General features: G+C 69.1%; 56 protein-coding genes. 37 read left to right on the top strand and 19 right to left on the bottom strand.

What is annotated here, in order from left to right:
- Positions 1–75: 75 nt before the first annotated feature.
- A complete protein-coding gene (locus Q9R02_RS14400; protein ID WP_305997395.1) occupies positions 76–1,098 on the bottom strand; it encodes a DUF222 domain-containing protein in 1,023 nt (340 codons plus the stop codon).
- Between the two features lie 463 nt (positions 1,099–1,561).
- Positions 1,562–1,699, bottom strand: a complete 138-nt coding sequence (locus Q9R02_RS14395) for a hypothetical protein (RefSeq protein WP_305997394.1) — start codon at positions 1,697–1,699, stop codon at positions 1,562–1,564.
- A 205-nt stretch (positions 1,700–1,904) separates the two neighbouring features.
- Here Q9R02_RS14395 and Q9R02_RS14390 point away from each other — a divergent pair, with 205 nt between their 5' ends.
- Complete coding sequence (locus tag Q9R02_RS14390) at positions 1,905–3,269, top strand: LGFP repeat-containing protein (RefSeq protein ID WP_305997393.1); 1,365 nt, start codon at positions 1,905–1,907, stop codon at positions 3,267–3,269.
- Between the two features lie 133 nt (positions 3,270–3,402).
- Here Q9R02_RS14390 and Q9R02_RS14385 read toward each other — a convergent pair whose 3' ends face one another.
- On the bottom strand, positions 3,403–4,809 hold the full coding sequence (locus tag Q9R02_RS14385; RefSeq protein ID WP_305997392.1) for a dicarboxylate/amino acid:cation symporter: 1,407 nt from the start codon (positions 4,807–4,809) through the stop codon (positions 3,403–3,405).
- Between the two features lie 165 nt (positions 4,810–4,974).
- Positions 4,975–6,657 carry a DUF885 domain-containing protein gene (locus Q9R02_RS14380; RefSeq protein WP_305997391.1) on the bottom strand — a complete coding sequence of 561 codons (1,683 nt, stop codon included), beginning with the start codon at positions 6,655–6,657 and terminating at the stop codon, positions 4,975–4,977.
- 127 nt (positions 6,658–6,784) lie between these two features.
- On the opposite strand from Q9R02_RS14380, the gene Q9R02_RS14375 reads away from it, so the two are divergent.
- The 4 genes from Q9R02_RS14375 to Q9R02_RS14360 are packed head-to-tail and all read left to right on the top strand — an operon-like array spanning position 6,785 to position 9,795.
- On the top strand, positions 6,785–7,183 hold the full coding sequence (locus tag Q9R02_RS14375; RefSeq protein WP_305997390.1) for a TOBE domain-containing protein: 399 nt from the start codon (positions 6,785–6,787) through the stop codon (positions 7,181–7,183).
- Positions 7,173–7,973 (top strand): molybdate ABC transporter substrate-binding protein, encoded by an 801-nt coding sequence (gene modA, locus Q9R02_RS14370; protein WP_305997389.1) that lies wholly within the window; start codon positions 7,173–7,175, stop codon positions 7,971–7,973. The genes Q9R02_RS14375 and modA overlap by 11 nt, the downstream gene beginning before the upstream one ends.
- Before the next feature lie 50 nt (positions 7,974–8,023).
- Positions 8,024–8,797 (top strand): ABC transporter permease, encoded by a 774-nt coding sequence (locus tag Q9R02_RS14365; protein WP_305997402.1) that lies wholly within the window; start codon positions 8,024–8,026, stop codon positions 8,795–8,797.
- Positions 8,794–9,795: a sulfate/molybdate ABC transporter ATP-binding protein gene (locus Q9R02_RS14360; protein ID WP_305997388.1), complete on the top strand. Its 1,002-nt coding sequence runs from the start codon at positions 8,794–8,796 to the stop codon at positions 9,793–9,795. Before Q9R02_RS14365 ends, Q9R02_RS14360 begins: the two co-directional genes overlap by 4 nt.
- On the opposite strand, the gene Q9R02_RS14355 is transcribed toward Q9R02_RS14360, so the two are convergent.
- From Q9R02_RS14355 to Q9R02_RS14330, 6 genes are all read right to left on the bottom strand, one after another.
- Positions 9,796–10,236, bottom strand: coding sequence for a hypothetical protein (locus Q9R02_RS14355; RefSeq protein WP_305997387.1), 441 nt, complete (start codon positions 10,234–10,236; stop codon positions 9,796–9,798).
- 23 nt (positions 10,237–10,259) lie between these two features.
- The gene (locus tag Q9R02_RS14350; RefSeq protein WP_305997386.1) at positions 10,260–11,489 is read right to left on the bottom strand and encodes an ABC transporter permease; all 1,230 of its coding nucleotides are present in this window, start codon (positions 11,487–11,489) and stop codon (positions 10,260–10,262) included.
- Positions 11,486–12,244: an ABC transporter ATP-binding protein gene (locus tag Q9R02_RS14345; protein WP_305997385.1), complete on the bottom strand. Its 759-nt coding sequence runs from the start codon at positions 12,242–12,244 to the stop codon at positions 11,486–11,488. The genes Q9R02_RS14350 and Q9R02_RS14345 overlap by 4 nt, the downstream gene beginning before the upstream one ends.
- Position 12,245: 1 nt before the next feature.
- On the bottom strand, positions 12,246–13,736 hold the full coding sequence (locus Q9R02_RS14340) for an efflux RND transporter periplasmic adaptor subunit (RefSeq protein WP_305997384.1): 1,491 nt from the start codon (positions 13,734–13,736) through the stop codon (positions 12,246–12,248).
- A 107-nt stretch (positions 13,737–13,843) separates the two neighbouring features.
- Positions 13,844–14,095, bottom strand: coding sequence for an acyl-CoA carboxylase subunit epsilon (locus tag Q9R02_RS14335; protein WP_305997383.1), 252 nt, complete (start codon positions 14,093–14,095; stop codon positions 13,844–13,846).
- A gap of 9 nt (positions 14,096–14,104) precedes the next feature.
- Positions 14,105–15,688, bottom strand: coding sequence for an acyl-CoA carboxylase subunit beta (locus Q9R02_RS14330; protein ID WP_305997382.1), 1,584 nt, complete (start codon positions 15,686–15,688; stop codon positions 14,105–14,107).
- Positions 15,689–15,869: 181 nt separating this feature from the next.
- Here Q9R02_RS14330 and Q9R02_RS14325 point away from each other — a divergent pair, with 181 nt between their 5' ends.
- From Q9R02_RS14325 to Q9R02_RS14245, 17 genes are all read left to right on the top strand, one after another.
- The gene (locus Q9R02_RS14325) at positions 15,870–16,769 is read left to right on the top strand and encodes a biotin--[acetyl-CoA-carboxylase] ligase (RefSeq protein ID WP_305997381.1); all 900 of its coding nucleotides are present in this window, start codon (positions 15,870–15,872) and stop codon (positions 16,767–16,769) included.
- Positions 16,762–17,367 (top strand): PH domain-containing protein, encoded by a 606-nt coding sequence (locus Q9R02_RS14320; protein WP_305997380.1) that lies wholly within the window; start codon positions 16,762–16,764, stop codon positions 17,365–17,367. The genes Q9R02_RS14325 and Q9R02_RS14320 overlap by 8 nt, the downstream gene beginning before the upstream one ends.
- Entirely contained in the window at positions 17,364–18,509 is a 1,146-nt protein-coding gene (locus Q9R02_RS14315; protein ID WP_425279284.1) for an adenylate/guanylate cyclase domain-containing protein, read from the top strand. The genes Q9R02_RS14320 and Q9R02_RS14315 overlap by 4 nt, the downstream gene beginning before the upstream one ends.
- A gap of 144 nt (positions 18,510–18,653) precedes the next feature.
- Positions 18,654–24,824 carry an Ig-like domain-containing protein gene (locus tag Q9R02_RS14310; RefSeq protein WP_342006937.1) on the top strand — a complete coding sequence of 2,057 codons (6,171 nt, stop codon included), beginning with the start codon at positions 18,654–18,656 and terminating at the stop codon, positions 24,822–24,824.
- A gap of 238 nt (positions 24,825–25,062) precedes the next feature.
- Positions 25,063–31,140 carry an Ig-like domain-containing protein gene (locus Q9R02_RS14305; RefSeq protein ID WP_305997379.1) on the top strand — a complete coding sequence of 2,026 codons (6,078 nt, stop codon included), beginning with the start codon at positions 25,063–25,065 and terminating at the stop codon, positions 31,138–31,140.
- 70 nt (positions 31,141–31,210) lie between these two features.
- On the top strand, positions 31,211–32,176 hold the full coding sequence (locus tag Q9R02_RS14300) for an AAA family ATPase (RefSeq protein ID WP_305997378.1): 966 nt from the start codon (positions 31,211–31,213) through the stop codon (positions 32,174–32,176).
- A 294-nt stretch (positions 32,177–32,470) separates the two neighbouring features.
- On the top strand, positions 32,471–33,688 hold the full coding sequence (locus tag Q9R02_RS14295; RefSeq protein WP_305997399.1) for a DUF58 domain-containing protein: 1,218 nt from the start codon (positions 32,471–32,473) through the stop codon (positions 33,686–33,688).
- A complete protein-coding gene (locus Q9R02_RS14290; protein ID WP_305997377.1) occupies positions 33,685–36,105 on the top strand; it encodes a transglutaminase TgpA family protein in 2,421 nt (806 codons plus the stop codon). Before Q9R02_RS14295 ends, Q9R02_RS14290 begins: the two co-directional genes overlap by 4 nt.
- The gene (locus Q9R02_RS14285; RefSeq protein WP_305997376.1) at positions 36,102–37,565 is read left to right on the top strand and encodes an RDD family protein; all 1,464 of its coding nucleotides are present in this window, start codon (positions 36,102–36,104) and stop codon (positions 37,563–37,565) included. The genes Q9R02_RS14290 and Q9R02_RS14285 overlap by 4 nt, the downstream gene beginning before the upstream one ends.
- Complete coding sequence (locus Q9R02_RS14280) at positions 37,562–38,452, top strand: PP2C family protein-serine/threonine phosphatase (protein WP_305997375.1); 891 nt, start codon at positions 37,562–37,564, stop codon at positions 38,450–38,452. Before Q9R02_RS14285 ends, Q9R02_RS14280 begins: the two co-directional genes overlap by 4 nt.
- Positions 38,449–40,230, top strand: coding sequence for an FHA domain-containing protein (locus Q9R02_RS14275; RefSeq protein WP_305997374.1), 1,782 nt, complete (start codon positions 38,449–38,451; stop codon positions 40,228–40,230). Before Q9R02_RS14280 ends, Q9R02_RS14275 begins: the two co-directional genes overlap by 4 nt.
- Positions 40,227–42,008, top strand: coding sequence for a serine/threonine-protein kinase (locus Q9R02_RS14270; RefSeq protein WP_305997373.1), 1,782 nt, complete (start codon positions 40,227–40,229; stop codon positions 42,006–42,008). The genes Q9R02_RS14275 and Q9R02_RS14270 overlap by 4 nt, the downstream gene beginning before the upstream one ends.
- Positions 42,009–42,054: 46 nt before the next feature.
- Positions 42,055–42,759: a hypothetical protein gene (locus Q9R02_RS14265; protein WP_305997372.1), complete on the top strand. Its 705-nt coding sequence runs from the start codon at positions 42,055–42,057 to the stop codon at positions 42,757–42,759.
- A complete protein-coding gene (locus Q9R02_RS14260; RefSeq protein WP_305997371.1) occupies positions 42,756–47,195 on the top strand; it encodes a type VII secretion EssC family protein in 4,440 nt (1,479 codons plus the stop codon). The genes Q9R02_RS14265 and Q9R02_RS14260 overlap by 4 nt, the downstream gene beginning before the upstream one ends.
- 117 nt (positions 47,196–47,312) lie before the next feature.
- Positions 47,313–49,601: an NAD-dependent DNA ligase LigA gene (ligA, locus tag Q9R02_RS14255; RefSeq protein WP_342006938.1), complete on the top strand. Its 2,289-nt coding sequence runs from the start codon at positions 47,313–47,315 to the stop codon at positions 49,599–49,601.
- The gene (locus tag Q9R02_RS14250) at positions 49,598–50,473 is read left to right on the top strand and encodes an inositol monophosphatase family protein (protein WP_305997370.1); all 876 of its coding nucleotides are present in this window, start codon (positions 49,598–49,600) and stop codon (positions 50,471–50,473) included. Before ligA ends, Q9R02_RS14250 begins: the two co-directional genes overlap by 4 nt.
- 150 nt (positions 50,474–50,623) lie before the next feature.
- A complete protein-coding gene (locus Q9R02_RS14245) occupies positions 50,624–51,127 on the top strand; it encodes a GNAT family N-acetyltransferase (RefSeq protein WP_305997369.1) in 504 nt (167 codons plus the stop codon).
- Between the two features lie 57 nt (positions 51,128–51,184).
- Here the strand turns inward: Q9R02_RS14245 and Q9R02_RS14240 are convergent, their stop codons facing one another.
- From Q9R02_RS14240 to Q9R02_RS14220, 5 genes are all read right to left on the bottom strand, one after another.
- Complete coding sequence (locus Q9R02_RS14240; RefSeq protein ID WP_305997368.1) at positions 51,185–52,183, bottom strand: ABC transporter substrate-binding protein; 999 nt, start codon at positions 52,181–52,183, stop codon at positions 51,185–51,187.
- A 14-nt stretch (positions 52,184–52,197) separates the two neighbouring features.
- Entirely contained in the window at positions 52,198–54,255 is a 2,058-nt protein-coding gene (locus tag Q9R02_RS14235; protein ID WP_305997367.1) for an ABC transporter permease, read from the bottom strand.
- Positions 54,252–55,337 (bottom strand): quaternary amine ABC transporter ATP-binding protein, encoded by a 1,086-nt coding sequence (locus Q9R02_RS14230; RefSeq protein WP_305997366.1) that lies wholly within the window; start codon positions 55,335–55,337, stop codon positions 54,252–54,254. The genes Q9R02_RS14235 and Q9R02_RS14230 overlap by 4 nt, the downstream gene beginning before the upstream one ends.
- Positions 55,338–55,606: 269 nt before the next feature.
- Positions 55,607–56,287, bottom strand: a complete 681-nt coding sequence (locus Q9R02_RS14225; protein WP_305997365.1) for a response regulator — start codon at positions 56,285–56,287, stop codon at positions 55,607–55,609.
- Positions 56,284–57,996, bottom strand: a complete 1,713-nt coding sequence (locus Q9R02_RS14220; protein ID WP_305997364.1) for a sensor histidine kinase — start codon at positions 57,994–57,996, stop codon at positions 56,284–56,286. Before Q9R02_RS14220 ends, Q9R02_RS14225 begins: the two co-directional genes overlap by 4 nt.
- Positions 57,997–58,179: 183 nt before the next feature.
- On the opposite strand from Q9R02_RS14220, the gene Q9R02_RS14215 reads away from it, so the two are divergent.
- On the top strand, positions 58,180–59,631 hold the full coding sequence (locus Q9R02_RS14215; protein ID WP_305997363.1) for a CitMHS family transporter: 1,452 nt from the start codon (positions 58,180–58,182) through the stop codon (positions 59,629–59,631).
- A 95-nt stretch (positions 59,632–59,726) separates the two neighbouring features.
- On the opposite strand, the gene Q9R02_RS14210 is transcribed toward Q9R02_RS14215, so the two are convergent.
- Complete coding sequence (locus Q9R02_RS14210; protein ID WP_305997362.1) at positions 59,727–60,272, bottom strand: GNAT family N-acetyltransferase; 546 nt, start codon at positions 60,270–60,272, stop codon at positions 59,727–59,729.
- A 101-nt stretch (positions 60,273–60,373) separates the two neighbouring features.
- On the opposite strand from Q9R02_RS14210, the gene gatC reads away from it, so the two are divergent.
- The 4 genes from gatC to Q9R02_RS14190 all read left to right on the top strand — a co-directional run bounded on the left by gatC (position 60,374) and on the right by Q9R02_RS14190 (position 64,931).
- On the top strand, positions 60,374–60,670 hold the full coding sequence (gene gatC / locus Q9R02_RS14205) for an Asp-tRNA(Asn)/Glu-tRNA(Gln) amidotransferase subunit GatC (protein ID WP_305997361.1): 297 nt from the start codon (positions 60,374–60,376) through the stop codon (positions 60,668–60,670).
- A gap of 3 nt (positions 60,671–60,673) precedes the next feature.
- Positions 60,674–62,200 carry an Asp-tRNA(Asn)/Glu-tRNA(Gln) amidotransferase subunit GatA gene (gatA, locus tag Q9R02_RS14200; protein WP_305997360.1) on the top strand — a complete coding sequence of 509 codons (1,527 nt, stop codon included), beginning with the start codon at positions 60,674–60,676 and terminating at the stop codon, positions 62,198–62,200.
- A complete protein-coding gene (gene gatB / locus Q9R02_RS14195) occupies positions 62,200–63,708 on the top strand; it encodes an Asp-tRNA(Asn)/Glu-tRNA(Gln) amidotransferase subunit GatB (protein ID WP_305997359.1) in 1,509 nt (502 codons plus the stop codon). Before gatA ends, gatB begins: the two co-directional genes overlap by 1 nt.
- Before the next feature lie 212 nt (positions 63,709–63,920).
- Positions 63,921–64,931, top strand: a complete 1,011-nt coding sequence (locus Q9R02_RS14190) for an isopenicillin N synthase family dioxygenase (RefSeq protein ID WP_305997358.1) — start codon at positions 63,921–63,923, stop codon at positions 64,929–64,931.
- An 18-nt stretch (positions 64,932–64,949) separates the two neighbouring features.
- On the opposite strand, the gene Q9R02_RS14185 is transcribed toward Q9R02_RS14190, so the two are convergent.
- The gene (locus tag Q9R02_RS14185) at positions 64,950–65,816 is read right to left on the bottom strand and encodes an AlbA family DNA-binding domain-containing protein (RefSeq protein WP_305997357.1); all 867 of its coding nucleotides are present in this window, start codon (positions 65,814–65,816) and stop codon (positions 64,950–64,952) included.
- A gap of 46 nt (positions 65,817–65,862) precedes the next feature.
- Here Q9R02_RS14185 and Q9R02_RS14180 point away from each other — a divergent pair, with 46 nt between their 5' ends.
- From Q9R02_RS14180 to Q9R02_RS14150, 7 genes are all read left to right on the top strand, one after another.
- Positions 65,863–66,669 carry a hypothetical protein gene (locus Q9R02_RS14180; protein ID WP_305997356.1) on the top strand — a complete coding sequence of 269 codons (807 nt, stop codon included), beginning with the start codon at positions 65,863–65,865 and terminating at the stop codon, positions 66,667–66,669.
- A gap of 96 nt (positions 66,670–66,765) precedes the next feature.
- The gene (locus Q9R02_RS14175) at positions 66,766–68,451 is read left to right on the top strand and encodes an FAD-binding dehydrogenase (protein WP_305997355.1); all 1,686 of its coding nucleotides are present in this window, start codon (positions 66,766–66,768) and stop codon (positions 68,449–68,451) included.
- A 305-nt stretch (positions 68,452–68,756) separates the two neighbouring features.
- Positions 68,757–69,635, top strand: coding sequence for an ABC transporter permease (locus Q9R02_RS14170; protein WP_305997397.1), 879 nt, complete (start codon positions 68,757–68,759; stop codon positions 69,633–69,635).
- Between the two features lie 101 nt (positions 69,636–69,736).
- On the top strand, positions 69,737–70,621 hold the full coding sequence (locus Q9R02_RS14165) for a carbohydrate ABC transporter permease (RefSeq protein WP_305997396.1): 885 nt from the start codon (positions 69,737–69,739) through the stop codon (positions 70,619–70,621).
- A 29-nt stretch (positions 70,622–70,650) separates the two neighbouring features.
- Complete coding sequence (locus tag Q9R02_RS14160) at positions 70,651–72,306, top strand: type 2 periplasmic-binding domain-containing protein (protein WP_305997354.1); 1,656 nt, start codon at positions 70,651–70,653, stop codon at positions 72,304–72,306.
- 102 nt (positions 72,307–72,408) lie between these two features.
- Positions 72,409–73,473 (top strand): LacI family DNA-binding transcriptional regulator, encoded by a 1,065-nt coding sequence (locus tag Q9R02_RS14155; RefSeq protein ID WP_305997353.1) that lies wholly within the window; start codon positions 72,409–72,411, stop codon positions 73,471–73,473.
- Between the two features lie 84 nt (positions 73,474–73,557).
- Positions 73,558–74,727, top strand: a complete 1,170-nt coding sequence (locus tag Q9R02_RS14150; protein WP_305997352.1) for a Gfo/Idh/MocA family protein — start codon at positions 73,558–73,560, stop codon at positions 74,725–74,727.
- Positions 74,728–74,730: 3 nt separating this feature from the next.
- Here the strand turns inward: Q9R02_RS14150 and Q9R02_RS14145 are convergent, their stop codons facing one another.
- Together Q9R02_RS14145 and Q9R02_RS14140 are read right to left on the bottom strand one after the other, a co-directional pair.
- Complete coding sequence (locus tag Q9R02_RS14145) at positions 74,731–75,663, bottom strand: LysR family transcriptional regulator (protein WP_305997351.1); 933 nt, start codon at positions 75,661–75,663, stop codon at positions 74,731–74,733.
- Positions 75,664–75,749: 86 nt separating this feature from the next.
- Positions 75,750–77,084 carry an amidohydrolase family protein gene (locus Q9R02_RS14140; RefSeq protein WP_305997350.1) on the bottom strand — a complete coding sequence of 445 codons (1,335 nt, stop codon included), beginning with the start codon at positions 77,082–77,084 and terminating at the stop codon, positions 75,750–75,752.
- A 175-nt stretch (positions 77,085–77,259) separates the two neighbouring features.
- Between Q9R02_RS14140 and tdh the strand changes: the two genes are divergently transcribed.
- From tdh to hutI, 3 genes are all read left to right on the top strand, one after another.
- Complete coding sequence (gene tdh / locus Q9R02_RS14135) at positions 77,260–78,306, top strand: L-threonine 3-dehydrogenase (RefSeq protein WP_305997349.1); 1,047 nt, start codon at positions 77,260–77,262, stop codon at positions 78,304–78,306.
- 100 nt (positions 78,307–78,406) lie between these two features.
- On the top strand, positions 78,407–79,621 hold the full coding sequence (locus Q9R02_RS14130; RefSeq protein ID WP_305997348.1) for a glycine C-acetyltransferase: 1,215 nt from the start codon (positions 78,407–78,409) through the stop codon (positions 79,619–79,621).
- A gap of 166 nt (positions 79,622–79,787) precedes the next feature.
- Positions 79,788–80,993 carry an imidazolonepropionase gene (gene hutI, locus Q9R02_RS14125; protein ID WP_305997347.1) on the top strand — a complete coding sequence of 402 codons (1,206 nt, stop codon included), beginning with the start codon at positions 79,788–79,790 and terminating at the stop codon, positions 80,991–80,993.
- Positions 80,994–81,152: the final 159 nt, after the last annotated feature.

Below are 81,152 nucleotides of genomic sequence, written 5' to 3'. Positions count from 1 at the left end.
CTCCACACCCGCACGCTGCTCACGGCGACGCGCCTCACGCGCCTGCTTATCGATCATGGTCATCAGTGTCTCCGATCAATCAGGAGCACCGCCCCTCACACAAACCATCTGACACCCTCTCGGGTGCCGGCCGTTCAGCTCCGCCGCAACCGGTGCACCATCCAGACCCGCACCGCGCAGTGACTCGCTCTGGCCGGCACCGGCGGCCGGTGGTCCGATCAGGGTCAGCACCGGCACGGTGACCTCGACCCGGGCGACGATGCCCGCCAGGAGCCCGTCGGGGGTGTCGTGATCGGTCGGGGCGCCGTGCAGGAGCAGGTCGGTGAGGAGGTCGGCGCGGAGCTGATCCCGGGTCCGGGACTCTGCGGTGTCTGCCCCAGAGCCGGTTTCTTCACGCACCTTGGCCAGGCTGGTCAGCCGTCCGAACACCCCGTGGGCGAGCGTGGCGGGCAGCACCGCCCCCAGTTCGGCCATCCCATCCGGCAACGGATTCAACCAGACACGACGCTCCTGACAGGCCCGCTCGTGACGCACGATCAGGGGTTCGGGTTGGGCTTTTTCGGCTTCCCGGGCCGCGAGTCTCCGCACCCGGCCCGGCGCCTGCACCTCCGCCACGGCCAGGACCGCGGCCTCGTACCGGGCCCGGGCTGCCGGGTCCTCGATCACGGTCCCGGCGTCCCGGATCACCCGCACATGCGCGGCACTGATCCGCCCCTCCGTGAAGGCTTGAAGGGTGGCGGGGAAGCGCTCCACGAGCTCCACGGCGGCACCCATCTGATGCTGAACGGACCGGTCACTGGTGCGGGTCGCGGTGGCGATCTCCGCCGCGACCGAACGCTCCGCCAACTCCACCGCCCGCGCCTCCCCAAACGGATCCCCGCCCGCCCCGCCCGGCCCAACCGCGCCGTCGCCGTCGTCGTCGATCAGCCCGTGGGAGAGCTCCACCGCCATGACCAGCAGCAGCTCCCGGCCCGCCTGCAACTGCGCAATCCCCCGGTCCGCCGCCACGATCGCAGCGGTCAGAGCATCCAGCGCACCCACAACCCCGGGCACCTGCCGGGCCCCCGGAACCCCTCTCGTGCTGCTCTCCGCCTCCATGACCCCACTCTCCCAGAGGGGTGTGACATTAATTTCCAGCCTCCAGAAAATTCCTCATTTCAGGGGTCCGCACGCCTGTTCCTGGATATATCCTGAGCGCACTATCACTTGCGGGATCATGGGGGAAACCGATGCGCGCCTTTTCACGCAGCCGCAAACTGCTCAATTCACGGGGACCCGCGGCACTTCTCGCCGTCGCATTGCTGCTCGCCGGAACATTCTTTCCAACGCCGGCATCGGCTTCCACGGCTGAAGCGATCAACTGTGCGCTTCCAGGGGAGCCGGCGTCCGCGGACATCCCCTTCCCGATACCGCACGACATCCAAAGTCGTTGGCTCGCAGAAGGTGGTCTGAATGGGCCCCTCGGCGCACCGACGGGGTCATCCCTCAATGGATACATGCTGTGCGCTCAGGCGTTCTCCGGCGGAACTGTCACCGCTTTTCAGGATCAGTCGGCATCCTCCTACTCGACCGCCGTGGCTTGGCGGAAATCGGGAGTGACCGGTCCGGCGTGGGCCGCGGATCCTGCGGCTTCCCGGTGGTATCCGATCAGCGAGGAGATCATCTCGCCGGCGGGCAGGTACCAGCGGTTCAGCAACACCTGGCGTGGGTCTGACGCATTCGTCGTCGCTCCCGCAGGCGGTCAGCCGTTCAATGTGGGGTTCGATCCATTGAACGATCAGACCGCATCCATGCTCAGGTCCATGAGGATCTAGACCCACGACAGGGCGTCCAACGCCACGGTATCCGGGGCGGTGGATTTGTTCAGCAAGTTCGGATTCCCGGATTCTCCCGCCGATTGCACCTTGATCCGGTCAGCGTGCAGCCTCACGCTTGGCGGAGGGACCTGGCGTTTCACTCAGCTCAGCAGCGGTGTCCTCGGCGGCTACCAGACCACGACGGCTCTCGGCAAGGACTACGCCGCCCGGGGTGCCGAAAACGGCCCGCTCGGGTACCCCACCAAGATCGTCGACTGCACCTCCGACTGCCGTGTGCCGTTTGAGAATGCCGATCTGTCGCAATCCCAGGGCGTGGTCCTGCTGATCCAGGAGCCGTACCGCAGCGTCGCAATCGGCATCGCCACCGGCGATCCTGTCTGCGGGATCGCAGGCGGCCGTTGTCGGCAGACTTTCACCGATTCCGTGGCGTACAAGCTCAGCGACGGAACCGGTGTGGCGGTGAGTGGAACCATCAGAGCGCGGTGGACGGCTCTCGGCGGTGAAACGGGATCGCTCGGATTCCCGCTGGCGAACGCCGTCAGCACCGCCAGTGGACTGCAGCAGCAGTTTCAGGGAGGTTATCTGGCGGAGGGCTACGCCCCGTACGGCTCGCCGCGCCCGGTCGTCGTCATCAAGGGCGGCATCCTCGGCAGGTATCTGATCACCGGAGCGAACACCCTGGGTGCCCCGGCAGAGGCCGAGACGTGCAATGCGGCGCACAATCTCTGCTCCCAGGGTTTCGACAACGGGCGGATCTGGTGGTCTTCCGCGGTGGGTGCCCATTCAGTTCTCTTCATCGGTTTCCTGACGACGTATCAGAACCGTGGAGCCGCAACCGGACCGTTGGGGTACCCCCGAACAGAATTGCAATGCAACGGGCCCAATGGTGGATGCCACCAGGAATTTCGGAGCGGGGCACTCTGGTCACCCACCTCGGATTGGGGCAGTGCCTTCGGAATGTACGGGATGGCGACTCACGGAGCCATCGGCGGCAAGTATGCGTCGTTGAACTCCGCCTGGGGGACGCTCGGATACCCGAGTTACGAGGAGGACTGCCCCGTCTCCACCATCTGCCATCAGGATTTCCGGAACGGGCAGATCTGGTGGACGCCCGGGACGGGAGCCAACATGCTGCGCGGAGGCATCGGTGCGGCATGGAACAACGGTGGCCAGTTGGTCGGGTTCCCCACCCAGGATGAGCAGTGCTCGGGTCCGCGGGCAGGCTGCTACCAGTGGTTCCAAAAGGGAATCTACTGGTGGTCCTCCCAAAGTGGTGTTCACCCCGTCAAGGACGGCTTCAAGGCGGCCTACGAGCGCCTCGGATGGGCTTGGGGACGCCTCGGGTACCCCACCTCGGACGAGTATTGGACCAATAGTGGCAGCCGTCAGGACTTCCAGGGCGGCAGTCTGCTCTGGAACTGGAACGGCTATGCCATAGTGATCTGGCGCTGACCCCGGGCGCCGCGTCATTGGCCCGCCCCCGGAGACGCCGACGGCCCGCCGGCAGAAGCCGGCGGGCCGTCGTGTCCCTCAACGGGACGGCGTGGTACTGGAGACCTGCGGACCTGTAAACCAGGAGCGCGGATCAGGCGGAGGCGCCCACCAGCTCCTTCTCGGAACCCTCCGGACCCTCTGCGGATTCGGCCTCATCGGAGAAAGCCACACCCTGGCGCGGAGCGTTGTAGAGGTCCAGGTCCAGGATGCCCTGGCGCTTGGCCACGAGCGTCGGGACCAGCGCCTGACCGGCCACGTTGACCGCGGTGCGGCCCATGTCCAGGATCGGGTCGATCGCCAGCAGCAGGCCGACACCTGCCAGCGGCAGGCCCAGGGTGGACAGGGTCAGCGTGAGCATGACCACGGCGCCCGTGGTGCCGGCGGTGGCGGCGGATCCGAGCACGGACACCAGCACGATCAGCAGGTACTGGCTGAAGTCCAGCTGGATGCCGAAGAACTGGGCCACGAAGATCGCGGCGACGGCCGGGTAGATCGCGGCGCAGCCGTCCATCTTGGTGGTGGAGCCGAGCGGCACGGCGAAGGAGGCGTAACCGCTGGGGACGCCGAGGTTGCGCTCCGTCACGCGCTGCGTCAGCGGCATGGTGCCCACGGAGGAGCGGGACACGAACGCCAGCTGCACGGCCGGCCACACGCCGGAGAAGTACTGCTTGACGGACAGTCCGTGGCTGCGAACCAGGATTGGGTACACCACGAACAGCACCAGCGCCAGGCCCACGTAGATGGCCACGGTGAACTTGCCCAGTGCGCCGATGGTATCCCAGCCGTAGCTGGCCACGGCGTTGCCGATCAGGCCGATGGTGCCGATCGGGGCGATGCGGATGATCCACCAGAGGACCTTCTGGATCACGGACAGCGTGGAGGCGTTGAAGTCCAGGAACTTGTCCGCCTTCTTACCGGCCTTCAGGGCGGCGATGCCCACGGCGATCGCCAGGACCAGGATCTGCAGGACGTTGAAGTTGACGCTCGTGGTGGCCACACCGTCAGTGATCTTGGTGCTGACCTCAAGGCCCAGGATGTTCTTGGGGATCAGACCCTGGAGGAAGGCCCACCAGCTGCCGGCGGAACCGGCGTACTTGGCGCCGCTCTGGCTGATGCCCGTGCCGGCGCCCGGCTGGAACAGCACGCCCAGTCCGATGCCGATCATGACGGCGATGAACGCGGTGATGGCGAACCACAGCAGGGTGTTCCAGGCGAGCTTGGCGGCGTTCGTCACGGCGCGCAGGTTCGCGATGGAGCTCACCACGGCGGTGAAGATGAGCGGCACGACGGCCGTCTTCAGCAGGGCGACGTAGCTGGACCCGATGGTCTGCAGCGTGACGGTCAGCCCGTTGGGGTTGTCATGGGTGCCGCCGAGGTTCTTGGCGACGAGCCCGAGGACGACGCCGGCCACGAGGGCGACGATGATCTGGACGCCGAAGTTCTTGGCCCACTGGGGCAAGCGGCTCGGCGCCTTGGGTGCGATGGTCTCTGTACTCACTCGCACGACAATAGAAATGCGCGTAACAATATTCCACTTTGCGTTGAGCAGTGTTACTTTTCCGCCCGAACCCTGAGAAATTCCTCACAAGGGGAATAAACGACGGCGGATGAACGACGTCGGCGGGATGGCCGCCTGGGCAGCCATCCCGCCGTCGTGCATCACTCAGCCCAGCAGCGCGGCGCGCAGCACGTCCAGACCGACCGAGCCGATGTTCAGGGCGCGGGAGTGGAAGGCCTTCACATCGAAGGCCTCGCCTTCGCGCTCCTGCAGCTCGGCGCGGATCTGCTCCCAGAGCCGCTGGCCGATCTTGTAGCTGGGGGCCTGGCCCGGCCAGCCGAGGTAGCGGGTGAATTCGAACTTCAGCTGCCCGTCGCTGATGGGCAGATTGGCCCGCAGGAAGTCGTAGCCCTTCTCCGCGGTCCACACACCGGAGCCCCAGCGCTCGGGGATCTGCAGTTCCAGGTGCACGCCGATGTCGAACACCACGCGCGCTGCCCGCATGCGCTGCATGTCCAGCATGCCCATGAGGTCGCCCGGGTCGGAGAGGAAGCCGAGCTCCTGCATGAGCTTCTCCGCGTACAGCGCCCAGCCCTCGCCGTGCCCGGAGACCCAGCAGATGTTGCGGCGCCAGTCGTTCAGCAGCTCCTTGCGGTACACGGCCGTGGCCACCTGGAGGTGATGGCCCGGGACGCCCTCGTGGTAGACAGTGGTGGTCTCGGACCAGGTGGTGAACCGGTCCTCTCCCGGCGGGACGGACCACCACATGCGGCCGGGGCGGGCGAAGTCGTCGCTGGGGCCGGTGTAGTAGATGCCGCCGTCCTGGGTGGGGGCGATCATGCACTCGAGGGTCTTCATGGGCTCGGGGATGTCGAAGTGCGTGTCCGCCAGGGCCGCGACAGCCTCATCGGAGAGGCGCTGCATCCAGGCCTTCAGGGCATCCGTGCCCTGGATCTGGCGGGCCGGGTCCGCGTTCAGGATCTCCTTGGCCTCCTCGATGGTGGCACCCGGGCGGATCAGCTCGGCCACTTTCTCCTGCTCGCTGATGAGCCGTTCCAGTTCGGCCACGCCCCAGGCGTAGCTCTCCTCCAGGTCGATCGTGGCGCCCAGGAACGTACGGCTGGCCAGCGCATAGCGCTCGCGTCCCACGGCGTCCTTCTCCGGCGCGCTCGGCAGGAGGTCCTCCCGGAGGAAGTCCACCAGGGCGAGGTAGGCGTCCCGGGCGCGCCGGACGCCTTCGTTCAGCTCCGCCTGCAGCTCCTGGGAAAGGGGGCCGTCCGCCGTCGTCGCTTCCGCGGCGAGCTTGGCGAAGAAGCCGTCCTCCGCCGCGTAGGTGGTGGCCTGCGCGATCACGGTGCGGACCTGCCGCGCGGCCGCCACGAGGTCCTGGGCCTGCGCCGTGCGCAGCGACTCGATGTAGCCGGCGACGGCGGCCGGGACGTTGTGGGCGCGCCCGGCGATGTGCCGCCACTGTTCCTCGGTGTCGGTGGGCATGAGGTCGAAGACGGCACGGATGTCCTGGGCGGGCGAGGCGATGTTGTTCAGCTCCGCGAGCTTCCATCCGCTGGCGTGGTGTTCCAGCGCCAGGCCGAGGCGCTCGCGCAGGGCGTCCCGGGTGACGCGGTCCACGTCATCCGTGGGTTCCAGGGCGTCCAGGCGCTCCAGGGCGTCCCGGTCCAGGCGGGCGAAATCCTCGTGCCCGGCGGGGGAGTAGTCGGGGTATTCGGTCTCGTGCCCGGGCAGGCCCAGGGTGGTGGCGGAGGACGGATCGAGCTCGAGCAGACGGGCGGTGTACTCGTCGGCGAGGCGGTCGATGTCGGAGGCGGGGCGGGCAGTGGTCTCAGTCACAGAGCCAGCATAGGCATTTTTCGTGAAAGAAGTGTTTGATGAAATGCCGCGCGGGGCAATCGGTCGCAAATGCGAGTGTTGTATCCGGAAAAAACCGTACGCGCGGTATTCGGGATAGGCTCGGCCCATGAGTGGAATCCGGATCAAGGACGCCGCCGCGTTCCTGGGCGTCAGTGACGACACGGTGCGGCGCTGGCTCGCCGCGGGCCAGCTGAAGGTCGCGGCCGGTGACGGCGTGACGGAGGTGGACGCCTTGTCCCTCGCCTCGCTGGCACGTGAACAGGCCGCCCAGCCGGCCGACCCCACCAAGGTGGGCCGCTCGGCCCGCAACCGCATGGTGGGTCTGGTGACCCGGGTGGTCTCGGATACCGTGATGTCCCAGGTGGAGATGCAGTGTGGTCCGCACCGGATCGTCTCGCTCATGAGCACGGAGGCCGTCCAAGAACTGGGCATCCGTGAAGGAAAGGTGGCCGTGGCCGTGGTCAAGGCGACGAACGTGATCGTGGAGGTGCCGGATGAGGCGTGAATCAGTGTGGGTCAAGACGGCCGTGACCGGCGTGGTGCTGGGGACGGCGATGGCGCTCAGCGCCTGCTCGGCAAGTGGCCAGGGCGCCGCGGCGGGAAGTGCCAGCCCGGTGGCCAAGAAGACCGTCATCGTCTTCGCCGCGGCCTCCCTCAAGGCCACCTTCACACAGATGGCCGACGATCTGAAGAAGCAGCATCCCGAGCTGGACATCAAGCTGAACTTCGCCGGATCCCAGGACCTGGTGGCTCAGATCAAGGCCGGCGCGCCCGCGGACGTGGTGGCCACGGCGGACCTCGCCACCATGGACAAGCTCACGGCCAATGGCTCCGTGGACGGCACCCCGCAGCACTTCGCCAGCAACACCCTCACCATCGCCGTCCCGCCGTCCAATCCGGCGAACATCGGATCCCTGGCCGACTTGGCCAAGCCGGGCACGCGGACCGTGTTGTGCGCCGTCCAGGTCCCGTGCGGTGCCGCCAGCCAGAAGGTGGAGAAGGCCGCGAGCCTCACCATCAAGCCCGTCAGCGAGGAGCTCTCCGTGAGCGATGTGCTGGGCAAGGTCGCCTCCGGGGAGGCCGACGCCGGGCTGGTCTACAAGACGGACGTCCAGGGCTCCAAAGGCAAGGTCAAGGGCGTTGACTTCCCGCAGAGCTCTTCCGCGGTGAACACCTACGCGATCGGCCTGGTCAAGGGCGCTCCCGACGCCGACGGCGGCCGCCTGTTCCTGTCCGACGTCACCGGAGACTCGGGTCAGGCGGTGCTGGCCGCGGCAGGCTTCGGCAAGCCGTGAGCAGGGCTCCGCGGAGGAGCCCGGCGGGCCTGAACGGGGTCCCCGCCTGGATGCTCGGCGTGGCACTGCTGGGCCTGGCCTTCATCCTGGTCCCGCTGCTGGCGACGGCCCTCCGCGTCGACTGGGCGCACTTCGTTCCGCTCGTGACGGACCCGGCCGCACTGGAGGCGCTGGGCCTGAGCCTGCGTACCGCGGGGCTGAGCACGCTCGTGTGCCTGCTCCTGGGTGTGCCCCTCGCTGCGGTCCTGTCCCGCGCCGAGTTCCCCGGCAAACGGCTGATGCGCTCACTGGTGCTGCTGCCGCTCGTGGTGCCGCCCGTCGTCGGCGGCCTGGCGCTGCTGTACGCGTTCGGGCGCTTCGGCCTGCTGGGCGCACCGCTGCACGCCCTGGGCGTGGAGATCTCCTTCAGCACCACCGCCGTCGTCCTGGCGCAGGCCTTCGTGTCCCTGCCGTATCTGGTCCTGAGCGTGGAAGGCTCCCTGTCCACCACGGAGGCCGGCTACGAACGGGTCGCCGCGACACTCGGTGCGAGCCCTGCCGCCACCTGGTGGCGGGTCACCCTGCCGCTGGCGCTCCCGGGGCTGCTGTCCGGGACGGTGCTGGCGTTCGCCCGCTGCTTGGGTGAGTTCGGTGCCACCCTGACGTTCGCAGGGAACCTGGAGGGCGTGACGCGGACCCTGCCACTGGACATCTACCTGGTCCGAGAGACGGACCCTGACTCCGCGGCGGCCCTGGCGCTGCTGCTGGTGGCGGTGGCCGTCCTGGTGGTCGGTGCGGCTCACGGACCGTGGCTGAAGCCACGGATACGAGGGAACGCGGTATGAGCGCGCTGGACCTGGAATTGCGCGTGCCGTCCCGGAGACTGGACGCTTCACTGCGGCTGGACGCCGGGCAGACGCTGGCACTGATGGGCCCGAACGGCGCGGGAAAATCGACGCTGGCTGCGGCGCTGACCGGGACTCTTCCGGGGCAGCGGCATGCCGTGCAGGGGCGCCTGACCCTGGGAGACCGGGTTCTGCTGGACAGTGTGCGGGGCGTGCGCGTCCCCACGCACCGGCGCGGCGTTGGGCTCATGGCGCAGACGCCGCTGCTTTTCCCGCACCTGGATGCGGTGGGGAACGTCGCGTTCGGCCGCCGGGGACTGGGGGAGCGGCGCACGACGGCGCGGCGAGCGGCCCGCCGCTGGCTGGACCGGGTGGGGGCCGGGGAGTTCGCGCAGGCGCGGCCGTGGCAGCTGTCCGGAGGGCAGGCTCAGACGGTGGCGCTGGCACGGGCGCTCGCCGCCGAGCCGGAGCTGCTGGTGCTGGACGAACCGCTCAACGCGCTGGACGTCACCGCCGCGAGCCGGATGCGAGCGGTGCTGAGGGAGCTGCTGGCGGATCAGACCGCCATTCTGGTCACGCACGAGATCCTCGACGCGCTCACGCTGGCCGATCGGACGGCGATCCTCCATGACGGCCGCGTGGTCGCGGCGGGCCCCACACGGGAGCTGTTCACGCGCCCGCCGAACGTCTTCGCCGCCCGGCTCGCCGGACTCAATCTGGTGCAGCGCGACGGCGAGTCGCTCGCCTTCCGGGCAGCCGACGTCGTGGTGTCTGCGGGTGAGCCGGACGCGACGGCGGCCGTGCGGTTCCCCGTGCGCGTGCTCAGCCTGGAGCCGCGTGGTGAGCACGCGCTGCTGCGGGGTGCCGGGGCCGAAGGGATCGCCGCAGGCGTGGAACTGCACGCCGAGGTGGACGTGCAGCTCGCATCCGGGCTCGACACCGCGCCCGGTGCCCCGCTGTGGTTCGGCGTGCCGGCGGCGGGGCTGCGGGAGTACTGACTACCCTCCCGAGCCGGACCCCGATCCGCCGCCGGTGCGGTTGCCACCGCCCCCGCCGAAACCGCCCCCGCCTGTGCCGGTGGTGGCGCCGGTCCCCGTGCCTGTCCCGCCGCCACGCGTCCCTCCCTGGAACTGACTGGTCCGGCCCTGGCCGCGTGCCCCGCCGTCGACGGCCTTCTGGACCGCCGCGCCGCCCAGCCCGCCGGCCAGCACCAGGCAGATGCAGATCAGCGCCTTGGACCACTTGCCCAGCCGGTAACGCGGCGCCGGGACGAACGGTTCCTCCTCATACTGCTGAGGCTCGTACGACTGTGGCTCGTTCTGCTGGACAGCCGGCTCCCAGAGTGCTTCTTCGGGTCCCGGCTGGAACGCCGGGTCCACCGAGGTCAGCAGGGGCTCCGTCGGAGCGGCGGCCTCGCCGGGGTACTGGTTCTGGTTCATCTGCTCCTCATTCATGGCGGGCCTCACTCGTAACGCAGGGCATCGATCGGGCGCAGTCGCGCGGCCTTGTTGGCGGGGTAGATCCCGAAGACGAGCCCGATGGCCGCGGAGACGCCCACACTGAGCCACACTGTCCACCACTGGACCTCCGGCGTGACACCGAACAGCGGGATGGAGGAGATCCCCACACCCAGCAGGATGCCCATGACACCGCCCAGCACGGACACGATGAGTGACTCCACCAGGAACTGCGCCACGATGTTCCCGCGCGTGGCACCGATGGCCTTGCGGATGCCGATCTCACGGGTTCGTTCCGTTACGGTCACCAGCATGATGTTCATGACGCCGATGCCGCCCACCAGGAGGCTGATCCCGGCCACCGCGCCCAGCAAGGTGGTCAGGGTCTGCGTGGTGCTGGTGGCCGTGGTCAGCAGCTGCGCCTGATTGCGCACCTGGTAGTCACGGTTCGCTTCGGTCACCTGGTGGCGGGCGTCCAGGATCTGCTGGATCTCGTTCTGGGCCTGCACCATGACATCCGCGCTCTTTGCCTGCACCGCGATGGAACTCAAGGACAGGGAGTACCCGGTGAACTTGTCCTTGGCCGTGTCGATCGGCACCATGGCAACGTCGTCAGGGTCGTTCAGCCCACTGGTGCCCTTGGCCGCCAGCACGCCCACCACGGTGAACTGCTGGCCGTTCAGCGACACCGACTGGCCCACCAGGGATGCGGTGTTCGCCGCCAGGTCCGCGGCCACGCTGTTTCCCAGCACCACCACTGACTGGCCCGTGTCACCCGCGTTGAGCACACGGCCCGCCGCTGCGGCGAAGTCGGTGATGCCGAAGTAGTCACCCGTGGTGCCCAGGGTGGAGGCGATCGAGTGCGTCGAGGTGCCCAGCGCCGCCGTGATCGACTGTGCCTGGACCACCGGGGCGGTGGCCGCGACGTCGGGCGCCAGCACCGGGTCCTGCAGCGCCTGCTGATCCGCCTGCGTCAGGTTCGTGGACTGCGAGCGGGTGCTCGTGGCGCTGCCGCCCGTGCTCCGGCCGCCCGTGGACACGGAGCGGTTGACGGTCAGGACGTTGGTGCCGAGCTTGGCGATCTGGGACTTGATGCTGTTCTGCGTCCCGGCTCCCACGGCCAGCAACGCGATCACGGCGCTGATGCCGATCACGATGCCCAGTGTGGTCAGGGCGGAACGCATCTTGTTCGCGGCGATGCCGGAGAAGGCGAACCGCACAGCCTCGAGGATCATGCGACACCTCCGGTGCGGGAGTCCGCGATGATCAGCCCGTCCTGCATGCGCACCGTGCGCTCCGCCCGGGCGGCGACGTCGAGTTCATGGGTGATCATGACGATGCTGCGGCCCGTGGCGTGCAGGGAGTCGAACAGGTCCAGGACCTCGTGGGACGCGTGCGTGTCGAGAGCGCCGGTGGGCTCATCCGCCAGCAGGAGCACCGGCTCCGTGACCAGCGCCCGGGCGATCGCCACACGCTGCTGCTGCCCGCCGGAGAGCTGGGACGGCAGGTGAGAGGCGCGCTCGGAGAGCCCGACGGCGTCGAGCGCGGCCATCGCCCGCTCGTGCCGTTCACGGCGGGAGACTCCGCGATAGGCCAGTGGCATCGCCACATTGTCCACGGCGCGCGTGCGCGGGATGAGGTTGAAGTTCTGGAAGACGAAGCCGATCTTCCGGTTGCGGATCTGGGCCAGCTGGTGCTCGTCCAGTTCGCCGGTGGCGATGCCGTCCAGGCGGTATTCGCCGGAGGTGGGGGCGTCGAGGCAGCCGATGATGTTCATCATGGTCGACTTGCCGGAGCCGGAGGCACCGATGATGGCCACGAACTCGCCCCGGGCGATGGACAGTCCCACCCCGTCCAGGGCCCGGACCTCCGCCTCGCCCTCGCCGTAGATCTTGTGCACGGCGCTGAGCGAGATGACCGGGTGCTGGGCGGCCCTGCCTGGGGCGGAGGGGTACGGCAGGGTTGCCGCGGAGGAGGTGATGCCGGACATCTCAGCCACCGTTTCTGGCGCCGCCACCGGCGCCACCGCCGAAACCGCCGGTTCCTCCGCCACCTCCGAAGCCGCCGGTACCGGTCCGGCCGTTCTGCGTGGTGGTGGTCAACGGGGTCGTGACGCTGGGCAGGACGATCGAGTCGCCCTCGTTCAGGCCGGTGAGGACCTGGGTGCGGCCGTTGGCCGTGATGCCCGTGGTGATGGCCACGGTCTGCTGGCTTCCGTCACGGTCCACGGTGACCGTCTGGCGGGTCCCCGTGGAGGTGATCGCGAGGGTGGGCACCACCAGGGCGTTGTCCACGCTGGCCGTCTGGACGGACACCGTGGCGCTCTGGCCGAGGCGCAGTGCGGACGGGGGGTTGTCGATGCCGATCGTGACACTGTAGGTCACCACGCCGTTGGTGATGACGGCCGAGGCCGCGATGCTCTCCACCTTGCCGTTCACCGGGGTCTGAGAGGCCGTGCCTCCGGACGCCGTCAAGGCCGGAAAGGTGAAGGTGGCGCTCTGGCCGGCCTTGATGGAGGCGACGTCGGCCTCGGAGAAGGCCGCGGCTACCTGCAGGTGACCCGTGTCGGAAAGGGTGACCAGCCCGGGCGCCGTGGACGCGGCGGAGGAGGAGCTGGAACCGCCCGATGAGCCGGAGCTGGCGTTCACCCCGACCACGGCACTGATGTTGGTGACGGTTCCGGAGGAGGTGGCCTTGACGGTGCAGGCCGCCAGGTTGTTCTGGGCCGTGGTCAGTGCGGTCTGCGCGGATTCACCACTCGCACTCGACTGGCTGGACGCGGAGTTCTGGGCGGAGCCGAGCGACTGTCCGGCGCTGTCCACCTGCTGCTGATCCTTCAGGGTCTGGTTGGCCTGCTGGTTCTGGGCCTGCGTGAGGCTCTGCTGGTCCTTGGTCACCTGACCCTGGGCGGCCGTCACGGCATTGGCGTCCTGCTGGCTGTTGGGATTGGCGCTCGCCGTGCTCTGGGCCTGGCTGAGGGTGGCCGTGTCCGTGGCCAGCTGCTTCTGAGCGGTCGCGACGGCGGCGCTCGCCTGCTGCGCGTCCAGTGACTGTGTCTGCTGGGCGTTGCGGAGCTGCAGCTGGGCCTGGCTCACGGAGTTCCCGGCCTGGACGGCCTGCTGGTTCTGCTGCGCCGCCGCGGAGTCCACCTGGGCCTGCGCGGCCTGCAGTGCGTTCTTGGCGCTGGTGGGGTCGATCTGCAGGAGGACGGTCCCGGCGGAGACCTTCTGCCCCACGGCCACCTGGATGGAGGTCACCGGGCCGGTGCAATTGCCGGCCGTGATGCCGACGGTGCCGCCGGCTGAGACGTTGCCCGTGGCCGTGGCGAGTTCCTGAAGACTGGCCCGGGTGACGGCCACGGTTCTCAGGCCGCTGACGGCGCTGGTGCGGTTGGCGGAGCCCACCACGGCGACCGTTCCGCCGGCCAGGGCCAGCGCGGTGAGCCCCAGGGCTGAATTGATGAGGATGGTCTTCCGGTTCACACTACGGACAGTAGGACCGGAGGCTATGCAGCGGCTGTGATGACGTGGTGCTTACTGTCAGCCGGTTCCCAGGCAACGGAAGGTCGCCCGGGAGCCGGCCGGAGGAGTCAGCCCTGGGAGCGTTTCCAGGAGCCCGGGCCGGCCTTCAGCGGCACGTTGAAGGCGGCCCGGCGGCGCCAGAAGCGCTCGGAGTGGCGCGGCTGCTCCTCGGCCGCCTGCGGGGCCGCGGCCAGGGCGCCCACGACGGCGGTCAGTGCGGCCAGCTCCTCGGCCGTCGGGTTGCCCTTGGTGACGGTCAGCAGCGGCTGCGCGGCGTCGTCGTGCGCCGTGGTGGTGTTCTCGGAGGGTGTGGTGTCCATGGCGGTGTCCTAGAGGGGGATGTTGCCGTGCTTCTTGGCGGGCAGGCCGGCGCGCTTGTCCCGCAGGGCGCGCAGGCCCTGGATGAGCTGGATGCGGGTGTCGCTCGGGGCGATCACGGCGTCGATGTAGCCGAGTTCCGCCGCCTGGTACGGGTTGAGCAGCTCGTCCTCGTACTGGCGGATGAGCTCCGCGCGCTTGGCCTCGACGTCGCCGCCCTCGGCCTGCACCGCGGCCAGGTCGCGGCGGTACAGGATGTTGACCGCACCCTGGGCGCCCATGACGCCGATCTGGGCGGTGGGCCAGGCGAAGTTCAGGTCCGCGCCGAGCTTCTTGGAGCCCATGACGATGTACGCTCCGCCGTAGGCCTTGCGGGTGATCACGGTCAGCTTCGGCACGGTGGCCTCGGCGTAGGCGTAGAGCAGCTTGGCGCCGCGGCGGATGATGCCCTGGAACTCCTGGTCCTTGCCGGGCAGGAAGCCGGGCACGTCCACCAGGGTGATGATCGGGATGTTGAACGCGTCGCAGTGGCGGACGAAGCGGGCGGCCTTCTCCGAGGCGGCGATGTCCAAGGTGCCGGCGAACTGCATGGGCTGGTTGGCCACGATGCCCACGGTGTGGCCCTCCACACGGCCGTAGCCGATGATCACGTTCGGGGCGAAGAGGGACTGCATCTCCAGGAAGTGCCCGTCATCCACCACGGTCTCGATGACGCGGCGCATGTCGTACGGCTGGTTGGCGGAGTCCGGGACCAGGGCGTCCAGGGCCAGGTCGTCCTCGTCGAGCTCCAGTTCCTGCTCGTGGTCCTGGATGGGGGCCTCGGCGAGGTTGTTGCTGGGGAGGAAGTCCAGGAGCTCGCGGACGAATTCGATCGCGTCGGCCTCGTCGCTGGCCAGGTAGGTGGAGGTACCCGTGGTGGCGTTGTGCTGCCGCGCGCCTCCCAGGGTCTCCATGTCCACGTCCTCGCCCGTGACGGTCTTGATGACGTCAGGGCCCGTGATGAACATGTGGCTGGTCTTGTCCACCATGACCACGTAGTCGGTCAGGGCGGGGGAGTAGGCCGCGCCACCGGCGCACGGGCCCATGATGAGGGAGATCTGGGGGACCACGCCGGAGGCATGGACGTTGTTGCGGAAGATGTCCGCGAACATGGCCAGGGAGGCGACGCCCTCCTGGATGCGTGCGCCGCCGCCGTCGTTGATGCCGATCACGGGGCAGCCGTTGCGCAGGGCGAACTCCTGCACCTTGACGATCTTCTCGCCGTTGACCTGGCTCAGGGAGCCGCCATAGACGCTGAAATCCTGGCTGTAGAGGGCCACCAGACGGCCGTCCACGGTGGCGTAGCCGGAGACCACGCCGTCACCCAGGGGCTTCTTCTTCTCCATGCCGAAGGCGGTGGAGCGGTGGGTGGCCAGGGCGTCGAACTCCACGAAGGAGCCTTCGTCCACCAGCAGGTCGATGCGCTCGCGGGCGGTGTTCCTGCCGCGGGCGTGCTGCTTCTCGATGGCCTCCTGACCGGAGGGGGCCAGGGACCGCTCGCGGCGGTCCCGGAAGTCGGCGATCTTCCCCGCGGTGGTGGCAAGGTCGTGGCTCATGGTCCTCATTTCCGGTCCGGGCGGCTGGCGCCTGTCGCTTCTGGGGCAGGCTTGTGCACTTTCGACAAGCCTGAGAGCCAGTCTAGCCAGCCCGGGCGGTCGCGCCGCTGTAGGAACCCTACAAATTCATACGGCGGTGTGTGAGCCGAACCCTCCGGCGCCCCGGACTACGATGGTGAGCATGGAAGAGGAGCACGGACACAGGATTGAAGGCCGGGAGCCGTTCGACGCTCACCTGCTGCAGCACGGGCTGATCGAGTCCCTCGGACTGGCCCGGTTCGACTTCGTGGAAAGCACCGGATCCACCAACGCGGACCTCCTGGCCGCGGTCTCCTCCGACGTCGCCGCGTATCCCGATCTGAGCGTCCTGGTGGCTGACCACCAGAGTGCCGGCCGCGGCCGGCTGGACCGGCATTGGGAGGCTCCTCCCCGCGCCGCACTCGCCGTCTCCATCGTCTTGCGCCCCGTCAATCTGCAGGGCCGGCCCCTGCCCAGCGACAGTTACTCCTGGTTCTCGCTCCTCGCGGCCGAGGCCTGGTGCCAGGCGCTCGTGGACGTCTGCGGCGTCACCGCCCAGGTGAAGTGGCCCAACGACCTCATGGTGGGGGAGAGGAAGCTGGCCGGCATTCTCGCTCAGCTGCACTTCCCGACGGACGGCGCGCCGCCCGTCGTCGTGCTGGGCGCCGGCGTCAATGTCAGCCTCGGCGAGGACGAACTCCCCGTTCCCACCGCCACGTCGCTGCGGCTGCTCGGCGGCCGCCCACTCGACCGGACGGCGCTCGTGGCCGCCTATCTGCGCCGCTTCACGGCGCTGTACAAGGACTACTGCAACTCCGACGGCGACGCCGACGCCGGCCTTGCGGGCGGCGGATCCGTGCACCACCGGCTCACCCGGTCCACCGTCACGCTGGGCCGAACCGTGCGCGCCCACCTGCCGGGCGACCACGAGGTGACCGGCGTGGCCGTGCGTCTGGACCACCACGGCTCCCTGGTGATCCGGGACGGGGACGGTCACGAGCACACCGTGACGGCGGGTGATGTGATCCACCTGCGCCCGCATGTGCCGGACGGCCATGCGTAAGACCCTCCTTCCCGGCGAACAACTCATCTGCATCACCCGCCCCCAGGCCCGCCGGCTCGTCCGGCCCGTTCTCGTGTTCCTGGCCGTGCTGGCCGCCATGTCCTTCGCGGCCACCTGGGCGGCGCTGGGCAATCCGAGCCGCCTGCTGAGCTGGGTTCCGGCCGGCGCCGAACCGTACCTGTCCCTGGCCTGCATCGCGGTGGCCGTGTGCGTGCTGCTGTTCCACACCTTGCGCCGCATCCTGGCTTGGGGCTCCACCCGGTACGTGCTCACCAGCCGCCGGATCATGGTCCTGAACGGGCTGCTGGCCAGGGTCGGCCGGCAGTACTCCCTGGCCTCGGTGCAGGACGTGGCGGTCCGTCAGGAACTTCTCCAGCGTCCTCTGCGTTCGGGGACTATAACCTTGGAATTGCGTCACGCCGGAAGCGGTGTGCTGGAAGACGTCCCGGAGGTGGGCCGCTTCCGCTCCTTCATCCAGGAAGCCATTGATGGGCTCCCCGAGGAGGAAGGCTTTCCGGAGGGCGCGGCGGAGGAATTCCGCGACCCCGCATCGCGCGGGAACACACGGTGGAGCGAATTGAGAGAAGGTGAAGTGTGAGCGAGGAGAACGTCCCGGCGGAGACCGCCCCCGCCACCAGGCCGTTGACCGTGGTGCCGCCTGAGGGGCCGGAGCCGGTCGTCCCCGTCCCCACCACGTCCCTTCCCCAGCTCAGCTCGGTCCGGGAACTGCAGCGCAGGCTTCTCGGCGGGGACCGGACGCTCAAGCGGCGCCAGGTGGCGTCCGGCGTCGGGGTGTCTCTGCTCTCCGCGCGCAAGATCTGGCGCGCCCTCGGATTCCCCAATTGGGGGGACGACGATGTGGCGTTCACCGAGGCGGATTCACAGGCGCTGGGCACGATCGTCGGGATGGTGCGTGACGGCGTCCTGACGGAGGAGACCGCCATCTCCATCGCCCGTTCCATCGGCCAGATGACGGACCGCATGGTGGTCTGGCAGGTGGAGGCGCTCGTGGAGGACCTCATGGCCAACCAGGGCATCCCGGACTCGGAGGCCCGCCAGGACATCGTGAAAGTGCTGCCGGCCCTCATCGACCCCCTCGAGGATGTCCTCCGGTACTCCTGGCGCCGTCAGCTCAACGCCGCCGTCCAGCGGCTCTCCGTTCGGGCGGCGTCCGGTCTGGAAGCGAGCGAGGAGGGCCGGGAGGGCGATGAGGACGATTCGCCGCTGCCCCTGGCCCGCGCCGTCGGCTTCGCCGACCTGGTGTCCTACACCAGCCTGTCCCGTCGGATGAACGAGCGCACCCTGGCCCAGTTGGTGCAGCGCTTCGAGAACAAGTGCGCCGAGATCATCTCGGTGGGCGGCGGCCGCCTGGTCAAGACGATCGGCGACGAAGTCCTGTACGTCGCCGAGACGCCGACGGCGGGTGCCGAGATCTCCCTGGCGCTCTCCGAGGCTTTCGAAGCGGATGAGATCCTGCCCAAGACCCGTGTGGCGCTGGTCTGGGGCCGCATCCTGTCCCGGATGGGTGACATCTACGGGCCCACCGTGAACCTCGCCGCGCGCCTGACGTCCCTCGCGGAACCGGGCACGGTACTGGTGGACCAGCTCACGGCCAACGTGCTGAGCGGGGACGAACGGTACATCCTGAGCCCGCAGGCGCCCGAGTCCGTGCGCGGTTTCGGGGAGATCTCCCCGGTGCTCCTGGAACGCGGCGCGGGCCGCGGACTGGTGGTCGACTAGCCGGGTTTCCCGCGCCCAGGGGATTAATCCGGCGATGTTACTTTCGGGTTTCGCCTTCGTCGTGAAAAACTAGGCCGGACAGGACTGCCCGCGGAGCCACCGCCCACCCCCGAAGTCCTGTGAACCGCCGAAGGACTGACCCCCGTGAGCCGAACCTCATCCAGGACCACTTCGCCCAGGCCCCGTTGGGGCCGCCGCACGCGGCGCGCCGTCGCCATCGCTTCGGTGACGGTGGTGTCCCTCTCGCTGACCGTGGCGGCGTTCGCTTATCCCGGTTTCAAGACCGCGGAGGTTGATCTGAACGACGGCGGTGTGTGGGTCACGTCGAAGGCGCGCGGTGCTGTCGGCCGGCTCAATTACGCCTCCAAGGTGCTGGACGGTGCGGTGTCCCCGGCCAGTAGCGCGTTCGACATCCTTCAGTCCAAGCAGAACGTCATGGTCCAGGACAGCCAGGGGTCGGCCCTGAGCATGGTCAACCCTTCCACCGTCCGGCTGAGCGGGGATGAACGCTTGGCGGGCGGTTCGGAAAGTGCCATCGGCGGGGATGTGGTGGCGGTGACGGATCCGGCCAAGGGCAAGGTCTGGGCGATGAAGGCGGACGCCCTCAGCGGGTACTCGCCGGAGGCCATGGAGCCGGCCGTGGCCGGTGAGCAGGGGATCGTCGCGGCCGTGGGCCGGGGCGGCCAGGTGGGCGTGGCGGACCCCTCCAAGGGTGTTGTGACCGATTTCACCCTGGACGGTCAAGGTGCGGTCACCGGTCTGAAGTCCTATGACAGGCCGGAGCTGAAGGGTGCGGGGAACGTCCAGCTGGCCCAGCTCGGGGACAAGACCGTGATCCTGGACGCCGCCCGCGGCAAGCTCATCCTGCCCGGCGGGAATGCGGTCCCGGTCCCGGACGCGCGCGACGCGCGTCTGCAGCAGAGCGGGCCGGACAGCGACACGGTGGCCCTTGCCACCGGAACCTCTCTGATCCTCCAGCCGCTCGACGGCGGCCAGGCCACCACGGTCGACGCCGGCGGCACGGGTGTCGCCGCGGCGCCCGTGCAGTTGAATGGCTGCGTGTACTCGGCGTGGAGCGGCAGCAACCGGTACGTGCGGCATTGCACGAACTCCGCCGACGACCAGGCGCGGGATGTGCCCAGGGCGAGCAGCACGCCGTCGTTCGTCTTCCGGGTGAACCGTGATCTGGTGGTCCTGAACGACGTCAACGCCGGCACCGTCTGGCTGGTGAATCAGAACATGCTTCTGGTGGACAACTGGGATGACGTGATCCCGCCTAAGAACACCTCCCAGGATGCGGACAAGGACTCCGCGGACGAGGTGCAGCGGACCACCCTCCCGGACCGCACCAAGCCGAACCGGCCGCCGGTGGCCAAGCCGGACAACTACGGCATCCGCGCCGGCCGCACCACCGTGCTCCCGGTCCTGGACAACGACTCCGATCCGGATGGCGACGTGCTGCGGGTCCGGGCGGACACCCAGCCCGGCTATGGCACGGTCCAGACCATTTACGGAGGCACCGGGTTCCAGATCAGTGTCCCCGCGGACGCCACGGGCCCCACCGAGTTCAAGTACTCGGTGGACGACGGCCGCGGCGGAACGGCCTCGGCCACCGTGACCCTGAACGTGGTCCCGCCGGAAACCAACCACAAGCCCCAGCTCAAGGCGGGCCGCGTGCCCAGCCTGGTCATGATGCAGGGCAAGCAGCTGGTGCAGAACGTCCTGTCCGACTTCATGGACCCGGACGGCGATGACATCTTCCTGGTGGGCGCCACCAGCAGCAACGAGCGGGACGTGGTGCGCACGCGGCCCGACGGCCAGCTCACCGTGCAGGATGCCGGCGGGACGCCGGGCAAGCGGACCCTGACGCTCAAGGTCTCCGACGGCCAGGACACGGCCGACGTGCCCGTGACCCTGGACGTCCGCGTGCCGGGTGCGCTGCCCCCGATCGCCAACGCCGACGCCGTGGTCGCCACTGCGGGGCAGAGCCTGACGATCTCCCCGCTGAAGAACGACGTCGACCCGCTGGGCGGGACGCTGCGGCTCGCCCAGGTGACGCCGGACGGTCAGTCCAAGGCGGTCATCGGGGCCGATCAGCAGACCTTCCAGTTCACCTCCGACTCGATCGGCACGCACTACGTCACGTACATGGTGACCAACGGCCCGGCCGCGGCCCAGCAGCTGGTCCGCGTCGACGTCGTCGCGCCGTCCACGGCCGGTGCGCCCATCGCGGTCCGCGACGTCGCGCAGCTGCCCAGCGGCGGCAGTGCCCTGGTGGACGTGCTGGGCAACGACTACGACCCGGCCGGCGGCGTGCTCGTGGTGCAGTCGGTGACGGCCCCGCAGGGCTCCCCGGTCAGCGTGGCCGTGCTGGACCACAGCGTGGTGCGGGTGACCGATCTGCACGCCAAGGGGACCGTGACCCTGAAGTACACCATCTCCAATGGCAAGGCCTCCGCCACGGGGGAGATCTCCGTGGTGGTCATCCCGCCGCCCGCCAAGCTCCTGGCGCCCCAGGCCAAACCGGACGAGGTCACGGTCCGTGCCGGCGACGTCGTCAGCATCCCCGTCCTGGCCAATGACGTTGACCCCAATGGCGGGAAGCTGACCCTGGACCCCAAGTTGATCCAGGTGCCGGACACCGCGGACGGCCGGACCTTCGTGTCCGGCAACACCATCCGCTTCCTGGCCGGGCCCACCGCCAAGACCGCCTATGTGATCTACAAGGTGACCAACGAATCCGGGCAGTCGGACTCCACCCAGGTGACCATCCGCATCAAGGCCCGCGACGACGCGCACAACGCCCGGCCCGAGCCGCAGACCGTGACGGCGCGCGTGCTGGCCGGGATGAAGACGAAGATCGTCATCCCGCTGGACGGGATCGACCCGGACGGCGACTCCGTGGAGCTCGTCGGCATCGACAAGGCGCCCGCGCTCGGCACCGCCGTGGTGGGGGAGGGCAGCATCGAGTACATCGCCGGCGCCGCCTCCGCCGGCACGGACACCTTCACCTACCGCGTCCGTGACCGCATCGGCGCGGAGAACACCGGAACGGTGATCGTGGGCGTGGCGCCCGCCGGCACGGTCAACCAGAAGCCGCTAGCCGTGGACGACCAGGCCGAGGTCAAGCCCGGCCGGAAGGTCGCCGTCGACGCCCTCGCCAACGACTCGGATCCCGACGGCGACCCGATCTCCCTGGTGAAGAACCGCTTTGAGGCCGATCCGTCGCTGCAAGCGACGGCTACGGAGAACGGCCGCGTGCAGCTGACGGCGCCCGGAACACCGGGAACGTACAACGTCCGGTACACCATCCAGGATGACAAGGGCGCTCAGGCGAGCGCCGTCATCGTCCTGAAGGTGAAGCCCGATCACGTGCCGCAGGCCCCCGTAGCCAACGACGACCACGTCACGCTCGCCGAGACCCTCGGCAAGAGCGCCGTGGACGTCCCGGTGCTGAAGAACGACACCAACCCGGACGGCGTCCCGGAGGATCTGAAGATCTCCTTCCCGGACGGCAACCCGAACGCCACGGCCGGGCCCAACGGCGTGGTCAAGGTGCAGCTCACGGACGCCGGGCAGCTCATCCCGTACACCGTCACCAACCTGGACGGCCTGACGGCCACGGCGGTCATCCACGTGCCCGGCAAGGGCTCCATGCCTCCGGTGCTGAAGAAGAACGACGTCGTGGAGGTCACCGCCGGGCAGAGCGTCGATCTCAAGCTCTCGGACTACGTGGCCGTCCGCGACGGGCACTCGCCCCGCATCACGGTGGCGGACAAGATCAAGGTCATGGGCGCTTCGGCGACCGGCGTGATCGGATCCGACGGCGCCACCCTGCATTACGCGGCGCTCAAGGACTTCGTGGGGCCGGGTTCCATCACCTTCGAGGTGACGGACGGCTCGGGACCGGATGACGCGAGCGGATTGAAGTCCGTGCTCACCATCCTCACGAAGGTGAAGCCGGACCCGAACGCCAACCACCCGCCTACCTTCCTGGGGTCCTCCCTGGATGTCCCGATGGGGGAGACCGCGGAGCTGGACCTGTCCAAGCTGGCGACCGACGCGGACCCAGGCGACCAGGGGAAACTGCAGTTCCAGATCGACGGGAAGCCGGCGCGTTTCCAGGCCTCCTTGGACGGTTCCACGCTCAAGGTCTCCGCACCCCAGCAGACTCCCGTGGGCAGTACGGAGAAGGTGGGCGTGACCGTCACCGACGGCCGTTCCGCCCCGGTCCGTGCCGAGATCGCGCTGACTCTGACCGCCTCGAACCGGCCGCTTCCCGTGGCCAATGACGATGTGGTGGAGAAGGCCGACGCCGGGAAGCCGAGCACCACCGACGTCACGGCCAACGACGTCAACCCGTTCCCGGAGACGCCGCTGAAGATCGTCTCCGCCGTGGTGGAGACCGGGACGGCCACAGCTCAGCCGGTCATCAACGGCGGTTCCATCACGGTGACTCCGGCCCCGGACTACAAGGGCGCCCTGGTGGTGCGGTACACCATCCAGGACAAGACCGGTGACTCGAGCCGCAATGCGGACGGCAAACTCCGGCTCAATGTCCGGGCCGTGCCGGATGCGCCGGCGGCCCCGACCGCCTCGGACATCCGGGACAGGACGGCCGTCCTGCATTGGACGCCGCCGTCGGACAACGGCGCCACCATCACCAAGTACACGGTGAAGTCCACGGACGGGCGGATCTCCCAGGACTGTCCTGCCACCACATGCACGCTGACCGGCCTGACCAACAACGTCACGTATCACTTCACGGTGATCGCCACCAATGAGGTGGGCGACTCCGCGCCGTCCGCAGCGTCGGGTGACGTGCGTCCGGACGTGAAGCCGCGCCAGATGGATGCCCCCACGGTGAAGGCCGGGGACCAGAACATGGCGGTCACCTGGGCGCCCGCCATTTCGGACGGCTCACCCGTCACGAGCTACACCCTGGAGATCTCGCCCCCGCCGTCCAGCGGCGTGGCACAGAAGACGGGTGTCACCGGCACCAGCTACACCTGGCCCGGCCTCACCAACGGGGTGGACTACCAGGTGCGCATCCAGGCGCTCAACCAGGCGGACGCGCCGTCTGACTGGAGCGCCTACTCGGTGCAGGACCACCCGGCGGCCGCCCCCGGCCAGCCGCAGGCGCCGACCACGCAGGCCGCCCCGTCCGTGGGCTCCCAGACCCAGGTCACGGTGAACTGGACGGAGCCTCCCACCAACGGCGACCCGATCAAGAACTACTACGTCACCAGGAGCGGTGGCGGGCAGGCTGATCTCACGGTGACGGTGCCGGGCACCAGCCAGAGCACCAATTTCACCGTGGACAATTCGCAGTCGAGCTACACCTTCACCGTGGTGGCGGAGAACAAGGCGGGCAAGAGCCCTGCCTCCGCACCGAGTGCCCCACGGCGGGCCACCGGCAAGCTCGGGACGCCGCAGAACGTGACAGCCACCCCCGCGAACACGGGAGGCAACGGCCACCAGATCACGGTGAACTTCACGCCGCTGGACCAGACGCAGATGAACGGCTCCGCCCCGGGCGAGGTGAGCTACCACTACAACGCCAGCCCTTCCGGCAGGACCGGCCCGATCGCCCCGGGTGACACGATCGGCGGGTTCCCCAACGGGACGGTCCAGAGCGTCACCGTTGTGGCGGACTCCACTGTGGCACAGAGCTCGGATGCCAGCGCGCCGGCGTCGGCCACGCCGTACGGCGCTCCGGGAAGTCCCGCAGTCACGGGTCATGACGGCGGCGGTGGATCGACGTCCGTGTCCTTCAGCTGGACCAACAACACCGGTGCGAATGACGTGGTCTACACGGAGTACAGCATCAATCGTGGCGGTTGGCAGCGCGGCGGAATCAACGATTCGGTCTCCTTCAATACCGGTGGGTACAGCACCCGTGCCGATATTCAGGTTCGGAATGTGAACTCCAAGGGCACCCCGGGCAACCCGCAGAGCGCCTCCGCCACCAGTGGCCAGGGTTCGTGGAACGGGAAGTTCTACGACGCGTCGACCTCCAATGCCCGGCAGTGTTCCTACACGTATGGAGGTGTCGACTACAGTTTCGACACCTTGACGTGCGACGGGGCAGCGAACCGAAATGTCCCCTGGGTCGCTCAGGGTGACACCTTCGTCATCAAGTGCTTCGTCACTTTCAATGACCGTAGCTGGCTGAATGGGCAGATCAAGGACTACGGTCCTCGGAACTGGTACCGGATGGATTCCGGCCGGAACCCCGGACGGTACATCATGGCCGACGACAGGGTCATCGATACCGGTACAGGAGCGCCTCCGCAAGGCGTTCCGCCTTGCTGACCTGCGGTGACGCCGCCACGGCGCGGCGGATGGGGAGCCGTCCCCATCCGCCCCGCTTGCACCGGTTATTCCGTCGAAGTTACTTTTGAGTCATAAGGTCTGCCTGGCAGACTCGACACGTGTGACAGATCGTTCCCCAGGATTTGTCCGGACTCACAAGCTCCACTGACCTAAGAGGACATTCGCTGTGCGAAACGACGGCCGTTCCCCCCGATTGAGCCGGAAGGTACGCCGAGGCTTGGCGATCGCTTCGGTGACGGTGGTGTCCCTCTCGCTGACCGTGGCGGCGTTCGCTTATCCCGGTTTCAAGACCGCGGAGGTTGATCTGAACGACGGCGGTGTGTGGGTCACGTCGAAGGCGCGCGGTGCTGTCGGCCGGCTCAATTACGCCTCCAAGGTGCTGGACGGTGCGGTGTCCCCGGCCAGTAGCGCGTTCGACATCCTTCAGTCCAAGCAGAACGTCATGGTCCAGGACAGCCAGGGGTCGGCCCTGAGCATGGTCAACCCTTCCACTGTCCGGCTGAGCGGGGATGAACGTTTGGCGGGCGGTTCGGAAAGTGCCATCGGCGGGGATGTGGTGGCGGTGACGGATCCGGCTAAGGGCAAGGTCTGGGCGATGAAGGCGGACGCCCTCAGCGGGTACTCGCCGGAGGCCATGGAGCCGGCCGTGGCCGGTGAGCAGGGGATCGTCGCGGCCGTGGGCCGGGGCGGCCAGGTGGGCGTGGCGGACCCCTCCAAGGGTGTTGTGACCGATTTCACCCTGGACGGTCAAGGTGCGGTCACCGGTCTGAAGTCCTATGACAGGCCGGAGCTGAAGGGTGCGGGGAACGTCCAGCTGGCCCAGCTCGGGGACAAGACCGTGATCCTGGACGCCGCCCGCGGCAAGCTCATCCTGCCGGGCGGGAATGCGGTCCCGGTCCCGGACGCGCGCGACGCGCGTTTGCAGCAGAGCGGGCCGGACAGCGACACGGTGGCCCTTGCCACCGGAACCTCTCTGATCCTCCAGCCGCTCGACGGCGGCCAGGCCACCACGGTCGACGCCGGCGGCACGGGTGTCGCCGCGGCGCCCGTGCAGTTGAATGGCTGCGTGTACTCGGCGTGGAGCGGCAGCAACCGGTACGTGCGGCATTGCACGAACTCCGCCGACGACCAGGCGCGCGATGTGCCCAAGGCGAGCAGCACGCCGTCGTTCGTCTTCCGGGTGAACCGCGATCTGGTGGTCCTGAACGACGTCAATGCCGGCACCGTCTGGCTGGTGAATCAGAACATGCTTCTGGTGGACAACTGGGATGACGTGATCCCGCCTAAGAACACCTCCCAGGATGCGGACAAGGACTCCGCGGACGAGGTGCAGCGCACCACCCTCCCGGACCGCACCAAACCGAACACGCCTCCGGTGTGCAAGCCGAGTTCCTTCGGGATCCGTGCGGGCAAGACGACCATCCTCAGTGTCATGGATTACTGCTCGGACGCCGATGGTGACGTTCTGCGCGTCCACGTTGACGAGCAACCGTCCCTGGGCCGGCTCGAGCCGGTCTATGGCAATACGGGCCTCCAGATCAGCGTCCCCCAGGGCAAGACCGGCAATGCCACCTTCAAGTACTCCGTGGACGATGGACGCGGGGGCACCACGGCATCCACGATCACGCTGAATGTGATCCCGCCGGAGGAGAACCACCCGCCACGCCTGAAGCCGGGCAGAGTCCCGTCCTACCAGGTGGCGCAAGGCAAGCAGCTGGTGCAGAACGTGCTCTCCGACTTCATGGACCCGGACGGCGATGACATGTTCCTTCTGGGCGCGACCAGCTCCAACGACCGCGACCTCGTGCGGACCAGACCTGACGGCCAGCTGACCTTCCAGGACGCGGGCGGGACGCCCGGCAAGCGCACGGTCACTCTGAAAGTCTCCGACGGCGTGAATTCCGCGGACGTCCCCGTGACGGTGGAGGTCAAGGCACCAGGCGCCCTCCCGCCGCTGGTGAACGCCAGCGCCGTCACCGCCGTCGCCGGTCAGCGTCTGGTGATCGCGCCCCTGGCCAACGACGTCGACCCGCTGGGCGGCACGCTGAGGCTTGCCCAGGTCACTCCCGATGTACAGTCATCCACCACCCTGGGCGCCGACCAGCAGACGTTCGCCTTCTCCTCCAACGTCGTCGGCACGCACTACGTCACCTACATGGTGACCAACGGCCCTGCGGCCGCGCAGCAGCTGGTGCGTGTTGACGTCGTTCCTCCCGGTCAGACCGGCGCACCGGTGGCGGTCCGCGACGTCGCGCTCCTGCCCTCGGGCGGGACCACGCTGGTGGATGTTCTGGCCAACGACGTCGACCCGGCGGGTGGTGTGCTGGCCGCTCAGTCGGTGACGGTCCCCGAGGGTGCCCCGGTCAATGTGGCCGTGATGGAACACAGCGTCGTCAAGATCTCCGACCTCCGTGCGAAGGGTACCCTGACCCTGAAGTACACCATCTCCAATGGCAAGGCGTCGGCCACAGGGGAGATCTCCGTGCTCGTGGTGCCCCGGCCGGCGAAGCTGTCCGCACCTCAGGCCAAACCGGACGAGGTCACGGTCCGTGCCGGCGACGTCGTCAGCATCCCCGTCCTGGCCAATGACGTTGACCCCAACGGCGGCAAGCTGACCCTGGACCCCAAGTTGATCCAGGTGCCGGACACCGCGGACGGCCGGACCTTCGTCTCCGGCAACACCATCCGCTTCCTGGCAGGTAAGAACGCCAAGACCGTCTACGCGATCTACAAGGTCTCGAATGACTCGGGACAGTCCGATTCGGCGCAGGTGACCATCCGCATCAAGGCCCGCGACGACGCGCACAACGCCAGGCCGGAGCCGAAGAACGTGACCGCGCGGACCTTGGCCGGGTCCGTGATCAAGATCCCCGTGCCGCTGGACGGGATCGACCCGGACGGCGACTCCGTGGAGCTCGTCGGCATCGACAAGGCCCCGGCACTCGGCACCGCCGTGGTCCGGGAGGGCTACATCGAGTTCACGGCCGCTGGCAACGCCGCGGGGACGGACACCTTCACGTATCGGGTCCGTGACCGTATCGGCGCCGAGAACAGCGGTGTGGTGACGGTGGGGATCGTCCCGCCCGCGACGGTGAACCAGAAGCCGATCGCGGTGGACGACACAGTCACCGTGAAACCGGGTCGTAAGGTCGAGGTGGACGTTCTCTCCAACGACTCCGATCCGGACGGCGACCCGATCGCCCTGGTGAAGAACGGGGTGCAGGCCGCGGACCAGCTGCTCGCCGAGGTCTCCGATTCCGGCAAGGTGCTGTTGACGGCACCAGGCGCCACCGGTACGTACAACGCCCGCTACACCATCCAGGATGACAAGGGCGCTCAGGCGAGCGCCACCGTGTTCCTGAAGGTGGACCCCAACGCGCCCGCGAAGGCGCCAGTGGCCAACGACGACTTCATCTCGCCCTCCGAGACCCTGGGCAAGAGTGCCGTGGACATCCCGGTGCTGAAGAACGATTCCAATCCCGGCGGGGTGACGGCGGATCTGAAGATCTCCTTCCCAGATGGCAACCCGGCCGTTTCGGTCAATTCCGCGGGAGTGGTGCACGTCGGTCTCACCGATCAGCCTCAGCTCATTCCGTACACCGTCACCAACCTGGATGGCCTGACGGCCACCGCGATCATCCACGCACCCGGCCTTGCGGATATGGCACCGGTCCTGAAGAAGACGGATCCCGTGGAGGTCACGGCCGGGCAGAGCGTCGATCTCAAGCTTTCCGACTTCGTGGCTGTGCGCAGTGGCCGCAGCCCCCGGATCACCGTGGTGGACAAGGTCCGCGTGATCGGAGCGGCCGGGACCGGGGTGGTAACCGGCGACGGCGGTACGCTGCACTATGCGGCGCTCAAGGACTTCTTCGGCCCCGGCTCGGTGACATTCGAGGTGACCGACGGATCCGGCCCGGATGACCCGCAAGGTCTCGCCTCCACGCTGACCATCATGACCAAGGTCGACCCGGATCCCAACGCCAACCACCCGCCCACCTTCCTAGGTTCCTCTCTGGACGTCCCTCAAGGCGATGCCGTGGAACTCGATCTGTCCAAGCTGGCGACCGATCCGGATCCGGGGGACCAGGGGAGGCTGGCGTTCTCGATCGATCAGAAGGCGCCGCACTTCCAAGCGAGCCTGGACGGGCACATCCTGAAGGTGCAGAGCAGTCAGGATGCCGCCGCCGGAACCATTGAGCCGCTGGGCCTGTCCGTCACGGATGGCCGCAGCCCTGCCGTCCACGCCCAGGTGACGCTGAAGTCGGTCTCCTCGACCAAGGCGAAGGCCGTGGTTCCCGATGTGACCGTGCAACAGGCGAACGCCGGTCAGCCCGTCACCACGGATGTTCTCACCGGCGCGGTCAATCCATTCCCTGACACCCCGCTGAAGATCACCAGCACCCAGGTGGAGACGGGGCAGGCGACCGGTGTTCCCAGCGTCAACGGCGGCTCATTGACGGTGACTCCGGCACCGGACTTCAAGGGCATTCTGGTGGTGCACTTCGTGGTGGCGGACAAGACCGGGGACTCCTCCCGCGATGTGGACGCCTGGCTGTCCCTCACCGTGCGGGCCGCGCCTGACGCCCCAGGTGTCCCGTTCGCTGCGGACGTCCGGGACAAGACGGCGGTGCTGAGCTGGACGCCCCCGTCGGACAACGGTGCGCCGATCACGAAATACACGGTCAGCGGAGCCAACGGTTTCAGCCAGGAGTGTGCGACGACCACCTGCACATTGACCGGTCTGACCAACACGGTCCACTACCGCTTCACCGTGGTGGCCACGAACGCCGTGGGCGACTCGAAGCCGTCCGCCCAGTCCAATGAGGTGGTACCGGACGTCAAGCCGTATCAGCCGGACGCGCCCAGCGTGAAGGCCGGAAATCAGGACATGGCCGTCAGCTGGACTCCTGCCCGCACGGACGGATCTGCGGTGAAGAGCTACAACCTGGAGATCTCGCCACCGCCGGCCGGCGGTGTGGCGCAGAAGACCGGTGTCACCGGGACCAGCTACACGTGGCCCGGGCTGACCAATGGCGTGGACTACCAAGTTCGAATCCAAGCGGTGAACGATGCTCCGTCGCCATCGGATTGGAGTGCCTTCTCCGTTGCCGACCATCCGGCGGCGCCCCCGGCCCAGCCGCAGCCGCCCACCACACAGGCGGCGGCGTCCGTGGGGTCCCAGACCCAGGTCGCGGTGAACTGGACGGAACCTGCGACCAATGGCGACCCGATCAAGAACTACTACGTCACCCGCAGCGGTGGCGGGCAGGCGGACCTCACAGTGACGGCGCCGGGCACCAGCCAAAGCACCAACTTCACGGTTGCGAACTCCCAGGCGGACTACACGTTCACGGTCCAAGCGGAGAACAAGGCCGGTCGGAGCCCGGCCTCGGGTCCGTCCGCACCTCGCCGTGCTACCGGCAAACTGGCAACACCGCAACTGGTGAGCGTGGTGGCAGCCAACACTGGCGGAAATGGCCATCAGTTGCAGATCAATTTCACGCCTCTCACCTCCTCCGCAGACCTCAACGGTTCTTCCCCGAGCGAAGTGAGTTACCACTACAACGCCAGTCCGTCAGGCATGACGGGTCCTGTCAGCTCAGGACAGTCGGTCGCCGGGTTCCCCAACGGCCAGCAGCAGACCATCACAGTGGTTGCGGACTCGACGGCGGCACCAAGCTCAGACGCCTCCAACCCGAAGTCGGCAACCCCATACGGTGCGCCGGGTACGGCTTCGGTGACCGCACACGACGGGGGAAGCGGCTCCACATCGGTGAGCTTTGACTGGTCCAACAACACTGGCTCGAACGACGTGGTCTCCACGGAGATCAGCTTCGACGGATCCAACTGGCAGGGGGCGGGCGTCAGCGGCTCCGTGTCGCATGACACCGGTGGGTACAACCGTAATCAGCGCTTCTGGGTCCGCAACGTCAGTTCCACCGGTCAGAAAGGCAACTCGATCTCCGTCCAGGCGACGTCCGGCGCCCAGCCGAGCACACAAGTGGCAGTGACGGCCGCTTCCGTGAACAGCTGCACAGAGCCTCCCACTGGAGGATCCGGGTACTCGGCCGGGCCGCCTCAGATGTGCTACGGCGTGGTCAGCCCGGGCGGCAGTGCGGCCCCCGGTCCCTGGCTGTATCAGGACCGGGCCGTCACGGTGGACCGCTGCGGAAGCCCTTGGGGGACGTCCGGCTGGTACCACATCAGCCGAGGCAGCTACAACGGCTATGACTACACCGGCCGCTGGGTCCGGGCCAACACCACCTACGTGGTCTCCGGTCCGCTGCGATGCTGACCCCGTCCCGGGCCGTGGCCCGGATATCAGACTCTTCACCGATTCACTCGACACAAAGGAACACAACGCCATGACCATGACCGCAGAGCAGGCCACCTGGTTCGCAGGGACGTTCGAGAAGCTCGTGGCCAATGTCAGCCAGGCAGTGCTGGGCAAGCAGCACGTCATCCGGCTGACCGTCATGACCATGCTGGCCGAGGGCCACGTCCTCTTCGAGGATGCCCCGGGCACCGGCAAGACCTCTCTGGCGCGTGCCCTGGCCGCCAGCGTGCAAGGCAGCCACAACCGCATCCAGTTCACTCCGGACCTGCTGCCCTCCGATGTGACCGGCGTGAACATCTACGACCAGAAGACGCAGCAGTTCAACTTCCACGAAGGCCCGGTGTTCGCCAACATCGTCCTGGCCGATGAGATCAACCGTGCCTCGCCGAAGACGCAGTCCGCGCTCCTGGAGGTCATGGAGGAATCCCGCGTCACGGTGGACGGTGTCACCTATGACGCCAAGCGCCCCTTCATGGTGCTGGCCACCCAGAACCCCATCGAGCAGGCGGGCACCTACCGACTGCCGGAGGCCCAGCTGGACCGCTTCCTCATCAAGACGAGCATCGGCTACCCGGACCACAACTCCACCGTGGAGCTCCTGGGCGGTGCCAGCCTCAGGGACCGGTCCAAGGCCCTGAGCCCCATCATCACCACCAAGGCGATCGCGGACATGGCCGATCTGGCCGCCACCAACCACGTGGACACCGCCGTGCTGAGCTACGTCTCCCGGCTGACCGAGGAGACCCGCAACGCCCCGCAGACCCGTCTGGGCGTGTCCGTCCGTGGCGCCCTGGCCATGGTGCGCGCCGCGAAGGTGTGGGCCGCCGCGCAGGGCCGCAACTACGTTCTGCCGGACGATGTGAAGGAACTCGCCGACGTCGTGTGGACCCACCGCCTGGTGATGGACCCCGAGGCCGAGTTCTCCGGGGCCACACCGGAGCAGGTCATCTCCCGCGTCCTGGCTGACATCGCCGCACCCCAGCAGCGAGCCTGACCCGTGAGTCAGAATCCACCGAGCTCGCGGCGTGCCGCCCGGGAGGCCAGGAAGGCCTCCGAGGCGGCCGCGCCCGCAGTGCCTCCCGCCGATGACCGAACGGTCCGCCGTCCGTCCGCGGCGGAGCAGGCCGCCGCGCAGCCGGGCACTCCGAAACAGCCGCCGTCAGGGAAACAGCAGCGTGCGCGCAAGGCCGCGAAGTCGTCGTCGTCCGTCCAGGTGGGCGCCGCCGCGCTCACCGGGCTGAAGTCAGCCTCCGCGCGCCCGCTCTCGATCGCCCGCCAGGCCTGGACGGTGGTGACCGATGTCTGCGCACCTGCCACGCGCGTGGTGCGCGACGCCGTCGTCCGCCAGGTGGTTCCCGTGCTGTCCGTCGTGACGCCGCTCGGCTGGGTCGCCCTGGTGGTGGGCGCGGCGATGCTGTGGACGTCGTTCGCGTACGGCTGGCAGGAGGCCATGGCGCTCGGCGTGCTGCTGCTCCTCCTGGTGCTGATCTCCGGCGCGTTCATCATCGGCCGTACCTCCTACCAGGTGACCCTGGACCTGACCCGGACCCGGGTGGCGGTGGGGGACAGCGCCGTCGGCGGCATCTCCGTGGTCAACACGGCCACCCGTCCGGTCATGCACTCCACCCTGGAACTCCCGGTGGGCCGCGCGGTGGCGGCTTTCTCCGTCCCGCGCCTGCGCCCGGCGGAGCTCCACGAGGACCTCTTCACCATCCCCACCACACGGCGTCAGGTGATCATGGTGGGCCCGGCCGTCTCCGTGCGGGCCGACCCGCTGCAGCTGCTCAAGCGCCAGATCCGGTGGACCGAGCCCGTGGAGCTGTTCGTCCACCCCCGCACGGTGGCGCTCGGGAGCCCGGCCGCAGGGTTCATCCGCGACCTGGAGGGCCTGTCCACCCGGGAGCTGTCCAATACGGACGTCTCCTTCCACGCCCTGCGTGAATACGCCCCGGGCGATGACCGCCGCCACATCCACTGGAAGACCGTGGCCCGCCTGGGCACGCTCATGGTCCGCCAGTTCGAGGAGACCCGCCGCGCCCACCTGGCCATCGCCCTGTCCGCGAATCTGGACGAGTACACCTCGGAGGCCGAGTTCGAGCTCGCCATCTCCGTGGCCTGTTCCGTGGGCCGGCAGGCTCTCATTGAGCAGCGTGAACTGGACGTCCTGACCCAGCGTGGCCCGTTCCGCTGCGCCACCGGCCGGACCATGCTGGACGACGCCACGCGCCTGGAGGGCATGACGGGCCGCAGGGACGCCGTCCATCTGGCCCGGCGCCTGGTCGACACCGTCCCGAACGCCTCCGTGGTGTTCTTCGTGGTGGGCAGCAACGTGACCCCCGCCCAGCTGCGTTCCTGCGCCGCGTCCGTGGCTCCTGGCGTCCGCGCCCTGGCCATCCGGATCCAGCCGGGCGCCGCCCCGTCCCGTGCCGGCATCGCGGAGCTGACCGTGCTCACCCTCGGCAGCCTCGATGACCTGGCGATCGTCCTGCGAAAGGCGGCCGCATGAGCACCGCGTCCACCACCCGCGTCCTGAAGGACGGCACGGGCCCCGCCTGGACCGGCGTGGCCGACGCCGTGGTGCTGTTCGTGCTCCTGGGACTCGGCATCCTGGGCCTGCACCTCAGCTACGGGGGAGACCCCCGCTACCTGCTCGCCGGGTTGGGTGGCATCGTTCTGGGCCTCGGTCTCGCGGCGCTGAGCCACCGTTTCCGGCTCGGCGTGCTCGCCACTTCGGGCACCGGGCTGCTGGCCTACTTCCTCTTCGGAAGCGCCCTGGCCACGCCCGCCGAGGCCCTCTTCGGCGTCCTGCCGAGCCTGGACTCCCTGAAGACCCTGCTCCTGGGCATCGTGTTCTCCTGGAAGGACATGCTGACCGTCGGCGTCCCGGTGGGCGTCTCCGAGGACTTGCTCGTGGTGCCCTTCCTGGCCGGGCTGCTCTGCGCCCTGGCCGCCGGCCTGCTGACCTGGCGGGCCAAGAACTCCCTCTGGCCGCTGCTGCCCGTGGGCGTCCTCTTCGTGGTGGGGGTCGCGTTCAGCACGAGCGCCAACTTCATCACGGTGCCGCGCGGAGTGGCCCTGGGTGCCCTGGCGCTCGTGTGGAGCTCCTGGCGCCGCACCCGGCTGCGGGGAGCCGATGCGAAGGTGCTCTCCAGCGGATCCGCGCACGACGCCGGAGCGGTGCGCCGCGCGCGCTTCAACCGCCTCGCGCTCGGTGCGGCGGTGCTGGCCGGTGCGGTGGGCGTCACCGCCGTCGCGGCCCCGGCGCTGAGCGCCGCCAACGAGCGGCAGGTGCTGCGCAACGTCGTCGTGCCCCCGTTCGATCCGCGCAACTACATCACGCCCCTGGCGAGCTTCCGGACCATGGTGAAGGACCAGAAGGACAAGACCCTGTTCGAGGTCAAGGGCCTGCCCAAGGACGGCCGGGTCCGTCTGGCCGCTCTGGACTCGTACAACGGGACGGTCTACAACGTGGATCCCAGCGGGACCGGGAACTTCAGCAAGGTGGGCGACGCCCGGGCGCTGAGCTCCCTGCCGCAGGCGCCCGGAAGCACTGATTACACGCTGGACGTGACCGTGGGGGACTACCAGGGGTACTTCGTCCCCGGTGGGACCCGGACCGTCGGTTACGACTTCCCCGTCGCCGGCGCGCCCGGCGCCGGGCTCTACTTCAACCAGGGCTCGGACACCGCCATCAGCACTCAGGGACTGTCCCAGGGTGAGCACTACACCGTCCAGGTGCAGGAGCCCCCGGCCCTGAGCCACGGCCAGCTGACCCAGTACGGATTCGCGGCAGACAGCCTGCCGGACCCTCAGGGCACGCCCCAGGCACTGACGCAGAAGGCCCAGGCGATCGTGGGTGATGCCCCGACGCCGATCGACCAGGTGCGGCAGATCGAGTCCTACTTCCGCACCAAGGGCGCCTTCAGCAACGGCCTGGTGACTGAAGGGCAGGTCCCGAGCCTGTCCGGCCACGGCGCGGCCCGCATCGCGAGCCTGTTCACGGCCAAGCAGATGCTGGGAGACGACGAGCAGTACGCCACCGCCATGGCCCTGGTGTGCCGTCAGCTCGGCATCCCGGCCCGCGTGGTCATGGGCTTCTACCCGGATCCCAAGAGCCCGCAGAACGGCGCCGGGACCGTGCCGATCAAGGGCAATGACGTGCATGCCTGGGTGGAGGTCAACTTCGACCGCGTCGGCTGGGTCCCGTTCGACCCGACCCCGCCCAAGGACAACGTCCCCATCCCGCCGGACCCGGAGAAGAACTCAAAGCCGAAGCCGCAGGTCCTGCAGCCGCCGCCCCCGCCGCAGGAGCCGGCCGAACTGCCGCCGGACTCGCAGCCGGAGGCCGCGGATGCGGACCAGAAGAAGGGCGATTTCTGGGCGATCCTGGGCCCGATCCTGGCGACCATCGGCATTGTCGCCCTGCCGCTCGCCGTCCTGGCACTGCCGCTGGTCCTGGTGGCCTTCCTGAAGGGCCGCCGGCGGAAGAACCGCTCCACCCTGGGCGCCCCGGTCCAGCGGTTCTCCGGCGGCTGGAGTGAGGTGGTCAGCCTGGCCACGGACCTCGGCACGGCCGTGGACCCGAAGGCCACACGGCGTGAGACCTCCGTGGTGGTCGGGGAAGCCTTCCCGTCCGCGGCGGCCGGGACGGTCATGCTCGCCCAGCGGGCCGACGCCGCCGTGTTCGGCGCGGGAGATCCCGCGGAGGAGGATGTGGCTGCGTACTGGTCCAGTGTGGACCAGTCCCTGGCCGGACTCACCGAGGGCCTGGGCTTCTGGCGTCGCCAGAGGGCGCGGTTCTCGCCGCGGTCCCTGCTGGTGGACGCCCGCACGGCCCTGGAATCCGGTCCGGGCGGCCTCCTGGAAAAGTTGCGGCGTACAGGCCGCAAAGACGGCGACAGCAGTGAAGGAGATGCGCGATGAGCGTTAACGCCGAGCTCTGCCCCCAGTGCCGGCAGCAACTGGCCCCCGGGGCCGGATTCTGCCTGGCCTGCGGGGCGTCCCTGAGCAACAGGGCTGCGCTGAGGAACGGAGCCGAGGCTTCCGGGATGCCGTCCGCGGCCTCCCTGCCGGGGGCACCCTGGCAGTCCTCCGCCATGCCCGGCACGGTGGCGCAGCATCCGGATCAGCTGCCGGGACAGCGCCCCGTGGTGCGTGCGGGGGCCGCGAAACGCCTCTTCTCCAAGGTCGTCGACCTCGTCATCCCGGGGCTCGTCTCCGGAATCCTGGGTTCGGTGGGCCTCGCCGCGTTGCTCCGCAATGGGCTGCCGGGCGGGACCAACCTCGGCCCGAGCCAGGAGGACGTGGTGTTCGCCCTGGTCATGACCGGTCTGGGAGCGCTCCTGGCGATCGTCTACGTGGTAGCCATGTGGATCTGGGAGGCCCGGAGCGGCAACTCGGTGGGCAACGCCGTGTTCGGCATCCGCACCACGGAGATGGAGGGGTACGCGCCCGGTGCGGGCGCCGTCTTCATCCGCTGGCTGATCCTGCTGGCTCCGAACCTCGTCTTCATCCTGCTGGGCGTCCTGCTGGCGTTCTTCGCCCCCCGTGCGGTCACCCAGCTGGTGGGCGCCGCGGGATCCTTCATCTCCTTCGTGTGGTTCATCGTGACGGGTCTCTCCAACGGCTGGGACGGCCGGGACCGCCTGCAAGGCTGGCATGACAAGGCGGCCCGGACCCTGGTGTTCGATGTCCGCGCCGGCCGGAACCCGGTGACCACCCAGGGGATCGCGGGAGTGCACAGCTACCCGACCCTGGACCTGCCGGCCGTGCGTCCCGTGACCTCGCCGCTGGCGGGCGCCGCCGCGTTCGCGCCTCAGAACGGCTTGCCGCAGGCGCACGTCCCGGTGTCCATCCCGCAGGATGCGCCGGCCGTGCCGCCGGTCGCGCAGGCACCGTTTGCGCAGAACCCTCCCGCCCCGCTCCCTCCCGCCCCGTTCCCTCCGGTGCAGACCATGCAGTACACGCTGCCGGAGGCCACCCTGGACGCCGGGCCGGACCACGGCGAGACGCTCCTGCGCTCCCATCTGCCGTCCGGCGCCGCCGGTCACGGTGAGCCCGCGCTGCTGGTGTTCGACGACGGCGGGCAGGTGCCGCTGGACGGCGGCGTCCTGATCGGCCGCAACCCCTCAGGCCGCGAGGGCGAGGAAGGCCTGCGCCTGGTGGCGCTGGAGGACCCGGGACGCTCGATCTCCAAGACCCACCTCCTGGTGGTCCCGGCCTCCGGTGGCGCCTGGGTCACGGACCGGCAGTCCACCAACGGCAGCGGTGAACTTCTGGCTGACGGTTCCCTGGTCCGCCTGGTGCCGGGCGAGGCGCGGTTCGTCAGGTCCGGTTCGAGTGTGAAATTCGGCGACAGGACTTTTAGGCTGAACACACCATGATCTCTGACGTCCCCTCTGATTTCGCCCCGCCCTCCGGTGCCGGACCGCTGACCCTGCGGTCCGGCTTCGGCACGGACCGGGGCCTTCGCCGCGAACTGAACGAGGATTCGTTCATCGCCCAGGACCCCGTCTTCGCCGTCGCCGACGGCATGGGCGGGCACGAGGCCGGCGAGGTGGCCAGTGGAATCTGCGTCCGCACCCTCGCCCAGCGGCTGGCCACCCCGGAGGGGAACCGGGACACGGACGTTCCGAGGCTCCAGCGGACGCTGCAGGAGGCCGACCAGGCGATCCGGCTCACGGCGGGAGGCCGCGCCGGCACCACCCTGAGCGGCGTCGTCGTGGTGGAGCAGAACCAGCAGCCCTACTGGCTGGTGTTCAACGTGGGCGACGCGCGCACCTACCGGCTCAGCCGGGGCGCCTTCGCCCAGGTCACGGTGGACCACTCCGAGGTCCAGGAGCTGATCGACGACGGCTCCATCACGCCCAGTCAGGCTCTGCGGCATCCGCGGCGTCACGTGGTCACCCGCGCCCTGGGCAGCGGCGACGGCGGCTCCCCGGACTACTGGCTGCTGCCCATCGAGGACGGGGACCGCATCATGGTCTGCTCCGACGGGCTCACGGGGGAGGTTTCGGACGAGTTCATCCACCAGGTCCTCCGGAACGCCTTCGAGCCGCAGGAGGCCGTGAATGCGCTGATCCAGGCCGCCCTGCGCAATGGAGGGCGGGACAACGTCAGCGTGGTGGTGGTGGACGCGTTCGCCGAGGACGGCGAACTGACCACCTCGCCGCGGATCGCCGCGGAGACCGAAGACACACTGCCCCGGGAGCAGCTCGCGCCCGCCGGGGATCAGGACCCCGGCTCCGGGGAAACAGGGGAGGAATCATGACGTCCGCTCACTACCGTCCGGGGACGTGGCAGTACGTGCTCCGCAACGGCATCGCCGTGGTGCTCTCACCGGAGACGGCGCCGGAGGCCATCCGGGATCTGTGGGTGTTGCTGGGCCGCAACCCGTCCGTGGACCGGCTCCTCAATGAGGTCACCGGGTCCTTCGGCACGTCCGTGACCGGGCTGCCGGACTTCGCCGTGGTGGACCACCGAGGTCCGCTGAAACTCTTCCTGCGCGGGCCGCTGCGGGTCGCCGTGCTGGACGGCGACCGTTCCGTGGCCGACGGGCGCGGTGTGACCACGTGGAACGAGAGGAGCCTGCCCGCCAGCGCCAGCTTCGAGATCGCCGCCGGTGAGCCGGCCGCGGCCGGCGATTCCGCGGACCGGGACGGCTGGCTCCCTCTGGACTCCGGGGTGGCACTGGCCTCCTCACTGGTGGTCGGCGAACTGCCGGCGCCGGGCGTCGTAGCCGCTGCGGAGGACGACTCCACCACCGCGGACCGCCCGCTGTTCGCGGCGGACGAGGCCACCGCCGCGGAGGAACAGGACGCCGACGACGCCGGGCCGGCGGCTCACCAGGAGACAGCCGCCACCGTGGGCGAGGCCGCCGGCGAGGAAACGGAACCGGAAGCCGAGGACGCTGGCTCCGGGGACACCGGCCCGGAGATCAGCATGGAGGGAACCACCGACAGCCTGGCCACCGAGCTGCTGGGAGCCCGTGAGCCGGAAGCCGAGACCGCGGACGAGATCCCGGCGACGGGCTCCGGCGTCGAGGAGCCCGTGGCTGTTGCCGCGCCCCAGGAGGCCCCGAACGACCTGACCACCACCTACGACCACCTCTGGGACCGGCTGCCGGTGACCGGGGAGGAGACGGGAGAGGACCGGCCCGGGTCGCCGGAACCGGAGTCCACCGTGCTCCCCAGGCCGGACGAGCCGTCACAGGACGAGGAGGCCGCGCAGGACGGGGCCTCTGCGGAGCCCGCCTCCGAGGAGCCCGTTCCGGCGGGGCGGCCGGCAACGGTGGCGTCCCCGGACGGCACCGCGCACACGCTCCTGCCCGCTCCGGAGGATTCGCTCATCGACGAGGTTCCGTGGGCGTCGTCGTCCGTTCCGGCGGCTCCCGCACCGCCCGCGGCCCCGAGGGCGGCCCCGCCCTTGCCGCCCGCCCCGCCGTCGTTCCCGCCCGCCCCTGCCGTGCCGTCGGCGCCTGGGGCGACGGACGACCCGGACCATGACGGCCACACCGTGTTCCGCAGTGAGATCGGAGCCCTGGGCGGACAGCCGGCGCAGGCGCTCCCGGTGGCCGCGCCCGCCGGCGACGGACCCCAGGTCCTGGCACGGCTGTGCCCGCGTGGTCACGCCAACCCGCCCACCCGCAGCGATTGCATGAACTGCGGCGAGGCGATCTCCTGGGATGCCGTGAGTGTGGCCCGTCCGCCGCTGGGCCGGCTGCGTCTACCGAGCGGTGAGACCGTTCTGCTGGACCGCAACGTCATCCTGGGCCGGCAGCCGTCCGTCTCCCGGGTCTCCAGCGGGAACATGCCGCATCTGATCCAGCTGGACAGCCCCAAGAGGGACATCTCGCGCTCCCACGCCGAGGTCCGTCTGGAGGGCTGGAACGTGGTGCTCACCGATCTGAACTCGAGCAACGGGACGGTGCTCCTCCGGGAGGGCCAGTCACCGCGCCGCCTCGGCCAGGCGGAGACCGCCCTGCTGCTCAGCGGCGATGTCGCCGAGCTCGGCGACCAGGTCTACATCAGTTTCGAGGACCTCCCGTGAGCCGCAAACGCCCGGCGGCCCCGCCGCCCCACATCGACGGGTTCAACTACGTCCGGGTCCTCGGCTCGGGCGGCTTCGCGGACGTGTACCTGTACCAGCAGGACCGGCCGCGCCGCCAGGTGGCCGTCAAGGTCCTGCACGCCGGTCTGAAGACGGAGGGCGCCCGCCGCGCCTTCGAGTCCGAGGCCAACCTGATGGCGCAGCTCTCCACTCACCCGTACATCGTTACGATCTACGAGGCGGAAGTGACCCCGGACGGTCACTCCTACCTGGCCATGGAGTACTGCTCCCGGCCCAGCCTGGATCTGCGCTACCGCAAGGAGCGCTTCCGCCTGCAGGAGGCGCTGTCCATCGGCATCCAGGTGGCGTCCGCCGTGGAGACGGCCCACCGGGCGGGGATCGCGCACCGTGACATCAAACCGGCCAACATCCTGGTCACCGACTACAACCGGCCGGCCCTGACCGACTTCGGCATCTCCGGCGTGATCGGCGGCGATCCGGAGGAGGACGGGAACGACGGCGCCATGTCGGTGCCGTGGTCACCTCCGGAGAGCTTCCGCTCGGGGAACACGGACGGCGTCCTGGTGGACGTGTGGGCGCTCGGCGCCACGGTCCACACCCTTCTGGCGGGGCACTCGCCGTTCGCGATCCCAGGCGCCGACAACTCCAACGCGGAGATGATCAACCGGATCAGCAACACGCCGCTGCCGCGACTGGCCCGGGCCGATGTGCCGGAGGCGCTGCAACTGGCGCTGGCCACGGCCATGGCCAAGAACCCGGCGTCCCGGTACCCGTCCGCGTACGCCTTCGGCCTGGCCCTCCAGCGCATCCAGGCCGAGCTGAGCCTGTCCGTCACCCCCTTCGAGGTGATGGGCGATCCTGTGCAGGACGAAGCGGAGCCCGAGGAGGACGTGGAGGCCACCCGCCTGCGCGGCGTCTCCGTCATCGACCCGGAGGGCTTCAGCGGCCGCTCCGGCACCGGGACCTCCGGCGAGCGGACCGCTCCGAACCGGACCACGCCCGGGTACACGGGACCGGGCCGGACCCTGCCCGAGGACCCCACGCAGATGCGCTCGACGGCGACGGGCGCTGCGAACGCGGGCACCGCGCCGGCATACCCTGCCGCGCCGCCCGCGCAGCAGGCCTGGCCGGCCCCACAGGGCTGGACCGCGCCACAGGGCTGGGCCGGCACCCGTGAGGACGACGCCACGAGTGCCACGGTGCTCCGCGGGATGCAGCAGCAGCCTGTTCCCGTCGACGGCGTCACGGCTGACGGCCGCACACACGGCGAAAGCGGTGCCCCGGAGGGCACCGGCCGCCCTGGAAGCAAGGTGCGTCTCTGGGTGGGCATCCTGGCCGGTGCGCTGGTGGCCGCGGTCGCCGTCGTGCTGGTGATCACGCTGAGCAACGGCGGGACGCAGGCCCGTGACCGGCAGCCCGGGGCGGTGCAGACCACCGGCGCGTCCGGGGTCGGCAAGCCCGTGGACCCGCTGGCGGACGGCACCGTCCCGGATGTGACGGATGTGAAGGGCGTGGCCGCCGGGCCGGACAAGGTGTTCTTCTCGTGGAGCAACCCCGACCCCAAGGCCGGCGACTCCTACAAATACCAAACTCTCACGGCCACCAGTCAGGGCCCTTGGCAATCGGCGGCCGGCCGCAATGCCACGGTGCCGAAGGCCCAGGCAGGCCAGCCCACGTGCATCGCGGTTCAGCTGGTCCGCAGCGATGGCGCGGCCTCCTCCGCAGTCGTCGACTCGGCGAAGGCCTGTTTCAAGTGAGCATGACCGGGGGACCGGAAGGGACCGCACTGACAAGGGGACAGAGATGACCGAGCTCGCCATCGACTACTGCGGGGAGTGGTTCGAGCCGGCGCAGGACGCCGCGTTCGGGATCGGGCGCGAGGGCGACCTGGCCATCGATGAGAACCCGTACCTGCACCGGCGCTTCCTGGAGGTGGCCCGCTACGACGGGATCTGGTGGCTGAGCAACGTCGGCTCCATGATCTCAGCCACCATCGCAGACGGCTCCGGCGGGATGCAGGCGTGGCTGGCCCCGGGTGCCAGGATCCCACTGGTGTTCGGGCTCACCACCGTGGTGTTCACGGCCGGCCCCACCACCTATGAGTTCTCCGTTCACCTGCGCACCCCGGCGTTCAAGCACCAGGCGCAGGACGCCGAGGCGGACGGGGAGACCACGATCGGCCCCGTGGTGTTCACGGACTCGCAGAAGGCCTTGATCGTGGCCCTCGCCGAGCCCATGCTGCGCCGTGAAGGGACCGGGTTCAGCGCGATCCCCAGCTCCGCCGAGGCGGCCCGCCGGCTCGGCTGGGCGCTCACCCGCTTCAACCGCAAGCTGGACAACGTCTGCGACAAGCTGGACCGGGTGGGGGTGGCCGGCCTGCGGGGCGGGGGAGGCAAGCTCGCCATGAACCGGCGCGCCCGTCTGGTGGAGCATGCCGTCACCTCCCATCTGGTGACCGCCGCGGACCTGCCCCTATTGGACAAGATGAAAGGTGAGGCCGGCGAGTGAAACTCCGCCTGACACTCCGCCGAGGAGACCTCGAAAGCAAGGACCTGGCCGTCACCGTGGACGGCACCGCCACCGTGGCAGACATCGCCAGGGAGCTGCGGCTGGCCGATCCGGAGCGGAATACCGCCGAGGCGCCCGGCACCCTGAGCCTCCTGGTGGAGGAGTCCTATGTGGGCGGTGCGACCCGCGGTCAGGTCCTGGACCCGGAGGCCAAACTCCTGGAATCCGGGCTCCGGCCCGGCTCTGCCGTGTCCATCGCCCCGGTCAGCCAGGCCTTCGCCACGCACCGGAACGCCGGCGGCCCCGCCGTCGCGACACTGCGTGTGCTGTCCGGCCCGGACGCCGGGCGGGAGTTCCCGTTGCCGTCCGGCACCAGCTACATCGGCCGCGGCCGGGACAGCGACATCCGGCTGAGTGACCCTCTGACCTCCAAGCGGCACGCGAGGATCCTGGTGGGGGAGAGTGTGGAGATCGTGGACACGAACTCCGCCAACGGTCTCCTCATGGATGGCCTGCCGGTCACGCGAGCCGTCCTGGGCTCTTCGGACACCATCACCCTGGGTGACACCACCATCTCCGTCATCACGGTCCAGCGGAACCAGGCGGCCGTGGCCACCCAGCCCACCGTGGACTTCAACCGCTCGCCCCGCGTGGTGGCCCGCTTCCCCGTCCGGAAGAAGGTCCCGCCCAAGGGCCCGCAGCCGCGGGACCACGAACCCTTCCCGATCCTGATGATGCTGCTCCCGCTCATGATGGGCGCGGCGCTGTTCGCCATCACCCAGAACATCACCAGTGTGGTCTTCATGGCACTCATGCCCCTGTTCGCGGTGGGCCATTGGTGGGAGCAGAAGCGGCACACGGGCAAGCGCTTCAAGGAGCAGCTGCGGAAGTTCCGTGAGGGCATGGCCCAGTTCCGTGAGGAGATGACGGAGCTGCACAAGGTGGAGCGTTCCGTGCGCCTGCAGGAGACACCGTCCGTCGCGGACACGGTGGACGCCATCTACCGCCTCGGCCCGCTGCTCTGGACGCACCGCACCGAGCACCGCGGCTTCCTGTCCCTGCGGCTGGGACTGGGCACCGCGCCGTCGCGCGTTCAGATCGAAGAGCCGGGCGAGCGGGACACGGAGGCCGTGTACGCGCGGGAGATCCAGGAGGCCATCCAGTACTTCGCCACCATCGACGGCGTGCCGCTGGTCTCGCAGCTGAGGCATTCCGGCTCGTTCGGCGTGGCCGGGGAACGCGGCGTGATGGACGAGGTGGCCCGTGGCCTGGTCATCCAGTTGGTCGGTCTCCACTCCCCGGCGGAGCTGGTGGTGGCGGCCATGACGTCGGCACGTTCCAAGGACCGTTGGTCCTGGCTGAAGTGGCTGCCGCACGTCGGCTCCGGCCACAGTCCCCTCCCTGGTGACCACCTGGCCGCCGGCCAGGCCGCCGGAACCGCGCTGCTGGAGCGCCTCGAGGCGCTCGTCGACGCCCGTTCCGCCGACCGCCGGGAGCCGATCCCGGCGCCGCGTGGCGAGCTGAAGGACGAGCTGGTGGATCCGCCGGCCCCGGTGGTCCCGGAGGTGCTGGTCATCGTGGAGGACGACGCGCCGGTGGACCGCGGCCGCCTGACCCGCCTGGTGGAGCGCGGTGCGGACACCGGCGTGCACATCATGTGGCTGGCCGCGGACGTCCAGTCGCTGCCGGCGGCTTGCCGCGACTTCATGATGGTCGACGGCGCCCAGGGCGCCACCACCGGCCAGGTCCGGCTGGGCCGGCACAGCTTCCCCGTCAGCTGCGAGAGCGTGGACGAGCAGCTCGCGACGCAGCTGGCGCGCATGCTGACGTCCGTCGTCGACGTCGGACGCCCGCTGGAGGATGACTCGAACCTGCCGCGCAGCGTCAGTTTCGTGAACCTGCTGGGCAAGGAGCTGCTGGATTCGGCGAACGCCGTGGGGGAGCGGTGGAAGGAGAACAACTCCGTCCACTCCACCGCCAGGCCCAACCGCAAGGACAACGGCACGCTGCGTGCACTGGTGGGTTCCAAGGGCTCCGAACCGATGTTCCTGGATCTGAAAAACGAAGGCCCACACGCCCTGGTGGGCGGCACCACGGGCGCCGGCAAGTCCGAGTTCCTGCAGTCGTGGATCATGGGCATGGCCAGCGCGTACAGCCCGGACCGGCTCAGCTTCCTGCTGGTGGACTACAAGGGCGGCAGCGCGTTCGCCGACTGTGTCCAGCTGCCTCACACGGTGGGCCTGGTGACGGACCTGTCGCCGCACCTGGTGCGCCGTGCGCTGACCTCGCTGCGGGCCGAGCTGCACTACCGGGAGCGGCTGCTGAACCGGAAGAAGGCGAAGGACCTGCTGGCGATGCAGCGGGAGGCGGACCCGGAGGCTCCGCCGTATCTGGTGATCATCGTGGACGAGTTCGCCGCGCTGGCCACGGAGATGCCGGAGTTCGTGGACGGCGTGGTCGACGTGGCCGCGCGTGGCCGCTCGCTGGGCGTGCACCTGATCCTGGCCACGCAGCAGCCGTCCGGTGTGATCCGCGGCAGCCTGCGTGCCAACACGAACCTCCGCGTGGCCCTGCGCATGGCCGATGTTGATGATGCCACGGACGTGATCGGCGACCCGATGGCCGCGTACTTCGACCCGGCCATCCCGGGCCGTGCCGCGGCCAAGACGGGACCCGGCCGCCTCCAGGGCTTCCAGACCGGGTACGCCGGTGGCTGGACCACGGACCGTCCGCCGCGGCCGCAGATCGACATCGTGGAGATGAACTTCGGTGCCGGGGCCACCTGGGAGCTGGACGCGTCGCTCCGCGAGCCGGAGCCGGAGCCGTCGGGACCGAACGACATCGCGCGGATGACGCAGACGATCGTGAAGGCGGCGGAGCTGCTGGAGATCGAGCCGCCGCGCAAGCCGTGGCTGCCCGTGCTGGCGTCCGCGTACGACTTCTCCCGGCTGCAGGGGCCGCTCACCGATGAAGAACTGCTGCTGGGTGTGGGCGACAACGCGGCGCATCAGGACCAGCCGCTGGTGTTCTACCGGCCGGACCGGGACGGCAATATGGCCATCTTCGGCACGGGCGGCTCCGGCAAGTCCGCGGCGCTGCGCAGCATCGCGGTGGCCGCGGCGGTCACCCCGGCCGGCGGTCCCGTGCAGGTGTACGGGATCGACTGCGGGTCCGCGGGTCTGAGCATGCTAGAGGTGCTGCCGCACGTGGGCGCCGTGATCGACGGCGACGACGAGGAGCGGGTGGGGCGTCTGCTGCGCTGGCTGCGGGACATCACCGATGACCGTGCCCGCCGCTACGCAGAGGTGAAGGCGTCCACGATCGTGGAGTACCGGAAGCTGGCCGGGCGTCCGGACGAGCCGCGGATCTTCGTCATGGTTGACGGCATCAGCGCGTTCCGCGAGTCCTATGAGTACTCGCCGAACCTGGGCATCTGGGAGATCTTCCTCCAGTTGGCCACGGACGGCCGCCCGCTGGGCATCCACCTGGTGGTGACGGGCGACCGGCCCGGGTCCGTCCCGACGGCGCTGCTGGCGTCCATTCAGAAGCGCCTGGTGCTGAGGCTTTCGGTCGTGGACGACTACATCGCACTGGACGTGGACAAGGACGTGCTGGACAACACCTCCCCTCCCGGCCGCGGCATCCTGGACGGCCTGGAGGTGCAGCTGGCGGTGCTGGGCGGCACGCCCAACCTGGCGCTGCAGGCCCGTGGTCTGCAGAAGCTGCGGGAGTCCATGCTACGGCGCGGGATCCCGCAGGCGCCGGGCATCCAGCGGCTTCCTGAGTCCGTGGAACTCGGCATCCTGCCGATGGCCGGGCCCGGCATGGCGGCGTTCGGTGTGGACAATGAGACGCTCACGGCGGCCCAGGTGCCGTGCGAGGGTGCGTTCATGATCGCGGGCCCTCCCGGCTCCGGCCGCACCACGGCGCTGGTCACGCTGGCGCACGCCTACAAGAAGTCCAACCCGGGCGGCACGGCCATCTACCTGGGGTCGAGGCGTTCCGCGGTGTCCAAGCTGTCCGTCTGGGACAAGGCGTATGCCGGACCGGACGATGTGGAGATGAGCGTGGACGAGGTCCTGGAGTTCGCTCAGGAGCGTCCGGGCCGGGTGGCGATCTTCGTGGAGGGCCTGACCGAGTTCACGGACTCCATGGCGGAGCCCGGCGTGGCCCGCCTGGTGACGGAGTCCATCAAGTCCGGGCAGTGGGTGGTGGCCGACTCGGAGACGTCCACCTGGTCCTCCGCGTGGCAGCTGGCCCAGCCGTTCAAGTCCGCGCGGCGTGGCCTCCTGGTCAACCCGGGCGAGATGGACGGCGACTCGCTGCTCAGCACGGGGCTGGGCCGTATCAAGGACCAGTTCATCCCGGGCCGCGGTTACCTCATCGCCCGCGGAAAGGCCCGCAAGGTGCAGGTGGCGCTCCCGCCGGAGGCGTAGGCTTCCTTGCCCTGACGCGAAACGGCACTTCGTCGCAGTGTTCCTGAATGGGACTGCGACGAAGTGCCTTTTCGTTACGCCCTTCCGCTGTCACACCCCCGTGGCAGGATTAGAGGCGTGAGCGAGAACGTGGAGAACACCCCGGCGGAAGACCTGCGCGATGAGTACCAGCGCCTGGCGGATGACGTGCGCCGATACCGGTACGCGTACTACCAGCAGGATGAGCCCCTCATCAGTGACGCGGAGTTCGACGAGCTGTACCGCCGCCTCGAGGAGATCGAGGCGCTGCACCCTGAACTGGTCTCCAATGACTCGCCCACCCAGGAGGTCGGCGGGGAGGTCTCCGCGGCGTTCGCCGCCGTCGAGCACCTGAGCCGTATGTACAGCCTGGAGGACGTCTTCTCCCTCGAGGAGCTGACCGCATGGGTGGAGAAGACGTTCGCCAGCACACAGAACCTCGGCCTGGCCGCCCCGCGCTGGCTCACCGAGCTGAAGATCGACGGCCTGGCGGTGAACCTCCTGTACCGTGACGGCAAGCTGGTCCGTGCGGCCACCCGCGGCGACGGAACCACCGGCGAGGACATCACTCACAACGTCCTGACCATCAAGGAGATCCCGAGGGAACTCTCCGGCACCGGCCACCCGGCCGAGGTGGAGATCCGCGGCGAGGTCTTCATCCCGTCCAAGGCGTTCGAGGAGTACAACGAGGTCCTGATCGCCCAGGGCAAGGCCCCGCTGGCCAACCCCCGCAATGCCGCGGCCGGCTCGCTCCGCCAGAAGGACCCCGCGGAGACCGCCAAGCGCCCGCTTTCCATGTACGTCCACGGCATCGGCCGCCATGAGGGCCTGGACCTGACCGCCCAGTCGGATTTCTACGCCCTGCTCAAGGACTGGGGCCTGCCCACCAGCCCGTACTTCCGTGTCCTGGAAACCCTTGATGACGTGCTCGCATTCATCGCCGAATACGGCGAGAAGCGGCACGAACTGATCCATGAGATCGACGGCATCGTGGTCAAGGTAGATCAGCTGGACGAGCAGCGTCAGCTCGGCCATACCTCCCGCGTCCCGCGCTGGGCGGTGGCCTACAAGTACCCTCCGGAGGAGGTCCACACCAAGCTCCTCGACATCCAGGTGGATGTGGGGCGCACCGGCCGCGTCACCCCCTTCGGCGTGATGGAGCCTGTCAAGGTGGCCGGCTCCACGGTGGCCCGCGCGACTCTGCACAACCAGGACGTGGTGAAGGCCAAGGGCGTGCTGATCGGGGACACCGTGGTGCTGCGCAAGGCCGGAGACGTCATCCCGGAGATCGTGGGACCGGTCCTGGCCCTGCGGGACGGATCCGAGCGTGAATTCGTCATGCCCGCCACCTGCCCGTCCTGCGGCACCCGTCTCGCCCCGGGCAAGGAGGGAGATGTGGACCTCCGCTGCCCCAATGCACGGTCCTGCCCCGCGCAGCTTCGCCAGCGGGTGGCGCACCTCGCCGGGCGGGGGGCGTTCGACGTCGAGGCGCTGGGTGATGAGGCGGCGCTCGCCCTGACCGCAGGGCCGGGGCAGGATCCCGCCGGGACCGGTGGTGCCGTGCAGGCGACCGGGCCTGGCGTCCTGCTGGATGAGGCGCGCGTGTTCGACCTCGCCTCCGAAACCGCGGGTGAAGACCTCCGGGCCGCGCTCGGCGAGGTCACGGTCTGGCGTGAGAAGCGCTCCAAGGGTGCCGGCACCGGCGTCTGGGAGCTCAAGCCGTACTTCTGGACTCAGGGCACGGCCAAGACCCCGGCCGGACCCACGGCGAATACCAAGAAGCTCTTCACGGAACTGGAGAAGGCCAAGTCCCAGCCCTTGTGGCGGGTGCTGGTGGCCCTCTCCATCCGGCACGTGGGCCCCACGGCCAGCCGCGCCCTCGCCACCGCCTTCGGGTCCATGGACGCCATCCGCGCCGCCACGGAGGAGCAGCTGGCCGATGTGGACGGCGTCGGACCGACCATCGCGGCGGCGGTCAAGGAGTGGTTCGCCGAGGACTGGCACGTGGCCATCGTGGAAGCCTGGGCGGCCGCCGGGGTGCGCATGGCGGACGAGGTGGACGAGTCCACGCCCCGGACGCTGGAGGGCCTGACCGTGGTGGTCACCGGGACCCTGCCCACCTTGAGCCGGGATCAGGCCAAGGAGGCCATCATCATCCGCGGCGGCAAGGCGGCCGGTTCGGTCTCCAAGAACACGTCCTTCGTGGTGGCCGGTGAGGCGGCGGGCAGCAAACTGGAGAAGGCCGAACAGCTCGGCGTCCCGGTCCTGGATGAGGACGGTTTCCGGCTTCTCCTGGAGAAGGGCCCGGCCGCGTTCGCCACGGAGGAGTCCGAGGATGGTGCTGAAGCCGCCACGGACGAGGCCGTCAGCGAAGGCGCCGAGGCATGAGCGAGGCCTTGGTCCCCGCCGGGGATTCCGCGGACGAACTGCTCGAGGTGGCACGGGAGGCAGCGGCCGCAGGCGCGGCCGTCCTGGCCCGCCGGGCCTCCCTGAGCCAGGAGGACGTGACCGGCCAGGCGGACAACAAGTCCAGTGACAACGACTGGGTGACCGCCTTCGACCGTGAGGCGGAGAACGCCGTGCGTGCCGTGATCAACCGGCTCCGCCCGCACGACGTCATCACCGGCGAGGAGTACGGCACCACGGCGCCCGGGACCCCGAGCGGCTACCGCTGGTCCATCGACCCCCTGGACGGCACCACCAACTTCATCCGCAACATCGTGTACTTCGGCACCAGCGTGGCCGTCGCGGGACCTGCCGAGGACGGCCGGGGCGAGCGCTGGCTGGCCGGCGTGGTGGACGCACCCGCCCTGCGGCGCGTTTACTGGGCCACCCACGGTGGGGGAGCGTGGCTGCTGGATGCCGCGAGCGGGAACCCGGAGCCGCGCCGGCTGTCAGGCCCTCCGGCCGGTGCCCGCGGCCGGATCGTCGCCACCGGGTTCGCGTACGACGCCGTGGTGCGGGCCGAGCAGGCGGCGTTCGTCCCAGCCTTGCTGGACGGCCTGGCGGACCTTCGGCGGCTGGGTTCGGCTGCGCTGGACCTCTGCCTTGTGGCCGACGGAACCCACGATTGCTACGGCGAACGTGGCCTGAACGAACACGATTGGTCCGCCGGAGCCCTCATCGCGGAGGAGGCGGGCTGCTGGGTGCGCCGTCCGGCCTTGCCCACTCCCCTCGAGGGCGGGCCGAGCGATGCCGATCGTCTGGCGGCCTGGACCTGCGCCGGGGCCCTGGAGGACGCAGGCCGCTTCCCGCTCTGAGCCGGGTCGTGGGTCTTTTCAGCCCCGGACCATCCGAAGTTCGGCGATCCCGCCGGGCCTTGCCACGAGTACGGTGCACCCGGGCCGGCGGAGTGTGATGGACGGCACCATGACCTCATGGTGCGGGCGGGAGGCGACTACCATTGACAGGTGCCGTCTGAGATCCTGATCCGCCCCGCCGTCCCTGCCGACTACCCTGAGATCGCCCGCATCACGCAGGACGCCTACCTTTCGGCCGGGTATTTCACGGATCCGGAGTTCCCATACCTCCAGCGCATCCGCAAGGTGGACGCGCGTGCCGAGGTGGCCGAGATCTGGGTGGCCGAGCGCGACGGCGCCGTGATCGGCTCCGTGACCCTCGCCGTCGAGGGTGAACCTTGGGCGGACATCGCACGCGAGGGCGAACTCGAGTTCCGGCTCCTGGTGGTCGACCCCGCCGTTCAGCGCAGCGGCGCGGGCCGCGCCATGGTCCAGGCCATTCTGGATGAGGCGCGACGCCGGCCGGGCATCTCCGCCGTCTCCCTCACCACGGGCGAGACCTGGGAGAGCGCGCACGGCCTGTACCGGGCGTTCGGCTTCGCCCGCGTCCCGGAGCGGGACTGGTGGACCCCCAATGGCGAGGCGAAGCTGCTGGTGTACCGCATGGACATCTGACACGACGTGGGGCCCGCACCATCGGTGCGGGCCCCACGTCGTGAGGGTGCTGTCCGGCTACTTGAGCCAGGCCGCCACCTTGTCCGGGTTGGCGTCGATCCACTTCTTGGCCGCGGCCTCCGGGCTCATGTTGTCCTTGGCGATGTAGCCGGCGACGGCGTTCTGATCAGCGTTGGTCCAGTTGAAGTTCTTCACCAGCTTGTAGGCGGGGCTCCCGGAGGAGGCGAACTTGCTGGAGACGATCTTGTTCAGATCGTACTTCGGGTAGTCGCACGCCACCTTGGCGGCGTCCGCGTCACAGCCCGCCGTGTAGGCCGGCAGGTTGACCTTCACCAGCGGGACTTCGTTCAGGAACCACTGCGGCTCGTAGAAGTAGCCGATGAGCGGGGTGTGGTTCTGCTCGGCCTGCCGGAACGCCTGGATGAGCGCGGGCTCACTGCCGGCGTACACCACCTTGAAGTTCAGGTTCAGGTTCTTGACCAGCGCCTCGTCATTGGTGACGTAGGAGGGGTCGCCGTCCAGCAGCTGCCCCTTGCCGCCGGATTCGGAGGTCTTGAACAGATCGGCGTACTTGTTGAGGTTCTTGTAGTCCGTGATGTCCGGGTACTGCTTGGCCATCCATGGCGGAACGAACCAGCCGATCACACCGGTGTTGCCGGTCTGCCCGGCGTCCACGGCGGTCTTGTCCTTGGTGATGTACTTGTCCGTCAGCTCGGGGTGGCCCCAGTTCTCCAGGACCGTGTCCACCTCACCGCTGCCGAAGCCCTGCCAGGCCACCTCTTCCTTGAGGGTCTTGTAGTTCACCGTGCAGCCGAGCTTCTGCTTCGCCACGGTGCCCACCACATAGGCGTCCGCCTCGTAGCCCACCCAGGGGTTCACGGCGACGTTGAAGGTGCCACAGGCGGCGGCCGCACCGGAAGCCCCGCCGGATGAGCCGGCGGCGGAGATGTCACCTCCGCAGGCCGTGAGTCCGAGCAGACCTGTCATGAAGACCGCTGCAAGGGCACTGTTCTTCAGTCGTCCAGCGCCCCCGCGCTTGTCAATCCATTTCTTCATGGCGTTTTCCTTTGTCAGTCACGGCCCAGGCGGGCCGCGGTGTATTTGGTGATTCGGTCGAGCATGACGCCCAGGGCGGTGATGGCGATGCCGGCGGCCAGTCCCTTGCCGAAGAGCTGGGACTGGGAGAAGCCGGCGACCACCAGGTAGCCGAGCCCGCCGCCGCCCACCAGGCCGCCGACCACGACCATGGACAGGACGTAGAGCAGACCCTGGTTGGCCGCGAGGACCACCGCGGAGCGGGACATGGGCAGTTGGACTTTCGAGATCATCTGCCAGGAGGTGGTGCCCATGGATTCGGACGCCTCGACGGTGACGGGGGAGACCCCGCGGATGCCGTCGGCCACGAGCTTGGTGGCGATCGGCACGCCGTAGCAGAATGCCGCGATGATGGCCGTGAAGCGGGTGGGCCCGAACAGGGCCAGCGCCGGAACCAGGTAGACGAAGGACGGGATGGTCTGGAGAGCGTCCAGGATGGGCCGGATGGCCGAGTCCACGATCTTGCTCCGCCCCATCCACACACCCAGGGCCATGGCCGCGACGATGACCAGCAGGGTGGCCACCAGGGTGGTCGCCAGGGTCTTCATGCTTTCGTTCCAGAGACCGGTTCCGAGGATGACGGCCTCGCACACCACGGTCACCGCGGCGGCGCGCAGCCCTCCAAGGGCCAGCGCGACGCCCAGCAGGACGATGACCATGACCCACCACGGGGCCTGCGCCAGCAGGGACTGCAGCGGATCCACCAGGGCCGCCGTCACCGTGTCCTTGAGCCAGCCGGTGAACCCGGCGAAGGTGTTCACCACCCACTGGGTGGCATTGGATACGGCGCTGGCCAGCGGGGATCCCAGGTCCGGGGAGGCCGGGAACTGGGCGAGGGCCAGGTAGCTGTGGGACAGGTACACGGCCACGCCGGCCAGTACGGCACCGATCGTCACGATGGTGACCCGGCGTTTCGGTCCCGGCATCAGCCCGGAGCGCGAACGCTTCTGGAAGCGCGCGGCGACGACTGAGCGTTCGGAGGCCGCCGTCGTCGTGCGGTCCAGCATGACGGCCATGAGGACGATGGCCAGGCCGGAGACGAAGGCGCCGCCCACGTCCAGGGACTGGAGTGACTGCAGCACCGGCTGGCCGAGGCCCGGGCCGTTGATCAGGGCGGCGATGGTCGCCATGGAGAGCGCGGCCATGGTGCACTGGTTGATGCCGACCACGATGGTCCGGCGGGCCATGGGCAGCTGCACCTTGACCAGCGTCTGCCAGGCCGTGCCGCCCATCGAGGTGACCGCCTCGAGGGTGGTGGGGGAGACGTTCCGGATGCCGTGCTCGGTGATGCGCACCAGCGGCGGGAGCGAGTAGATGATCGTGGTGACGATCGCGGCAGCGGGGCCGATGCCGAAGACGAGGGCCAGCGGGGCCAGGTAGGCGAACGACGGCAGAGTCTGCATGAGGTCCAGCACGGGAGTGAGGACCGAGGAGGCGCGCTTGCTGCGGGCCATCCAGATGCCCAGCGGCAGTCCGACGACCGCGCAGAGGACCACCGTGACGAAGGTGACGATCAGGGTGTCGATGCTCTGCTGCCAGTAGCCGAAGAAGCCGAACAGCAGCACGCACACGGCGACCAGGATCATGGAACGGATCCCGGCGAAGGTGAACGTCAGCCAGGCGAGGAGGGCCACGACGCCCAGCCAGCCCACCTGCGGCACCGGCCGGGTCGCGGTCCCCTGGCTGAAGAGGCTCTGGAGGAAGGTGACGAGGCCGTTGACGCCGTCCGTGATGGGCTGGACCACGTACTCGAAGAACGCCGAGTTGGTGCGGGCGGAGTCGAAGGCATCCCGGACGCTGTTGAGCCACAGGTGGACGTCCGTCTTGTCCGCGCCGCCGATCTCCAGCGTCTGCGTGCCGTGCAGCACCGCCCAGAGGACGACCCAGAGAAGCACGACGGCGACCAGCAGCGTCCGCCGCCACTGCCGTCGGAGGGTGCTCAGCACTGAGGCACTGCGCGCCTCGGTGGAGGAAGCAGGAGGTTTCACAGCTGGGCCGGCCTTGCGCTCACGGGCGCTGGTGACCGTGCTCACGGGGCTTCCTCGGCCACGACCACGCGCAGGATGTCGTCATCGTCCACGACGCCGAGGAAGTCTTCGCCGTCAAAGACCCGGACCGGCTGGGAGGAACGCAGAACCTGCTGGGCCGCGTCGCGGACGATGCGGTCGGCCTGCATGACGGGGCCGTCCAGTTCCTCTCCGGGCCGGGGCGGGCGGACCACGTACCGCAGGGTGAGCACGTGGGAGCGGGGCACTTCGGAGACGAAGTCCCGGACGTAGTCGTCCGCGGGATTGGCGACGACCTCTGCCGGGGTGCCGATCTGAACGATCTCACCGTCGCGCATGATGAGGATGCGGTCGCCGAGCTTGAGAGCCTCCTGAAGATCGTGGGTGATGAAGATCATCGTCTTGCCCACCTCTTCGTGCAGGCGGCAGACTTCGTTCTGCATGTCGCGCCGGATGAGGGGGTCCAGGGCGGAGAACGGCTCGTCGAAGAGGAGCACTTCGGGGTCCACGGCGAGCGCGCGGGCCAGGCCGACGCGCTGCTGCATGCCGCCGGAGAGCTGGTCCGGGAAGGACCGCTCATAACCGGACAGCCCCACCAGGTCCACCATCTCCTGGGCGCGGGCCAGCCGCGCGGCCTTGCCCTCTCCGCGGACCTCCAGGCCGTAGGCGACGTTGTCGATCACCTTGCGGTGGGGGAGCAGGCCGAACTGCTGGAACACCATGGCCATGTGGTTCCTGCGCAGGGTGCGGAGCTTGGTCTTGCTCGCCTGGGTGACGTCTTCACCGTCGATCGTGACGGTTCCGGCGGACGGCTCGATGAGCCGGGTCAGGAGGCGCACCAGGGTGGACTTACCCGAGCCGGACAGGCCCATGACCACGAAGACCTCTCCGCGCGCGACCTCGAAGGAGACGTCCTTCACGGCCGCCAGGCAGCCCGTCTTGCTCTGCAGCTCCTTGCGGCTGAGCTGTGCATCCGGTGTGCCGAGGATCTTGTCGGCCTTGGGGCCGAAGATCTTCCAGAGGCCCTCGACTTTGAGTGCCGGCCGGTTGCCGTCTTCTTGTCTTGCGGCGCGCCGCGAGCTGGTGGGTTCGATGACTGAGGCGCTCATGACGGCTCCTTGACGTGGGGGAGTTGTGGCGTTCGGGGCTGCGTGGGGCGCCGTGGCCCGGACGATGGCGTCGCCGGCGGATCTTGGGAAACGAGGCGGGGCCTTGCCACAACTGGGCCGGTCTCACTCATCGACATCTGCACTCCTGTCCGAAGAGTAATCTCTCGCTGATACATCTTTGATATATCAGTTATGTGTGACTCAGGTTACAGTCGCCCCCGGGCGGGGTCAACGGATTGGGACAGGGTGGCAGGTAACAATCGGGGACGTTACGGTCGCCGCGCGTAGCGGTGCTCCGGACGCCCCGTGGTGCCGTAGCGCAGCTGGATCCCCACCGCGCCGTCGTCGGCCAGTGCAGAGAGATAGCGCTGGGCGGTGGCGCGGGAGACGCCCACTTGCCGGGCGACCTCCAGGGCTGAGAGGGCCTCGGGCCGGCCCGCCGCGCCGGCCAGGGCCTCCAGGATCGTCTGCTCCGTGGCGCTCCGGGTGCGAGCAGGGGCCGCGACCACGGCGGCCTCCCCGCCCAGCAGTGCCCGGCGTGCCCGCTCCACCGCCTCCTGGTCCAGCGACGTCGCGCGGTCCAGCAAGCGGCGGTACCGGGCGTAGGACCGCAGCCGCTGCGCCAGGTCCTCCGGTCCGAACGGCTTGAGCAGGTAGGCCAGGGCGCCACGGCGGAACGCCATCCGGAGGGACGTGGCGTCCGCTGCGGCGCTGAGCATGATGACGTCGCAGTCCAGCTGCCGCAGCACGTCCAGGCCGGAGCCGTCCGGCAGATAGACGTCCAGCAGTACCAGGTCCGGGCGCAGCGAGTGGAATGCCTGCAGGGCCTGCTGGGCGTTTCCCGCGTGCCCCGCCACCGTGAAACCGGGGACGGACGCCACGTAGCTGGAATGCAGGGAGGCCACGTGGAAGTCGTCGTCCACGATCAGCACGGTGAAATCCTGGCTCATACGTCCTCCTGGGGAACATCGAAGATCATCGCGGTGGGCAGCCGCACGGCGAACACCGCACCGGACCCGGCTCCCGCGGATGCCGCGCCCCCGGCCTCCAGCAGTCTGAGCTCGCCGCCGCGGCGCAGGGCCAGCTCCTGGGCGAGCTTGAGTCCCAGCCCCTGGCCGGGAACCTGAGAGGCGGTGTATCCCTCCTCGAACAGGCGCTCCGGTTCGGCCACGCCGTCCCCGGAATCGGCCACCACGGCGTGCAGCGTCCCCAGCCGGGGTGAGCCGTCCGTGGGTACCGGGCCTGGCTCATCCAGAAGGTCCACCCGGACCCAGCGGCCGTCTGCCGGGTCCACGTCCGTGGCGGACACGGCCGCGTTGATGGAGTTGTCGATCAGATTGCCCAGCACCGTGGTCACGTCCTGGGGCGCCTTGACCGCGCCCCGGACGAAGGTGTCCTCGCCGATCCGCAATGCCACGCCGCGCTCGCGGGCCCGGATGCCCTTGGCGCCGATGAACGCCTGGAGGTACGGCTCGGACAGGCGTTCCAGGCCGTCAACGGGGAACTCCAGCGGCCCGGTCTGCACGAGCCGGTGCACGTACTCGGACGCGCGCCCCGTCTCGCCGAGATCGAGCAGACCCGTGATCGTGTGCAGCTGATTGGCGAACTCGTGGCGCTGGGCGCGGAGCGCCGAACTCATGGTGCTGACCGACTCCAGCTGCCGCGTCAGCTGCGCCAGCTCCGTGCGGTCCCGCAGGAAGACCACCCAGCCGAGGTCCTCGCCGTCGTGCACCGCCTTGCGCGCCGTGGCCAGCAGGACGCGTGCCCCGGCCACGAGTTCCAGGACATCCTCCTCGGCGGCGTCGTCGCGGGTCAGCGTGCGGAGGGCTTCTGGGACGGGTGCATCAGACCAGACCGCGCCGTGCAGTGCCGGCAGGCCCAGGAGCTCCTGGGCGGTGGCGTTGACCACGGTGATCCGGCCGCTCCGGCCGATGCCGATCACGCCCTCATGTGTCGTCTCCAGGACGGCCACCTGGTCCTGGACCAGCGTGGTCAGCTCCTCGGGCTCCATGCCCAGGGTGAGCCGCCGGAGTCTCTTGCGCAGCAGCATGGACGCGAACACCCCGACTGCGAACGCTCCGCACGCCGTCAGTGCCACCGGCGCCGAGGACTCGAGCAGTGCCTGGCCGAGTGGCTCCCGCTCGAAGCCGACGCTCACGACGCCGACGACGCCGTCGGGCCCGCCCTGAGCGCGGCCGGGGGAGTAGACGGGGACCTTCGCCCCTGCCGAGGGGCCCAGCGTGCCGGTGTTGCGGGTGACCACCTCCTTGCCGCCGAGGGCCTCGGAAGGGTCCGTGCTGACCTTCTCCGCGAGCCGCTGCGGGTCGGGGTGGGCGAGGCGGACGCCGGTCTCATCCGTGATGACCACGAACAGTGCGCCGGTGCGCTGCCGGGCCGATTCGGCGAGTGCTTCGAGGGGACCGTCGTCCAGGTCCGAGGCCGGGGGAGTGCCCTCCTTGGCACTGATCCGGGCCACCTCCTGGCGGACCTCCGGCTGCGCGGCGACGGTCCGGGCGAGTGTCAGGGCCCGTTGTTCGGCGTCCTGCGTGATCCGCTCCATCAGGATCACGCCCACCGCCACGGCGAAGAGCAGGACGGTCAGGAGCACCACGGCGAGCTGGAGCAGCAGCGTCTGGGTGGAGAACTTCGGTGTTCGCATGGGACCCCCTTCGGCACGGGAGCCTACCCCAGAAACGCCCTGAGCTAAATGAGCAGAACGCGCTCAACAAGCTCAACCCGGATCAAGCGCACTTAAGCCCGGGGCGTGATCCACGCCACCCTACGGTGGTGGCGAGCGTCACAGCGGTGTGGCGCAGACGACTTTCAGCAAAGGAGCGCACGGATGCCAGTCCTGCTCGGCTTCGCCATGATCGCGGTGTTCATGGTTCTGATCATGACCAAGAAGATGACGCCGGTGCTGGCGCTCATCCTGGTCCCCACCATCTTCGGGCTCTTCGCCGGAGCCGGCCTCGGCATCGGGGACATGGTCATGACGTCCATGAAGTCCATGACCTCCACGGCCGCCCTGCTCATGTTCGCCATCATCTACTTCGGCACCATGATCGATGTGGGGCTCTTCGACCCGCTGGTCCGTTTCATCCTCCGCAAGCTGGGCAACGACCCGGCCAAGGTGGTCCTGGGCACCGCGGTCCTGGCCATGGCGGTCTCCCTGGACGGCGACGGCTCCACCACCTTCATCCTCACCACGGCCGCCATGCTGCCCGTGTACCTGCGCCTGAAGATGAGCCCCGTGGTCCTGACCTGTGTGGCGGGCCTGGCCAACGGCACCATGAACATCCTGCCCTGGGGCGGTCCCACGGCCCGTGCCGCCTCCGCGCTGAAGCTCAACGTCAACGAGGTCTTCGTGCCCATGGTCCCCGGCCTGCTGGCCGGCCTCGTGGTGGTCCTGGTGTTCTCCTGGAGCCTGGGCCTGATGGAGCGCAAGCGTCTCATGGTCGCCGAGCCGGAGCGCTGGGGCGCCGCGGCGGCGTACGACGGCGGGACGGCCATCGACGTCGTCGACGTCAAGAACGGTTCCGCCCTCTCCAAGGCGAGCGGCGGCCGCGTGGGCACCCGCACCGCGCTGCTGGAGAAGATCACCCCCGGTGGCGGCTCCTCCGCCGGCGCCGGCACCCTGGCCGACACCGCGCTGGATCCCACGCGTGAGACCCTGCGTCCCAAGCTGATCTGGTTCAACTTCGCCCTGACCGCAGCCATCATGGTCCTGCTGGTCCTGGATGTGCTGCCGCTGCCGTACGTGTTCATGGTGGGTGCCGCGATCGCGCTTCTGGTGAACTTCCCGCGCGTGAAGGATCAGGCCGGGGCGCTTGTGGCACACGGGCAGTCGATCGTGGCCGTGGTGAGCATGGTGATGGCCGCGGCAGTCCTGACCGGCGTGCTGAGCGGCACCGGCATGGTGAAGGCCATGTCCGAGTGGCTCGTGGACATCATCCCCGCCAGCATGGGTCCGTTCATGGCCGTCATCACCGGCCTGCTGAGCATCCCCATGACGTTCTTCATGAGCAACGACGCGTTCTACTTCGGCGTCCTGCCGATCCTGAGCGAGACGGCCGGTCACTATGGCCTGGGCGCCGCGGACATGGCCCGTGCTTCGATCACCGGTCAGCCGTTCCACATGCAGTCCCCGCTGGTCCCTGCGATCCTCCTGCTGGTCTCGCTGGCCAAGGTGGACCTGGGCGATCACCACAAGAAGGTCCTGTGGCGCTCCGCCGTGGTGTCCCTGGTGATGCTCGTGGTGGGCGTGCTGACGGGAGCCATCGGCATCGGGCACTGACGCCGGGCACCCCCCATCATTGAGTGCTCAGTTGTGGCGGCATTTCCCCGAGGGAAGTCGCCACAACTGAGCACTCAGTGTGTTGGCAGGGCCTCTCACCGCCCCAGCACCAGGCTCACCATCTCCTCATCCAGCCGGCGGTCCGCGTAGAGGAGCCTCATGGCGTGCGGTTCCTGGCCGTCGTCGTCGTTCCCGCGGAACCGCAGCGTGAGGCCGACGCGGGTGGCGACCCGGACGGAGGCGTGATTGTGTTCCAGAATGGAGGCCACCCGGGGTAGTGCGCCGTTCGCCTCGGCCGCGGCGGCCAGAGCCAGCCGGGCGACCTTCGTCGCCAGGCCCCGGCCCTGTGCCGCGGGCGTGAAGCGGTACCCGAGGTTCCAGTGGGCGTTGTTCCGGAGCGTGCAGCCGCACGTTCCCAGGAGCCGTCCGCTCGCCTTGTCCTCCACCAGCCACGGGCCCAAACCGTCCCGTTCCCAGCAAGTGATGAAGTACTCCACCAGGGCACGCGTGGACTCCAACGTGACGTGCCTGCCGCGCGGCGCGTGTTCCCACACCCGGGGGTCGCTGTAGAGCTCGTGGATTCGAGGCACATCGGCCAAGGTGGGGATCCGGAGCACTTCGTCTTCCAGGCGCGGTTGCATACCTCCATCCTAGGAACCACCGCGCCGCGGTGTGGGAAGCGGGCCGCGGATTGACGACTAAACTGGCCAGGAAACCTTTTCACCAATTGCAGGGGAGATCCATGGCTGCAATCACTCGTGACGACGTCGCGCATCTGGCGCGTCTCGCTCACCTTGAGATGAGCAATGAGGAGCTTGACCGTATGGCCGGGGAACTGGCCGTCATCGTCGACTCCGTGAAGTCCGTCAGCGAGGCCGCCGGGGCCGATGTCCCCGCCACCTCGCACCCCATCCCGCTGAACAATGTGTTCCGCGAGGATGTGGTGGGACACGTCCTCACCGTGGAGCAGGCGCTCTCCGGCGCGCCGGACGCCGCCGAGAACCGCTTCAAGGTCCCCGCGATCCTGGATGAGGAGTAAGCCATGAACCAGGAGATCATCCGCTCCACCGCCGCGCAGCTCGCTGAGAAGCTGGCCGCCAAGGAGCTCTCCGCCGTCGAGGTCACCCAGGCTCACCTGGACCGCATCGCGGAGGTCGACGGCGAGGTGAACGCCTTCCTGCACGTGAACACGCAGGAGGCGCTCGCCGTCGCCGGTGAAGTCGACGCCGCCCGTGCCGCCGGCGAGGGGCTGCATGCCCTGGCCGGTGTGCCGATCGCCGTCAAGGACCTGATCGTCACGGTCGGCCAGCCGACCACCGCGGCCTCCAAGATCCTCGAAGGCTGGCACAGCCCGTACGACGCCACCGTCGTCAAGAAGCTGCGCGCCGCGAAGATGCCGATCCTCGGCAAGACCAACCTGGACGAGTTCGCCATGGGCTCCTCCACGGAGCACTCCGCCTACGGCCCCACCCGCAACCCGTGGGACCTGGACCGCATCCCGGGCGGCTCCGGCGGTGGCTCTGCGGCCGCCGTCGCCGCGTTCGAGGCGCCCCTGGCCCTCGGCACGGACACCGGCGGCTCCATTCGCCAGCCCGCCTCCGTGACCGGTTCCGTCGGCGTGAAGCCCACCTACGGCGGCGTGTCCCGCTACGGCGCCATCGCCATGGCGTCCTCCCTGGACCAGATCGGCCCGGTGTCCCGCAACGTCCTCGACTCCGCATTGCTGCACGAGGTGATCGGCGGGCATGACCCGTTCGACTCCACCTCCCTGCAGGAGTCCTGGGCCGGGCTGGCCGACGCCGCCCGCAACGGCGACGTCAAGGGCCTGAAGATCGGCATCATCAAGGAGCTGCACGGCGAGGGTTACCAGACCGGCGTCGAGAACCGCTTCAATGAGTCCCTTGAGCTGCTCAAGGCCGCGGGCGCGGAGATCGTGGAGGTCTCCTGCCCCAACTTCCAGTACGCGCTGGGCGCCTACTACCTGATCATGCCGTCCGAGGTCTCCTCCAATCTGGCGAAGTTCGACGGCGTGCGCTTCGGCCTGCGCGTCCTGCCGGAAGAGGGACCCATGACCATTGAGCGCGTCATGGCCGCCACGCGGGCCGCAGGCTTCGGTCCTGAGGTCAAGCGCCGCATCATCCTGGGCACCTACGCTCTGTCCGCCGGCTACTACGACGCCTACTACGGCTCGGCCCAGAAGGTGCGCACGCTCATCCAGCGCGACTTCGAGGCCGCGTTCGCCCAGGCGGATGTGCTGATCTCCCCGACGGCGCCCACCACGGCGTTCAAGCTGGGGGAGAAGCTCAATGACCCGTTGGCCATGTACCTCAACGACGTCGCCACCATCCCGGCCAACATGGCCGGCGTCCCCGGCATCTCCATCCCCGGCGGCCTGGCGGATGAGGACGGTCTGCCGGTGGGCATTCAGTTCCTGGCGCCCGCGCGTCAGGACAAGCGTCTGTACCGCGCCGCCGGTGCGCTGGAGACGCTGCTGGAAGAGAAGTGGGGCGGCCCGTTGCTGGCGCAGGCCCCGGTGCTGGGTTCGAAGGCCCTGGGAGGTGCCAAGTAATGTCCGTCGACGAAATCCTGGACTACGACTCCGCCTTCGAGAAGTACGAGCCCGTGCTCGGCTTCGAGGTGCACGTGGAGCTGAACACCAAGACCAAGATGTTCTCCTCCGCGCCGAACGCCTTCGGCGATGACCCCAACACCAACGTCAACGAGGTGGACCTGGGCCTGCCCGGCGTCCTGCCCGTGGTGAACAAGGCCGCCGTGGAGTCCTCCATCAAGATCGGCCTGGCCCTGAACTGCCAGATCGCCGAGACCTGCCGCTTCGCCCGGAAGAACTACTTCTACCCGGACACCCCGAAGAACTTCCAGACCTCCCAGTACGATGAGCCGATCGCGTTCGACGGCCACCTGGACATCGAGCTGGAGGACGGCGAGGTGTTCCGCGTGGAGATCGAGCGCGCGCACATGGAGGAGGACGCCGGCAAGCTGACCCACATGGGCGGCGCCGCGGGCCGCATCCAGGGCGCTGACTACTCCCTGGTGGACTACAACCGTGCCGGTGTGCCGCTCGTGGAGATCGTCACCAAGCCGATCGTCGGCGCGGGCAAGCGCGCCCCGGAGCTGGCCAAGGCCTATGTGGCCGCGGTCCGCGAGATCGTGAAGAACCTCGGCGTCTCGGACGCCCGCATGGAGCGCGGCAACGTCCGCTGCGACGCCAACGTCTCCCTCAAGCCGATCGGCCAGGAGAAGTTCGGCACGCGTTCGGAGACCAAGAACGTGAACTCGCTGCGCGCCGTCGAGCACGCCGTGCGCTTTGAGATCCAGCGCCATGCCGCCGTCCTGGAGGCCGGTGAGAAGGTGGTCCAGGAGACGCGCCACTGGCACGAGGACACGCGCACGACGACGTCGGGCCGCCCCAAGAGCGATGCGGACGACTACCGTTACTTCCCGGAGCCGGACCTGGTGCCCGTTGTCGCCTCGCGTGAGTGGGTGGAGGAGCTGCGCGCGACGCTGCCCGAGCCGCCGGCCGAGCGCCGCAAGCGTCTCAAGGCAGCCTGGGCCTACTCGGACCTGGAGTTCCGCGATGTCGTCAACGCCGGCGTCATGGACCTGATCGAGGAGACCGTCGCCGCAGGCCTGAAGCCCGCCGCCGCCCGCAAGTGGTGGATGGGTGAGGTCGTGGGCCGCGCCAAGGCCGCCGAGGTGGAGCCGGGTGAGCTGGGCATCACGCCCGCCGTACTGGTGGAGGTCGCGGCGCTGGTGGACGGCGGCAAGATCAACAACAAGATGGCTTCCCAGGTCCTGGACGGCGTCCTGGCCGGTGAAGGCACGCCGGAGGAGATCGTGGCGGCCCGCGGCCTGGCCGTGGTGTCCGACGACGGCCCTCTCCTCGAAGCGATCGACGCCGCCCTGGCCGCCCAGCCGGACGTGGCGGAGAAGATCCGCGGTGGCAAGGTCCAGGCCATCGGCGCCATTGTGGGCGGTGTCATGAAGGCCACGCGTGGCCAGGCCGACGCCGGCCGCGTCCGCGAGCTGATCCTCGAAAAGCTCGGCGTGGAAGGCTGATTCTTCCTCGAAATTCGGTGAGGCCCGGAGTTTCCGACCGTTGAACGCATGTTCTTCGGCAGGAAATTCCGGGCCTTTCCTGTTCTCCGGAACAATACGATGACGAACGTTTCGTTGCATGAAGCGGCCCTGCCGTCGCGGCCCGTCCGCGCGTAACATTGGTGCCACTACAGGCTCTGGCTTGCAAATCCTCGTGGAATAGGAATAATGCAGTGGCTCTCGAATCGTTGCCCGTTCTCGATTTCTCCCGCCTGAGCGCGGGTCCCCAGGAGGCGGAGGGTTTCCGCAATGACCTCCGCGACGCGATGCATGAAGTCGGATTCCTGTACCTGACCGGGCACGGCGTGCCGCAGGAACTCACCGACGCGGTCCTGGATCTGTCCCGGCGCTTCTTCGAGCTGCCCGAGGAGCAGAAGCTCGCCCTGGAGAACACCAACAGCCCGCAGTTCCGCGGCTACACCCGCATGGGCGGGGAGCTGACCGCGGGTGAGGTGGACTGGCGCGAGCAGATCGACGTCGGCGTGGACCGGCCCGCCGTGGAGCGCGGTCCGGGCATCCCGGACTACTGGCGTCTGGAGGGCCCGAATCTGTGGCCGGAGACGCTGCCGGAGATGCGGCCCGTGGTCACCGAATGGATGGACCGTCTGAGTGTCATCTCCCTGGAGCTCCTGCGGGCCCTGGCCCTCTCGCTCGGCGCCCCGGAGGACTCCTTCGACGCGGCGTTCGCGGAGCGGGCCTTCCCCGTCCTGAAGATCGTCCGTTACCCGGGCGAGTCCGATCCGGACCCCAAACAGGGCGTGGGCCAGCACCGCGACGGCGGCGTCATCACGCTGCTGCTGGTGGAGCCGGGCAAGGGAGGCCTGCAGGTGGAGCACGACGGCGACTGGATCGATGCGCCGCAGGTTCCGGGTGCGTTCGTGGTGAACATCGGGGAGATGCTGGAGCTGGCCACCAACGGTTACCTCAAGGCCACCCTGCACCGCGTGATCTCACCGCTGCGCGGCACGGACCGCATCTCCGTGCCGTTCTTCTACAACCCGGCCCTGGATGCGACCATGCCGCAGCTGGCGGAGAACCCCGAGTTCCAGGAGAAGGCCCGCGGCCTGTCCGTGGACCCGACCAACAGCCCGATCCTGCAGACCTATGGCGACAACGCCCTGCGCTACCGGATGCGCGCCCACCCGAACGTGGTGGCTGCGCAGCATGCGGATCTGCTGAACTGAGCCCTCAGGCGGCGCGGCTCACCAGCCGGAGCCGCGAGCCGCGGAGCGGAGCTGGGCGGTCATCGCCCGGCCCACCCCGAGGGGCCACTGGAACATGACGTAGTCGGAGGCGTCCCGGACACCCAGCTGCCGGGTCGAATTGCCGCTGCGGACCCAGAACTCGTCGTTCTTGCCCTTGCCCGGGTCCAGGAACACCGGGCGGGGCGAGCGCGGGCACACCACACGGCACACGAAGGTCTGCTCGCCGTCCACCTCGTACGGGGCGAAGTCCACGCGGGCCAGCGCTGCCGTGGTCTGTCCCACCACCGTGGAGAGGAAGTCGCGCAGCCACAGCTCGTAGCGGTCCGGATCCGCCTGCTTGATCAGGCTGAAGTCCCGGGCCAGCCCCACCACGCGCCCTTCGTCGTTGACCCCGATGAGGAGGGTGCCGCCGTCGGCGTTGAGGAAACCGGCCACCGTCTTGGCGATGACCAGCTCGATCTTCTCGTCCCGCACCTTGCTGTGAAGGTTGTACCGGGCGGAGGACTTGAACTCCACCCGCTGGCTTTCACCCTGCGCGATGAGGGAGTCGACGTCCGCCACCTTCTTGGGCGGTTGGAAGCGCTTGGCCACCACAGCGAACAACGACAGCAGCAGCACCGTCAGCGCGATGGACAGCAGCAGGACCTCGACGCTCCAGGGCTTGGAACGCGGGAACATCACGGTGCTGAACAGCATCCCGAGCGACATGCCGGCCACGGACAGCACCACGGTGGTGGGGGTGTTGATGGTCACCCAGTTCCGGGCGATCCACCGGGCGATCTGGCCGATCACATAGGCGATGAGCAGGCCCAGGGGCAGGACCAGTGCGGCGGTCAGCATGGATTCGGAAAGCGGCTGAGGCATGGGATCGACCGTACCGCAAGGGCGGACGTCCGATTTAATGGACCCCATGACGCATTCCTGGGAGATCGTGGCCCGAGTCCAGACCGAGGGCGACGCCCACCCCCAGGAGGACAGCTGCGGCTTCGCCGGGCCGGACGCCTGGGTGATCGACGGAGCCACGTCCCTCCTGGAACCGCTGGGCCTGCCCGCCGCCTCGGATCCGCAGTGGCTGGCACAGGCCCTGTCCACCGCCCTGGCGCGCGTGGCCACGGGGAAGATGTCGGGACCCCTCCGCGCGAAGGAACGGCTGGCCGCCGCGCTGCGCCGTATCGACGCCGTCGCGCAGCCCATCGTGGGGACCGAGCGGATCCGCTTCCCGAGCGCCGCGGTGTCCGTGGTGCACCTCGACGGCGACGCCGTGGAGGTCGCGTCCCTGGCGGACTGCCGCGTGCTGGTGCGCGACGACGCCGGGGTCACCACCGAGGTGTTCGCCGAGCTCGCGGACCGGAAGGTCCTGGCCGCCCTCGGGGATCGCGAGGTCAGTGACGAAGTGCGCTGGGAGGCGCTGCGCAAGGACCGCGAACAGCGCAATACGGACGGCAATCTCTGGGTGGCGCGCCGTGAGCCGGAGGCGGCGGACCGTGCGGATCTGACCCGGATCGAGCGGCCCCGGCTGGTGGCACTGGCGAGCGACGGTGCCTGGCGCGCCGTGGATCTGGGGCTGGTCGCTTCCGCGGCGGAGTTCCTGGACCGGGTGAGCGACCCGGTGGGGGCGCTGGAACTCATGACGGAGCTGCGCCGCGAGCAGGCCCGGATCTCCGAAGTGGCGGACGACGCCACGGTCCTGGTCCTGCGCCCCGTGATCCTCGACTGACGGCCCCGCGAGAGGACAAGCGTTGCCGCTCTGAGGCGGTGAAGCCGGCAACAATTGCCCTCTCGCGGGAGGAGGTGCTCCGCGTAGACTGCCCCCATGGACGCTGACGTGATCGTGGTGGGGCACGGACTGTCCGGGCTGGTCGCAGCCCGCGAGCTGGTCCGGGCGGGGAAACGCGTGATCATCGTGGACCAGCAGGGGCCGCAGGATCTGGGCGGTCAGGCCTGGTGGTCCTTCGGCGGCCTCTTCCTGGTGGACAGCCCCGAGCAACGGCGCCTGCGGGTCAAGGACTCGTTCGACCTGGCCTGGCGGGACTGGCAGGGCAGCGCCGGCTGGGACCGTCTGGACGGTCCGGGGGATCAGGACGCCTGGGCGGAGCGCTGGGGCCGCGCGTACGTCGAGTTCGCCACGGCCGAGAAGCACGTCTGGTTGAAAACCGTGGGAATCGAGCTGACCCCGGTGGTCGGCTGGGCGGAACGCGGTGACGGCCTGGTGGGTGGCCACGGTAACTCCGTGCCCCGGTTCCATGTGGCCTGGGGCACCGGGACCGGCGTCGTGAAGCCCTTTGCCGACGCCGCCCTGGCGGCCTCCGACGCCGGCTCGCTCGGCTTCCGCCACCGGCACGCGGTGCGCGGCCTGCTCACGGAGGCGGGCGTCGTCGTCGGCGTCCACGGCGATGTGCTGAACGACGACGACAGGCCGCGGGGTGCGGCGACCCGGCACGAGGCGGTGGGGACCTTCGAGCTGAGGGCGCAGGCGGTGGTGCTCGCGAGCGGCGGGATCGGCGGCAATCACGAGATGGTGCGCAGGTTCTGGCCGGCACGGCTGGGCACGCCGCCGCGGGAGATGCTCTCCGGTGTGCCCGCGTATGTGGACGGCAGCATGCTCGCCCCCGCGGAGGCGGCGGGCGCCCGGCTGGTCAACCGGGACCGGATGTGGCACTACACGGAGGGGATCAGGAACTGGGCCCCGGTGTGGCCGCAGCACGGGATCCGCATCCTGCCCGGGCCATCACCCCTGTGGCTCGATGCGCTGGGCCGTCGGCTGCCGGTTCCGGGGCTGCCCGGGCATGACACGCTCGGGACGCTCAAGATCCTGCGGGCCACGCCTGAGCTGGTGGAGCACGACCACTCCTGGTTCATCGTCAGCCGCGCCGTTCTGGCGAAGGAGTTCGCCTTGTCCGGATCGGAGCAGAATCCGGACATCACCGGGCGGGACCGTCTGGCCGTGCTGAGCTCGCGGCTGGGTGGAGGCGTGCCGGGTCCGGTGCAGGCCTTCGTGGACCATGGGCCGGACTTCGTGTCCGCGGACTCGGTGGCGGCTCTGGTGCGGGGCATGAACCGCCTGGCACCGGGGGCCGAACTGGACGAACGGACCGTGCTGGAGGCGATCAGGCTGCGCGACGCCGAGTTCCGCAACCCGTTCTCCAAGGACCCGCAGGCGCAGAGCGTGCACAACGCCCGGCGGTACCTGGGGGACCGGTTCATGCGGGTGGCCCGGCCGCATGAGTTCCTGGACGAGTCCGGGCACCCGGCCAAGGGACTGGTGGCCGTGAAGCTGCACGTCCTGACCCGCAAGAGCCTGGGTGGGCTGCAGACGGATCTCGCCAGCCGCGCGCTCGACGCCGACGGCCACCCCGTACCCGGGCTCTACGCTGTGGGTGAGGCCGCGGGATTCGGCGGCGGGGGTGTGCATGGCTACAAGGCCCTTGAGGGGACCTTCCTGGGCGGCTGCATCTTCACGGGCCTGAAGGCCGGACGGGATCTGGCCGGGAGGCTGTAGCGCTGTCCCGCTGAGTGCTCACTTGTGGCGGGATATCCCGCCGGCAAGCCGCCACTACTGAGCACTCAACGCCCGGTATGGCATGCTCACATCCGCTCTTGCGCATGAGACCCGCGTCACATACGATCGGTTAATCGATTAAGAACTTAATCGATTAACTCAACGTGAGAGCGCAGGCCGAACGGCCGTTGACCCTCGGAGATCCCATGACACTCACCGCCCAGCGCAAGAGGCCGCCGTCGCCGTCGGCCTCCGCCCGTAGCGACAAGAAGCCCTTCCGTGTCCAGCTGAAGCAGGACCGCCAGATGCTGCTCATGATGGTGCCCGGCATCCTGTTCCTGCTGCTGTTCTTCTACCTCCCCATTCTGGGCAACGTCATCGCCTTCCAGGACTACCAGCCGTTCCTGGGCATCAAGGACAGCGAGTGGGCCGGCTGGCAGAACTTCGTTGACCTGTTCAGCAACCCGGACTTCCTCCACGCCCTCTGGAACACGCTCTACCTGGCGGCCTGGCAGCTGGTGTTCCTCTTCCCGGTGCCGCTGGTCCTGGCGCTGATCGTCGATTCGCTCATGAGCATGCGCATCCGCCGGATCTTCCAGAGCATCGCGTACCTGCCGCACTTCCTCTCCTGGGTCCTGGTCATCGCCCTCTTCCAGCAGATGCTCGGCGGCGCCGGTTTCATCAACAACACCCTGCGCCAGTTCGGCCTGGACGCCATCCCGTTCATGACCAACCCGGACACCTTCCCCGTCCTGGTGGTGGCCCAGATGATCTGGAAGGACGCCGGCTGGGCCATGATCATCTTCCTGGCCGCCCTGGCCAGCATCGACGTCTCCCTCTATGAGGCGGCGGCCGCCGACGGCGCCGGCCGCTGGCGCCGCATGTGGCACATCACCCTGCCAGGCCTGCGGCCCGTGATCATCCTGCTGCTCATCCTGCGGATCGGGGACATCCTCTCGGTGGGCTTCGAGCAGTTCATCCTCCAGCGCGACGCCGTCGGCGCGGGCGCCGCCGAAGTGCTGGACACCTTCACCTACTACACCGGCGTGGTGGGCGGCGGCTGGAGCTCCGGCGCCGCGGCCGGCCTCGCCAAGGGCGTGGTCAGTCTGGTCCTCATCTGGGCCGCCAACGCCCTGGCCCACAAGTTCGGCGAGGACGGGATCTTCGCCAGGAAGGTCCGCTGATGAGCACCCTCACCACTGAAACGACGACGACGTCGGCCACCGGCGGCCGTCCGGACGGCAGCCTGAGCGCACGTCGCAGCGCCCGGGGGAGGGCCGCCGTCATGCGAGACTCCCAGCGGCCGGCCTGGAAGGAACGCCCCTCCGCGCTCTATCAGAGCGTCAAGGCCGTCATCCTGGTCCTGTTCAGCGCATCCATCCTGGTGCCGATCCTCCTGGTGGTCTCCACCTCCCTGGCGGATGACCGGCAGCTCGCCCAGGCCGGCGGCTTCGTCCTCTGGCCCGAGCGGCCCACGTTCAAGGCCTACGAGACGATCTTCGCCGGTCCCATGGTGATCAGCTCCCTCGGCGTGAGCGCCTTCATCACGATCATCGGCACCGTCCTGGCGCTCTTCGTCACCATCACCATGGCCTATGCCACCAGCCGCCCCGTGCTGTTCGGCCGGCCCGTCATCCTGGCGGTCCTGTTCACGCTCCTGTTCGCGCCGGGCCTGATCCCCAGCTTCCTCATGATCCGGCAGCTGGGCCTGCTGGACTCCCTGTGGTCGCTCATCCTCCCGGGCATCTTCGGCGCCTTCAACTTCGTGGTGATGCGTTCGTTCTTCATGAACATCCCTGCCGAGCTCATCGAGAGCGCGCGCATCGACGGCGCCAGCGACTGGCAGATCCTGTGGCGCATCGTGCTGCCGCTGTCCAAGGCGGTGATCGCCGTCGTCGGCCTGTTCTACGCGGTGGCGTTCTGGAACTCCTTCTTCAACGCCCTGCTGTACATCAACGACCACGCCAAGTGGCCCATCCAGCTGCTCCTGCGCAACTTCGTGGTGCAGGGCTCCGGCGCGGCGGACGGCCTGGGTGTCTCCAGTGTCCCGCCGAGCCAGTCCATCCAGATGGCCGTGGTGGTCGTGGCCCTGGTCCCGATCCTCCTGGTCTACCCGTTCCTCCAGAAGCACTTCACCAAGGGCGTCCTCACGGGCGCGGTGAAGGGCTGACACCCGCTCCTCCTACGAAAGGCACCCCTATGAGCACCCTCTCATCCTCCGGCGTCAGCCGCCGTGGCTTCCTGGGCCTGGCAGGCCTGGCCGTCGCCACGGTGGGCCTGTCCGCCTGTGGCGGCGGCAGCGCCGGCGGAAGCGGCGGCGCGGCCGCCTCCGCCGGCGTCAAGCTCCCCACGTACAAGGAATTCACGGGCGTCACCCCGGATCTCGCCGGTGACGCCAAGGGCCTGCAGGCCGCGTTCTTCAAGCTCCCCAAGCCGGTGGTCTCCGTCAAGGACAAGCCCCTGACCGGCAAGGTCACGGGCCTCACCGAGACGTTCGAGACCATGAGCCCGGGCATGAAGGACAACGCCTTCTGGCAGCGCCTCAACCAGGCCCTGGGCGGTGAACTGAACCTCCAGATCGCCGAAGACATCGGGGACGGCTACCCGGCCAAGTTCGCCACCGTCCTGGCCAGCGACGACCTTCCGGACATGATGTGGGTCCCGCCGAACCAGGGCATTCCGAACGTCGGCCCCATGCTGGAGGCCAAGTTCCAGGACCTCACCAAGTACCTCTCCGGCGACGCGGTCCTGGAGTACCCCAACCTGGCCGCCCTCAAGCCGGACTCCTGGAAGACGGCCGTGGTCAACGGCAAGATCTGGGGCGCGCCGATCCCCAGCACCCCGTTCGGCCAGATCATGTCCGGCCGGCACGACGTCTGGGACACGGTGGGCGGCCTGACCGCCGCCAGCGCGGACGAGTTCCTGGCCAAGGCCAAGGAACTGACCCGCCCGGCCGAGAAGAAGTACGCCCTGGAACCCGCCTACGTGAACATGCTCCACATGGTCACCGAATGGTACGGCGCCCCGAACGGCTGGGCCGTCAACAAGGACCGGAGCCTGACGTACATCTTCGAAACGGATGAGTACGCGGCCGGAGTGGAGTTCATGGCCAAGATGTTCGCCGCCGGGGTCTTCTACCCGGACGTCAACGTCCCTGACATCCGCAACCGCGTGGCAAATGGCAGCGTGGCCGCCCAGGTTCTGGTCGGCCCGCACGACCTCAAGGCGTACCGGGCCTTCAACAAGGACCAGGCCTTCGACATCCTGGTCCCGTTCAGCGCAGACGGCAAGGTCAAGCCCACTTACGACATGGGCTACGGCACGGTCGGATTCACTCCCTTCAAGAAGACGGACGAGGGGAGGATCCGGGAGCTCCTGGCCCTCATCAATTACCTGTCCGCGCCGTTCGGCACCGTGGAGTACATGCAGAAGAACTTCGGCACCGAGGGCCAGGACTACACCGTGGACGCCCAGGGCAATCCGGCGTTCACCGCCACCGGAGCCACCGACATCCCCGGCCTGGCCTCCGCACTGAACATCATGTCCAGCCCGGAGAACGTGATCTTCAACCCGGGCTATGACCAGGACACCAAGTACATCAACCAGCAGCAGAAGAAGCTCCTGGAGCTCGCCTGGCGCAACCCGACGAACGGGACGTACTCGGACACCAACGCGAAGCTGGGTGCCAAGATCACCAAGCAGTTCCGGGACAAGGTGGTGGACATCATCACCGGCCGCGCGCCGGTGGGCGAGCTCAAGGACGCCGTCACCCGGTGGAAGAACGCCGGTGGCAGCAAGATCCGCGACGAATACCAGTCGCAGCTGTCCTCCGATGTGCCGGTCTTCCGGCAGTAGGCGCGGGGACCACCGTGCGGTGGGCGTGCTTGGCTAAAGTGGCCGCAGGCCCACCGCGCGGTGGACGGAACGATCGGCGAACGAAGGGGGATGAAGCGGATCATGAGTGAGAGCACGGCATCCGGAACCACCACGGGAGAGGCCACGGCACGTCCCGCGGTCCGGCCCACCATCCGCATGGTGGCGGAGCTGGCGGGAGTCTCCACGGCCACCGTCTCCTACGTCCTGTCCGGCCGGGGAACCGGTGGCAAAGGCCCGGGCGTGAAGGAGGAGACCACTCAGCGTGTCCGGGACGCCGCGGAGCAGCTGGGCTACCGGCCCAATCAGGCCGCCCGCGCGGTCCGGACCGGCAAGACCCAGACCGTGCTGCTGTCCATGACCATGCTCCGGGACCCTTGGAGCCTGGAAGTGGTGGAGGCTGTCAGTGCGGCCGCCCGCCGCCACGATCTCACCCCGCTCATCATGGCCGACGACGACTGGAACGTCGCGCTGGAACGGAACCAGGCGGACGCGGTCTTCATCGACGCCGTCCGCCCCGAGCAGCGGGACGCGCTGTCCCGCCTCGCGGGCCGTGGCGCCAAGCTGGTGGTCTTCGACTCCACCGTGGAGCCGGACGGCTTCGACGTGGTCCGCTCGGACGATCTGGGAGGCTGCCGCGAACTGGTGGAGCACCTCCTGGACGGCTGGGACGACGTCGCGTGCCTCGGCCCCGGAGCGTCCCGTACGGACCGGGGCCGTGCGGCGGCGTTCCACGCGGCGCTCGCGGCGCGCGGCACCGCGGCGGCGGCGAACCGGGTGGCGGACATCGAAGGCACCCCCGAGTCGGCCTACGCCGGGGCCCTGGCGCTGCTGGGGCAGGCGGACCGTCCGAGGGCCGTCTACGCCACCAGCGACTACATCGCCATCAGCGCGGTCCACGCCGCCCAGAGCCTGGGGCTGGAAGTGGGCCGGGATGTCGCCATCGCTGGGGTGGGCAACACCTTGGCGGGAGAGCGCCTGCAGCCCCCTCTGACCAGTGCGGGCCCCACGAACGTCCTGGGTGCCATCGCCGAACTCATGGTGGACATCGCCACGGATCAGCGCGCCGTCGGCCATCTGCACGACTTCCCCTGGAAGGTCTGGGAACGGGCCTCCACCGGCCATGCCGCCCCGCTGAGTGCTCAGTAGTGGCGGCCTGGACCGCGCCAAAGCCGCCACAAGTGAGCACTCAACGCGCGGCCGGACAACTCAACAAGCAAAGGAACATCACTCATGGATCTCTCCGTAGCCGTGGTCGGTTTCGGCCTGCGCTCCGGGCTGTGGCGCCACGCTCACAAGCCCGGCGAAGGATCGCGCGTCACCCTTGTCTGCGACACGAGCGAGCGCGGCCGCGCCGACGCCGCCCGCGCTCTCCCGGACGCCACCGTCACCGGTGAGCTGCAGGACGTCCTGGACTCCGGCGTCGACGCCGTCCTGGTGCTGACCCCGGACAACCAGCACGCCGCCGTCGCGGTCCAGACGCTCACCGCCGGCATTGCGACGTTCTGCGAGAAGCCGCTGGACGTCACGCTCGAGGCCGCCGACGCCATCCTCACCACGGCCCGCGAGACCGGGACCCGGCTGTATGTGGGGCACAACATGCGGCACATGCCCGTGGTGACCCAGATGCGGGACCTCATCAAGCAGGGCCTGATCGGCGAGGTCAAGGCCGTGTGGTGCCGGCATTTCGTGGGCAACGGCGGCGACTACTACTTCAAGGACTGGCACGCCCAGCGCCGCAATGTGAACTCGCTGCTCCTGCAGAAGGGCGCGCATGACCTGGACGTGATCCACTGGCTGGCCGGCGGCTACACGAAGCGTGTCTCGGCCATCGGTTCGCTCGCCGTGTACGGGGACGTGGCCAGCCGCCGCGACAACTCGGACCGCCGCATGGGTGAGTGGTACTCGCTGGAGAACTGGCCGCCGGCCGCGCAGACGGACCTGGCGGAGGAGATCGACGTGGAGGACATCTCCATGATGAACATGCTCCTGGACAACGGGGTGCTCGCCTCCTACGAGCAGTGCCACTTCACGCCGGACTACTGGCGCAACTACACGGTGATCGGTACGGCCGGGCGGATGGAGAACTTCGGCGACGGCCCGGGGGAGACCATCAAGGTGTGGAACACCCGCACCGCCTACGGCTTCGCGGCTCCGGACCTGGAGGTGGAGATCCAGGACGGCGACGGCGGCCACGGCGGCGCGGACCCGCTGCTGATCGCCGAGTTCCTGCGCTTCGTGCGCGACGGCGGGCAGACCCAGACCTCGCCGGTCGCCGCCCGGCAGGCTGTCGCCGTGGGGATTCTCGCCGCGCAGTCGCTGCGCGGTGACGGCTCGGCTCTCACGGTGCCGGAACTGGACCCGGAGCTGGTGGAGTACTTCGAGCGGGGGCAGAGCGCCTGAGTGTCAGTCCACCAGGCCGGCCATGACCGTCCGGAAGGCCTCGGCCACGCGGCGCACGCTGCGCCGCTCCAGGGCCTCCGGGCGGGCCAGCAGGTCGATGCAGCGGCGGGTGTCCAGATCGGCCAGCGGCCGCAGCACCACGCCGTCGGGCAGCTGCTGTCCCAGGGCCGCGCGAGAGGTGTACCGGGGCAGCAGTCCCAGCACCCCTCCGCCGGCCACCAGCGCGGCGACGGTCGAGTAGTCGTTGATGCGGTGCACGATGCGCAGCGGCGTGCTGGCCAGGGCCGCGACGGCGGTCAGCACGTCATCGGGGGAGTAGCCGGGGCGGCTGGTCACCCAGGATTCGCGCGCCACGTCCCGGGCGCTGAGTTTCGGGTGCCTGGCCAGGGGGTGGTCCGCGGGCAGGGCGATGTCCAGGGGCTCGCGGGTCAGTTCGATGACGGCCACACGGTCCGTGGGCCACGGCGGGCTGTGCTCCATGCGGTGGGCCAGGACCAGATCGTAGCGGGCGGTGAGCGCCGGGAAGTCCTGCTGGGCCACGTCCTCATCGGTGAACTGCACGCGGGGCTGGGCCGCTCCTGCCGCGTCCGGGCCGGTGAGCTCCCGGCTCAGCGGCGCGAAGAGCGCCTGCCCGGCGGAGTGGAAGCCGCTCACCGTGACCGCGGCGTCGGGGGCCTCCTGGAAGGCGTCGATCGCGGCGCGGGCCTGGGCCATCGCCGCGACGACGGCGGCCCCCGCGTCCGCGAGCACCTCGCCGGCCTCGGTGAGCACCAGGGTCCGCCCGTCCTTGCGGGTCAGGGGCACACGGACGCTGCGCTGGAGCAGGGTGAGCTGCTGGGAGACGGCGGACGGGGTGACCAGCATGGCCTCCGCGACGGCCTTCACGCTGCCCAGTTCACCCAGTTCGCGCAGGACCTCGAGCTGACGGATATCCATGAGTGGATTCTAAAGCGTCCAGGATTTCGATGAAGGAATGCTGAAGGGTGGCCCGTCCGGGCCACCCTTCAGCCGCCGGAGGATCCTCAGAGGCCGTTGCGGACCACGACGCCCTGGGCCACCACGGAGTTGACCTTCTCCAGGGCCGTGCCGTCGCTCAGCGGGTCGGCGTCCACCACCACGGCGTCGGCGAAGGAGCCCACCGTGAAGCGGCCGGCCTTGCCCTCGAGGCCCAGGAGGCGTGCGGAGTAGGTGGTGGCCGCGCGGAGGGACTCCAGCGTGGACAGGCCCGCCTCGTGCAGACGGCGCACCTCGGTGCCGAGCGGGGTGACGTCGGTGCCGAAGGAGTCGGTGCCGGCCACGACCGTCACGCCGGCCTCGTGAGCGGCGCGCACCGCCGCCTGGTGGATGGGCGTGTACTCCTTGCCTCGGGCGGCCAGGATGGGGTTGGAGTCCTCCGACATGCTGTCCACGGCCTGCAGGGTCGGGGTGAAGTACGTGCCGCGGCGGACCATCTCCGCGATCGTGGACTCGGTCAGGTAGACACCGTGCTCAATGCTCTTCACGCCACCGCGGACGGCGCCGTCGATGCCCTCGGCGCTGTAGGCATGGCAGAGCACGCCGGCGCCGCGGGCCGCCTTGACGATCGCGGCGATCTGGTCCCGGCCGTAGACGAGCTCGCGCGGGTCCTGCTCGGGGATGCCGGCGCGCGGGTTGGCGCGCGTCTTGATCACCTGGGCGCCACGGGCCAGGTTGATCCCGGTGAAGTAGGCGAGGTCCTTCGCCTCCCGGATCCCGTTCTTCAGCCCGGCCAGGGGTGCCAGGTCCGGGTCCGCCAGGATGGAATCTCCCTGCTCCGGGGAGACGAACAGGCCGGCGGCGAGCATGCGGGGGGACAGGCCCGGGGCCCACTGGGGGAGCGCGGCGAGGGCCACGTCCTGGTAGAAGGTGCTGCTGCCGCTGCGGACGCTGGTGGTGCCGTTCTGCAGGTGCAGCCGGACGTCCTCCAGGCCGTTGGCATGGATGTGGGCGTCGACCAGGCCGGGGACCACCCAGCGGCCGTGCGCGTTCAGCACGGTGGCGCGCTTGGCGACGGCGGCCACGGCCTTGCGCGTCGTGTCGCGGGATCCGACGGCGACGACGCTGCCGCCGTCGAGCACCAGCACGCCGTCCTCCAGCGCTGTGCCGGTGAGCGGGTCCACGATGGTGCCGCCCTCGATGATGACGGCGCCGGTGACCGGGGGCTTGCCGGGGTAGGAGGGCGCGGCCGGGCGGCCGTCGGCCTGGGCCGCGGGGGCCATGGCCAGCTGGGACGCGACGGTGGCGGAGATGCCGGCGAGGGCGGCGGCGCCGGCCAGGACGCCCCGGCGGGACAGGCCGGAGGGCAGCGTGGGGCCGCTGTTGTGGTCATGGGTGCACATGAGGTCTCCTTGGGGGTGCGTGAACCGTGGTGCCGCTCACTCTGTTTGGGATACCAAATATAGCGCACGTCATGCCACCCTGTGAGCCGCATCGCAATACGATGAAGAAAAACTAAACTGTCAAGTGAGATACTTGAGCTTGTTCTAAGCCTTCGAGGGGCATCTAATGGAAGCCATGAAGGCTCTTTACAAGTCCGGCGCCCACCCCGGATTCGAACTCGTGGACCGTCCCGAACCCACCGCCGGGCCGGGTGACGTCAAGATCCGCGTGCACACCACCGGCATCTGCGGAACCGATCTGCACATCCAGTCCTGGGACGCCTGGGCGGCCAGCACCATCGAAGCCCCGCTCATCGCCGGCCACGAGTTCTACGGCGAGGTCGTGGAGATCGGCGAGGACGTCCGTGACGTCAAGGTCGGCGACCGCGTCTCCGGCGAGGGCCACGTGGTCTGCGGCATCTGCCGCAATTGCCGCGCCGGCCGCCGCCAGATGTGCATCCACACCTCCAGCGTGGGCGTCCAGCGGGACGGGGCCTTCGCCGAGTACGTCGTCATCCCGGAGGAGAACGTCTGGGTCCACCAGGATCCCAGCGTGACCGCCGAGCTCGGCGCCGTCTTCGACCCGTTCGGCAACGCCGTGCACACCGCGCTGAGCTTCCCGCTGGTTGGCGAGGACGTCCTCATCACCGGCGCCGGCCCCATCGGCCTCATGGCCATCTCCGTGGCCCGCCACGCCGGAGCCCGCAAGATCGCCATCACGGACGTCTCCCCGAGCCGGCTGGAACTCGCCCGCTCCATGGGAGTGGACCTCGCCGTCGACGTCTCCAAGATGCGTATCCGCGACGCCCAGCGTGAACTCGGCATGCGTGAGGGCTTCGACATCGGCCTGGAGATGTCCGGTCACCCCACGGCGCTGCCGGAGATGATCGAGAACATGAACCACGGCGGCCGGATCGCCATGCTCGGCCTGCCCAGCCAGTCGATCGACATCGACTGGGGCAAGGTGGTCACCCACATGCTGACCCTCAAGGGCATCTACGGCCGTGAGATGTTCGAGACCTGGTATGCCATGAGCGCCATGCTCTCCTCCAACCCCACGCTGCACCGCAACATCTCCGCCGTCATCACCGACGTCCTGCCCGCCACCGAGTGGGAGAAGGGCTTCGAGGCCGCCCGCGGCGGACACGGCGGCAAGGTCGTGCTCGACTGGCGCACCGTCTAAGCCCACTTCCTGGCCAACTGGTCGGGCCGAACTGTCGGAATGAAGACCTCAAAACGACAGATGGGCCCGACCAGTTGGGAAGAACTGAAAGGACTCACTCATGTACGGCCTGATCAAGGACCAGCTCGCCTCAGAACTCGATGAGATCCGCGGCGCCGGGCTCTTCAAGGAAGAGCGCAACATCACCTCCGCCCAGTCCAACCGCATCACCGCGGGTCCACTGGGCGCCCCCACGCGTGAGGTGCTCAACTTCTGCGCCAACAACTACCTCGGCCTGGCGGACCACCCGGAGATCATCACCGCCGCCAAGGACGCCATGGACACGCACGGCTTCGGCATGGCCTCCGTGCGCTTCATCTGCGGCACCCAGGACCTGCACCTGGAGCTCGAGCGGAAGGTCTCCGAGTTCCTGGGCACCGAGGACACCATCCTGTTCTCCAGCTGCTTCGACGCCAACGGCGGCGTGTTCGAGTCGCTCTTCGGCCCGGAGGACGCCATCGTCTCCGACGCCCTGAATCACGCCTCCATCATCGACGGCATTCGCCTCTCCAAGGCACGCCGCTTCCGCTACGCCAACCAGGACATGGCGGACCTGGAGGCCAAGCTGCAGGAGGCCACCACTGACGCCGAGGGAATGCCCGCCGCGCGACGCGTGGTGATCGTGACCGACGGGGTGTTCTCCATGGACGGCTACCTGGCCCCGCTGCGTGAGATCTGCGATCTGGCGGACAAGTACGGCGCGCTGGTCATGGTGGACGACTCCCACGCCGTCGGCTTCATGGGCCCCACCGGTGCCGGCACTCCCGAGCACGCGGGCGTCAGCGACCGCGTGGACATCTACACCGGCACCTTCGGCAAGGCCCTGGGAGGCGCGTCCGGCGGCTATGTCTCCGGCCGCTCCGAGATCGTCGCCATGCTCCGTCAGAAGGCCCGGCCGTACCTGTTCTCCAACTCGCTGGCCCCGGCCATCGTCGCCGCCACCCTCAAGGCGCTGGAACTGGTCCACGGCTCCGCCGAGCTGCGCACGCGGCTGTTCGAGAACGCCGCCCTGTTCCGCCGTCGCATGCTTGAAGAGGGCTTCGAGCTGCTCGACGGCGAGCACGCCATCATCCCGGTGATGTTCCACGACGCCGTGCTGGCCGCCAAGGTCGCCGCCGCGATGTTGGACCACGGCGTCTTCGTGACAGCGTTCAGCTTCCCCGTGGTGCCCCGCGGCGCGGCCCGCATCCGCGTCCAGCTCTCCGCGCGGCACACCCCGGAGGATGTGGAGGCCTGCGTCCAGGCGTTCGTCGCCGCGCGCGCCGAGTCCGTCTGAGCCACGCCGCCTTCATCGACTGCTCCGTAGATGTCGTTTTGAACCCTCAGAACGACATCTACGGAGCAATCGATGGTTAAGGGGCCCGGCGTAGGTCTGGGATACCGGACATGGCTCGGCGTGGGGGTGAGGCGCGGGACACGCTCGGCCCGGAAGAATGGGAACCATGAGCCTCCTGATCACCAATATCGCCGAACTCATGACCCAGGACGCCGAGCGCCGGGTTCTGAAGGACGCCGCCGTCGTCGTCGAAGGAGAGCGCATCTCCTGGATCGGGCAGGCCGCCGACGCGCCCGCCGCGGACACCGTCCACGACGCCCAGGGCCGCGCCTTGCTCCCGGGCTGGGTGGACTCCCATACGCACCTGGTCTTCGCCGGCGACCGCACCGCCGAGTTCGAAGCCCGCATGGCCGGGGAGAGCTACAGCGCCGGCGGCATCGGCGTCACCATGAACGCCACGCGCGCCGCCACGGACGCCGAGTTGCTGGAGCTCGCCCGGGCCCGCCGTGCCGAGGCCTTGCGCGGCGGCACCACCTACCTGGAGGCCAAGACCGGCTACGGGCTGAGCACCGAGCACGAGGCCGCCATCGCCCGCGTCACCTCTCAGGTGGCGGACGAGGTCACCTTCCTCGGCGCCCACCTGGTCCCCAAGGGCGCTGAGCCGGAAGCGTACGTGGACGAGGTGGTCGGCCCCATGCTCGCCGCCGTCGCGCCCCACGCCCAGTGGGCGGACGTCTTCTGTGAGCGCGGCGCCTTCGACGAGGCCCAGTCCCGCCGCGTCCTTGAGGCCTGCGCCGCCGCCGGCCTCAAGCTGCGCGTGCACGGCAACCAGCTCGGCCCGGGCGCCGGCGTGCGCCTCGCCGTCGAACTCGGCGCCGCGAGCGTGGACCACGTGAACTACCTGGAGGACGCGGACGTCCTGGCGCTCGCGCAGAGCTGGGATCAGTACGACGGCGGCCGCGGCCCCCGCGGGACCGTCGCCACCTGCCTGCCCGCCTGTGATCTGTCCACCCGCGAACCGCTCGCGCCGGCCCGCCGCCTGCTCGACGCCGGCGTCCAGGTGGCCATCGCCTCCAACCTCAACCCGGGCACGAGCTACACGAGCGCCATGAACTACTGCGTCACCACCGCCGTGCTGCAGATGGGCCTGAGCGTCCACGAGGCCGTGCGCGCCGCGACCTTCGGCGGCGCACTGGCCCTCCACCGCGAAGTCGGCGACGACGTGGACGGCCGCCGCGCCGTCGGCTCCATCGCCGTCGGGCACCGCGCAGACCTGCACCTGCTCAACGCGCCGAGCGCCACGCACCTGGCCTACCGTCCCGGCATGCCGCTGACGCACGCCGTGTGGCAGGCGGGCGCGCAGGTGGTCTGAGCCGCCAACGCTCACGCGAGAGAACAGCTGACGCCCCTAAAACCTGGGCGGTTTCAAGGGGTTAGCGCAACACTGTCGATCAGTTGGGTCAGTCTTTCACGTGGGGTGTCCCAGTGGAGGGTTTTGCGGGGCCGGATGTTCAACAGCCGTTCGGTCTCG

The organism is Arthrobacter horti (assembly GCF_030731045.1).
In the GTDB taxonomy this organism is placed as follows: domain Bacteria; phylum Actinomycetota; class Actinomycetes; order Actinomycetales; family Micrococcaceae; genus Arthrobacter_E; species Arthrobacter_E nanjingensis.
The sequence above is the reverse complement of the archived record's forward strand: the minus strand, read 5'-3'. Positions and strand labels throughout refer to the sequence as shown.

Coding starts and splice junctions, on each gene's coding strand:
- Q9R02_RS14400 (WP_305997395.1), bottom strand. CDS start 1,098: ATGGAGGCGGAGAGCAGCACGAGAGGGGTTCCGGGGGCCCGGCAGGTG.
- Q9R02_RS14375 (WP_305997390.1), top strand. CDS start 6,785: ATGAGTGGAATCCGGATCAAGGACGCCGCCGCGTTCCTGGGCGTCAGT.
- modA (WP_305997389.1), top strand. CDS start 7,173: ATGAGGCGTGAATCAGTGTGGGTCAAGACGGCCGTGACCGGCGTGGTG.
- Q9R02_RS14365 (WP_305997402.1), top strand. CDS start 8,024: ATGCTCGGCGTGGCACTGCTGGGCCTGGCCTTCATCCTGGTCCCGCTG.
- Q9R02_RS14360 (WP_305997388.1), top strand. CDS start 8,794: ATGAGCGCGCTGGACCTGGAATTGCGCGTGCCGTCCCGGAGACTGGAC.
- Q9R02_RS14355 (WP_305997387.1), bottom strand. CDS start 10,236: ATGAACCAGAACCAGTACCCCGGCGAGGCCGCCGCTCCGACGGAGCCC.
- Q9R02_RS14350 (WP_305997386.1), bottom strand. CDS start 11,489: ATGATCCTCGAGGCTGTGCGGTTCGCCTTCTCCGGCATCGCCGCGAAC.
- Q9R02_RS14345 (WP_305997385.1), bottom strand. CDS start 12,244: ATGTCCGGCATCACCTCCTCCGCGGCAACCCTGCCGTACCCCTCCGCC.
- Q9R02_RS14335 (WP_305997383.1), bottom strand. CDS start 14,095: ATGGACACCACACCCTCCGAGAACACCACCACGGCGCACGACGACGCC.
- Q9R02_RS14330 (WP_305997382.1), bottom strand. CDS start 15,688: ATGAGCCACGACCTTGCCACCACCGCGGGGAAGATCGCCGACTTCCGG.
- Q9R02_RS14325 (WP_305997381.1), top strand. CDS start 15,870: ATGGAAGAGGAGCACGGACACAGGATTGAAGGCCGGGAGCCGTTCGAC.
- Q9R02_RS14320 (WP_305997380.1), top strand. CDS start 16,762: ATGCGTAAGACCCTCCTTCCCGGCGAACAACTCATCTGCATCACCCGC.
- Q9R02_RS14300 (WP_305997378.1), top strand. CDS start 31,211: ATGACCATGACCGCAGAGCAGGCCACCTGGTTCGCAGGGACGTTCGAG.
- Q9R02_RS14290 (WP_305997377.1), top strand. CDS start 33,685: ATGAGCACCGCGTCCACCACCCGCGTCCTGAAGGACGGCACGGGCCCC.
- Q9R02_RS14285 (WP_305997376.1), top strand. CDS start 36,102: ATGAGCGTTAACGCCGAGCTCTGCCCCCAGTGCCGGCAGCAACTGGCC.
- Q9R02_RS14280 (WP_305997375.1), top strand. CDS start 37,562: ATGATCTCTGACGTCCCCTCTGATTTCGCCCCGCCCTCCGGTGCCGGA.
- Q9R02_RS14275 (WP_305997374.1), top strand. CDS start 38,449: ATGACGTCCGCTCACTACCGTCCGGGGACGTGGCAGTACGTGCTCCGC.
- Q9R02_RS14265 (WP_305997372.1), top strand. CDS start 42,055: ATGACCGAGCTCGCCATCGACTACTGCGGGGAGTGGTTCGAGCCGGCG.
- Q9R02_RS14250 (WP_305997370.1), top strand. CDS start 49,598: ATGAGCGAGGCCTTGGTCCCCGCCGGGGATTCCGCGGACGAACTGCTC.
- Q9R02_RS14240 (WP_305997368.1), bottom strand. CDS start 52,183: ATGAAGAAATGGATTGACAAGCGCGGGGGCGCTGGACGACTGAAGAAC.
- Q9R02_RS14230 (WP_305997366.1), bottom strand. CDS start 55,337: ATGAGCGCCTCAGTCATCGAACCCACCAGCTCGCGGCGCGCCGCAAGA.
- Q9R02_RS14225 (WP_305997365.1), bottom strand. CDS start 56,287: ATGAGCCAGGATTTCACCGTGCTGATCGTGGACGACGACTTCCACGTG.
- Q9R02_RS14220 (WP_305997364.1), bottom strand. CDS start 57,996: ATGCGAACACCGAAGTTCTCCACCCAGACGCTGCTGCTCCAGCTCGCC.
- Q9R02_RS14215 (WP_305997363.1), top strand. CDS start 58,180: ATGCCAGTCCTGCTCGGCTTCGCCATGATCGCGGTGTTCATGGTTCTG.
- Q9R02_RS14210 (WP_305997362.1), bottom strand. CDS start 60,272: ATGCAACCGCGCCTGGAAGACGAAGTGCTCCGGATCCCCACCTTGGCC.
- gatC (WP_305997361.1), top strand. CDS start 60,374: ATGGCTGCAATCACTCGTGACGACGTCGCGCATCTGGCGCGTCTCGCT.
- gatA (WP_305997360.1), top strand. CDS start 60,674: ATGAACCAGGAGATCATCCGCTCCACCGCCGCGCAGCTCGCTGAGAAG.
- gatB (WP_305997359.1), top strand. CDS start 62,200: ATGTCCGTCGACGAAATCCTGGACTACGACTCCGCCTTCGAGAAGTAC.
- Q9R02_RS14185 (WP_305997357.1), bottom strand. CDS start 65,816: ATGCCTCAGCCGCTTTCCGAATCCATGCTGACCGCCGCACTGGTCCTG.
- Q9R02_RS14180 (WP_305997356.1), top strand. CDS start 65,863: ATGACGCATTCCTGGGAGATCGTGGCCCGAGTCCAGACCGAGGGCGAC.
- Q9R02_RS14175 (WP_305997355.1), top strand. CDS start 66,766: ATGGACGCTGACGTGATCGTGGTGGGGCACGGACTGTCCGGGCTGGTC.
- Q9R02_RS14170 (WP_305997397.1), top strand. CDS start 68,757: ATGCTGCTCATGATGGTGCCCGGCATCCTGTTCCTGCTGCTGTTCTTC.
- Q9R02_RS14165 (WP_305997396.1), top strand. CDS start 69,737: ATGCGAGACTCCCAGCGGCCGGCCTGGAAGGAACGCCCCTCCGCGCTC.
- Q9R02_RS14160 (WP_305997354.1), top strand. CDS start 70,651: ATGAGCACCCTCTCATCCTCCGGCGTCAGCCGCCGTGGCTTCCTGGGC.
- Q9R02_RS14155 (WP_305997353.1), top strand. CDS start 72,409: ATGAGTGAGAGCACGGCATCCGGAACCACCACGGGAGAGGCCACGGCA.
- Q9R02_RS14150 (WP_305997352.1), top strand. CDS start 73,558: ATGGATCTCTCCGTAGCCGTGGTCGGTTTCGGCCTGCGCTCCGGGCTG.
- Q9R02_RS14145 (WP_305997351.1), bottom strand. CDS start 75,663: ATGGATATCCGTCAGCTCGAGGTCCTGCGCGAACTGGGTGAACTGGGC.
- Q9R02_RS14140 (WP_305997350.1), bottom strand. CDS start 77,084: ATGTGCACCCATGACCACAACAGCGGCCCCACGCTGCCCTCCGGCCTG.
- tdh (WP_305997349.1), top strand. CDS start 77,260: ATGAAGGCTCTTTACAAGTCCGGCGCCCACCCCGGATTCGAACTCGTG.
- Q9R02_RS14130 (WP_305997348.1), top strand. CDS start 78,407: ATGTACGGCCTGATCAAGGACCAGCTCGCCTCAGAACTCGATGAGATC.
- hutI (WP_305997347.1), top strand. CDS start 79,788: ATGAGCCTCCTGATCACCAATATCGCCGAACTCATGACCCAGGACGCC.